The sequence below is a fragment of the Bradyrhizobium sp. A5 genome (genome assembly GCF_042076515.1).
GTDB classification, from domain to species: domain Bacteria; phylum Pseudomonadota; class Alphaproteobacteria; order Rhizobiales; family Xanthobacteraceae; genus Bradyrhizobium; species Bradyrhizobium cosmicum.
Genome location: NZ_CP148990.1, coordinates 2,436,573 through 2,546,870, shown reverse-complemented (window position 1 = coordinate 2,546,870; position 110,298 = coordinate 2,436,573). Strand labels below are relative to the sequence as shown.

Genomic DNA, 110,298 nt, shown 5'->3' with positions numbered 1-110,298 from the left:
GGCGGCGCCGAGCAGCAACAGCAACTCCGTGGCGTGCAGGCGGAGGGCGGCCAACTCGCCGACCTTCGAGGCCATCACCATGCTGGCAAACGAGATCAGGCTGCCGATCGCCAGCGCGATGCCGAGCGCCTCGTCGCTGCCGCCGCCCTTGCGGACGCGCGGGATGCACAGAAGCAAGAGATAGATCGCGAAGAACGCCACGACGGTCAGCCGGCCAAGCGCCAGCAGCCAGGCCGCGCGCACCGTCTCCATCCCCGCCATCTGGAGATGGTCGCTGAGGAACAGCGCCACAGCAACGCTCGGCCGCTCGTAGAGGCCGTGCACCGGCGCGACCATGATGTTGAAGGCGACCAGCGTCCAGGCCGGGATGAAATAGGCGGCCACCAGCGCGCCGTTGACCGAGCCGATCCGCCAGTTCCTGAACATGCCGCTTCCCGCTTCGCCACTCACGCGCCTTCGTCAGAAGGCTTTGCCGGGAGCTAACTCGCATCAGACTGCGGCGGCAATTTAAACTCTTTGTTTACCTTAACTGCCCTGTGGACCGCGCGGCCCAAGGAGCGGGCCCAAGAAGCGACCCAAGAAGCGGCCAAGAAGCGGCCCAAGAAAAAGCCCCGCCTTTCAGCGGGGCCTCTCTTCACGAGCCTTCTGTCCTGGGCTCCCAGATTACTTGTTGTCCTGACGGTGCTGCCCGCCCTGCTGCTGGCCGGGCTTGTCGCCCTGGCGCTGCGGATCCTGCTGCTGCTGCCCGGGCTTCTGGCCGCCACCCTGTTGCTGACCGGGGTTCTGGCCCTGCTGGCCGGGATTCTGGTTCTGCTGCTTCGTCATGTCGGGAAACTCCCTTGTTGGACGTCAGTGCGGGGACAACGGCCGGCACCAATCTTGGTTGCTACGCGGAACCCGGTTCCTCGGGCCCGCGGAACCTCAAGACGACATCCGTAACGAAATGAGCCTGTACAAGCCTTTATGCCAAGGCCTGGCCAGTTGCAGCCGCCAGTTCCCTCCTGTTACAAAACCGGACGAATACTTAGGGGCTGCCGGGGCCCAAGAAGAAACTAGAGCACTCTTCACAGAGCTCCTTGTGAGCCGCGTCAGGTTTGGTAACGGCAGCCTATGGATTATTTCGCCCAGCAGCTCATCAACGGCCTCGTGCTCGGCTCCATCTACGGCCTGATCGCGATCGGCTACACGATGGTCTACGGCATCGTCGGCATGATCAACTTCGCCCACGGCGACGTCTTCATGATCGGCGGCTTCATCGCCCTCATCACCTTCCTGCTCCTGATCTCGACCGGCCTCACCGCGATCCCGGTGATCCTGCTCATCGTGCTGCTGGTCTCGATGGCGATCACCGCGCTTTATGGCTGGACCATCGAGCGCATCGCCTACCGGCCTCTGCGTCATTCCTTCCGCCTCGCCCCGATGCTGTCGGCGATCGGCATGTCCTTCGTGCTGACCAACTACTCGCAGGTGGCACAGGGCGCGCGCGTCAAGCCGATCCCGCCCGTCATCACCGGCGGCTATACGCTGCACGAGAGCGCGGACGGCTTCGTGATCCAGCTCTCCAACATCCAGATCATCGTGGTCGTCACCACCATCGTGCTGCTGGCGATCTTCACCTGGCTGGTGTCGCGCACGAGGCTCGGGCGCGACATGCGCGCCTGCGAGCAGGACCAGACCATGGCGGCGCTGCTCGGTGTCGACGTCGACCGCACCATCTCCATGACATTCGTGATCGGCGCCGCGCTCGCAGCCGTCGCCGGCCTGATGTACCTGCTCTACTACGGCCTGGTCGATTTCTTCATGGGCTTCGTCGCCGGCATCAAGGCGTTCACCGCCGCCGTGCTCGGCGGCATCGGCTCACTGCCGGGCGCCATGCTCGGCGGTCTCGCGATCGGCCTGATCGAGACATTCTGGTCGGCCTATTTCTCGGTCGAGTACAAGGACGTCGCGGCGTTCTCGATCCTGATCGTCGTGCTGATCTTCATGCCGACCGGCCTGCTCGGCCGTCCCGAAGTCGAAAAAGTCTGACGGTCGCGCGTGACAGTCATTTCGCCAGAAACCGCCTCCGCAAGCCGCTCCGCCGGCATCCCCGCTCTCCTGAAAACAGCCTTCGTCAACGCCTTGATCGCGCTGGTGCTGTTCTCGCTGATGGTCGGCGTCCGCACCGAGGCGGGCTCCGACGGCCAGCTCACCTACTGGACGCGCTTCGGCGACGTCGCAGCCCTCGTCGCCGCGGTGTTCGGCGGCTCGATCGTGATCGAGCTGTTGCGACAGTGGATCGGCCCGGCGGGCACCGAGAAGCTCATTCCGCCCGCGGTGCAAACCGGCATGTCCTTCGTCGGCCGCTACCTCGCGCCGGCTCTGCTGATCTTCACGCTGCTGGTGCCCGTGATCTTCTACGACCAGCGCTACATCCTCGACCTCGCGATCCTCGTGCTCACCTATGTGATGCTCGGCTGGGGGTTGAATGTGGTGGTCGGGCTCGCGGGCCTGCTCGATCTCGGCTACGTCGCGTTCTACGCGGTGGGCGCCTATTCCTACGCGCTGCTTGCGACCAATTTTGGCTGGTCGTTCTGGGTCTGCCTGCCGCTGGCGGGCATCCTCGCCGCATTCTGGGGTGTGCTGCTGGGCTTCCCGGTGCTGCGCCTGCGCGGCGACTATCTTGCCATCGTGACGCTCGCCTTCGGCGAGATCATCCGCCTCGTCATCATCAACTGGCAGGATCTGACCGGCGGGCCCAACGGCGTCTCCAGCATTCCGCGTCCCTCCTTCTTCGGCATCCCGCTCGACAACAGCGATAGCGGGCTCGCCGCCAGGCTCGGCATCGAATATTCGCCGACCCATCGCATCGTCTTCCTGTTCTATCTGATCCTGGCGCTGGCGCTGCTCACCAACTGGGTGACGATCCGCCTGCGCCGCCTGCCGATCGGTCGGGCCTGGGAAGCCCTGCGCGAGGACGAAGTTGCGTGCCGCGCGCTGGGCATCAACACCACGACCACCAAGCTCACCGCGTTCGCGACCGGCGCGATGTTCGGCGGCTTCGCCGGCGCGTTCTTCGCCACCCGCCAGGGCTTCATCAGCCCGGAATCCTTCACCTTCCAGGAATCGGCGCTGGTGCTCGCCATCGTCGTGCTCGGCGGCATGGGCTCGCAGCTCGGCGTGGCACTCGCCGCACTCGCCATGATCGGCGGCTTCGAGCTGTTCCGCAGCCTCGAGACCTACCGCATGCTGGTATTCGGCATGGCCATGGTGCTGATCATGATCTGGCGGCCGCGCGGCCTGATCGGCCATCGCGCACCGACCGTATACCTGACCAAGGCACACGCGATCTCCTCCGACCTCGTCAAGGAAGGCCACGGATGAGCGGCGCGAAGATTCTCAGCGTCGAACGGCTCACGATGCGCTTCGGCGGCATCGTTGCGGTGCAGGACCTGTCCTTTGCCGCCGAGCGCAACAAGATCACCGCACTGATCGGGCCGAACGGCGCCGGCAAGACCACCGTCTTCAACTGCATCACCGGCTTCTACAAGCCGAGCGGCGGCGCCATCCGCCTCACCCATGACGACGGCAAGGTGATCGCGCTGGAGCGGCTGAACGATTTCCGCATCGCCAAGCAGGCCAAGGTGGCCCGCACCTTCCAGAACATCCGGCTGTTTCCCGGCATGACGGCGCTGGAAAACCTGATGGTGGCGCAGCACAACGCGCTGATGCGCGCCTCAGGCTTCACCTTTCTCGGCCTGATCGGCGCGCCCGTCTACCGTGACGCCGAGAAGCACGCGATCGATCTTGCCACCGACTGGCTCAAGCGGGTCAATCTGCTCGACCGCGCCGATGACGCGGCCGGCAATCTCGCCTATGGCGACCAGCGCCGGCTCGAAATCGCGCGCGCGATGTGTACCGAACCTGCGCTCCTGTGCCTGGACGAGCCCGCCGCCGGCCTCAACGCGCGTGAGAGCGCCGCCCTGAGCGAGCTGCTGCTCTCGATCCGCAACGAGCTCGGCACCTCGATCCTGCTGATCGAGCACGACATGTCGGTGGTGATGGAAATCTCCGACCACATCGTGGTGATGGACCATGGCGTCAAGATCGCGGAAGGATCGCCCCGCGCAGTCCGCGACGATCCCAAGGTGATCGCCGCCTATCTCGGCACCGACGAGGACGAAGCCGTGGCCGTGATGGAGGGCGGGTCGTGACGTCGCCCACGCCGCTGCTCGCGATCCGCGGACTTCGCGCCGCCTACGGCAAGATCGAGGCGCTGAAGGGCGTCGACGTCGAGATCAATGCCGGCGAGATCGTGGCGCTGATCGGCGCCAACGGTGCCGGCAAGTCGACGCTGATGATGACGATCTTCGGCAAGCCGCGCGCCCGCTCGGGGCAGATCCTGTACGAAGGCCGCGACATCACCGACGTCCCGACCCACGAGATCGCGCATTTGCGCATCGCGCAATCGCCGGAAGGCCGCCGCATCTTCCCGCGCATGAGCGTGGCGGAGAATCTCCAGATGGGGGCGGATGCCACCGAGTGCACGGATGCCGAACGCGAGGTGACGCTGCAACGCGTGTTCTCGCTGTTTCCACGGCTGAAGGAACGCTACGCCCAGCGCGGCGGAACGCTGTCCGGCGGCGAGCAGCAGATGCTGGCGATCGGCCGCGCCCTGATGAGCCGCCCCCGCCTGCTTCTGCTCGACGAGCCCTCACTCGGGCTGGCGCCGCTGATCGCCCGCCAGATTTTCGACGCGATCCGCACCCTGAACCGGCAGGACGGCCTGACCGTGCTGATCGTCGAGCAGAACGCCAACCACGCGCTCAAGCTCGCCCATCGCGGCTATGTCATGGTCAACGGCCTGATCACGCTGGCGGGGACCGGCGCCGAGTTGCTGCAGCGCCCCGAAATTCGCGCCGCCTATCTGGAAGGCGGCCGGCACGGCTGAGCGGCCCAAAGCCGGATCAAGTGCGGCCGAATGTGGCGAGATATCTCCGCCAATGCCCGTATTTTGCCGGTGACTTCTCACCGAATTCATTCAAGAATGGTGCCGGTTTGGACCGGGCGCACCCGGCAACTCCCACAGGCGACCACCCGCGAGGTATCTCATGAAATCACTGAAGCTCATCGGTCTGGCATTCGGCGCGTCGATCGCGCTGTCGAGCGCGGCGTTCGCGCAGGATGTCACCGTCGCAGTCGCAGGCCCGATGACGGGCGGCGAGTCCGCCTTCGGCCGCCAGATGAAGAACGGCGCCGAGATGGCCGTGGCTGACATCAACGCCGCCGGCGGCGTCAATGGCAAGAAGCTCGCGCTCTCCGTCGAGGACGATGCCTGCGATCCGAAGCAGGCCCGCTCGGTCGCCGAGAAGATCGCGAGCGCGAAGATGCCGTTCGTCGCCGGGCACTATTGCTCGTCGTCGTCGATCCCCGCCTCGGAAGCCTATGCCGACGGCAACGTCCTGCAGATCACCCCCGCCTCCACCAACCCGAAGTTCACCGACAGCGGTCTGTGGAACGTGGCGCGGGTGTGCGGCCGCGACGATCAGCAGGGCCTGGTCGCGGCGCAGTACATCGCCAAGAACTTCAAGGGCAAGAACATCGCGATCCTCAACGACAAGACCACCTACGGCAAGGGTCTTGCCGACGAGACCAAGAAGGCGCTCAACAAGGCCGGCATCACCGAGAAGATGTACGAGTCCTACAACAAGGGCGACAAGGACTTCAACGCGATCGTCTCGCGCCTGAAGCGTGACAACATCGACCTCGTCTATGTCGGCGGCTACCATCAGGAGAGCGGCCTGATCCTGCGTCAGATGCGCGACCAGGGCCTCAAGACGATCCTGATGGCCGGCGATGCGCTCGCCGACAAGGAGTACGCCTCCATCACCGGCCCGGCCGGTGAAGGCACGCTGTTCACCTTCGGCCCTGATCCGCGCAACAAACCGACCGCGAAGAAGATCGTCGACGCCTTCAAGGCCAAGAACATCGACCCCGAAGGCTATACGCTCTACACCTATGCGGCGATGCAGGTCTGGTCGCAGGCGGCCAAGAAGGCCGGCACCACCGACGCCAAGAAGGTGATGGCGGCGATCAAGGCCGGCAAGTGGGACACCGTGATCGGCCCGATCGAGTACGACGCCAAGGGCGACATCAAGCAGCTCGACTACGTCGTCTACAAGTGGGACGCCAAGGGCGGCTACGCCGAGATCAAGGGCAACGGGACCTGAGGCAGGTAGGCTGACCTTTTTGGCCAGACCAACCAGCGCCCCGGTTCGCCGGGGCGTTTTGCTGTCAGACCGCCTGCGCGGCCTCGCCAGTTGCAGCCTGGCCTTGCGCAGCCCGCAGCGCTTGCAGCAGATCGTTCGGCCGAAACGGCTTTTGCAGGCAGACGACGCCTGCCAGATCGGGCGCCGCTCCCACGAAATCCAGCGCGGTCATGCCCGAGACCGCCACGATCGGAAACCCGGGATTACGCTCCCGAATGGCGGCCATGACATCGACACCGCTGGTGTCGGCCAGGAAAATATCGACAATCGCGGCATCGAAAGCGTTCTCGCCGAAGGCCTTCAGGCCGGCCGCTCCGCTCTCGGCTTCGACGACGTCATAATGGTTGACCCGGAGCACGATCGCGACCATGGCGCGGACGTCCTTCTGGTCGTCGATCACGAGGACACGGGGCATGGGAATAACTCCCGGATTCGTATCATTAATTGGTTCAATACACCGTGGAGGTGCGGCAGGGCAGTATGAGTCCGTTCAGTAAAGCACCCCTTACCGGATACCAGTTCCACGTCCCCCTCCAAGTTAAGTAAGCTGTAACCCTCGGTTGAGTCGCAAGCGCTTTCTGTCAGGACGCGCGCCCGGAGCCGGCTACCATGTCGGAAGCTGCTGTCCCGGATGAAAGAAATTGACGTACGAGGTTACCATGCCGGCTTACGGGAGATCCACGTGCTAGCCCCCAACGACCGCAGCACCTTCCTTTCGACCCTGCCGGCTACGCAGAGTGATCGCACAGCGGCCTTGGCGATCGTCGGCATCTCCGCGATCCTGTTCGCGCTGGCCGTGCCGTTTGCGGGCACACCGCTGGCGCAGGTGCCCGCGTTCGTGGCGAGCTACCAGTCGGCGCTCGCGGTCAGCGACACCATCACCGCAGTTCTGTTGCTGTCGCAGTTCGCCGTGCTGCGCAACCGTGCACTGTTGCTGCTGGCGACCGGCTATCTGTTCACGGCGGCGGCGGCGGTGACACACGCCCTCACCTTCCCCGGGCTGTTCGCCCCGGCCGGATTGTTCGGTGCCGGCTCGCAAACCACCGTATGGCTCTACATGATCTGGCATGGCGGCTTCCCGCTGTTCGTGCTGGCTTACAGCTGGCTGAAGGACGGCAATGGCGGGAACAGGGTCGCAGGCTCGACGGCATCCGCGGTCGCACTCTCCGTCGCCGGCGTGCTCGCTGCGATGGCCGTGTTCGGCTGGCTCGTGACGGCGCAGCACGGCCTGCTGCCGGTCCTGCTGAAGGATGGCCACTACACCACCACCATGATCGGCGTGGTGTCGTTCGTCTGGTCCCTGAGCTTCGCGGCGCTGATCACGCTGTGGTTCCGCAGGCCGCACACCGTGATCGACGTCTGGCTCATGGTCACGATGTGCGCCTGGTTGTTCGACATCGCCCTGTCGGCAATCGTCAACGTCGCCCGCTACGATCTCGGCTTCTACGCCGGCCGCCTCTACGGCCTTTGCGCTGCGAGCTTCGTGCTTGCCGTACTGCTGATCGAGAACGTCCGCCTGCAGGCGCACACGGTCGGCCTCGTCGGCAAACTGCGGCAGCAATCCGCCTCGGATCGCGACTTCTACGGCAAGCGCCTGGCGCTCTACGGCGCCGTGGTCGAGTCCTCCAACGATGCCATCATCACCGAATCGCTCGACGGCGTCATCACGGGCTGGAACAAGGCTGCCGAGCACCTGTTCGGCTATTCCGCCGCCGAGGCCATCGGCCAGTCGATCTACCTGGTCGTGCCGGAGGACCGTAAGGCAGAAGCCAGGGGCATCCTCAACCGCATCAGCGACAACGAGTCGATCGCCCAGCACGAGACGGTCCGTGTTCGCAAGGATGGCCGCCAACTCGACGTCGTCCTGAATGTCTCGCCCCTGAGATCGGACAGCGGCGAGATCATCGGCGCCTCCAAGATCGCCCATGACATTACCGAGGAGAAGCAAGCCAGGGAGAAACTGCGCCGCGAGACCGAAGAGCGCCAGCTCATCTTCGAGACCTCGCAGGATCTGATTCTGGTCACCGACGGTTTTGGCAATTTCGTGCAGGTCAGCCCCAGCGTGAAGGACATTCTCGGCTATAGCCCGGACGACATGATCGGGCACAGCGCGACCGAGTTCATCCACCCCGACGATCTCGACAAGACACGCAACGAGATGCGCGCGGCGCGGCGTGGCGCGGTCAAGCGCAGCTTCGAGGCGCGCTACTATCACGACGACGGTCACGAGGTCACGCTGAACTGGATGGGCACCTGGTCGGAACCGGTGAAGCGCCATTTCTTCATCGGCCGCGACCTGACCGACAAGCAGGCCGCCGAGGCCCAATTTCGACAAGTCCAGAAGATGGACTCGATCGGCCAATTGACCGGCGGCGTCGCCCACGATTTCAACAACGTGCTGACCGTCATCACCGGCACGATCGGCATCCTGGCTGACGCCGTGGCCGACCGCCCCGAACTCGCCGCCATCACCAAGCTGATCGACGATGCCGCCGAGCGCGGCGCGCAACTGACCAAGCACCTGCTCGCCTTTGCCCGCAAGCAGCCGCTTCAGCCGCGCGAGATCGACGTCAACGCGCTGACGCTCGAGGCCGCCAAGCTGTTGCATCCGACCCTCGGCGAGCAGATCACCATCATGCCGCAACTCACCGAGGATGCCTGGCCGGCACTGATCGACCCCGGCCAGCTCTCGACCGCAATCCTCAATCTCGCGCTGAATGCGCGTGACGCCATGCCCGGCGGCGGCACCCTGGTGCTGGAAACCCGCAACGTCTTCCTCGACGACGGCTACGCCAGCATGAATCCCGACGTCCTCGCCGGCAATTACGTGATGATCGCGGTCAGCGACACCGGCACGGGCATTCCGCCTGACCTGATCGAGCGGGTGTTCGATCCCTTCTTCACGACCAAGGAAGTCGGCAAGGGCACCGGCCTCGGGCTCAGTATGGTGTTCGGCTTCGTCAAGCAGTCGGGCGGCCACATCAAGATTTACAGCGAGGAAGGCCACGGCACGAGCGTGAAGATCTACCTGCCACGCTCGAGCGGCGTGCAGGAGACCGAGTTCGAGGCGCTTCAGAACGTGCCCGTCACCGGCGGCGACGAGAGAATCCTCATCGTCGAGGACGACGCGCTGGTGCGGCAGTACGTCATGACCCAGGTCAAGAGCCTCGGCTATACCGCGCTGGAAGCGGCCAACGCGGCCGAAGCCCTCGTCATCATCGACGCCGACCAGGACATCGACCTGCTCTTCACTGACATCATCATGCCCGGCAACATGAACGGCCGGCAGCTCGCCGACGAGGCGGCACGGCGGCGCCCCGACCTGAAGACGCTGTTCACCTCGGGATACACCGAAAACGCCATCGTCCATCACGGCAGGCTCGATTCCGGCGTGCTGCTGCTGGCCAAGCCCTACCGCAAGTCCGAGCTCGCCAAGATGCTCAGAACGGCGCTGGCGAGTTGAGCCCGCGGCATCGGTGCGCTATCGCTGACGGCTGCAGCGCATGGAGTGCCGGCCTTGAAAAATCTGCTCACCGATGTCGCCGGCGTCCGCGTCGGCCATGCCCATGATGCGAAGCTCGCTTCGGGCACGACCGCGATCATTTTCGACCAACCGGCGGTCGCGGCAATCGACGTGCGCGGCGGCGGCCCCGGCACGCGCGAGGACGCGATGCTAGACCTCGCCAGCACGGTCGAGCGCGTTGACGCGATTGCGCTGTCCGGGGGCTCCGCCTTCGGCATCGAGGCCGGCGGCGGCATCCAGGCCTGGCTTGCCGAGCAAGGCCGCGGCTTCCGGATCCGCGAGGCGGTGATCCCGATCGTGCCGGGTGCGATCGTGTTCGACCTGCTCAATGGCGGCGACAAGAATTGGGGGCGCTTTGCGCCCTATCGCGACCTCGGCTACGCCGCGGCAGTGGCCGCTGGCGACGACTTCGCGCTGGGCAGCGTCGGCGCGGGCCTGGGGGCCACCACCGCGACCTTCAAGGGCGGACTCGGCTCGGCTTCGGCCGTGCTGGCCAATGGCATCAAGGTCGCCGCAATCATCGTCGTCAACGCGGTCGGCAGCGCAACCGTCGGCGAAGGGCCGTGGTTCTGGGCAGCGCCGTTCGAAGACAACGGCGAGTTCGGCGGGCACAGCCTGCCGCCCAAATTCACGCAGGACATGCTGGCGATGCGCATCAAGGGCGGCCCCGCCGCAAGCGCGCGCGAAAACACCACGATCGGCCTCGTCGTTACCGATGCCACGCTGACCAAGGCACAGGCCAAACGGCTTGCGATGATCGCGCATACCGGATTTGCCCGCGCGATCTATCCGGTGCATGCACCGACCGACGGAGATGTGCTGTTTGCGGCCGCGACCTGCGAGAAGCCGGTCGAGCCGCTGGTCGGTCTCACCGAGCTCGGCACGGTCGCCGCCAACGTGGTTGCGCGCGCGATCGCGCGCGGCGTCTACAACGCCACGGCGCTGCCATTCCCCGGCGCGCTGCCGGCGTGGAAGGACAGGTTCGGCGGATGACAGCGGAGATGCTGAAACGTCAGACGCTCATCGACATCGACGAGCCGGCAGTCGCCGAGGCGCCTTGCCCCTGCCCGCCTTGCCGCTGCATCAACTGCGCGAACAGATCATAGGCCGAATTGCCGGAGGAGCCAGAGGCGCCGGGAACCGTCGTCGACATCTTGAAGCCGTCGGCATAGGTGACGGTGGTGGTGGTCGAGCCGTCGGCGGCGGTCGTCGTGGTCGAGGTCGACCCGCCGTTCGACGACGACGAGGAATCCGATCCATCGCCCGAACCGCTGGCACCTTGCGCGTGGTGACCGTGATGGCCGCTCTTCAGCGCCTTCGACATCTCGTCCAGGCTGACGCTGCCGTCGGAGTTCGAATCCATTTTCGAGAAGACGTCGTCGGCCTTCGCGAGGTTGGTGCCGCCGGCCCCAAGCGCGTTCTCGAACTCGGATTTGGTGATCTTGCCGTCGCCGTCGCCATCGATCTGCGAGAACAGGTCCTTCAGCGCCGCATCCCGGCTGGTCGATGTCGATGAGGTCGAGCTGGATGAGGTCGAGCTGGCGGTGCTGTTCGTGCTGGTGGACGACTGGCTTTGCGCGGCGAACAGCGCGTTCATCGTCTCCGGAGATATCTGCGGAGTTTTGCCCGCATTGACCGACGAGGTCGCGCCGGTCGTCGTGTTGCTGCCGCTGTCGATCGCGAACGGATTGGTCGCCGTCTTTTGCGAAGACCCCGCCTTCTGGGTCGAAGAGGACGATTTCGAGTTCGTCAGCGACTGGATCGCGTCGAGCGCGCTCGATACGGCACCAAGGGCGAACAACATTGCACAACTCCAACCGATGCGGCACGCCGCAGCCAATGTTCTGGTGGTGACGTCAGCAAGCGTCGTGCCAGCGCGAAAAGCTCAATGAAATCCGCCGTCACTGCGCTCCGGGCGGCCCGGAAACACCGGCAATTCGTGCCGGGCGCGGCAGAAATTTCCGCCCACAGGAAGCTCACCGCCCCTGCATTGCCCGGCTGAGAGGCCCATGTTAGGCGAGCATCATCTTTCACGGCCGCCACGGGACACCGCGCCATGACCCAAGCCTTCGCCCCCCGCCCCCTGGCCATCGCGCCCTCGATCCTGGCCTCGGACTTCTCAAAGCTCGGTGAAGAGGTCCGGGCGGTGGACGCCGCCGGCGCCGACTGGATCCATCTCGACGTGATGGACGGGCACTTCGTTCCGAACATCTCCTACGGCCCCGATGTCATCAAGGCGATGCGCCCGCACACCAAGAAGATCTTCGACGCGCATCTGATGATCTCGCCCTGCGACCCCTATCTCGAGGCCTTCGCGAAAGCCGGCTGCGACCACATCACCGTGCATGCGGAGGCCGGTCCCCATCTGCACCGTTCGCTCCAGGCCATCCGCGCACTCGGCAAGAAGGCCGGCGTCTCGCTCAACCCGGGCACGCCGATCAGCGTGCTCGAATACGTCATCGACCTCGTCGACCTCGTGCTGGTGATGTCGGTCAATCCCGGTTTCGGCGGCCAGGCCTTCATCCCCTCCGCGATCGGCAAGATCCGCGACATCCGCGCGATGACCGCAGGGCGTCCGATCGACATCGAGGTCGACGGCGGTGTCGGCCCCGACGTCGCCGGCCCCCTCGCCGCGGCCGGCGCCAACGCCTTCGTCGCCGGCACCTCCGTGTTCAGGGGCGGCACGCAGGAGGCCTACAAGACCAACATCGCAGCGATCCGGAGCGCAGCGCTGGGGGCCCGCGGCGAAGCGATCTGAGCCGCCTCAGGCACGACACCCGCTCCCACAAGACTACGGGTGTTGCGGGGGCGCAATGCCTAAAATTGCAACCTGGGTCCGTACTCCTCCGGACTTCCCTGATTCGCGCAAATCACCGCTAGTGATTCCTGCCTGTTTTCGCGGGAGCACATCATGACGACGACCCTGGTTTGGACTGGCGTGGCGTTGTGGACCGGTTTCAGTGCGTTTGTTGTGTTTGGCCCGTCGGCCGGACCGATACAGGTCCCGGCGCGTTCGGCGCGTCACATCCGTCGCCATCGGATCTGACACCGTGCAGATCGTACTCGTGAAGCGTCAACCGAAGCGCCGGTGTCGCATCCCGCGGCGTCCGCATCCGAACCTCGACTATTTCTTCGGCCGGCTCGAACGCACCGAAGGCGAGATGCGCGACGATCCCGGAGCCGAGACGGCGGACCTGGATTATCCGTTCCGGTCACCGCGCCAGCATTGAAATTCTCGATTGGACCAAGATTGATGAAGCCGCACTGCCCGAACTGCCTGAAGGAAATGACCAAGGCATCCGCGTCGCGCAACCTGTTCAACTGCGAGCCCTGCCGCGAGATCATCCAGTATTTCGGCGGCAGCGCGGATCACGGCGAGCCCGGTCCCCAGTTCTCCTGGCCGATCCGCCGCAAGCGCTCCGTCCAAACCGCCCACGCTGCCTGAGCCCTTCTCCACAATCCGGAGCGAGGCCTACCTGGCCTCCTCCGCATCCGCAGCCATCCGGGGCGGCCGCACCACGGTCACGGTGCAGGCCGCTTCCGCGGCCACCTTGGCCGAAACGCTGCCGAGCAGCGTGCGCCGGAACGAGCTCTGCCGCGCGCCGATGATCACATGGTCAACCTGGTTGACCTCGGCGAACTCCAGCAGCGCCGCGGCGGGATCGACCGCTTCCAGCACATGAACCGACAGCCGGCTCTCATCCAGCTTGAGCGGCGTCGCCCAATGCCTGAGCGCCACCAGGCGGTCGACATGCTTGTTGGAGCCCTGCTCGTCCAGCGTCCGGTCGATCGCAATGCGATTGAGCTTCAGCACATTGACGCAGGCAAGCCGCGCCGACGGCAACGTGGCAAGGATGCGCTCGGTCGTCACGTGCAGCGCCTCGTTCAATTCGGGCGCGCCTTCCGCGGCGTCGAGCGCAACCGCGATGATCGGGCTGGAGGCGATCTGCGCGGCGACGTCGGATTTCGCACGCGGCGCCATGACGCCCTGGTTGAAGCGGCGCCGCCAGGCGACGCCCCAGGGATCGCGCTTCATCCGCTCCGAACGCGCGGTCAGCCTGACCTGGTTCGGATGGGCCAGATCGAAGGCGAGCTGGGACGCGGTGGGGTAGCGCCGGACCGGCTGGATCTCCAAACACCGCAGCACCACCTCCTGCAGCCAAGGTGGATAGTCCGCGCGCAATTTGCGCGGCGGATGCGGATCGCGCCACAGCCTGCGCCGCATCGCGCGCAGCGTCTCGCCCTCTCCGAACGGCCGCTCGCCTGTCGTGAAGAAGTAGAGCAGCACGCCGAGCGAGAACAGATCGCTGCGCGGATCGTCGCGCACGCCGAGCAGCCGTTCCGGCGCCATATAGGGCGCGGTGCCGTAAGGCAGTCGGAATTCCTCCTGCAACAAATCCGGCAGATGGTTGTGGTGCGACAGGCCGTAGTCGATCAGCACGGCTTCGCCGCTATCGCGGAACATGATGCTGCTCGGCTTGATGTCGTGATGGATCACGTTCTGCCGGTGCAGATCGGCCAGCGCGGCCGCGATCTTCGACACCAGCAGCCGCGCCTCCTCGTAAGGCAGCGGCAAATCCGGCAACCGCTTGTAGAGCGTGATGCCCGGAATGCGCTCGATCACGGCATAGGCCTGGTGCGCGAAATCGCCGGTGCCGAAGCAGGCCGGGACATGCGGACCCGCGAGTCGCGGCAGGATCATCATCTCCATCTCGAAGGAGACGATCGCGGCAGGATCCTCGCCCTCCGACACCCGCGGGATCTTCATCAGCAGCGGCACGTCGATGCCGGGATGGGTGACGGTCCACAGCGTCGCCATGCCGCCGGCATGGACGCATTCGCCGATGGTGTAGCCGTCGATCACCGCGCCTGACTTGACCAGAGGTTTGGGCATCGGCCTCTAGCGCCCCAGCGACAGGCGATCGGCCAGCCAGGGCGGCAGGCCATTCTCGCGGATCTTGTTCGCAGCGCTCGCGATGTCATAGGGCGCGCGACAATAGGTGATCTCGCACGACTCCGTGTCGAACAGAACGAAGGCCGCGGATGGATCGCCGTCGCGGGGCTGGCCGACCGAGCCCAGCACCGCCAGCCATTGCCGCCCGCGCAGGAGCTGCACGGGAACGTCGGTCTTCGGCACGAAGCTCGTCATCTTCGCCGTCACCGACATCGAATAGAGCGCGGGGCGATGGACGTGGCCGCAGAAGGTGACATGGGCGGGGGTTGAGATCAGGCTCTTGGCCGCGTCGGCGGTGGCACGGACATAGTGCCAGCGCGTCGGCTGTGAAGCCTCCGAGTGGACGTAAAGGCGCTCCTTCTCGTCCACAGTCATCGGCAGCTCTGCCAGAAAGCGCCGCTGTGCGACGTCGAGCCGCCCGCGGGTCCATTCGATCGCGATCTGCGCCTCGGCATTCATGGTCTCGGTCGTGGTGTTGACGGCTTCATCATGATTGCCGCGAACGGCGACGGCCCCCTGGGCCGCCAGCTCCATCGCGGTGTCCACGACCCATTCGGGATCCGCGCCATAGCCGACGAAATCGCCGAGCAGGACGAACCGCTCCGCGCCCTTCGCACGCGCCGCCTTCAGGCACGCCTCGAACGCCTGCCGGTTGCCGTGGATATCCGAGAAAACAGCGAGAAGCACGCACCCTCCACCCTCAACTTCTTATTGGAAGCCGATAAGGCCAAATTGAGGGAGGTCAAAAGGATGCGCCAGCGCGGGACTGTTTGCCAGCGCGGGGCCCCCCGCGATGGTGAAGAGGCTATTGCTCGTCCTTTGGCGGCATCCGAGGCGGCGGCAGCGGCGTGAACAGGGCGCCTTGCGCGCCGGCTGGCGGCGCAATGAATTCACCGGTCGAGGAATCGCCGCCGGTCGTCTCCACGATCGTCTTGGGCGTCACGTACTCCCGGACCATGTCGATCAGGCTGCCGTCACCACCGCCGAAATCGGCGGCGCGCCCGCCTTGCGGATGCCCCAGCGCGATCTCGTTCTGCGCTGCGTGGGTCTTGTCGGCCAGCCTGTCTTCGTAAGGCACGCGGAAGGCCCGGGGGATGCCGCTCGGGCGATTGTCCTCGTCCAGCTGCTCGACCCAGAGATAGACCGAGCCGGGGTCGCCCTCCAGCGAATGCGGCTCGACGATGCGCGCCTGGAGCAGCTTGAAGGACGTGGGCAGCCGGTCAGCGCTGGCCCAGCCGAGCAGCCCTCGCATTTCCGTGAAGCTGACGACATAGAAGGCGCTGGTCACGACCACCGCCACCGCCTTCAGCGACCAGTGCAGCCGCGCATAGACCAGCACGACCAGCAGCAGCGTGCCTATCACGGCGTAGGCCACCGACAGCGTGAGGATGACCGTTTGCAGACTAGTCACGGCGCACCCTCGCAGCGTTCCTGCTCACACCGGTACTCGGGTCGAGATCGGCTCCGTTGCGCCAGCTGCTACGGAACGTCTCCAGCAGCGATTTCGGCCGCTGGTCCACATTGACCACCTTGCCTTCGGCATCGAGCCGGAACCGCACCGCCGTCTTCTCGTCGCCGGTGTGATCGAGCGTGAATTTGTTGTCGAAGACCACCTGCGCGGTCGGATTGAGCTTCTGCACCTTCACATTCGCCGTCACGGGCTCGCCGGTCGTTGCGGCGAAATGCGAGACGTTGACGGTGTATTCCCCCGGGACGATGCCGCGCACGGTGACGATCTCCTCGCGGATCGGCGAGGCGATCTTCTTGCCGTTGACCATGATGAAATCGTTGGCGCCGCCGCGGTCGTCGCGGTCGAGCGTGAGGAAGCCGGCCTCGCGATGGCGATACCAGGCGATGTTGCCGGCGGGATCCTGCACGAACAGGTCGAGATCGTCGGGGTGGCTGTCTGGCCAGTCCAGCGTGATCATGAACTCCGCCTTGGAGTCGATCTTGCCTTCCTTGGCATCCGGCGAGACCGCGAGCAGCGCCAGGAAGAACAGGAACGCGATCACCTGGAGCGCCTTGAACAGCATCACGCCCAGCGGATCGAACGACTCCTCGCGCGGATAGAGACCAAAGTCGTCCATCATGACGAGGTTCCAGCGCCTTTAAGTTCAACGCCTTTAAGTTCAACGCCTTGGCGCTCCAGCACCGGCGTCACATAGGTCTCGGTCAGCACCACCGCGTCCGAGAACACCCGCTGGGTCGCGGCATCCAGCATGTAGTACTGGATGCGGACCAGGATCGAGCCGACCAGGCCCGCCAGCGTCGTGTACATCGCGACCGCCATGCCGTCGCTCATCAGCCCCATCGACGAGCGCATCGCGACCTTGTCGGCGGCATCGAGCCCCGCGATCGGCGCCAGCATGATGATGAAGCCGACGATGGTGCCGAGCAATCCGAGCTTCATCAGCGTGTCCGAGACGAACGCACCGAAACCGTTGGAGCCCCTCAGGCGGTCGGCGAGTGTCCTCAGCAGGAGTGTCTGGTCGACCCGCCGGTAGTCCTGCGCAGCGGCCTTGGTCACCAGGCTCTCGATGTGGTCCCGCACCAGCCCGTGCGGCAGCGTCGCCGCCCTCGCATCCAGCGCCTTGCTGCCCCCTGGCGCCGCGAGCACCGCGCGGCAGCGCCGGGCCGCCGCGCCTTCACGGGCGATCGCCCGCGTGCGCAGGAAGCAGTGACCACAGGTCAGAACATAGAGCAGCGCGATCACGCTGGAGATGTAGGTGCGGTCCGAAGCCAGCATCAGACGGATCAGGCCGAACCGCCACAGCAGCACGACGGCGAAGACCGAAAGCCCGGTGAAGATCATCCAGAACAGCAGCGCGCTGCGCTCGGACGGGTCGGCAGCAGAGCCCGCGATCGGCCCAATCGTCATCGAACTCATGCTGCACTGCTCCTGGCTTGCAGGGACTGGCTTGCAAGGACTGACCTGCAACGCTTCCCCGCCGATTAGATCAAAGTCGCCGCGCCCCGTCCAAAGAGCCATGCCCAATCCGGCTTGGGAAATTTGCCCGACCTGCGATCCGGCTCGAACCCTGCAATTGGCAAGGCGCGGCGGCGTTGTTAGGCTGACCCTACCAAACGTTGAGGGTGATCGCATGCGCCTCGTGCTTCAGCTTGTCGCCCGTCTGCTTCTCATCGTCGCGCTCTGCCTTGGCGCGGCGACCGTGTGGGCCACGTTCGACGCCTATCGCAGCGTCGACCGGGCGACTGCCGCCTCGGCGCAGCGGGTCGCGCATGCGCTTCAGGCGCTGTACTGGCAGGAACTCCTGTTGCGCAGCAGCAGAGCGCGCGAGCATCTGCTGCCGGTTCCGGACTGGCGCACCCTCGATATGATGAAGCTGATCTCCCCCGGCGTCTGCGTCGAGTTCCAGCCGGCCGCGGCATTCGAAAAGCCGCTCTGCGGCCAGAGCCAGGGCATCGGCAAGACGCCGCCGCGCTGGTTCGCCTCGATCGTGCCGACCTTCCTCGGCAGCCACGCCGAGGTCGTGCGCCCCGTCAGCCCGCGCGCAGCGGCGGCCGGCGCCGTCGTCGCGACACCGGACGCAGCGGCCGCGATCTCGCTCGCCTGGGAGTACATCCTCAACGTGATCGACGTCGCGCTTCTGATGGCGGTGGCGATCGCGCTTCTGGCCTCGATTGCGATTGCGCATGCGCTGGCGCCGGCGCGCACCATCGTCACTGCGCTCCAGCGCATGGCGCGCGGCCATTACCGCACGAAGCTGCCGCGCTTCCGTTCGATGGAGCTTGCGATGATCGGCGGCGCCGTCAGCCAGCTCGGCGGCCGGCTGGAAGAAGCGACCGAGCAGCGCGCGGCGCTGACCCGGCGCCTGATCGAGATCCGCGACGACGAGCGGCGCGCGCTCGCCCGCGAGCTGCACGACGAGTTCGGGCAGAATCTCTCGGCCATCCTCGCCTTCGCCGACACCATCGAGACGGCGAGCGCGAAGGAGGGCAAGGATATCGGCATCGCGCAGGACGCGCGCATGATCTCGCAGGCCACCCATCATCTGATGGCCTCGCTGCGCGATGCGCTCAAACGCCTGCGCAATCCCCTGCCCGAGGAGCTCGGGCTCGAGGCCAGCCTCGTCAATCTCGTCGACAGCTGGCGTTCACAGAGCACGGCGCGGCCGACGATCCAGCTCGATCTCAGGGGCGATCTCACCGACATCAGCGACGCGGCTGCCACCACCGCCTATCGCATCGCCCAGGAATGCCTGACCAACGCGCTGCGCCACAGCTCGGCACGCGAGATTTCCTTGTGCGTCGAGCGGCGCGTGGGTGAGGACGATGCGCTTCTGATCCGCGTCGAGGATGACGGCGGCGGCGATGCGACGCGCGTTGCGCGGTCGGCCGGCTTCGGTCTCACCGGCATTCGCGAACGCGTGGCGGCCGCCGGCGGATCGCTGTCGATCCTGCCCGCCAGAGGCGGTCTGAGCGTCGCCGCCACCATCCCGCTCGCCGCATGAGGCCTCGATGAGCGAGGTTGCAGCAACAGGCATCTCCGTGCTGCTGGTGGACGATCATCCGATCGTGCGGCAAGGCTACCGTCGCGTGCTGGAAAGCCAGGGGAACCTTCATGTCGTGGCGGAAGCCGACAACGCCGCGGATGCCTACGCCGCCTTCAAGGCACACGATCCCGATGTTGTCCTGCTGGATATCTCGATGCCCGGCGCGAGCGGGCTGGAGGCGATCCGCAACATCCGCGCGTGGTCCCCGCGGGCGCGGATTCTCGTCTTCACCATGCACAACGAGGCCGTGCTGGTGAAGGCCGCCTTCGGCGCCGGCGCCTCTGGCTTCGTCACCAAGAGCAGCGAGCCGTCCGCGGTCGTCGCCGCGATCCGCAGCATCGCCCGCGGCGAACGTGCCATGAGCGACGACATCGCGCATATCCTGGCCGAGGAGAGCCTGTCGCCGACCGGCTCAGTGCTGGATCAGTTGGGCGAGCGCGAGATTGAAATCCTGCGCCAGTTCGCCGGAGGCGCCACCACCGAACAGATCGCGGCGCATCTCAATCTCAGTGTGAAGACGGTGCAGAACTATCACTACCTGATCAAGACCAAGACAGGTGCGCGCACGGACGCACAGCTGGTGCGGCTGGCCGCGACGTGCGGACTGACGAGGATTTAGGAGAGGTTAAGGAAGTCTAGGCCTTCAACCCGCGCAGCAGCAGCGCCAAGGTCGCATCCATACGCGTCTGCAGATCCGCGTCCTTCCACTCCTCGGCATGGCCCGGATGATGGAATCGGCTGGTGGTGTCGAAGATCGTGCGCGCGGTCAATTTGACGTCGTCTACGGCGAAGACGCCCTGTTTCACGCCATCGGCCAGGATCGCCGCGATCTGGTCGATCAGGGTGTCCTTGTGGCACTTCACGGCAGCGCAGGCTTCCCGCGCCAGTGTCAGATAGGTGTCGAACATCTCGGGGTCGTCGAGCACGCGCGAACGCTTGGCGGCGAACAGCGTGCGAAGCCAGCGGTCGAGCCGCACCGGCGCAGGCCCCTGCTCCTCGGCGATCGCCAGCAATGGCGCGTCGATGCGGTCAAGCCAGCGTTTGGCAACGGCCTCGCGCAACGAAGCCTTGCTCGGGAAGTGGCGATAGACGCTGCCGTGGCTCACATCGAGCGCACGGGCAACATCGACCACGGTGGCCTTGGCAAGCCCATAGCGCCGCAGCACGTCCTCGGTGACTTCGAGGATCCGCTCCGGCGTCAAGATAACGGCTTCATTCATGCCAACACCATGTTCCCGTTGAGGGCTTGGTTACCCGGCGATGGGTGCTTTCCGAAGCGCCCGTGCCGGTCGTTCGGAAAGCTCTCGCCTTAATGAGGCAGTTTTGCAGCCTGCGCCGCGATCTGGCGCGCCACCAGCAAATTGAGCCAATGCCCAATCGTGCCGGTGAGATTGATGATTTCGGTCGTCATTGTCTCAAGTCTCCATTCGTCCGCGGTCCCCACCCCAAAATTACGCCCTGGATCCGCGGTCGTTACGAACCTCGAGCTCCCCGGGAGGGATCACCACGGGACGCCCAATCGGAGCGTCCGGGAACGGATATACATGTCCCGCTGACAGATTTCAATATCTGTCAGTCAATGATCCGTGATTGACAGTGAATATTTGCAGCTGGAGCCATCCTCCTCGGGCCGTCCTGGCTGGCCGGCCGGTGGAAAGCTCGGCGATCCTCCTCTCTGCGGCCCCAGACCGTTTGTTTCGCCCTGCCCGCTCTGCTAAATCACGGCGTAAAAAGCATTTTGGCAGGTCGCAGCCCCTTGGGCCGCCCGCCCACCTATCTGGAGTCGTCCAATGATCCCCCGCTATACCCGCCTGGAAATGGCCTCGATCTGGGAGCCGCAGACCCGGTTCAAGATCTGGTTCGAGATCGAGGCGCATGCGGCGGATGCCCTCGCCGAGCTCGGGACGATCCCCAAGGAAGCCGCCAGGACGGTCTGGGCCAAGGCCAAAAACGCCACCTTCGACGTCGCCCGCATCGACGAGATCGAGCGCGAGACCAAGCACGACGTCATCGCCTTCCTGACCCACCTTGCCGAGATCGTCGGCCCCGAGGCGCGCTTCGTGCACCAGGGCATGACCTCCTCCGACGTGCTCGACACCTGCCTCAACGTCCAGCTCACCCGCGCCGCCGACCTGCTGCTCGCCGATCTCGACAAGGTGCTGGCGGCGCTGAAGAAGCGTGCCTTCGAGCACAAGATGACGCCGACCATCGGCCGCAGCCACGGCATCCACGCCGAGCCCGTCACCTTCGGCCTCAAGCTCGCCTATGCCTATGCCGAATTCTCGCGCGCCAAGCAGCGCCTGATTGCGGCGCGCAAGGAAGTGGCGACCTGCGCCATTTCCGGCGCCGTCGGCACCTTCGCGCAGATCGATCCGCGCGTCGAAGAGCACGTCGCCAAGGCGATGGGCCTCGTGCCCGAGCCGATCTCGACGCAGGTGATTCCGCGCGACCGTCACGCCATGTATTTCTCGACGCTGGGCGTGATCGCCTCGTCGGTCGAGCGCATCGCGGTGGAGATCCGCCACATGCAACGCACCGAGGTGCTGGAAGCCGAAGAGTTCTTCTCTGAAGGGCAAAAGGGCTCGTCCGCGATGCCGCACAAGCGCAACCCGGTGCTGTCGGAAAACCTCACCGGCCTCTCCCGCATGGTGCGCGCCTATGTGACGCCGGCGCTGGAGAACGTCGTGCTCTGGCACGAGCGCGACATCTCGCACTCCTCCGCCGAGCGCATGATGGGTCCGGACGCGACCGTGACGCTCGACTTCGCGCTGGTGCGCCTCGCCGGCCTGATCGACAAGCTGCTGGTGTACCCCGCCAACATGCAGAAGAACCTCGACCGCCTCGGCGGCCTCGTGCATTCGCAGCGTGTGCTGCTGGCGCTGACGCAGAAGGGCGCAAGCCGCGAGGACGCCTACAAGCTCGTGCAGCGCAACGCCATGCCGGTCTGGCGCGGCGAAGGCGACTTCCTTGTTCTGCTGAAGAAGGACGCCGAGGTGAAGAAATATCTCACCGACGCCGAGATCGAGGAGCAGTTCGACCTCGGCTATCACCTCAAGCACGTCGACACGATCTTCAAGCGCGTGTTCGGAGAGTCGTAGAAATCCGCGTGAACCTTGCTGAAACCGACAACAAAACGGACTTCACCTCATGCCCATCGTCAACCGCGTTGCCGCCCTCTCCGACGAAATGGCCGCCTGGCGCCATGACTTCCACGAGAACCCGGAACTGCTCTACGAAGTCCACCGCACCGCCGGCATCGTCGCCGACAAGCTGCGCGAGTTCGGCTGCGACGAGGTGGTGACGGGCATCGGCCGCACCGGCGTCGTTGGCGTGATCCGCGGCCGCAAGTCCGCTTCGGGCAAGACCATTGGCCTGCGCGCCGACATGGACGCGCTGCCGATCATGGAGACATCGGGCGTCGCCTACGCCTCCAAGGTCCCCGGCAAGATGCACGCCTGCGGCCATGACGGCCACACCGCGATGCTGCTGGGCGCGGCAAAATATCTCGCCGAGACGCGCAATTTCGACGGCACCGCGATCGTGATCTTCCAGCCGGCCGAGGAAGGCGGCGGCGGCGGCAAGGCCATGGTCGAGGACGGGCTGATGACGCGCTGGAACATCCAGGAGGTCTACGGCATGCACAACATGCCCGGCCTGCCCGAAGGCCATTTCGCCACCACGCCCGGCGCGATGCTCGCCTCCTCCGACAACATCCAGATCATCGTCCACGGCAAGGGCGGCCACGCCGGCGCCGGTCCGCACAAGTCCGTCGACAGCGTGCTGATCGGCTCGCAGATCGTCAACGCGCTGCAATCGATCGTCGCGCGCAACGTCGATCCGCTGAAGTCCGCCGTCATCTCGATCACCCAGTTCCACTCCGGCACCGCCTTCAACATCATCCCCGAAAGGGCCGAGCTCGGCGGCACCGTGCGCACGCTCGATCCTGAGGTGCGCGATCTCGTCGAGCGCCGCATCGGCGAAGTCGCCGACAGCATCGCCCGCGCCTATGGCGGCTCGGCCGAGACGAAATACACGCGGATGTATCCGGTGACGATGAACCATGCGCGTGAGGCCGGCCTTGCCGCCGACGTCGCCCGCGACATCGTCGGCACCGACCGCGTCAACGACAAGTTCATCCCGATGATGGGCGCCGAAGACTTCTCCTTCATGCTGGAAGCGCGCCCCGGCGCGATGGTGCTGGTCGGCATGGGCGACGGCAACGAGTGCCACCACCCGGCCTATGTCTTCAACGACAACATTCTCGGCCACGGCGCATCGTTCTGGGCGCGGCTGGTCGAGACGCGGATGCCGGCATAGAATCTGTAGGGTAGGTTAGCGTCAACGTAACCCACCTCTTCGTTCGCCAACGCGAATATCAAGCTGGTGGGTTACGCTTCGCCCACCCCATCAATCTTTCACGCCTGCACCACCTCGTGCCGCATCACGAACGGCGCAAGCAGCGTATGCACCTCGCCGGCGACGACCTCGCGCTGGTCCGCTGGCAGGCCCGCGAGCGTCACGGTGGCGATCGAGCCGTGGCTGCCGTGGGCGCCGACCCTGACCTTGCAATCGATGCCGCGCTCGATGATCGGCGTCAGTACCTTGGTGAAGACGCGCTGGGCCGCGTCCCAGCGCAGCTGCGGCTTGAACACCTTGCCGACGCCGGTCACCGGCATCGGGTCGATCGGAATGACCTGGACCGGGACGGCAGCCCGCTCGGGCGTCCGCTCGCGCACCCACGTCTCAAGCTCGCCCGGCTCGACTTTCGCGCCCGGCTTCAACTGCACATAGCCCACCGGCAGTTCGCCGGCATAGGCGTCCGGCTGACCGACCACGGCGGCGAATCCGACCGCCGGGTGCTGGAACATGATCTCCTCGATCGGCGCCGGATCGATGTTGTGACCGCCGCGGATCACGAGATCCTTGGCGCGGCCGGTGATCCAGAGATAGCCCTCGGCATCAAGACGGCCGAGGTCGCCGGAATTGACCCAGACCTCGTCGACGAAGGCGCCCCTGTTGTGCTCGTCGTTGAGATAGCCGCCGAACACGCCGGGCCCGGCCATGATGACGACGCCGATCTCGTCCGGCTTGCAGTCGCGAATCAGCCGGCCGTCGGCATCGAGCTGCACGATGCGCACGCGCGCGTAAGGCATCGGCAGCCCGACCGAACCGAGCCTGATCGGCCGCGACGGATAGGCCAGCGTGTGCACGCTCGACGTCTCGGTCATGCCGTAGACCTCGACCACCGGCAGCTTGAGCTTCTCCTGGATCGCCGATCCGACCGCGACGGGGATCGCCGAGCCGCCGCCGGCTGCATATTTCAGGCTGGAGATGTCGGCGTTACCAGGCGGCACCGCGAGCGTCGCGGCCAGCACCGTCGGCACGCTCGACAGCGCTTCGGGCTTGAAGCGCTCGACCAGCCCCCAGATGTTCTTCACCGCATTCGGATTGCGCCAGCCGCTCGGCGACAGCACGACCAGCGAGCCGCCGCTCGACAGCGTCAGCAGCACCTGCGTCAGCGAGCCGCCGACGTGAAACAGCGGCATGCCGAACAGCATGTTGGCGCCGGGCTTCGACTTCAGCAGCAGATTGAGCGCCCAGGCCTGATAAACCTGATTGGCGTGGGTGTGCCGCACCAGTTTCGGCGTGCCGGTGGTGCCGCCGGTGTGGAAATAGGCGGAGATGTCGCCGCCCGAAATCTTGCGTCCGCTGACCAGCCGGTCGGACGGCTGCTGCTTGATCAAATCGTTGAAGGCAAAGACTCCCTGCGCCGGATCGCCGCCGCCGAACACCTGCACGATCGCCTTGAGGTGTTTCAACTGCGGACGGATCTGCTCGACCTTCTGCCAGATGTCGGTGCCCGGCATCGGCCCGAGCGCCACCAGGATTTTTGTGTTCGCAGCTTCCAGGATCTCGGCGATCTGGTGCGGCTCCAGCAGTGGATTGACGGGATTGGCGATACCCGCGGCTTCCGCACCGAACAGCGTCACGAAGGCGTCGGGCACCAGCGGCAGCATGAAGCTGACGACATCTCCCTTCTCCACGCCGAGGGCGTGAAACATGTTGGCGGCCTGCGTCACGCGCGCGATGAAGTCGCGGTAGGTGACCACGACGGGCTTATCGGCCGGATCGGCATTTTGCAGGAATTGGATCGCCGCGCCGTCGGGGTTGCGCTCGGCACCGAGCCTGATGGCGTCATAGGTGCTCTCGGCCGCGACGCGTTTCGCGTAGGGGACCTGCTCGAAGGCCCGGACCTCTTCCTCCGTCAAAAGCTCCGGATAGTCGTTGCCGATAAGGCGATCGAGCGCGTGGATGCCCGCCATGGAATTCCGTCCTCCCTCAGATGCATTCCCCGCCCCCTGTCTTTTGACATTTTGGTGTGGCGAGGCCTCGACCGATTGGCCGGTCAAGCCAGAGCACAATGATGGATGATTTGGCGTTCGTCCATGGCTGGCCGTGCACGAATCGAGAGGCGGCACGCGAGCACTGTTACTCTCGCGAGGCCTTCATCCGCCCGATCAGCAGATCGGCCACCAGCCTGCCCGACGGCGACATGTTGCGGCCGGCAAGCTGAACCAGCGTCACCTGCGTTGCTTCCAGCCGCTTGTCGCGCAGGGGGACGGCAACCAGCCGGCCCGCCTCGATCGAAGGCATTGCGGTATCACGCGGCAGGAACGTCGCCAGATCCGTGCGCGCGGCCAGTGTCTGGGCAAAGGCCAGCGAGTTCGTCTCGTTGCAGATCTCCAGCCGCACCTTGGCATTGGCGCAGGCACGATCGATCTCCTGCCGGATGCCAAAGGATGGATCAGGCACCACTACGCGGAGGCCGGCCAGCTCCTTGACCGAGCAGCTCTCGCGATGGGCCAGCGAATGTTTCGGCGACACGATCAGGCACAGCGACTGGCGCATGCGCGCAAGCTCGATCAGCTCGCGGCGAGGTGCGCGTCCGAACACCAGCCCGAGATCGACCTCGTTGCGGCTGACCATCTCGGCCACCGCGCGCGAGCCCACCACGGTCATCGAGGTCGAGATGCCGGGATAGTTGGCGGACAGATCGATCACGAAATTGGACAGGAAGTTCGTGACCATGCCTTCGACGGCCGCGAACTTGACCTGGCCGCGGCGCATCGTCTCGAATTCCTGCACCTTGACCCGGATGCCGTCGAGCTGGTGGCGGTTCTCGACTGCGTAGCGATAGAGCAGCCGGCCTGCATCGGTCAGCATCATGCCGCGCGCCCCGCGTTCGAACAGCTTGACCGACAACTCCTCCTCGAGCGCCTGGACCTGCCGGCTGATGGCGCTCGGCGCGATCCGGAGCGCAGTCGCGGCCTGCTTGATCGAACCGCTTTCGGTCACTTCGCGAAAATATCGGATGGCGGCGGACTCGATCACAAGCGGGCCTTCCCTCATGAAACCAGCCAGCCGGCGCTGCCCAACAGGACGGCAGGCGGCTGGCTAGCGTTCCAATTATTCGATCTAAGACCTCTAATTTCAATGCTTTTATTCGAATGGTGGATTTGCCATGCTTGAGCGCAGAGAGACCGCCATGGAGAATTCCTGAGATGAATCAGTCGTGGGTTGCTCGCCGCGTTCGTCGATCCGTTCCGTTGAGCGCCGCTGTGCTGGCGCTCGGAGCGCAATTGTCCGCCGCCTCCGCCGAGGACGTCATCCGCTTCGGCGCGCCGCTGCCGATCACCGGCGCGCTGGCGCCCGAGGCAGTCAAGCAGCAACAGGGCTACGATCTCTGGGCCGAGCAGGCCAACAAGGCCGGCGGCATTTCGGTCGGCGGCAAGAAGTACAAGGTGCAGATCGTCTACACCGACTATCAGTCGAACACGCCGCGCGCGGTGCAGGCCACCGAGCAGATGATCAGCCAGGACAACGTCAACTTCATGTTCGGCGCCTTCGGTTCGGGCGCCGCGAAGGCCGCCAGCACCGTGTCCGAGAAGTACAAGGTGCCGACGCTGGCCGCGACCGCCTCGTCGTCGCAGGTCTACGACCAGGGTTACAAGTACCTGTTCGGGACCTTCACGCCGAACGACACGCTCACCACGCCGCTGACCAAAATCATCAAGACCAAGGTCCCCGACGTGAAGAAGGTCGCGATCCTCGCCCGCAACGACCTGTTTCCGCTCGCGATCGCGCAGGAGATGGAGAAGTCGGCGAAGGCGGAAGGCTACGAGGTCGTCTATTCCGAGAAGTATTCCATCGGCACGCTCGATCACTCCGCCGCCCTGTCGCAGATCAAGTCGCTGGCGCCGCAATGGATCTTCGTCACCGGCTACACCAACGACCTGCTGCTCGTGCGCAAGCAGATGGTCGACCAGCAGATGAAGGCGCCTGTCGTCACGATGATCGCGGGCCCCGCCTATCAGGAATTCATCGATGCACTGGGACCTGCGGCCGAGAACGTCTCCAGCGCTGCGTGGTGGCACCCGGCCGAGCAATATGACGGCAAGGACATCTTCGGCACGACCGCGAATTTCGTGAAGCTGTTCAAGGCCAAGTACAACAGCGAGCCGGATTACGGCCAGGCCTCAGCCGCGCTCTGCGGTGCACTGTTCCAGATCGCGATCGAAAAGGCCGGCTCGCTCGACCGCGACAAGGTCCGCGACGAGCTCGCCAAGCTCGACGTCGTCACGTTCTTCGGTCCCGTGAAGTTCGGCGCCAACGGCCAGATCAACTCGCTCGATCCGCCGGTCTTCCAGATCCAGGGAGGCAAGCCCGTGGTGCTGTTTCCACAGGCTATCAAGCAGGGCGATCTGAAAATCGGCGTGAACTGAGCCGCCCCGACGCTCATGCAAGCCGCCCAGATCCTGATCAACGCACTCGTTCTGGGCTGCCTCTACGCCTGCATCGCGATCGGCTTTTCGCTGGTCTGGGGCGTCCTCAACGTCATCAACCTGATCCACGGCTCTTTCATCGTGCTCGGCGCCTACCTGGCGTTCGGGCTCTACAACGCCCTGCATATCCCGCCCTGGTACGCCGTCATCGTCGCAGCGCCCCTGTTCTTCGTGCTCGGCTATCTGCTGCAGCGCCTGGTTCTCAACCGCGTCATCACGGCGCCCGTGCTGGTGACGCTGACGCTGACCTTCGGCCTCGACCTGATCCTCAACAACGCGATGATCTATGTCTTCAAGGCCGACTATCGCAAGCTGACGCTGACGCCATCGCTGGGGTCGGTCTCGATCTTCGACGTCGTCGTGCCGGTCGACCGCCTGATCGCGACCGCCGCGGCGCTCGCGCTGACCGGCCTGCTCTATCTGCTGCTGCGCCGTTCCAGGATTGGCCGCGCCATCGTCGCGGTGCGGCTCGACCGCGACGCCGCCGTGCTGATGGGTGTCAACGTGCCCTCGATCTACGCCATCGCTTTCGGCCTGGGAGCGGCGCTTGCGGGCTGCGCCGGTGTGCTGATGGCGCTGATCTTCCCGATCTCGCCGCTGACGTCGTCGGCCTATCTCGGCAAGGCCTTCGTGGTCTGCGTGCTCGGCGGCCTCGGCAGCGTCTCAGGCGCGCTCGCCGGCGGGCTGCTGCTGGCGCTGGTCGAGGGCGTGGGATCGACGTTCCTCGGCCCGTCGCACGCGACCACGCTGTCCTTCGTCCTGCTGATCGTCTTCCTGGTGCTGCGGCCGCAAGGCCTGCTCGGCCGGAAGGGTTTTGAATGACCCGGAGCAACATCGCACTGCTGATCCTGATCGCAGCCGTCGCCGCGCTACCGTTGTTTGGCGGCGCCTACGCGCTGCGGCTCGGCACCATCGCCTGTCTCTATGCGGTGCTGGCGCTGTCCTGGAACATCGTCGGCGGGCTCGCCGGCTATCCGTCCTTCGCGACGGCGGCGTTCTTCGGATACGGGGCCTATGCCGCCGGCGTCCTGCTCGGCCACGGATGGCCGCTATGGGCGGCGGTCGCGTTTGCCACGCTAAGCGCACTCGTCGCGGCGGCGGCGCTCGGCGCCGTGCTGCTGCGACTGCGCGGACATTACTTCGCCATCGCCAGCCTGTCGCTGGCCGAAGTGTTGCGCGAGCTCGTCAACAACGCCACCGATCTCACCGGCGGCGGCATGGGCCTCAACATCCCGCTCGCCGCCGCTCCGGCGTCATGGCGGAGGCCACGTTCTTCTTCTTCGCGATGTGGGGCGTGCTGCTGGCAACGGCGCTGATGGCGATCATCGTCGGCGGCTCGAAGCTCGGTTTCGCGCTCGCCTGCATCAGGCAGAACGAGACCGCCTCCAGCATGGTCGGCCTCAATACCACGCTCTACAAGGCCGCCGCCTTCGGCCTGTCGGCCTGTTTCGTCAGCGCGGCCGGCGGCATCTATGCCGCCTGGGTCCATTATATCGATCCGTCCGACGTGTTCGACATCCTGTATTCGGTAAAGCCGATCGTCATGGCGCTGATGGGTGGCCTCGGCTCGCCCCTTGGCGTTGCATGTGGTGCATTCCTCTACCTTGGCCTCGAAGAGGTGGTCTGGCGCAACTACATCCAGATCCATACCGGCGTGCTCGGCCTGCTCATCGTGCTCCTGCTGCTGTTCCTGCCGCATGGATTGAGCTCGCTGCGCCCCGATCGTCTCTGGCGGAGGGCGAAGCATGTCTGAGCTGCTCCGCCTCGAGCGCGTTTCCCGCCACTTCTCGGGCCTGCAGGCGCTGCGCGACGTCACTCTGTCGGTCGCCAGAGGCGAGGTCCTCGGCCTGATCGGCCCGAACGGCGCCGGCAAGACCACGCTGGTCAACACGATCTGCGGCGTCACGCCTGCCAATTCCGGCACCGTGACCTTCGACGGGACCGACATCACGCGCATCAAGACCTATCAGGCCGCCCGCCTGGGCTTGTCGCGCACGTTTCAGATCGTGCAGCCCTTCTCCGAGTTCACCGCGCTCGACAATGTCGCGGCCGCCGCGCTGTTCTCGCAGCCGGGCGCCAGCCTGAAGACGGCACGCGAGGCGGCGCGCGCCCATCTGGCCTTCGTCGGGCTCGAGGCGCAGGCCGCGCAACCGGCCGCCACGCTCACCCTTGCGATGCGCAAGCGGCTCGAGCTCGCCAAGGCGCTCGCGATGAAGCCGAAGCTGCTGTTCCTCGACGAGGTCAATGCCGGCCTCAACAGCGCCGAGGTCGAACGCGCCACCAGGCTGATCCACGAGCTTGCAGCCGGCGGCATCACCATCGTGATGATCGAGCATCTCATGAAGGTCGTGCTCAACGTCTGCACGCGGATCGTGGTCCTGCACAACGGAGCACTCATCGCCGACGGCGCACCACGCGAGGCGATCAGCAATCCCGCGGTGGTCGAAGCCTATCTCGGACAGAAATACGCGCAGCGGAGCGCCGGCCATGGCTAGCTCGCTGATCCTGGAAACCAGGGGGCTTTGCGCCGGCTACGGCGAGATCCAGGTGCTGTGGGGAGTCGACATCACCGTGCGCCGCGGCGAGATCACCGCGCTGATCGGCTCCAACGGCGCCGGCAAGTCCACCCTGATGCGCGTGCTCTCCGGCCTGGTCCCGATGTCCGCAGGCAACTGCTTCTCGGAAGGCCGCGACCTCACCGGCAACAGTGCCGCGGAGATCCTCGGCCACGGCATCGTGCATGTGCCCGAAGGACGGCGGCTGTTCGGCGCCATGAGCGTCGAGGAAAACCTGCTGATGGGCGCCTATCTGCGCAGGGACGGCCGGGCTGCGGTCGCGCGGGATCTCGACCAGGTCTATGCCACCTTCCCCCGGCTGCTTGAACGGCGCCGCCAGGCCGCCGCGACGCTCTCGGGCGGCGAGCAGCAGATGTGCGCCATCGGCCGCGGCCTGATGAGCGCCCCTCTGCTGCTGATGATCGACGAATTGTCGCTCGGGCTTTCGCCGCTGCTGGTCGAACAGCTGGTGGCCGCGCTCCGCGCCCTCAACGCCAAGGGCATGTCGATCCTGCTGGTCGAGCAGGACGTCACCACCGCGCTCGATCTCTGTCACCACGCCTTCGTCATGGACATGGGGCGCATCGTGCGCGAGGGATCGGGCACCGAGCTGCTCGCAGATCCCATCGTGCGCGACGCCTATCTCGGCGTGCTCCAGGAATGAGCAAGCGAATGAGCGCGCCAACCCGTCGTTCCCTTCAGGTCAAAGAGGCATCATGATCAGCACCGTCGAAACACCGAACAGCGGCTACCGTTTCATGCCCGGCGTCAGCCAGTATTCCTGCGGCATCGCCGCCCTGCCGGGCTTCTCGATCGAGCGCGTGCGTTTCGCCGAGCCGGTGCCGCTGAAGGCGGGCTTTGCACGGATCGCGGAAATCCTGAAACAGGCCGGTCGGCCGCTGACGGCGTTCGGCGCCTGCGAATTGCGATCGCCCGCGCCGTTCACCGAGGAAGGCTTCAAGGCCTTCAACGAGATCTACATCAAGACCCTGATCGAATGGGGCATCATGAAGGACGGTGTCAATCCGGTCGCGCGCAGCAATGTCTGTCCCGAGATCGCCCCGCCCGCGGAGCCGAGTTTTCACGCCTTCTCCTTCACCGTGCCGGCCACGGATGCTGCACCATCCTTCGTCGTCGCCGGCAGCGGAGAATCCGTCGAAGGCAAGGCCAACTACCGCGACCACACGGTGCGGCTGGGCGACACCAGCCCTGAGGGCATGCTGGAAAAGGCAAAGTACGTGCTCGGCGAGATGGAGCGCCGGATGAGCGCCTTTGGCGGCAGCTGGCGCGACACCACCGGCGTCCAGGTCTATACCGTGCACGACATCCACCCCTTCCTCGCCAGCGAGTTGGGCCGGCGCGGCGCGGCGCGCCACGGCGTGACCTGGCATTTCAACCGGCCTCCGGTGGTCGGTCTCGACTACGAGATGGACTGCCGCTGCGTCCACAGCGAGCGCGTGATCTAGCGGTTACAGCGCGAGAATCCGGGCCGGCCGCATGCCGCGGCGGGCCGATTGAACCTCCTCACGCCGTTGCGGGACCAAGGACTGGCGGCAGAGTTGCCCGCCAGCGCCCTGCTGCGATACGCGAGGACACGATGCCCCTGCTCCTGCGGGACCGGATGACACGACTGATTGCCGCGCTCGCCATGACGTCGGCGATCATGGCTGCGACGATCGCCATGCCGCGCGCCGCGCTCGCCGGGGACAGCCAGTTCGACAAGATGCGCGCCAGGATCGCTGCCTTCGTCGGCGACAAGATGGAGAAGCTGGGCGGCTCACGCATCGTCTACAAGGTGGACAGCGACGGGCTGCGCGAGAGCGTCATCACGGATTTGCGCGACGACGTCTACAAGACCCTGCGCGAGAGCAGGATCGCCTTCTCCGGGCTTGCGATCCGCGACGGCGGCGTCGAATTGAAGATCGCAGATGCCAAGGGCCGCGAACAGCTCGCACGCAAGCTCGCCTCGGCCGCCGAAGGATTGCCGGCGCATGCGCTCGCCGTGACCGACGGCGGCGACGGGCTGGTCAGGCTCACGCCGACCGATGCCGCATCCGCCGCGCGGCTGCACGATCTCGTCGAGGACGCCATCGCCATGGTCGAGCAACGCCTCAAGGATTCCGGCGTCAAGCTCGCCAGCGTCCAGCCTGACGGGACGGACCGCATCCGCATCTTCGTGCCGGGCGAAATGGAGCCCGAGCGCGTCACCGCGATCTTCGCCAGAAAGGTCAAGGTCAGCTTCCGCCTGGTTGACCTCTCGATGCCGGTCGAGCAGGCGCAATCCGGCACGCCGCCTCCCGGCAGCGAAGTCCTGTTCGGCTTCAAGGACAAGCGCCCTTATCTGGTCGCCACGGACAGCGCGCTCGATGGCGACGACGTCAGCTATGCGGGGCCGGGCTTTGCGAGTGCAACGAATGAGCCGATCGCCTCGTTCCGCTTCAATGGCCACGGCACGCGGCGCTTCGCCCACGTCACCGGGGAAAACATCGGAAAGCCCTTCGCCATCGTGCTCGACGACAAGGTGATCTCGGCTCCGGTGATCCGCGAGCCCATCACCGGGGGTTCCGGCCAGATCTCCGGCAATTTCACCCTGGAGGAGGCCAACAGCGTCGCCATGTTGCTGCGCGCCGGTGCGCTGCCGGGGCACCTCGGCCTTGTCGAGCAGCAGATCGTGCAGCCCGCCGCCAAGCCGTAGGGCGAAGCTCACCCACGCCGCCGCCCCGTCCGGCGCCCAGGTCCATCCACCCCGCCGAAGCCCGTGCCGAGGTCCCCCGAATCAGGGGCGCCCCACGGCCATACGCACAACCAACGGGCAATTGCCGAAATCACCGATCAGGCTAAAATTTGCCTCTTGCGGCATGACGGCCGAACGCTTCATTCAAGCGGTCGTCATTCGATTTCGGCTATACGATACCGATCAGGACTGAAGGCCTTACGCGGGGTTAGTACCATGCCGTCCGGCAACGCAGACATTTCGTCGATCCTCGACCGCATTCTCGACGCGGCGACGGATAACCTCAGGATCGCGAAGATCCTGGTCCAGATGGGCCTCGATCCCAATAACGTCACCTACGACGCGATCTTCAATCGGATGCTGGAGATCTTCGTCCACAACATCACACTCGCCAATCTGTTCGCTACGGTCGGCGCCGGCTTCTTCGTCGCAACCCTGCTGATGCGGACGATGGTGCCGCTGCGCGTCGCCAACATGATCGGCTGCGCCTTCTTCGCCATTTTCGGCGCACTCTCCGCCAATGTCTCGACGTTCGTGCTGTATCTGCTGCTGCTTCCGATCAACGCCGTGCGCCTGCGGCAGATGCTCAAGCTGGTCAAGAAAGCGCGACATGCAGCCGAAGGCGACATGTCGATCGAATGGCTCAAGCCGTTCATGACCGAGCGCAAATATCGCCGCGGCGACACCCTGTTCAGGCTGGGCGATTCGGCCAAGGAAATGCTCCTCACGGTCACCGGCAAATTCCTGGTCAAGGAGATCAACGTCGAGATCGGGCCCGGCGCACTGATGGGAGAGCTCGGCTTCCTGACGCCGGACAACCGGCGCACCGGCACGATCGAATGCATCGAGGACGGCCAGGTGCTGACGATCACCTATGACCGCCTGCTCGAGATCTACTTCCAGGATCCGCAGTTCGGCTATTATTTCCTGGTGCTGACCAGCCAACGCCTGCTGCAGAACATCGATCGCTTGCAGAAGCAGCTCGCGACGGAGCGGACCGCCACCACGAACAGAACTGCATAAACCGGGCGGCCGCTCAGCTCAGCAGCAGCGCCATGCCGGGATCGCCCTTTTCCATCGCACGCCGGTAGGCCGCCCGCGCGCCGATGCGGCCGAGATAATTCACCACATTCGGGCAGCGCGACAGATCGTAGGGCTGGAAGTAGCGCATCGTGGTGAGCGAGAAGCCCATCATGATGTCGGCGGTGGTGAAGGTGTCGCCGGCGAGATATTCGGCATCACGAACGCGCGCGTCGACCAGATCGAAGGCCCGGTCGACGCGCGTCCTGGTCGCGACCAGCATCGGATTGTCCTGCGCAAGCTTCAGCCGGTTCAGGATCATCAACCGGCCCATGCCGGCCTGCAGCGTGCCGTTGGCGAAGTGAAACCAGTACAGGAACTGCGCGAAACCAGGCTGGTCCGGGCCGAGCACGAGCCGGCCGTTGCCGTATTTGGCCATGATGTAATCGACGATGGCGCCGGATTCGGCGAGCAGAAGATCGGCATCCGTGATCACGGGCGCCGCCCCGATCGGATGCAACGCCTTGTACTCGGCCGGCGCCAGCATGGTGACGGGATCGCGCGTGTAGCGCTTCAGCTCATAGGGGATTCCGAGCTCCTCACAGAGCCAGACGATGCGCTCGGATTGCGACTTGCCGAGATGGTGGACGGTGAGCATGGGCGTCTCCTGCGACCCTTCAGTTGGATCAGTCGTGATGCCGCATCATACTCCGTCAGGAAGACCGTCTCTACATCGCCTCGTCCGTCACCATCTGCGCCACGACGCGATCGCGGCGGATGAAGTGGTGCCAGATAGCGGCGATCACGTGAACCGCGATCAGGGCGAGAAGCACATAGGCAAAGAAGATGTGGCGGTCCTCATAGGCGTCCGCTGCGGCACGGTCGGGAGAGGTGAATTGCGGCACGTGAAACAGCCCGAGGAAATCCGAATAGTTGGGCGAGCGGGCGCCGGAATGCGCCCAGCCCAGCATCGCAACCAGGATGACCACGAGATAGAGCGCACCATGGCTGACATGGGCCGCGATCTTCTGCCAGCGCGAGGTCTCGGCCGGCAAGGCGGGCGTCGGATTGACGGCGCGCCAGACCAGGCGCAGCACCGTAAGCAGCAGGATCGCGTAACCGATGTCGGCATGGATCGAGCGGTAGAAGAACTTGTCGGCCCGCGCCGGGATGTGGTTCATCCACCAGCCGAAGCCGATCATGCCGATGATGGCCAGCGCCAAAATCCAGTGCAGCCATCGGGCGACGCTACCCCAGCGGTCACTGGTGTTTCTGATCATGTCGGCTCTCCGGAGTTTTGCGGGCTCGTCCCTGTCCGCACCGCAGCATGGCTGCTGATAGCGGGAACATGCGGCAATCGCGAAATTGAATCGTTCCAAATCGGTCCCGCCGCAAATCCGCCCCAAAAACCGAATGGTAACCATGACGCCCTTAAGGTAGCGACGTGACCAATTCCCCGACCATCCTGGTGTTCGATTCCGGCCTTGGCGGACTCACGGTGCTGCGTGAGGTCGTGGCTGCGCGCCCGGACGCGCATTACGTCTACGTCGCCGACGACGCCTTTTTCCCCTACGGCCACCACAGCGAGGACGAGATCATCGCCCGCGTCGTGCCGCTGATGGGGGAACTGATTGGCACGCATGATCCTGACCTCGCCGTCATCGCCTGCAACACGGCGTCCACCCTGGTCCTATCCCACTTACGCGCCGCTTATTCCCTGCCCTTCGTCGGCACGGTGCCGGCGATCAAGCCGGCCTGCGCGCAATCGAAGACCCGCCGCGTCTCCGTGCTCGGCACCAAGGGCACGGTGAAGCGCGAATATACCAAGGCGCTGATCCGCGATTTCGCGCAGGGCTGCGAGGTGACGCTGGTGGGCTCACCCGAACTCGCCTCGCTCGCCGAACGCGAACTCGGCGGCCATCCGATCAGCGACGGCGACATCCTCGCCGAGCTCGCCCCGTGCTTCGTCGGCGACCCCGCGGATTCCAGTGCGCGCACCGACACGGTGGTGCTCGCCTGCACGCATTATCCGCTGCTGCTCGACCGGCTGAAGCGGCTGGCGCCCTGGCCGGTGGCGTGGATCGACCCGGCGCCGGCCATCGCCCGCCGCGTCTCGGACCTGCTCGGCCCACACGCTGGCGGCAAAGCCCAGTCGGGCGCCGAGATGATCTTCACCTCGAACCGCGCGCATGGCCTCAGCGCCACGCTGACGCCGTTCTTCGGCGGCCGCGCGCCGGCCTGACTTTGCGCCCCGACGGCGTGCTGCTAGGCTTCGCCGTCGTCCTCCCCGCGCAGATCATTCCAGGGTTCATTCCATGCCGGTCCCCGCAACGCCGCTCAACCGACTCCGCCAATTGTGGAGCGAGGGGCGCCCCGCCTTCGGCGCGATCGCGACCATCCCGAGCGTGCAGTTGGTCCAGATCATGGCGCGTTCGCTCGACTGGATCATCGTCGACCTCGAGCACGGGCCGATCGGGTTGACCGAAGCGCACGCGATGATCGCCGCCACCACGGGCACGCCATGCACGCCGCTGGTGCGGGTTGCCGCGAACGAGCCGTGGCTTGCGAAAGCGCCGATGGACATCGGCGCCTTCGGCATCAACTTCCCGATGATCACCAATCGCGCCGATGCCGAGAAGGCGGTGCGCAGCGTGCGCTATCCGCCGCGCGGCGACCGTCTGTGGGGTCCCTTCCACGCGCCGTTCCGGTGGGGCCAGTCGATGCCGGACTACATGGCCAGCGCCGACGACGAGATGATCTGCATGATCACCATCGAGCATGTCGACGCCGTCGACCGCATCGACGAGATCATGGCCACGCCCGGCATCGACGTCGCGGTGATCGGCCCCGGCGATCTCGCCACCTCCATCAACAAGCGCGGACAGATGGACGATCCGGAATTGCTGGAGCTGGTCGCGCGCGCGGAAGCCGGCATCCTCAGAAGCGGTGTGCCGATCGGCGGCGTCGCCCGCACCGCCGACCAGGCGAACGCCCTGGTCGATCGCGGCTACCGTGCCATTGCGCTCGGCTTCGACTGGTCACTGTTCCAGCGCGGCATCATGGCGGCGTTCGAGGGCATCAGGCGCTGAACAGGCCGATTGCCACCTTGCCGGGAACGACTGCGCTGCTAGGGTCGGCCGTTCCAGGGAGGAAACAATGTTCAAAAAGACTTTGCTCGCTCTTGCCTTTACCGGCCTCGCCGTTGCCGCGTTCGCCCAGCAGACCGGCATCAAGCGTACTCCGCTCCAGAAGGTCGAATTTCCGGACGGCTACAACACCATCACCGCCATCGCGGAAGTCCCGGCGGGCGGTGCGGCCGGACGCCATACCCATCCGGGCATCGAGACCGGCTACGTGCTCGAAGGCGAACTCAATCTCCTCGTCGACGGGCAGCCGGAAAAAACCCTGAAAGCCGGCGATTCCTACCAGATCCCCGCAGGCGTCGTGCATGACGCCAAGGCCCACGGCGATAAGGCTATGAAAGTGCTTGGAGTTTACGTCGTCGACAAAACCAAGCCGCTGGCCTCGCCAGCACCCTGATGCGGCGAACCGACCGGCCCCAAGCGGGTTGGTTTCATGCTAGAGCGAGCGGCGAGCGGGAACCCGCTCGCTGCACATCTTTTCATCAGCGGGAACCGAAAGACCGATGCGCGGGACGCCCAAGACCATTTCGCTGCCGCGCCGCCTGATTTGCGACCTCATGCGCGCGTCGATGGACGTACCGTTCGTCTCGCTGTCCCGCTCGCTCAATATCCGCCCCCTGCTGGAGGCCCGCGCCGGCGCAATGGCGCCCGCCGGCTGGGCCGCGATGTTCGTCAAGGCCTTTGCCTTGGTCGCCAGGGACGAGCCAATCCTGCGCACCGTCTACGCCAAATGGCCCTGGCCTATGCTCTACGAGCTGCCTAAGAGCGTGGCGCTGGTGGCTATCGCCCGGGTCGAGGACGGCGAGGAATGCGTGCTGCCGCAGCGAATCGCGGCTCCGGAGGCCATGGCGCTGGCCGCGATCGATGCCGAGATCCGGCGCGCCAAGACGGCGCCCCTCGACGACGTGCCCATGTTCCGCAAGATCATGCGGGCGACCCGCCTGCCGCTGCCGCTCCGGCGGCTGTCCTGGGCGATCGGCCTGAATTTCGGCCGGCAGCGTGGCAACTGGTTCGGCAGCTTCGCGGTGAGCTCGGTGGCCGCCTATGGCGGCGGCGAGCTCCATCCCATCACGCCCGGCCCGTTCATAGTCAGCTATGGGGTGGTCGAGCCCGACGAGACCATCCACGTCGTGATCCGCTGGGACCACCGGGTCACCGACGCCGCCCCCATCGCCCGGGTCCTGACCCGGCTGGAACAGGTCCTGAACACGGAAATCGCTGTCGAATTGCGGGCAGCCGGGTCGAAGCCCATCCGGGCGGTTGGGACCTGATCCGGGGCTATTCGCATTGACAGCGAACCCCAAACTCACCTAAAAGCCGCCTGCTCGCGGGCCGATTTCGGCCCGCGAAGCGTTTCGCGACCCGTGGTCCTGCCTCCTATGCTTTGGGGATCGGACCTGTCAGTGCCGGGCTAGCCCGGCACACAGGAGGGCGCGTTTCCTCAAACCATGTACCTGAAGAGGACGCGATGACTAAGCGCAGTGAGGCGAAGTACAAACTCGATCGCCGTATGGGCCAGAACATCTGGGGCCGCCCGAAGAGCCCCGTGAACCGCCGCGAATACGGCCCCGGCCAGCACGGCCAGCGCCGCAAGGGCAAGCTCTCGGACTTCGGCGTGCAGCTGCGCGCCAAGCAGAAGCTGAAGGGCTATTACGCCAACATTTCCGAGCGTCAGTTCCACGGCATCTATGTCGAGGCGAGCCGCCTCAAGGGTGACACCGGCGAGAACCTGATCGGCCTGCTCGAGCGCCGTCTCGACGCGGTCGTGTACCGCGCCAAGTTCGTCTCGACGATCTTCGCAGCCCGCCAGTTCATCAACCACGGCCACATCAAGGTGAACGGCCGCAAGGTCAACATCTCGAGCTACCAGCTCAAGGTCGGCGACGTGATCGAGGTCAAGGAAGCCTCCAAGCAGCTCGCCCACGTCCTCGAGGCCAGCCAGCTTCCCGAGCGCGACACCCCCGACTATCTCGAAGTCGACCACGGCAAGATGACCGCGAAATACGTGCGGATCCCTGCCCTCTCCGACGTGCCGTTCCCGGTGCAGATGGAGCCCCATCTGGTCGTCGAATTCTATTCGCGCTAAAATCTGATGATCGAAAGGCCCCGGTTCGCCGGGGCCTTTTTTCTTTAGAGCCACGTCAGTGGCCGTCCCCGCCGATAGGAGGCGTCTGATGCTCTACACCCCTCCCCCGATCGATCCCAAGGCGCCGCCGGTGCGCATCAATCTGCTCTCGGACACGCAGACCAAGCCGACACCCGCGATGCGCGAGGCGATGGCGCGCGCCGAGTCGGCGACGAGCAGGTCGGCGACGACCCGACCGTGAATGCGCTGTGCGCGCGCGTCGCCGATCTGCTCGGCAAGGAGGCCGCGGTCTACATGCCGTCGGGCACCATGTGCAACGTCACGGCGACGCTGGTGCATTGCCGCCCCGGCGACGAGATCCTGGCGCATGAGAGCGCGCACATCATCGCCCGCGAAGGTGGCGCCCATGCCGCGATCGGCGGCTTCCAGGTGATGCAGTTGAAGGGCGCCGACGGCCAGTTCACGCCGGAGACGTTCCGCAAGGCGCTGCATCCGCGCACACGCTATCAGCCGCCGCAGACCGTCGTCAGCGTCGAGCAGACCGCCAATATCGGCGGCGGCACGATCTGGAAGAAGGCCGCGCTCGACGAGATCGTCGCAATCGCCAAGCAGCACGGCCTCGTCACCCACATGGACGGCGCGCGCCTGCTCAATGCCACGGTGGCGAGCGGCATCTCTCCGCGCGACATGACGGCGGGGTGGGATTCGGCCTGGATCGATTTCTCCAAGGGTCTGGGCGCCCCGATCGGCGGCGTGCTCGCGGGCTCGCGTGCCTTCATCGACGCGGTCTGGCAGTGGAAGCAGCGCCTCGGCGGTTCGATGCGACAAGCCGGAATCTGCGCCGCCGCGTGCATCTACGCGCTCGATCATCACGTCGACCGCCTCGCCGACGACCATGCCAATGCGCGCGCGCTCGCCCGCGGCCTGTCCCAGATCGCAGGCGTCGAGGTGCAGGAGCCCGAGACCAATCTCGTGTTCTTCAAGCCCGATGGCGCCGGTATCCCCGGCGACAAGATGGTCGCTGCACTGCGCCAACGCGGCGTGACGCTCGCGATGATGGACGGCCGCATTCGTGCCTGCACCCATCTCGACGTCAATGCCAGCCAGATCGAGGAGACGATCGGGCACATCAGGGAGATCGTGCGCGGGGCGTAAGCAGAACGTTTTCGAGTGAAGTGGATACCGGTTCGCGTGAAGAAAACGCGTCAAAACGGGAGTCTACCGCCCCATCGCCTGATAGATAAGCGTCTTCAACGCCAGTTGAATCCGGCCGCGCTGGGACGGGGTCTGCACCATGAAGATCCCGAACAAATCGTCTTCGGGATCGATGAAGAAGAAGGTGCCGCCGACGCCGTCCCAGCGATATTCGCCGAGCGGCCACGAAGTGCCTGACGGCACCGAGGTGCGGACGGCGAAGCCGAGGCCGAAACCGGAACTCCCGCCCGGATAATAATTCTGGTCGCGCGCGATCCTGGTCTCGGGGCCGACGTGGTCCGACGCCATCAGCGCGATGGTCTCGGGCTTAAGATAGCGCCGCCCGTCATAGCTGCCGCCGTTCAGCAGCATCTGCGCGAAGCGGGCGTAGTCGCCGATTGTGCCGACCATGCCGGCGCCACCCGATTCCCATGCCACCGGCCGCCTGATATCGCGAAGCTGCGTGGTCGGATTGATGTTGCGGTCGGCCGGCATCGGCTCGGCGATACGCGGGAATTTGGCGGGATCGGCAACGAAGAACGCCGTCTCGGTCATGTGAAGCGGATCGAGCAGCCACTCCCTCTCGAACTGCAGCAGCGTTTTTTCCGAGATCACCTCAACGACGCGGCCGAGCACGTCAGTGGAATGGCCGTAGTCCCACACCGTGCCGGGCTGCTCAACCAACGGCAGCGTGGCGACCTTCGCCACGAAATCGGCATTGCTGAGATCGCTGTGGAAGAGCTTGGCCGCATCATAGAGTTCGCGCACCGCGCCGCCGCCTTGATAGCCGTAAGGCAAACCCGCGGTATGGCGCAGCAGATCCTTGATCGTGACCGGACGCTCCAGCGGCTCCAGCACCAGCGCAACCTTGCCGTCCTCGGCCTTCTTCTCGACGCCGACCTTCATCCCGGCAAACGCCGGAATGTATTTCGCGACAGGATCGTCGAGTGAAAGCCTGCCCTCCTCGACCAGCATCATTGCCATGACTGACGTGATCGGCTTCGACATCGAGTAGAGGCGGAAGATCGTGTCCGCGCTCATCGAAATTTCAGTGGCGACGTCGCGGACGCCGAACTGCTGGTAGTAGACCGGCTTGCCGTGCTGCTGCAGCAGCAGAATCGCGCCGGGAAACGTGCCGGCGGCGACCTCGTTCCGGATGTAGTCCGAGACTTTTGCCAGGCCTTCGGGCGAGAAACTGTGCGCGGCGCGTCCATCCGGACCCGCCTTCGCGCCCACGACCCCGAACAGAAGGACGAGCGCCGCGATCAGAGCGCGGCGCCCGAACGCATCACTTCTCCATGGCTTCATAGACCAACTGCTTCAATGTCCGCTGCACGCGCTGGCGCTCGGTCGGGGTCTGCTCCAGCAGAACAAAGAACATGTCCTGCTTGGGGTCGATCACGAAATAGCAGCCGGAGGCGCCGTCCCACTTCAATTCACCGAGATTGCCGGGCGGCGGCGGCTTGGCATTGCCGGGATCGGTGCGGACCGCGAGCCCGAGGCCGAAGCCAAAACCGTCGCCGGGAAAGTAGAAGTAATCACGATCGACGCCGGAGCCGGGGCCGACCTGGTCTGTCACCATCAGCTTGAAGGTGTCGGGCTTGAGGATGGTCTTGCCGTCGAGGCTGCCGCCATTGAGCAGCATCTGCGCAAAGCGCTCATAGTCCGCCATGGTCGTGACCATGCCGCCGCTGGCGAACTGGATCTTCTTGACGACGGTCGGATCGTTGATCCGGCCGACCCGGAAATCACTGTCGTTCGGCACCGGCTGCGCCAGGAACTTCTGCTTCTCGGGGTCGGTGACGAAGAATCCGGTGTCGACCATGCCGAGCGGGCCCAGCAGCTTCTCCCGCATGATGTCGATTAACGGCTTGCCGGTCGCGACCTCCATCACGCGCGCCAGGATGTCGGTGGAATGGCCGTATTGCCAGAGCGCGCCCGGCTGATTGTGCAGCGGCAGTTTCGCGATCCGCTCGGCAAACTCGGCAAGGTCGAAATCGCCGGCATAGATGTTGGCTTCGCGGTAGGCCTTGCGCACCAGGCTGTCGCCATAGAAGCCATAGGTGACGCCGGACGTGTGGCGCATCAGATCGAGCACGGTCATCGGCCGCGTGGGCGGCACGAGCTCGAGCGACTTGGTGCCGTCCGCGGCCTTCTTCTCGACGCCGACCTTCACATTGGCGAAGGACGGGATGTATTTCGAGACGGGATCATCGAGCTTGATCTTGCCGTCCTCTATCAACTGCACCGCGACGACGGAGGTGATCGCCTTGCTCATCGAGAACAGGCGGAAGATCGTCTTGTCCGTGATCGGCGCCTTGCTCGCCACGTCCTGCACGCCGAAGGCTTCGTGGTAGACCGGCTTGCCGTGCTGTTTGATCAACACGGTTGCGCCAGCGATCTTGCCGGTCACGACCTCGTTCTTGAAGAACTCGCTGATCCTCGAGAGCTTCTCCTGATTGAAATGCGCGCCGGCCGGAATCTCGTAGGTGCCCTCAGCGCGCGCGAGCGTGACCGCTCCTAACGCTATCAGCGTGCCGCAGACGAACGAGCGCAGTCCAGACTGTGAAATCATAGCCCCTCCCCGGAACGTGGGGGGCGGAGTGTACTGACGGCGTCATCAGGCACAAGGGCCGCTGTGTCGCGCAAGCGCCTCGGCATGAAGCCTGGCGCTCGGCTCTGCAGAGCAACAGAACACGACGCGAGCAACGGATGCCGCCGCAGGGAGCCCTTCGATCACCGTACCAACGGCAATATCGGCGGCGCGGTTGGCGGGGAAACGGAAAACGCCGGTCGAAATCGCGGGGAATGCCACCGAGGTCAGCTCGTGCTCCCGGCACAGCTCCATCGAGCGGCGATAGCAGGAGGCCAGCAGATCGTCTTCGCCCAGCGTGCCGCCATTCCAGACCGGTCCGACGGTGTGGATCACATGCGCGGCCTTGAGCCGATAACCTTTGGTGATCCTGGCTTCGCCCGTTTTGCAGCCGTGGAGCGTACGGCATTCGGCGACCAGGTCTGGCCCGGCCGCCCGATGGATCGCGCCGTCGACGCCGCCCCCGCCAAGGAGCGACGTATTGGCTGCATTGACGATGGCGTCAACGCTCAGTGTGGTGATGTCAGCAACGATGACCTCGAGCTGCGCGCCGCCGAACCGGCGCGTCAGCGCGGGCACGCCTCAGGCCGCGACAGCGACGCCCTTCTCGGACAAAAGCTGCTGCAATTCGCCGGCCTGGAACATCTCGCGGACGATGTCGCAGCCGCCGACGAACTCGCCCTTCACGTAAAGCTGCGGGATGGTCGGCCAGTTCGAGAATTCCTTGATGCCGTTGCGCAGCTCGGCGGATTCCAGAACGTTGAGGCCTTTATAGCCGACGCCGATGTGGTCGAGGATCTGGACGACCTGGCCGGAGAAACCGCACTGCGGAAATTGCGGCGTACCCTTCATGAACAGAACCACGTCGTTCGACTTCACTTCGTTGGCGATGAATTCCTCGATGCTCATATCCATGTCCTTCTGGGGCGGAGCCCTAACCAATCACTCCGGGCCGGCTCAGCCGATTTAACCCGATACCCGCCTATATATGTAGCCCAAACCGTTGTGCATCCAAAGTAAAATGCCGGCGAACAGCCCCTCGGCAGCCGATCGTGAGCGCATGGGGCCCATTACATGATGGCACGAATATCATCACCGGGCAGGACTTTCATACCGTAACGGAGCCCCTATCTAGGACAAACCCCGGTTTTGGAACCGGGCAACGCAAACAACGTTCTCTTGTCTTGTCTGGAGAAAAACGTGACGAAACAAGCCTCCGCTACGGCCGCCTCCCCGATTTCGTCACCGTCCTCCGCCCCGGGCAACCTCGCCCAGCGGCTGGAAGCCGCATTTCTCACCGTCCGCAACGAGACCGAGCGCCGGGCCGCCCCCCTGTCGCCCGAGGACCAGCAGATCCAGTCCATGCCGGACGCAAGCCCGGCGAAATGGCACCGGGCGCACACCACCTGGTTCTGGGAGCAGTTTCTGCTCGGTGAACACGCGCCCGGCTACCGGCCCTTCCACCCCGATTTCGCGTTCCTGTTCAATTCCTATTACGTCAGCGCCGGCCCGCGCCACGCACGGGGGCATCGCGGCGACATCACCCGGCCCAGCGCTGGCGAGGTCGGCACCTACCGCGAATATGTCGATGCGGCCGTCGTCAAATTCTTCCGCGTGGCCGGCGAGGACGAGCTCCGGGCCTTGGCGCCGCTGGTCGAGGTCGGGCTCAACCACGAGCAGCAGCATCAGGAATTGATGTTCACCGACATCCTGCACGCCTTCGCACAAAATCCGGTCTCCCCGGCTTACGATCCGGACTGGCGCTTTCCGGCCGCGATACGGACGGGCGAAGATTGGCTGTCGCTGAACGAGGGCATCCACACCGTCGGGCATGTCGATGACAGCTTCCATTTCGACAACGAGAAGCCGGCGCATCGCGCCCTGGTCGGCCCGGTCAAGATCGCCCGCAATCTCGTCACCAACGCCGAATGGCTCGCCTTCATGCGCGACGGCGGCTATGCGAAAGCAACGCTGTGGCTGATGGACGGCTTTGCTGCCGCCAGCAAGGAAGACTGGCAGGCTCCGGGCCATTGGCGCGAGGTCGACGGTCAATGGCAGGTGATGACGCTGGCGGGACTCAAGCCGATCGATCCCGACGCCCCGGTCTGCCACATCAGCTATTACGAGGCCGATGCGTTTGCGCGCTGGGCCGGAAAGCACCTGCCGACCGAGATGGAATGGGAGGTTGCGGCCCGCGCGGGCGCGCTCAACGATGCCTTCGGCATCGTCTGGCAGTGGACCCGCTCCTCCTATTCGCCCTACCCCGGCTATCGCGCGGTCGAAGGCGCGCTCGGCGAATACAACGGCAAGTTCATGGTCAACCAGCTGGTGCTGCGCGGCTCCTCGCTTGCAACCCCTGAAGGCCACAGCCGTATCACCTATCGCAACTTCTTTTATCCGCACCACCGCTGGCAGTTCACGGGACTGCGGCTCGCCGATTACGAGTAAATTCACATCCGACGACAAATGCGCGCCGGACAGCGCGTTCAGGAGAGTATCATGAATGTGCACGCCAGCGCTTTGGCCGAAGCCCACCTCCCCGACGAGCAGACCACCGCCTTCGCCCGCGAAGCCATCGAGGACCTGTCGCAGCAGCCGAAAAAGCTGTCGCCGAAATATTTCTACGACGCGACCGGTTCGGAGCTGTTCGAGGCGATCACGCGCCTGCCGGAATATTATCCGACCCGCACCGAGCTATCGATCCTGAAGGAGCGTGGCAGCGAGATCGCGAAGATCATTCCGGAGCATGCGGCGCTGGTCGAGTTTGGCGCGGGCGCGACCACGAAGGTCCGCCTGCTGCTCAATCAGTGCAAGTTCGCGGCCTATGTGCCCGTCGACATATCCGGCGATTTTTTGAAGGCGCAGGCGAACGGCCTGAAACGGGACTTCCCGTCGCTCGGCATTTATCCGGTGGCGGCCGACTTCACCACGCCGTTCGAACTGCCAAAGGCAGTCGCTTCAATGCCCAAGGTCGGCTTCTTCCCTGGCTCGACCATCGGCAATTTCGAGCCGCATGAGGCACAGGCTTTCCTGAAGAGCGCGCGCCAAATCCTTGGCCGGGGCGCTCAGATGATCATCGGCGCCGACCTCGAGAAAGACGAGCGCGTGCTCCACGACGCCTACAACGATGCGGCTGGCGTCACCGCGCGCTTCAACCTCAATGTGCTGGTGCGGATCAACCGCGAGCTCGGCGGCAATTTCGATCTGTCCGCCTTCACCCATGACGCGATCTACAATCGCGAGCGGCACCGCATCGAGATGCACCTGATCAGCAAGAAGAGCCAGACCGTGCGCCTGCTCGGCACCAGCTTCTCGTTCCGCCCGGGCGAGAGCATTCACACCGAGAACAGTTACAAATACAGCCTCGAGCGTTTTGCCGCGCTGGCGCAAAGCGCCGGCTGGCGGGTACGCGAGAGCTGGACGGATGCGGCGAAGATGTTTTCAGTGCACGCGCTGGAGGTGGCGGAGTAAGCGCGCCGGGAGCTTAATGCTCCTCGGCCTGCTCCGGCTTCGATCCCAGCGACACCGACTCCCACACTGCAACGACGATCATGATCACCGTGGTCGCGACCGACAGCCATAACGGCGAGAGATCGGCGGCGAACCACCACAGCACCAGCAGCAGGAGGATGCCGATGCCGTGCGAGAGCTGGAGGAAGCCGCGGATCGCGTATTTGAACAGGATGGTGCCAATCAGGAACACCAAGGGACCACCGATCGTGCTGACGATGGTGCGCATGTCGGAATGTCCGGTCGGGTGCTTCAGCACCAGTTCGTCCGAAACCGCGGTCAGGATGATGCCGGCGATGATCGGCATGTGCAGATAGGTGTAGGCGAGCCGCGCCAGCCGGCCGGATTCGGCGGATTTCGACAGCAATTCCGAGCCGGCTTCCGCGCCCTTGTGGAAATAGATCCACCACATCGCGACGGCGCCGACCAGCGCGGAGACGAAGGCCAGGATGTTGTCGGCGGTCCACTCCAGCTCGGCGAAGGTCGCGCCGTTGACGACGACGGCTTCGCCGAGCGCAATGATGATGAAGCCGGCGCAGCGCTCGGCCATGTGGCCACCTTCGACCGCCCAGGCCTCGACCGACGAGAAGCCGAGCTTCGGGACCCAGAACCGCGCTGCGGGCGAGACGTATTCGATCGCGAGCGCGACAATCCATAACCACAGCCGCGCCTCGTCATGCGCGAGGCCACCGAGGATCCAGAAGATCGCGGAGCCGCAGAGCCAGACCAGAATGCGGATCGCATTGTGACGGACCGCCGTTCGATGGCGCGGAGTCGCGAACAGCCAGAACGCGGTCCGTCCGACCTGCATGGTCGCATAGGCGATCGCGAACCACAGGCCGCGCCCCTCGAACGCGGTCGGGATCGTCGTCGACAGCACGAGGCCGCCCAGCATCATCAGGAAGATCAGGATGCGGACCGGCGTCAGTTCGGGATTGAGCCAGTTGGTGACCCAGGTCGTGTAGACCCACACCCACCACACCGCGAGAAACAGCACCGTGACATGCACGGCGCCGAGCGGCGTGAAATGGTGCAGCAGCGTATGCGACACCTGCGTGACGGCGAAGACGAAGACGAGATCGAAGAACAGCTCGGCATTGGTGACGCGGCTGTGCTGGTTCGGCACGATGACGCGAAACATCGCGCCGCGCGGGTTGTCCGCAGCCATCATCGAGCCCCCGTCGCGATCAGATCAGGTGCAGTCAAATCAAGTACCGGGCACCCCGGTTTGCAGCGCCAGCGCATGCAGCACGCCGCCCATCTGGCCTTGCAGGGACCGATAGACGATCTGGTGCTGCTGGACGCGAGACTTGCCGCGGAAGGATTCCGAGATCACGGTCGCGGCATAGTGGTCGCCATCGCCGGCGAGGTCACGGATCGTCACCTCGGCATCGGGGATCGCTGCCTTGATCATCGCCTCGATATCGTGGGCGTCCATGGGCATTCTGGTCTTGCTCCTTGTCTCGGCTCGGCGTCGAATCGCTGCCGGGGTCCCGATCTGGAATCCAAACTTGCCGGCAGGGCCCAAACTTAGCGTGAATGGCCTTCTACGTCACGCCTTCAGGCACTATATCCCTGATCCCATCAGGATAAAGGCACGAAAAGGTGCCGCGCGCGGCAGATCAATCGAAAAGGCGTGAAATCATGAAGCTTCCAGGGCCCGACCACCCCATCACCATTACCCCGAACCCGCGTCGTGTCCGCGTCATGGCCGGCGACATTGTGATCGCCGAGACCAGCAAGGCCCTGACCTTGAAGGAGGCCAAATATCCGGCGGTGCAGTATGTGCCGCGGCAGGATGCCAACATGGCGCTGCTGGAGCGCACTGACCGCGTCACCCATTGCCCCTACAAGGGGGACGCGAGCTACTACAGCGTCAAGGCCGACGGCAAGACGCTGGACAACGCGATCTGGACCTACGAGACGCCCTTCCCCGCGATGACGGAGATTTCCGGCCACCTCGCCTTCTATCCGGACAAGGTGAAGATCGAGGAAGTGGGGTAGCCACTGGGGTTCGTCATGGCCGGGACAAGCCCGGCCACGACGGTGGCGATAGCCGGCGCAGCCCAGCTACGCCCTGAATATCGTGAGCCCCAATATCAGCAGCACCAGGAAGATCACGACGAAGACATAGAACAGGAAGCGGGCAATGTCGGCGGATGCAGCCGAGATGCCGGTGAAACCGAGCACGCCGGCCACGATCGAAACAAGTAAGAAAATCAGCGCCCATTTCAGGATCGTCATCACCAACTCCGACTCAAGGCAGCACGCAGCGGCCGCTCGACCTTTTCGGGAACGTTAACTGCGGAGCGGGGAACTGGTTCCTCCCGGTCCCTCGCCGGTACCCTGGCACAAACTGCGCTTGCTGAATCGGGTTCCGGGCGGCACAGTCGGACCGGGAAAGAAGCGCGACCGGGGCCGCAATGATCACGATGTCACATTCCGCGACGATCGGTGCGGAGGCGCACGCCGCGCCAAAGGCCAGGGCGCGCAATCTGTCGCTCGATCGAACCCGCACCTTCCTGACGCTGGTGGTGCTGCTGCATCATGCCGTCCTTCCCTACACCTATTTCGGTCACACCGATCCCGCGTCCTGGATCGGCTTCGACGTCGTCGTGCTCGCCACCGACAGCTTCTTCATGGCGATGTTCTTCTTCCTGTCGGGACTGTTCACGTGGTCCGGCATCGCGCGCAAGGCGCCGCAGGTTTTCCTGCGCGACCGCCTGTTGCGGCTCGGGCTGCCGTTCGTCACCGCGGCCTTCACCGTCATTCCGCTCGCCTATTACGCTATCGCGCTGCGGGCCGATCCCGAGTTGAGCTTCGCTTCGTTCTGGTGGAAGACGATCACCGTCGGCCCGTGGCCGAGCGGGCCGATCTGGTTCGTGTGGGTGCTGCTGGCGTTCGACCTGACCGCGAGCCTGCTCTACCGGGTCTCCGCGCATCTGGTTGACCCGGTCAACCGCGTCTCGCTGCGCGGCTTCGACCGGCCGGCCGTGTTCTGGCTGCTGCTTGTCGTCGTCACCGCAATCGTCTACGTGCCGGCGCTGCTCTATTTCGGCGGCAGCAAATGGTTCGAGCTCGGGCCGTTCTCGGTGCAGGCGAGCCGCATCCTGCTCTACTTCGCGTATTTCTTCATCGGCGTCAGCGTTGGTGCTGCGAATTTCGACCGCGGCATTCTCAGCGCCGACGGGCAGCTGCCGAAGAGCCGCTGGACGTGGGTGATCGTGACGCTGATCCCCTATTGCCTGATGTGGGGGATGATCTACATCAAGCGCGAAATCCTCGGCAATCCCGACCCGCAGCCGCACTGGTATCAGGCGATCTACAGCACGTTCTTCGTGCTGTTCTCGGGCTCGATCCTGCTCGCGATCCTCGCCTTCTTCCTGCACCAGAAGTCGCCCGGGCCGAACCTGCTCGACCGCATGCAGGCTGATGCCTACGGCATGTTCCTGGTGCACTACCCGATTGCGCTGTGGATCCAGTATGCACTGTTCGACTATGGATTGCCCGCGATCGTGAAAGCGGCGATCGGCTTCGTGCTCACGGTGATCCTGAGCTGGGGACTGACGGCGGGCTTACGGAAGATTCCGGGCGCGTCGCACGTGTTGTAGACGTGGGCCGTAGCCCGATGGAGCGCAGCGCAATCCGGGGTGTTGCCACACGCGATAGCGGTCCCGGATTGCGCTGCGCTCCATCGGGGCTACGGGTCTGAGGTCGAGGCAGCGCTCAGGCCGCCTTGCCGCCCATATATTCCGGCAGCCAGCCTTCGAACGACTTGCGCAGAGCATCGATCGTAACTGGCGCTTCGCCGGCGATCGCGATCGCATCACCGCCGGTGGTGCCGATCCGCACGCAAGGCACCTCGCAGCCGCGCATCTTGGCGAGCACCAGACCAGCCTCCGCCTCCGGCACGGTGACGAGATAGCGCGCCTGGTCCTCGCCGAACCAATAGGCCTGCGGCACCAGCGCCGCCGGCGCCGCCAGCAGCTTCGCACCGATCCCGCTAGCCATCGCCATCTCGGCCAGAGCGATCAAGAGGCCGCCGTCGGAGAGGTCGTGCACGGCGGTCGCGGTGCCCGCATGGATCATGCCGCGCACGCAGTCGCCGTTACGCTTCTCAGCTGCGAGATCGACCGGCGGCGGCGCGCCCTCCTCGCGACCGCAGATGTCGCGCAAATAGACGGATTGGCCGAGCCAACCATGCGTTTCACCGATCAGCAGGATCGCCTCGCCCTCGGCCTTGAAGGCGAGCGACGCCGATTTGGTGAAGTCGTCGAGCAGGCCGACACCGCCGATCGAGGGCGTCGGCAGGATCGCGCGGCCGTTGGTCTCGTTGTAGAGCGAGACGTTGCCGGAGACGACCGGGAAGTCGAGCGTGCGGCAGGCTTCCGAGATGCCCTTCAGGCAGCCGACGAACTGGCCCATGATCTCGGGCCGCTCGGGGTTGCCGAAATTGAGATTGTCGGTGATCGCGAGCGGCTTGCCGCCGACCGCGGTGATGTTGCGCCAGGCTTCCGCCACGGCCTGCATGCCGCCCTGATAAGGATCGGCCTCGCAATAGCGCGGCGTGACGTCGACGGTCAGCGCCAGCCCCTTCGGCCCGTCCTGCACGCGCACGACGGCGGCATCGCCGCCCGGACGCTGCAAGGTGTTGCCGAGAATGACGTGGTCGTACTGCTCCCAGACCCAGCGCTTGCTGCACATGTCGGGCGTGCCGATCAGCTTCTCCAGCGCGGCACCTACGCCCATCGGCGCCGGCACCTCGCGTGCGTGCACGACCGGCAGCGCGGCGGAAGGAACATGCGGACGGTCATAGAGCGGCGCCTCGTCGCCGAGCTCCTTGATCGGCAGATCGGCCATGACGTCGCCGCCATGCTTGACCACGAAGCGCTTGCTCGGCGTCGTGTAGCCGACCACGGCGAAGTCGAGGCCCCACTTCTTGAAGATCGCCTCGGCTTCCTTTTCCTTCTCGGGCTTGAGCACCATCAGCATGCGCTCCTGACTCTCCGAGAGCATCATCTCATAGGCGCTCATGCCGGTCTCGCGCGTCGGCACCGCGTCGAGATCGAGATCGACGCCGAGGTCGCCCTTGGCGCCCATCTCGACCGCCGAGCATGTGAGCCCCGCCGCGCCCATGTCCTGGATCGCGATGACGCAGCCCTTCTCCATGATCTCGAGGCAGGCTTCCAGCAGCAGCTTCTCGGCGAAGGGATCGCCGACCTGCACGGTGGGGCGCTTCTCCTCGGACTTGTCGTCGAATTCGGCGGACGCCATCGAGGCGCCGTGGATGCCGTCGCGGCCGGTCTTGGAGCCGAGATAGACGATCGGCATGTTCACGCCGGAGGCGGCGGCATAGAAGATCTTGTCGGTGTCGGCGAGGCCGACCGCCATCGCGTTGACGAGGATGTTGCCGTCATAGCGGGTGTGAAAACGCACCTGGCCGCCGACCGTCGGCACGCCGAAGGAATTGCCGTAGCCGCCGACGCCGGCGACCACGCCGGAGACGAGATGCCGCGTCCTGGCGTGCTCGGGTGCGCCGAAGCTCAGCGCATTGAGGCAGGCGATCGGACGCGCGCCCATGGTGAAGACGTCGCGCAAAATGCCGCCGACTCCGGTGGTCGCGCCCTGATAGGGCTCGATATAGCTCGGGTGGTTGTGGCTCTCCATCTTGAAGACCACGGCCTGGCCGTCGCCGATGTCGATCACGCCGGCGTTCTCGCCGGGGCCCTGGATCACCCACGGCGCCTTGGTCGGCAGCCCCTTCAAATGGATGCGCGAGGATTTGTACGAGCAGTGCTCGTTCCACATCGCCGAGAAGATGCCGAGCTCGGTGAAAGTCGGCTCCCGCCCGATCAGCTTCAGGATGCGCTCATACTCGTCGGGCTTGAGCCCGTGGGCGGCAACCAGTTCGGGGGTGATCTTGGGTTCGTTCTTCATGGATTCGGGGCTTTCGGCGTGCTGTGGCCGTTCTTAGGAACATCGGGGGCCTACGAAAAGCCCTTTATCAAGCATTTTCCCGCTGTCCCACGTTTTGCAGGCGGGGTCGGCGGGAACAGGAATTGCAAGGCGCTGACGGATCGGATTTAAGGGCTGAAGACCCGTAATTGAAGGCCCATTTCCTTGCACGAATTGACCAAAGCGCCCCCGTCCCGTCGCCCCGACCTGCACATCGCCACCGAGGGCGAATTCAAGGGCTGGCGAACCTGGATTCGCGACAGTTTCGAGAGCCATATCGGCCCGTTCTGGCACAAGATCGAGGACGACGGCAGCGTCCGCAGTGCCTTCCGGGTCGAGAAAAAGCACCTCAACGGCTCCGGAAACGTCCATGGCGGCTGCTTCATGGCGTTTTCCGACTATTGCCTGTTCGCAATCGCCACCCACGAGCTGGATGGGCCGGCGGTGACCACCAATTTCGCCTGCGATTTCCTCGACGCGGCACGCGAGGGCGAGCTGATCGAGTGTGTCGGCGAAGTATCCCGCGCCGGCGGCTCGATGATCTTCCTGCGCGGCAAGCTGACATCCGGCGGGCGGCCCCTGTTCACCTTCTCCGGCACGATCAAGCGGGTGAAGCGGAAGCCGGCCGTACAGCCAAACGCATAGCTCGACACCTTCCCTTTTCGCGTCCCCTCGCCCACAGTTGGGCCAAGCGCTATCGCGCCGGGGAGCAGAACCAAGGTGCCGCAGAGCACATCAAGGGCGGGCCGCACAGCGGCCTCCGTCGCATCGCCATGGCCATCCACGGCCGCCACCGGCGCGCGCAACTGGCGCGACTACGCGCTGCTGTTCGCGCTCGCCTGTTGCTGGAGCTCGACCTATCCGCTGGCCAAGCTGGCGCTTCCCACCATCCCGCCGATCACCTTCATCTCCGCGCGTTCGCTGATCGCCGCCGCCTTCCTGGTCGCGATCCTGTGGATGCGGGGCATCAGCCTGCCGACCGACGTGAAGGCCTGGAAGCTGTTCGCGGTCCAGCAGCTGATCAACTCGACGTTTCCGTTCCTGATCATCACCTGGTCGCAGCAATATGTGCCGGCGTCGAACACAGTCGTGCTGGCTTCGACGACGCCGATCTTCGCTTTCCTGATCACCTCGCTGATCACCCGGCACGAGCCCGCCACGCTGTTGAAGCTCGCAGGCGCAATCCTCGGCCTTGCCGGCACCATTGTCATCGTCGGCCTCGACGCACTGCGCGGCTTCGGCAGCGAGATCATCGCGGAGATCGCGATCCTGCTCGCCACCATCTCCTTCGCCTGCGCGACGATCTTCGGCCTGCGGCTGTCCGACTACGACCCGATGGTGGTCGCGGCCGGCTCGCTGCTGTTCGGCGGCCTCATTCTGCTGCCGCCCTCGCTGATCATCGACCAGCCCTGGACGCTGCACCCGACGCCGACGGCGATCGTCGCCACCATCGTGATGGGCATCGTCTCCAGCGCGTTGGGGCTGATGCTGTTCTACATGTGCTTGGGACGGCTCGGCACGCTGACGACCAACGCGCAAGGGTATCTGCGCATCCCGATCGGCGTCGGCCTGTCCGTGCTGCTGCTCGGCGAGAGCGTGCCGTCGAACCTGGCGCTGGGACTGCTGCTGGTGATGGCGGGCGTCGCCGCGATGACAGTGCCGGCGGGGCGGCTGAAGCTGCGCTAGAGCATGATCCGGAAAAGTGTGCAGCGGTTTTCCGAAAAGATCATGCGCAAACAATAATCCAAACCGCTATTGCTTGGCGTCGTCCGCCAGCATCTTCCGGTACTTGTCGACGTCGCGCGTCACGAGCTGCTGGAGCACCTCCGGCGTGTGCTCGTTGTCATCGGGCGCCACGGTCGACAGCTCGGCAAAACGCTTCTTCACCGCATCGGTCTCCACGGCCGTGCGCGCGGCAGCGTTCAGCCTGGCGATGACGGCCGGCGGCGTGCCCTTGGGCGCGAACAGGCCGTTCCAGCCCTGCGCCTCGAATTCGGGAAGGCCTGCTTCCGTTGACGCCGGCAAATCGGGCACCGTGGCGAGCCGAACGGTCGAGCCGACCACGAGCCCCCGCACCAGCTTCTCGTTGATCGACTGCGAGACGGAGGCAGCGGCATCGCAGACGCCGTCGATCTGTCCGCCGATCGCGTCGGTGAGCGCGGGCGCGGCGCCGCGATAGCCGATCAGCGTGGCGTCGATCCCGGCCGCCGTGACGAAGCTCTTGCAGATCAGATAGTTCGACGAGCCGACGCCGGCATGGCCGAGATTGACCTTGCCGGGATTGGCCTTGGCGTAGGCGATGAACTCCTTGAGGTCCTTCGCCGGGAAATCCTTGCGCACCGCGACGATGCCGAACGTCTTCGCCACCATTCCGATCGGCACGAAGGACTCGGGCGTGAAGGGGAGCTTCGGATAGATCGTGTAGGTCGCCGCATTCGTGCCGGCATTGCCGATCGCGATGGTGTAGCCGTCAGGCTCGGCGCGGGAGGCCCGCGCCAGCGCGGTCGATCCGCCGGCGCCGGCCACGTTCTCGATCACGATGGTCTGGCCGAGCGCGATGCCCATCTGCTCGGCGACCGTACGCGCGATCACGTCCGAGGTACCGCCGGCCGCGAACGGCACGATCATGGTGACAGGACGCTTGGGGAAGTCTTGCGCCAACGCAGCGGACGCAAACGCAACGACAGCAATGGCGGCCGAGAGCCGCTTCGCCACGAACCAGATCACGCGGCCTTTTCCAGATGCTGGACCAGGCCCGCGAACAGCCCGCGGCCGTCGGTGCAGCCCATGATGTCTTCGACGTGGTTTTCGGGGTGGGGCATCATGCCGAGCACGTTGCCCTTGTCGTTGACGAGTCCGGCGATGGAATGCGCCGCGCCGTTGATGTTGTGGCTCTCGTCGACCGCGCCGTCGGCGGAGCAATAGCGATAGAGCACCCGCCCCTCGCCCTCGATCCGCTTGATGGTTTCTTCGTCCGCCTCGTAATTGCCTTCGCCATGCGCGACCGGCACGCGGATCACCTGGCCCGCATTGTAGCCGCGCGTGAACGGGGTATCGGAGCGCTCTACGCGCAGATGCACGTCCTTGCAGATGAACTTCAGCTGCGCATTGCGCATCAGCACGCCCGGCAGCAGGCCGGATTCGCAGAGGATCTGGAAGCCGTTGCAGACGCCGAGCACCAAGCCGCCCTTGGCCGCATAGTCGCGCACCGCATCCATAACGGGCGCCCGCGCCGCAATCGCGCCGCAGCGCAGATAGTCGCCGTAGGAGAAGCCGCCCGGCACCACCACGAGATCGGTGCCCGCGGGAAGCGACGGCTCGGCGTGCCAGACCATCGCGGGCTCATGGCCCGAGATGAGTTTCAGCGCACGCGCCATGTCGCGCTCGCGATTGATCCCGGGAAATACGAGGATCGCGGCCTTCATCAGAGCAGTTCCACCCGATAGTTCTCGATCACGGTGTTCGCCAAGAGCTTGTCGGCGGCGTCCTTCAACGCCGCTTCCGCCTTGGCCTTGTCGGCGCCGGCGAGCTCGATGTCGAACACCTTGCCCTGCCGGACGCTGGCGACGCCGTCGACGCCGAGCGACTTCAGCGCGCCTTCGATCGCCTTGCCCTGCGGATCGAGGATACCCGTTTTCAAGGTAACGGTGACACGTGCCTTCACGTTAGATCCCTCTTAGCTCTTCACCAGCACCGGGCCGGAGCCCGCCGGACGCTCGTTCTCCATGAGGATGCCGAGTCGCTTGGCGACTTCGGTATAGGCCTCCAGGAGGCCGCCGAGATCCCTGCGGAAGCGGTCCTTGTCGAGCTTCTCGTTCGACTTGATGTCCCACAGGCGGCAGCTATCCGGCGAGATCTCGTCGGCGACGATGATGCGCATCATCTCGTTCTCGAACAGCCGGCCGCACTCCATCTTGAAGTCGACGAGGCGGATGCCGATGCCGAGGAAGAGGCCGGTCAGGAAATCGTTGACGCGGATCGCGAGCGCCATGATGTCGTCGATCTCCTGGGGCGTCGCCCAGCCGAAGGCGGTGATGTGCTCTTCCGACACCATGGGGTCGTTGAGCTGGTCGTTCTTGTAGTAAAATTCGATGATCGAGCGGGGCAGCTGTGTGCCCTCCTCGATGCCGAGGCGCTGCGACAGCGAGCCGGCAGCGACGTTCCGCACCACCACCTCGAGCGGCACGATCTCGACCTCGCGAATCAGCTGCTCGCGCATGTTGAGGCGGCGGATGAAGTGGGTCGGCACCCCGATGTCGTTGAGGTGCTGAAACAGGTACTCCGAGATCCGGTTGTTGAGGACACCCTTGCCCTCGATCACCTGATGCTTTTTCGCATTGAACGCGGTGGCGTCATCCTTGAAGTGCTGGATCAGGGTACCGGGCTCCGGGCCTTCATAGAGGACCTTTGCCTTGCCTTCATAAATGCGACGCCGACGGCTCATGGGGATGTACCGTGTTTTGTTGAAATCCATGTATTTGGTGTGCTCCGGTTGACGAAACTACGACCCACAGCGGAGCTGCCGTGAACAGCCCGGAACCCATGGAAACAGAACAGGAACCAGACTTTAGGCAACCTATCCGATTGGCTGTCCCAGCACAATCGATCCGGCCCATCCGACATAAACTTATACCGGCTTGCCTGCGGCTTAACGGCCCGTTGTTTTGCCGATTCTTGCCCCCTATCTAGGCATGGACCGGGGCCTTCGCAACGCGGGCCCAGCTTGGGTGCAGCAGGGGAACAGAAGAATGAGCAGTTTCGACAAGCGCGAGGAAGGCTTCGAGAAGAAGTTCGCCCTCGACGAGGAGCAGAAATTCAAGGCGGAAGCCCGCCGCAACCGGCTGCTCGGGCTCTGGGCCGCCGAAAAGCTCGGAATCACCGGCGAGGCCGCCACGGCCTACGCCAAGGAAGTCGTTGCGGCCGATTTCGAGGAAGCCGGCGATGCCGACGTCCTGCGCAAGGTCATGGCCGATTTCGCCGCCAAGAACGTCGCCATCACCGAGCAGGCGATTCGCGCCAAGATGGGCGAGCTGATCGCAGTGGCGGCGGCCGAGGTGAAGGCGGGAAAGTAACCCAAAGCGTGTCCACACTCGCAGTCATTCCGGGGCGGTCCGCAGGACCGAACCCGGAATGACAGAGTGATAAATCACCCCTCCTTGAAGCCGTACTCCGGCACGTTGCCGCTGGCACCGTAATATTTGTACGGCAGGAACTTGCCGCTCATCGTGATCTTGACGCGGTCGCCCTTCGGGTTGGCGACGCGCTCGATTCCCATGTCGAAGTCGATCGCCGACATGATGCCGTCGCCGAACTCTTCCTCGATCAGCGCTTTCCAGGCCGGGCCGTTCACCATCACCATCTCATAGAAGCGGTAGATCAAAGGGTCGGTCGGCGGCATCGGCGTGCCGGTGCCGCGCATCGGCACCTCGTTGAGCATCGCCGTCTCGGCCTTCGACAGCCCGAACAGCTCGCCGGCATTCGCCGCCTGCGGCTTCGTCAGCTTCATCTGGCCGAGGATCGCCCCGACGATCAGCACCTCGGCATAGCCGCCGATCTGCTCGCAGATGTATTTCCAGCTCCAGCCCTTCTCGCGCTTGATGTCGAGCAGCTTCTCGGTGAGGTCTTCGCGTTTCATGTCAGGTCTCCCTTCTTAAGCAGTCAATCCGGGACTGGTCCCGGCTGTCCAGATCTGTCGTTGCTCTTCGCCGGTCGCCGCGATCGTCAGCCCGGGCTTGCCGATATGCACCACCGGCACGTGGCGCGGATCGTGATCGGGTTTCTCGGCGGTGAAAGTCTTGCTGCGCGTCACCAGGAAATCGATGATGTGGTTGCGCAGCGCGTAGTAGAGCGGATGGCGGTGCAGATCGGTGCGGCCGCGATCCCTGGGCAAGGGATTTTCAACGACCTCCGCCAGCACCGCGCCGGGACCGTTGGTCATCAGGAAGATCTTGTCGGCGAGATAAATCGCCTCGTCGACGTCATGGGTGATCATGAACGCGGTCTGCCCGGTCTCGAGGCAAATGCGCCGCACCTCGTCCTGCAGCGTGCCGCGCGTCAGCGCGTCCAGCGCCGAGAACGGCTCGTCCATCAGCATCATCTTCGGCGTGATCGACAGCGCACGCGCGATGCCGACGCGCTGCTTCATGCCGCCTGACAGCTCCGAGGGGCGCTTGTGTTCCGAGCCCGTCAGGCCGACGAGGTCGATGAATTTCTGCGCATGCGCCTTGACCTTGGCGCGGTCCCATTTCCGCCATTTCGAGGTTACGGCATAGGAGACATTGCCGAGCACGGTACGCCAGGGCAGCAGCGCGTGGCTCTGGAAGATCACGGCCCGGTCGAGGCTGGTGCCCGAAATCGCCTGTCCGTCGACGATGACGGCGCCCTCGCTCGGCGCATCGAGGCCGGCGAGGATGTTGAGCACCGTGGTCTTGCCGCAACCGGAATGGCCGATCACGCAGCAGAACTCGCCGCGCGCCATCGACAGCCACAGATTCTCGAACACGGTGGTCGTGGCGGCACTCGCGCCCGGATAGCGTTTTGCGATGCCTTCGATCGAGACGAATTTGTCGGTCACAGCCCCTACTCCGGAAAGGTGACCATGCGCGTGAAGCGCGCGAGGATCTGGTCGAGCAGCATGCCGACGATCCCGATCAGCAGGATCGCGATGATCACGTTGGTGATCGAGAGGTTGTTCCACTCGTTCCAGACGAAATAGCCGATGCCGGTGCCGCCGACGAGCATCTCGGCGGCGACGATCACGAGCCAGGCGATCCCGATGGAGATGCGCATGCCGGTCAGGATCGTCGGCGCGGCCGCCGGCAGAATCACCGTGAAGGCGCGCCTGAGCGCGCCGACCTCCAGTGTGCGCGCGACGTTGATCCATTCCTTCCGCACGCTCGCCACGCCAAACACGGTGTTGAGCAGCATCGGCCAGATCGAGCAGATGAAGATGACGAAGATCGCCGAGATCGAGGAATCCTTGATGGTGTAGAGCGCCAGCGGCATCCAGGCCAGCGGCGAGATCGGCTTCAGCACCTGGATGAACGGATCGAGCGCCTTGCTCAGCAGCGGCGACATGCCGATGAGGAAGCCGAGCGGGATGGCGACGAGCACCGCGAGCAGATAGCCGAGCCCGACTCGCGCGATCGAATAGCCGAGCTGAATGCCGAGCCCCTTGTCGTTCGGCCCGTTGTCGTAGAACGGCCGCCTCAGATGCTCCCAGAGCTTGGCGCCGACATCGAGTGGCCCGGGCATGGCGGATTTGCCCTGCGTGGCGGTCAGCCCCATCAGCTTGGCGTATTCCGGGCTCATCGTTGCGACCGTGCCGGTCGAGCGCGTGGCGAGATGCCAGATACCGAGGAATGCGGCGAGCAGCGCGATCGAGACGAGGCCGGCGCGGAGGCGGAGGGAAGAGGTCATCGTGCGAGATCTCTCCACGTGTCGTCCCGGCGAACGCCGGGAACCCCAGGGAAAAATTTGGCGAAAGCTCGTAGTTCGGCACTCCTGCCGACCGCGATCGATAGATTCCGCGGTATGGGTCCCGGCGTTCGCCGGGACGACGATGGCGGGAGAGGCGTTCTCACGACGCCTTCCTGATCTTGAAGCTCGCGACATAGTCTTCCGGCTTGGCCGGATCGAAATTCTTGCCCATCACCGCGAACGACTTGTAGGCGGTCGCCGGCGGCGTGAGCCCCATCTCGGTCATCAGCTTCTTGGTATCCGTCGCCAGATAGACCTGCTCGGCGACCGCCTTGTAGTCGACGTCGCCCTTGATCTGGCCCCAGCGCTTCATCTGCGTCAGCATCCACACCGCGAAGGACTGCCAGGGGAACGGATCGAAATCGACGCGCTTGGTGTCGGTCTTCACGCCGCCGAGACCGTCGGCATAGGTGCCGGTCAACACCTGCTCCAGCACCGTGACGGGCGCGTTGATGTAGTTGGCGGGCGCGATGGCTTCCGCGATCTGCTTGCGGTTCTCGGCCTTGGATGCATAGGCGGTCGCATCGACGATGGCGCGGGTCAGCGCGGCAAAGCTGTTCGGCGCGGTGGTGATGAACTCCTTGCTGGCGGCGAAGCTGCAGCAGGGATGGCCGTCCCAGATCTCCTTGGACAGCAGGTGCATGAAGCCGACGCCGTCATAGATCGCGCGCTGGCAGATGTTGTCGGGCGCGAGAAAGCCGTCGATGTTGTCGGCGCGCAGATTCGCCACCATCTCCGGCGGCGGCACCGAGCGCAGCCGCACGTCGGTGTCGGGATCGATCCCGTGCTCGGCAAGATAATAGCGCAGCAGGTAGTTGTGCATGGAATAGTCGAACGGGATCGCGAACTTCAGCCCCTTCCAGTCCTTTGGATCGCGCCTGTCCTTGTGCTTGTTCGCCAGCACGATGCCCTGCCCGTTGATGTTCTCGATCGCAGGCACGGCGAAGGGAATGGCGTTGGCCCCTAAGCCCAGCGAGATCGCGATCGGCATCGGCGCCAGCATGTGGGCTGCGTCGTATTCCTTGTTGATGGTCTTGTCGCGGATCACCGCCCAGCCGGCGGTCTTGACCACTTCGACGTTGAGGCCGTGCTTGGCATAGAAGCCCATCGGCGCCGCCATGATGATCGGCGTGGCGCAGGTGATCGGGATGAAGCCGACCTTGAGGTCCTTCTTCTCGGGTGTGCCGGTCTGAGCGAACACCTCGGTCGCCGTCTTGATCGGGAAGAACTGCGAGAGCGCGGCGAGCGCCGTGGACGCGCCGACCGATTTCAGGAAGGCGCGCCGCGCCACATCCTGCGGAAACATCGCGCGCATCACCGCGGAGGCGACGACGCCCTCGTAGCGCTTCTCCTCGCTCTCGACCGGATCACAGCGCATCGTCAAAGCCGCCTGTTCGTGCTCTCGAGCCGAACGGTGCTGGCCGCACACGCAACCCGACTGAAGATTGCGGTCGGCATCAAACGGATCGTCGAACGTGGACATGCTGCTGCGCCCCTTTGTCACATCTGCGCGGCGGATGTCGCCGTCCGCCGCGTCAGGTCAAAATTCCATCGTCGCCCGGCTGCGCCTTGTGCGACCGGGCGACGGGAAACATGCAGGTTCTATGCCGCCTTGCCTGTTACCTGGGCACCGATCGGCAGTCCCTGCTCGATCGGCAGCGACGGATCGCGCGACCATTCGTTCCAGGAGCCGAAATACATCCGGACATCCTTCACGCCGGCATTCTTCAGCGCGAGGAAAGTGTTCGAGGCGCGCGCCCCCTTGAAGCAGTAGAGATAGACCGGCGTGGTCGTCGAGATGCCGACGGTGGCGCATTCCGCCAGAATCTCGTCCCTAGACTTGAAGCGCGGGCCTTCGGCCGTCGGCTTCATCATGCGATACCATTCCAGCCAGACCGCGCCGGGGATGCGGCCCTTGCGCGGGCAGAAGTCCTTGCCATACGGAGACGAGCTGTCGCCGATCCACTCGTCGACGTCGCGCACGTCGAGAATTGCGACGCCCGGTTTGCCTACAGCGGCCAGCATGGTCTTGGCATCGATCAGGATCTCACCCGCTTCGGGCACAATCGCGAACGAGGCCTTGGCCGGCGCCGGCACGTCCTTCGTCACCGGGAAGCCCGCGCCCGCCCAGGCGTCGAAGCCGCCATGCAGCACCTTCACCTTGGGATAGCCGAGCATGGTGAGGAGATAATAGCCGCGGCAGGACTGGCCGAAGCCGGAGTTCATCGACTGCTCGTAGATCACGGCCGTCTCTTTACCGGAGAGGCCCGCGCCGCCGAACGCGTCCGCGAATTTCGTCTTCAGTTCGGCCATGCCCTCAGGCGTCGAGGTCGCGAGGAAGGTGAAAATCTCATGCACGTTGACGGCGTTCGGCAGATGCCCGGCGGCGTAGGCGTCGGGATTACGGGTGTCGATGACGACACAAGGCTCTGTCTTCAAGAGATCGGCAAGTTCGACGGCAGTGATCAGGACGTCAGTCATGGCAGCCTCTCCGTTGAGGTTGAGGGGTCTTCGGGGGTGGACTCGTAAAGGTCAGGAATCGGCGAGCATCTTGCGCAACTGCTTGGTGGCGGGCGTGACGATCGCGACGAAATAGGCCTCGCGCAGGCGCCGCTGCGCGCGGTGACTCTTGAGGTAGCCGCGCGCGCCACAATGCAGCATCGCCGCATGCGCCGCCGCGACGCTGGCCTCGCCGGCGCGAAGCCTGAGCGCGATCACCTTGCGCCAGTAGGTCTCCTCCTCGTTGTAGGGATCGCGCGCCAGCGCCATGGTCTCGCTCTCGAGCTCGGCCGCGAGCGCGCGGAAATCCACCGGCTGCTGCGGCAGATAACGGTTGATGTGGCCGAGGGGAGCATCGACCTCGTCCATGATGTTGATGCAGTCCCTGATGACCCCGAGCGCCATGCCGGCCTGGAGCAGAATGAAGCCGGCGCGGATCTTCTTGACGAAAGGCGCAGCCGGATCGGCGAGGATCAGCTCGTCCGGCACGAAGACGTCGCGGAACTGCACGCCATAGGTGCCGGTCCCGTCCATGGCGAGGAACGGCTTGCAGGGCGTCAGCGTGATTGCGGGATCCGAGCAATCGGCCAGGAACATGACCGTACCCTGATCGTCCTCCCGCTCGAAGATGGTGCCGAAGTAATGGTCGGGACCGAGGTTGGAGACCCAGGGCAGCGCGCCACGCACGATGTAGCCGCCCTCGACCTTGCGCCCCTTCAACTTGAGCTTCTCGATGCCGAAAAAGCTCTTCATCGGATTGGACAGCCCGGTGCCGCCGAGCACCCGGCCGGTCGAGAAGGCGTCGCCGAAGCGCTTTGCAAGCTTCATGTTGGTCGAGTTGGCGGCGTACCAGACCAGCGTGTTCTGGCACCAGGCCATGAAGGCCGTGCCGCCGCAGACTTCGCCGATCGCCGCCATCGCCTGGATGGCACAGCGGAGATCCGCAGGACCTTCGTGCGGCACATGACTGCCCCAGGCGCCGACCTCGCCGAATTTGCGCAACACCTCGGCCGGATAGACCGAACCGTCGTCGATGCCGGCGGCGAGCGGCGCGAGTTGCTCGCGTGCAATCCGCGCCACTTCGCCGGCAATGGACGGTGCGGGCTGATCCAAAATATCGGCCCGTGAGAAAGCCAGTGAACCCATGATCGTCTCCCGCACCTTGTCCTGTTGCTGTCAGCCTAGATGCCGACCTCGAGATTGACCGGGCGGGTGAAGGTGTTGGCGACCGGCGACCATTTCTTCACATGGGCGACCAGCGCGTTGATCTCGTCCTGCGAGATGCCCTCGCATTCCATGTCGACCTTGACGCGCACATCGGTAAATCCAACGGGCTTGTCCGACATGTCGCCGGTGCCCCAGACCGCGGTGATGTTGAGGTCGCCCTCGAGTTCGAGCTCGAGCTTGTTGACGATCCAGCCGCGATGCACGGCGTTGGCATGCAGGCCGACCGCGAGGCAGGAACCGAGTGCGGCAAGCGAGGCTTCCGACGGATTGGGCGCGGTATCGTCGCCCAGAAGGCCCGGCGGCTCGTCCACGATGTAGGGCGGCAGGTTGCGGATGTAGTTGGCGTGGCGAAATTTGCCCTCCGCGACCGTCTTGCATTTCAAGGTCTTGATGACCTTCGGATTGGCCTTGCCGCTCGCAATCAGTTGCTCGAGGCCATTCTTGTCGATGGGCGCGAGGCACCCCGTCAGCACTGTCTTTTGAACGACGGCAGTCATCATATTCTCCCTGGCAGCCGTGGAAAACGGCAGGATACCGAACGGTCTGTTTCCTTGCATGGAGCGTGCCAGAGCAGACCAAAAACAAAAGGCGAAGCATTGGAGCCGCTTAGCGATCCCTGCCTGCGGATTGATCAGCGGCCGCCTGCTCAAAGGCGGTGCAGATGAAGCTTCCGCTGCGAATCTTTTCAGCGCAGAGCAGATGCGGCTTGCTGATGCAGCGCGGCTGCGATTAAGTTCGGCCTCATGGCCAAGCCCCTGTCGACCAAGATGTCAGCGAAGAAGAGCGCGCCCCACGCCGTTGCAGGCGAAGACGAGTCCGCGCGCGGGCGCCTCTTGAGCGCGGCGACGCATCTGTTCTGCAAGAACGGCATCAACGCCACAGGCATCGACGCGATCATCGAGGAAGCCGGCACGGCGAAGACCACGCTCTACAAATTGTTCGGCTCCAAGACCAATCTCGTCAACGCGGTGCTGGAGAGCGAAGGCAAGCAGTGGCGCGAATGGTTCATCGGCGCCATGGAGGACGGCGGCGGCGACGCGCAGGCGAAACTGACGCGCATCTTCCCGGCACTGAAGAGCTGGTTCGCGCAGGAGCGCTTCTACGGCTGCCCCTTCATCAACGCCGTCGGCGAGCACGACAAGGACGCCAAGCAGTTCCGCAACATCGCGCTGAAGCACAAGAAGATCGTGCTCGGCCATATCGAGAAGCTCGCCGGCGAGCTGGGCTCGAGCGAGCCTGCAGTGCTCGCGCATCAGCTCGGGCTGTTGATCGACGGCGCCATTGTCGCGGCGATGATCTCGCGCGATCCGGGCGTGGCGGATACGGCAGCGCTGACAGCCGGCCCGCTGCTGGGCCTGAAGGCGAAGAAGAAGCGCGCGGCAGATCAGCTCGAGGCGGTGTGAGCTTGCCGTGATCTCGTAGGGTGGGCAAAGGCGCGTAGCGCCGTGCCCACCAAATCTTTCAGCTTTGTTGAACGACATGGTGGGCACGCTTCGCTTTGCCCACCCTACAATATGCGTTTCATGAATTCCCCTATCGCCGCGAGCACCGGCCCCTGATCCCCCGCAAAGAACCAGTGATCGCTGCCGTCGAGCTCGACGAACTCCGCGCCTTCGATCCGGCTCGCGATATCGCGGCCGGCCGCGATCCGCACCGCCTTGTCATCCCGCCGGTGCAGCACCAGCGTCGGCACGGCGATCTGCGCCAGAAGATGCCGCACGTCGGCGTCGCGAAACGCCTCCAGCACGGCGGAGATGCCGCCTGGGCTGGAGGCCGCGCGCAGCAGCCCCGCCCACCAGGCCCGCGCCTGCGGATCATTGGCCAGGCTCGGCGCAAACGCTTCGATCCCGACCGGGCCACCCCATTGCGCGATGAGATGCTTGCTCCAGGCGTCATACTGGCTGGCGCGCAGCGCGTGCGGATAGTCCTGTGACCAGCAGCCCTTGGCCAGCGCTCCGAACAGGATGAGCCCGGCGACGCGGCGCGGTTCATCGACGGCAAATTTGATGCAGGCGGGCCCGCATTCGGATGCGCCAAACAGCACGACGCGGCGCGAATCCGCCGCCCGCAGCACCGTGCCGATATCCTGTGCGGTGACGTCGATGCCCGGGGCTGATCCGACCCGGTCGGACAGTCCGATGCCGCGACGATCGAAAACGACCAGGCGCCCAAGCTTCATCAATGACGCCAGAAACGTGCGGCTCGCGGGATGCTCCCAGGCGCGTTCCACATGCGAGACGAAACCGGGCATGACCAGGATGTCGAGCGGGCCGCTGCCATAGGTCTGATAGGCCAGATGGACGCCGGCGCCCTTGACGTAGCGCGTCATCGGGGCGGCATGCGGCGCCGCCGCGGGGCTCATCAGCGCCTCCGTCTCGGCTTCCGGCGCCACCCCGAGTTCGTCCCGCAGTCGCCGCGTCAGTGCCGCATGTTGCCGCTCCGCCGCACTTCGGTCGCCGGCGAGCAGCAGGCTGCGGATCAGATGGCGGGCATAGACTTCGCTGAGCGGATCGAGCTCGACCAGCCGGCCCGCATGCGCGGTCGCGGCAAAATGGTCGCCGGCGGCGTTCCTGTCCTGCACCAGACGCTCCAGCGCATGCATGAGCCGTCCCCGCAGCGCCTCCCGGCGAAAGAACGCCCAATCGTCGAATTCGGCACAGCCATCCAGAGCGAAGCCCGCCAGGAAGTCGCCCCGATAGATCGCGCAGGCCTGCTCGAAGTCGCCAGCGTCACAGGCGCGCTCGAACAAATGCGAGTCGATCGTCAGCTCGACCGCCGGAGACCCTCGCACGCTGGTGCGGTCGGTCTCGAAAACCGGCTGGCCCAGCGTCAGCTCGACGCGATGAAGCAGGCGCCGCAATCGCGCCAGGCCAGTCTCGCGGTCCGTCTCCGGCCACAGCAGCGTGGCAATGACGTCCCGTGCCACGGCGACCTTGGCCTCCGCGAGATAGACCAGCAGCGCGAGACCCTTGCGTAAGGCCAGCTTGATCGGGCGGCCGTCGGCATGGACCTCGGGGAACCCGAACGCCCCGAGCGAGAAAGCCGTCATCGAAATCCTCCCTCCCCTCGCGGCATCCCCGGGGGACGCGCAGGGGACGGTCGAACGATAACAGTCGGGCCAGATCGAGCCAGCTCGCCAGCGAGCGGCTCATGCTCCTGCATGCGGCACCGCCTCATCAGGCACAATAGGAAAATCCATGGTCGCGCGCCTCGCAATCCTGCTCTACGCCATCGTGAGCTATGGCATCTTCACCGCTTCATTCCTCTATGCGCTCGGTTTCGTCGGCAATTATGTCGTGCCCAAGTCAATCGACACGTCGATCGACGTCGGTGCCGCCGCAAATCCGGGCGAGGCCATCGTGGTCAACCTGCTGCTGATGAGCCTGTTCGCAGTCCAGCACAGCGTCATGGCGCGCGCATCCTTCAAACGATGGTTGACCCAATTCGTCCCAGCCGCCTGCGAGCGCAGCACCTATGTGCTGCTCTCCAGCCTGATCCTCCTGCTGCTGTTCTGGCAGTGGCGTCCGATCCCGGCTCCGGTCTGGCAGGTCCACGGCATTGCGGCCTGGCTGCTGATCGGCGTCCACTGGCTCGGCTGGCTGATCGCGTTTGCCTCGACCCACATGATTGATCATTTCGACCTGTTCGGCCTGCGCCAGGCTTTCGTCGCGCTCCGCGGCACCGAAATATCAGGTCAATCCTTCAAGACCCCGCTGCTCTACAAGATCGTGCGCCATCCGCTCATGCTGGGCTTCCTGCTCGCGTTCTGGGCCACGCCCGAGATGACCGCCGGCCACCTTCTGTTTGCGCTCGCGAACACGGCCTACATCCTGGTCGCGCTGCAGTTCGAGGAACGGGATCTGATCGCCGTGTTCGGCGCGACCTACCTGGAGTATCGCCGGCGCGTTCCCATGCTGGTGCCGCGTCTGTTCGGTCGCCGCCGCACCGAAGAGCGCCCGACGCCGCGTCATGCCGGAGCGCCGCAATGAACGTCGTGCCATGTCGCACGCTCGCGGCCGCCCGAGCGCCCGAACCGGAGGCCGCGGACGCCGCTGCGCTCGCCGACGCCCTCGATGGGCTCGACGTCGGCCTCTATCTCGTCGACGCGGACGGGCGCGTCATTCACGCCAATGCCGCCGGACGAGCCGTGCTCGATGCGTGCAACGTTCTGCTCGAAATCCGCGGGCTCCTGATGGCTTGCGATCCCATGATCACTCATAGGCTGCGGCAGGCCTTCGCGGCGAGCGGCCGCGGCGATGCGGCCGCGGGCGCCCGCGAAAGCGCCATCCCGATGGTCGGCTTGGACGGGCAGCGCCGCGTCGCCCATGTCCTGCCGCTGACCTCAGGCCCGCGCCGGCGTGCGGGGGCTGCCTACCGCGCCGTCGCCGCCGTATTCGTCCGCAACGTGGCGCTGACGATACCACCTCGCTCGGATGCGCTGCGCGACGCGTTCAGATTGACGCCGACCGAGCTGCGCGTGCTGCTCGCCATCGTCGAACTCGGCGGCATTCCGGAAGTGGCCACAGCACTTGGCGTGGCTGCGACGACGATCAGGACGCATGTCCGTCGCCTGTTTGAAAAGACCGGCACCGCGCGACAGGCCGATTTCGTCAAGCTCGTCGCGGGATATGCGACGCCGTTGAGAGACATGGGAGAATCACCATGAAAGCGGTTCTCTGCAATTCGTTCACCGGGCCGAAAGACCTGCGCGTCGCCGAGATCGACGAGCCGAGGCCGGCCGGCGACGAGATCCTCATCGACGTCCATGCGGCGTCCGTGAGCTTCATGGACCAGTTGCTGGTCTCGGGCCTGTACCAGATGCGGCCGCCGACGCCGTTCGTGCCCGGGACGGAAGCGTCCGGCGTCGTCGTCGCAATCGGCGACAAGGTCACGGCCTTCCGGCCCGGCGATCGCGTGGCCTGCAGCAGCTGGACCGGCGGCTACGCCGAACGGATGACAGCCAAGGCATCGAAGAGCGTGCTTCTGCCGGATGGCGTCGCGTTCGAAGCCGCGGCGACGGTGCTGCACAATTACGGCACGGCCTATTATGCGCTGGTCGAGCGGGCCCGGGCCCAACGCGGCGAAACATTGCTCGTCACCGGCGCGGCCGGCGGGGTGGGCCTTGCCGCCGTCGACCTCGGCCGCCATCTGGGCCTGCGCGTCATCGCCGGTGTCGGCTCCGACGACAAGGCGGCCCTGGTCCGCCGCTACGGCGCCAGCGACATCGTCAACTACCGCAGCGAGGATCTGCGCGACCGGATCAAGTCGATCACATCGGGAGACGGCATCGATATCGGCTTCGACAATATCGGCGGCGCCATTTTCGAGCAGATCGCCCGGCTGATGAAATGGAATGGACGCCTGATGCCGATCGGCTTCACGAGCAACGAGATTCCATCGCTTCCGATGAACCTGCCGCTCCTGAAGAACTATTCCATCATCGGTGTCTTCGTCGGCGCCTGGGCGGAAAGATTCTCCGCGGAGGCGGCGCGCATGAACGATACGCTGATGCAATTACTGGCTGAAGGAAAAATCCGCCCGCATATCGATCGCATCCTCCGTTTGGAGGAGGCCACCGAAGCCATGCAAGCCGTCGCCAATCGCACGGTTCAGGGAAGAATTGTCCTCAAGATCAGGTAAAGTGCGTGAGGCGACGACAGAAGAGGCAGTCAACCGTTGACCGAGATCATCATCGACAAGCGCTACTGCGGTCCCCCGAACTCCGGCAATGGCGGTTATGTCTGCGGCCGGCTCGCCCGGCATATTCCCGGGGCTGCGGAGGTGACGCTGCGCGCCCCGCCGCCTCTGGGCACATCGCTCGATGCGATCGCGACCGGCAACGGCGCGTGGGAGCTTCGCGACGGCACCAAGGTCGTCGCGACCGGACGAACGGCAACCGTCGAGCTGGCGCGCCTGGAGACAGCCAGCCTCAAAGAGGCCTGCGCCGCCGAGCTATTGACGCCGGTGAAGCCGCACGAGCATCCGTTGCCGACATGTTTTGTGTGCGGCCCCGCGCGGGCAAAAGGTGACGGCCTGCGCATCTTCGCCGGGCCGCTGGGACGTCATGCTCGCAACGCCGTCCTCGCGGCAAGCTGGACACCCGATCCGAACCTGGCGGCTGAGGACGGTTTGGTCGCCCCCGAATTCCTCTGGTCGGCGCTGGATTGCCCCACCGGCTATGCCTGCAACTACAATCAGGAGAGCGATGGTTTCGACCAGGCCCCGCTCCTGCTGGGACGGATGTCGGTGCGGATCGAGGCACGGCCACGCCCCGGCGACCGCTGCATCATCACCGCCTGGCCAACCGGCCGCGACGGCCGCAAGCGCAACGCCGAGGCTGCGGCGCATGATGAGGCCGGGACGTTGCTGGCCGTGGCGAGGGCAACATGGATTGCGGTGGAGCGCGAGGTGCAGTTAGGTCGCGGGTGATTAACTGGATCTCGTCGGGTGGGCAAAGGCGCTAAGCGCCGTGCCCACCATTTTTACCTCAGTGGATCGATCGAAGAATGGTGGGCACGCTTCGCTTTGCCCACCCTACGAAGCCTACGCCTGATCGAGGTCAACGGCTCGCTCGCAGCGAGTTGATCTCGAAGTCGGCGGCCTGTTTCTCAACAAAGGTCTTCGGACACTCGGCGGCAGCGAGGTCAAACAGCCGCGAGGCCTCCTCCCTGGAGCTGCGTTGCAGGGCTAGCTCTGCGGCATAGAAATGCGCCTCGCAGACCTGCCCCTTTCTTTTGTTCGGATCCGGATCGTTGGCAGCGTCAAGCACTTGCTCCGGCGTCTTTGTGCCCAGAAAGAGGTTGATGATCGGCGCAGGCCATTTCGTCATGTCGAGACGCGTCACGGCCTCGGCTAGCCGACTTGGCTCGTTACTGCGCTTTGCAATGATTTCACGCCACAAGGCCGAATAGGCATATTTTGGGTCGAGCCGGACCGCCTCGTCCAGGTCGGCCAACGATTTGGCAAGTGAGCCGGCCTGCCAATGAGCACTCGCGCGGGCACGGTAAGCACGGAAGTCCCGGGGATCGAGTTGCACGAGTTGATCGTATTCCGCAATCGCGCGGCCGAAGTCTCCCTTGGTTTTGTAAACGTTGGCGCGGAGCCCGAGTGCATCCTTGTCCTTGGGATTAAAGCGGATCGCCTCATCATAATCTGCGATGGCGCGATCGAGGTCCCCTTTTGCGTAAAAGGCTTCTCCCCGAGCACGCAGCGGAGAGCCGTCCCCTGAAGCGAGTACAATTGATTCACTAGCGACGGAGGCGGAAATGGGGTCACCGTCCTGACCTTGAATCTGAGTCTGCCGATCGCCGGGGTTTCCTTGCTCCTGATGTGCCAGCTGGATCACCTGGTTGTAATCGGCAATGGCGCGATCATAGTCGCCTTTTCGAGCATAGGCGACGGCCGCGGCAGCCGTAGGCAGATCGGCTTCGTGGGCTCAGCTCGATGATCCGGTCATAGTCGGCGATAGCGCGGTCGAGTTCGCCCAGCTGCGAAAAGGATTCGGCTCGGAAGTAGTAGAAATTCTCGTTCTTTGGCTTGATCTGGATTGTTTGATCGAGTTCGGCCAATGCGCGCTCTCTGTCACCCTTGGCGAAGTAAACCCGGCCACGGCACAATTGGCCGCCGCCGGTTTGGGGGCTGATCTCGACCGCTCGATCACAGTCGAGCATGGCCCGATCCGGATCCCCCTTGCGGACGTAAGCGAGACCTCGTTCGACATGCGCTATCACATTGTCCGGATGGATCAGGAGAGCCTGATCATAGTCGGCGATGGCGCGGACGAAGTCGCGTCTCGACGAATAGACGTGAGCACGTCCGAGATATGCGTAGGTATTCTTCGGATCGAGCTCGATCACTTTGGCGTAGTCTGGCAGCGCGGCCTCGGGCTCTCGCTTTTGGAGATGCGCAGAAGCCCTCGCAATACGGGCGTTCAGATTGTCTGGAAAGCGTTCGATGATCTGGTCGTAGTCGGCGATCGCACGGTCGATCTCGCCTTTCTGGCGGTAGAACATGGCGCGCCGGAAGTGCGCCATGACTAAACCCCGCGGCATGGCTGCCGCTGACTCAATAAGAGCCGTGCATCCCGCGATCCGGTCATCGACACTGAGATTTCCGACCGCATTGCACTTTGTCGACAAGGGCGATTCCGCGCGGGCGGCCGATACTTCGATCAAGGTCGCCAGCGCCAAAGCGCCCACGCCTGCTGCCGCAGCAACGAGTGCGCGGCCCACCATTCCAACCATGCAGTCCCCAACTCAATTCACGGGAACTATCATAGCAACCGACCGGGCTTCTGCACAGCCCTTGGTTGCGGCAACTGTCGGCGGGCGAGTTCGTCACGTCGATTCCGCGATCATCGCCTGCAACCGCGCCAGCTCCGCCTCCAGATCTCGCTCCACATCCGCGGCCCACATCTCGATCACCCGATAATTCCGCGCCTCCAGCCACGTCCGCCGGCCCGCGCGATCCGCCGCGATCGTCTCGTTCTCGCCCGGGTTGACCAGCTCGATCGCGATCCGGTGCGGGAACGAGACGAAGTCCGGGATGTGCCGCCCCACCGGGGTCTGGCGCTTGAACTGACCTGCGAAACGGCGATCGCGTGTGAGCGCCTGCCAGAGCAGGCGCTCGGCATCGGTCGGGTTGCGGCGGAGCAGGCGGGCGAGGCCGCGCACGGTCGAGCCGCTGTCGGACACCCCGCCGCCCTGCCCGTGCTCGGCAAGCAGCGCGCGTAGCCGCGTCGCCTGCTCGCCATCGAGCACGCCGCCCTTGGCCGGGCCCTTGCGTCCTTCCGCGATCGCCATCACCACGCCGTGCAGGGTGTGCATGTCCTGCTTGGTCGGGTCCATGCGGGTGAAGATGTTGCGCAGATTCACCAGCATGGTGTCGCGCTTCTCGGCCGGCCGCAGGAATTCGACCTTGTCGAGCTCCCGGATCAGGTTCTCGAAGAAGGCCTGGATCTGGTGCTGCGAGGCGCGCTCGGAGCGCTCCGGCATGGCGTGCGGCAGTTCGCCTGACGTTGCCCGCTTGAACCATTCATAGCCGACCAGCAGCACGGCCTGGGCGAGGTTCAGCGAGGCAAAGCCCGGATTGACCGGAAAGGTGATGATGCGGTTGGAGAGCCCGACCTCCTCGTTGGTCAGGCCCCAGCGCTCGCGGCCGAACAGGATACCAGCCTTGCCCCCCGCCGCGACGTGGCCGGAGATTTCGGCGGCGGCGGCCTCCGGCCCGACCACCGGCTTGGCCTGGTCATGGGGGCGCGCGCTGGTCGCGAACAGCAGGTCGAGATCGGCGACCGCCTCTTCGACCGTGCCAAACAATTCGACCTTTTCCAGAATGTGGTCGGCGCCGGCAGCGGCCCGCTGGGCGGCGATGTTGGGCCAGCCGTCGCGCGGGTTGACGATGCGCAAGGCGCCGAGCGCAAAATTGCCCATGGCACGCGCGGCCATGCCGATGTTTTCCCCGAGCTGCGGCTCGACCAGGATCACGATGGGACCGTCGAGGGAAAGGCCCGCCTTGCTCTTGTCAGTCCCCGACATCTCGTTTCGCTTTCACTGGGTTCTCAAGGCCTTGGCAGGGCGCTCTTGAGGAATTGATTCAAAGCCGGCCTTGGCTCCATCTTGGACCGGCCGCCCGTTCGCCTGTCGTTTGCCTGTCCTGACGAAATTCTCAAGGGAAATAACGGGTTGAATTCGACTTTTGAATCTCGCCTGAAAGCTCAGCCCTGCCCCCGCGGCCGGGCCGTTGCCGCCCCCCATCTGGGGAAGCTGGATCGGCTAAAAGTGCATAATCACTTGGCTTTCGCCCGCCGCGCGGCGGTGCTAAGAGGCGGCGGATATTCACGTGGCGCGCCGCAAGCGCCGTTCCCAAGAGGGCTTCTCCGATCATGGCAAAAATCAAGGTATCCAATCCCGTCGTCGAACTCGATGGCGACGAGATGACCCGGATCATCTGGCAGTACATCAAGGACAAGTTGATCAACCCGTTCCTTGATGTCGAGCTGCTCTATTTCGACCTGGGGATGGAGTACCGCGACCAGACCAACGATCAGGTCACCATCGACGCCGCCGAAGCCATCAAGAAGGTCGGCGTCGGCGTCAAGTGCGCCACCATCACCCCGGACGAGGCCCGGGTGAAGGAGTTCAACCTCAAGCAGATGTGGAAGTCGCCGAACGGCACCATCCGCAACATCCTCGGCGGCGTGATCTTCCGCGAGCCGATCATCTGCAAGAACGTGCCGCGCCTGGTTCCCGGCTGGACCAAGCCGATCATCATCGGCCGCCACGCCTATGGCGACCAGTACCGCGCCACCGACTTCAAATTCCCGGGCAAGGGCACCCTGTCGATGAAGTTCGTCGGCGAGGACGGCACCGTGATCGAGAGGGAAGTGTTCAAGGCCCCGGGCGCCGGCGTCGCCATGGGGATGTACAATCTCGACGATTCCATCATCGACTTCGCCCGCGCCTCGCTGAACTACGGCCTGCTGCGCAACTACCCGGTCTATCTGTCGACCAAGAACACCATCCTCAAGGTCTATGACGGCCGCTTCAAGGACATCTTCCAGGACATCTACGACCGCGAGTTCAAGAAGGACTTCGAGGCCAAGGGCCTGACCTACGAGCACCGCCTGATCGACGACATGGTGGCCTCGGCGCTGAAGTGGTCGGGCGGCTATGTCTGGGCCTGCAAGAACTACGACGGCGACGTGCAGTCCGACACGGTCGCGCAGGGCTATGGCTCGCTCGGCCTGATGACCTCGGTGCTGCTCACCCCCGACGGCAAGACGGTGGAAGCGGAAGCTGCCCACGGCACGGTGACCCGCCACTACCGCGAGCACCAGAAGGGCAAGGAGACCTCGACCAACTCGATCGCGTCGATCTTCGCCTGGACCCGTGGCCTCGCCCACCGCGCCAAGCTCGACAACAATGCCGAGCTCGCCAAGTTCGCCAACACGCTGGAGAAGGTCTGCGTCGACACCGTCGAGGAAGGCTACATGACCAAGGACCTCGCGCTCCTGGTCGGCGCCGACCAGCGCTGGCTCTCGACCACCGGCTTCCTCGACAAGGTCGCGGAAAACCTGGCAAAGGCGCTGGCGGCCTGACGGCCATCCGCAATTTCGCCCGACTGGGCCGGACATCATCACGGGCCGCGCGACAAGCGCGGCCCGTTTTCTTTTTCGAGAGCTTTCGCGGAGACCACCATGTTGATCAAGCTTGCTGCCCCCACCCTACTGCTCGCGGCTCTGATCGGACCGGCCGCCGCCGCGGACCCACTCCCTGACGCCATCGCAGCGCCGGGCGAGTCCGTCGTGCTCAGCGTCCATGCCGAAGGCGCGCAGGTCTATGAGTGCAAGGCCGGCACCGACGGCAAGCTCGCCTGGGCCTTCCGTGAACCGATCGCAACGCTGCTGTCCGAAGGCAAGACCATCGGCCGACATTATGCGGGCCCGAACTGGGAGCTGGCCGACAGCAGCGCCGTGGTCGGCAAGGCCGTCGGCAATGCGCCGGGCGCCACCGCGGCCGACATCCCCTGGCTGAAGCTGGACGTCACCGCCCATCGCGGCAGCGGCGTCCTCACCCCCGTCACCACGGTCCAGCGCATCAACACCCACGGCGGCAAGCTCGACGGCGCCTGCGAGAAAGCCGGCGAGTTCAGAAGCGCGCCCTACTCCGCCGACTACGTCTTCCTGAAGAAGGGCTGAGGCCGATGCTTTTCATGGTGATCGAACGCTTCAGGGACCGTGACCCGATTCCGGTCTATCGCCGCGTGCGCGACGAGGGCGTCAAATTCCCCGACGGTCTCAAATATCTCAGCAGCTGGATCGAGCCGAATTTCGACCGCTGCTTCCAGCTGATGGAATGCGACGACGCCCGCCTGCTGCAGGAATGGGTTCTGAACTGCCAGGGCAACGGCATGACCTTCGAGATCGTGCCTGTGGTGCCCAGCAAGGAGACGCGCGAGGTGGTCGCGCCGTTCCTCGACAAGGACTGACGGCTACTTGCCGCGGCGCCCGTCGTCGCGTTCGGCCTGCGCCAGCTCCGCGGCTGCAAGATCGCCGGTCTCCTCCAGCCGCGCCCGCGCGGTCTCGTGGACGTGGGCGGCGAGCGTCGGCATCCGCTCGATCAGGGCGTGAAAATCCTGGGCATCGAGCAGAAGCAGGCGCGTCTTGCGCGTCGCCGTCACCGTGCCGCTGCGCTTGGTCTTGTGCAGCAGCGCGATCTCGCCGAAGAAGGTGCCGTCGGCGAGCCGCACCTGCTGGCTCGGCAGCGCGATCTCGACCTCGCCGGCGGTGATGAAATACATCGACGAGGCGGCGTCGCCCCGGCGCACCAGGATCTCGCCCTGCTCGACGGTGCGCGCGCGCAAGAGCCGCATGATGTCGGCGATCTCCGCGGCCGACAGATGCGAGAACAGCGGCACCCGCGCCAGCATGCCCCAGGTCACGACGAAATCGCGCCGCTTCACCTCTTCGGCAAAGGCGGTCGAGATGATCGCGACCGGCAGCGCGATCATGGCAAAGCCGCTGACGATGGTGAAGACGGAGACGAATTTTCCGAGCGCCGTCACCGGCACGACGTCGCCATAGCCGACGGTGCCGAGCGTCACGATCGCCCACCACATCGCCTGCGGGATGGTGCCGAGCTTGTCCGGCTGCACGTCGCGCTCGATCGCATAGAGCAGCGAGGCGAAGGTCAGCACCGCGCCGATCAGGATGACGATGCAGCCGATCAGCGCGCGCCGCTCGGCGTGCACGGCGGCCAGCAGCGAGCGCATCGCCGGCGAGTATCGTATCAGCTTGAAGAACGGCAGCACGCCAAGGGCCGCCAGCGTCGCATGCTGGCCCGTCGCGAGCACGATTCCCGCGGGCAGAAAGGCCAGGAGGTCGATGATGCCGAGCGCGGAGAAGGCATAAGATAGCCGGTCGGCGAGCGCGGACGCCTTGCGTTGCGTGTGACCCGCCACCGTCCACAGCCGCGCGGCATATTCCAGCGCGAACACGATCACGGACAGAATCGTAATCGCCGAGAACAGCAGGCCGAACTGCGCGTCAAGCTCCGGCACGGAGGCAAGGATCATCGCGGTCACGTTGAGCACGACGACGCCGATGATGAGCTGAATGAAGCGCGATCCCGCCGAATAGGCCAGGGGATCGTGCTCCAGCAGTTCGTAGAGGCGATCCCTCAAGTCGGGATCGCGAAGCCCACGTCCTCGCGGAACGGGGCGCATGGCCGCTTAAGCGCCCGCCGCAATGGCTTTTTGGATCTCCGACAGGGCGTCGAGAGCCTTTGCTCCGTCAGGTCCACCACCTTGCGCCATCTCGGCCCGGCCGCCGCCGCCCTTTCCGCCGACGACCGGCACGCCGATCTTGACGAGGCTTGCGGCGTCGAAACGGGCCGACATATCCTTGGTCACGCCGACAACGAGGCTGGCCTTGCCGTCGGCCGTCGTATTCGCAACCGCGACGACACCCGACTTGATTTCAGCCTTGGCCTGGTCGACCAGCGACTTGAGTTCATCGCTCGGCAATCCCGTGACGTGAAGCCTGTAGAACTTGACGTCACCGATCTCCACGACGTTGGACTGTCCGCCGTCGCCGGCGGACGCGCCGCCGCCCATCGCGAGCTTCTTGCGGGCGTCGGAGAGTTCGCGCTCGAGCTTCTTGCGCTCGTCCATCAGCGCGGTGATGCGCGCCGGGACGTCGTCGATCGAGGTGCGCAGCTCGTTGGCTGCCGTCTTCGCCAGCGCCATGGTGTCGTTGGCGTGCCTGCGTGCGTAATTGCCGGTCAGCGCCTCGATGCGTCGCACGCCGGAGGCCACCGCGCTCTCGCCGGTCAGCGTGATCAGGCCGATGTCGCCGGTGCGCCGCACATGGGTGCCGCCGCACAGTTCGACCGACCAGCCGAGCGCGTTGGCGCCGCGCTCACGCGCGGTCCGGCCCATCGAGACGACCCGGACCTCGTCGCCGTATTTCTCGCCGAACAGGGCGCGCGCGCCCTGTTCACGCGCTTCATCGACGCCCATGACGCGGGTCGTGACCTCGTCGTTCTCCAGCACCACGTCGTTGGCGATGTCCTCGACGCGGGCGAGCTCTTCCGCGGTGATGGGCTTCGGATGCACGAAGTCGAAGCGGAGACGGTCGGGTGCGACCATCGAGCCGCGCTGGGCGATGTGATCGCCGAGCACCTGGCGCAGCGCCTCGTGAATGAGATGCGTCGCCGAGTGATGCGCGCGGATCGACGAGCGCCTGCCGTGATCGACCTCGAGCTGCAGCGCGGTGCCGAGCTTCAGCTCGCCGCTCTCCACGACGCCGACATGGACGAAGAGATCGCCGAGCTTCTTCTGCGTGTCGGTGACGCGGAACTTGATGCCGCCCTCGCCCGTCAGCACGCCGGTGTCGCCGACCTGGCCGCCGGACTCCGCGTAAAACGGCGTCTGGTTCAGCAGCAGCGCGCCGGTGTCGCCGGCCTTGAGGCTGGCAACTTCCTGGCCGTCCTTCACCAGCGCGGAGACCACGCCTTCGGCGCTTTCGGTCTCGTAGCCCAGGAATTCGGTGGCCCCGAGCTTCTCGCGCAGCGGGAACCAGATCGCCTCGGAAGCTGCCTCGCCCGAGCCCTTCCAGGACTCGCGCGCCTTGGCCTTCTGGCGCTCCATCGCGTCGGTGAACGAGGCCTGATCCACGCCGATGCCGCGCGATTTCAGCGCGTCCTGCGTGAGATCCAGCGGGAAGCCGTAGGTGTCGTACAGCGTGAAGGCGACGTCGCCGTCGAACATGTCGCCCTTCTTCAAGGACGCGCTCTTCTCGTCGAGGATGGCAAGGCCGCGGGTCAGCGTCTTGCGGAAGCGGGTCTCCTCCAGCCGCAGCGTTTCCTCGATCAAATTCTCCGCGCGCAAGAGCTCGGGATAGGCCTGGCCCATCTCGCGCACCAGCGCCCAGACCAGCCGATGCATCAGCGGCTCTTTCGCGCCCAGCAGCTGCGCATGGCGCATCGCGCGGCGCATGATCCGGCGCAGCACATAGCCACGGCCCTCGTTCGAGGGCAGCACGCCGTCGGAGACCAGGAAGGCCGAGGAGCGCAAATGGTCGGCGATGACGCGGAACGAGGCCACGGTCTGCTCGTTCGGCCCGCTGCCGAGCGCGGACGACGTCGCGTCGATCAAATGACGGAACAGATCGGTCTCGAACACGCTGTCGACGCCCTGCATGATGCTGGCCATGCGCTCGAGGCCCATGCCGGTGTCGATCGAGGGACGCGGCAGCGCCACGCGCTCCTCCTTCGTCACCTGCTCGTATTGCATGAACACGAGATTCCAGAACTCGAGGAAGCGGTCGCCGTCCTCTTCCGGCGAGCCCGGCGGTCCGCCCCAGATGTGATCGCCGCGGTCGATGAAGATCTCCGAGCACGGGCCGCACGGACCGGTGTCGCCCATCGCCCAGAAATTGTCCGAGGTCGGGATGCGGATGATGCGGTCGTCGGAGAACCCCGCGATTTTCTTCCAGAGATCAGCCGCCTCGTCGTCGGTGTGGTAGACGGTGACCAGCAGCTTGTCCTTCTTCAGCCCGTATTCCCTGGTGATCAGCTTCCAGGCCAGCTCGATCGCACGTTCCTTGAAATAGTCACCGAACGAGAAGTTGCCGAGCATCTCGAAGAAGGTGAGATGGCGCGCGGTGTAGCCGACATTGTCGAGGTCGTTGTGCTTGCCGCCGGCACGCACGCATTTCTGCGAGGTGGTGGCGCGCTGATAGGGCCGCTTCTCGACGCCGGTGAAGACGTTCTTGAACTGCACCATGCCGGCATTGGTGAACATCAATGTCGGATCGTTGCGCGGCACCAATGGCGAGGACGACACGATCTCGTGGCCGTTCTCGGCAAAGAAGTTCAGAAAGGTCGACCTGATCTCGTTGACGCCGCTCATGTTCATCCAATCGGGTGTGCTTGGACCCGCTGACTTGCCATCCAAACCGCGAGTTTGGACTGATATCTGCGGGCCAGAGCGCTTTTAGACAAGGCCAGCTTCGCTGTCCAGAAACTGTGCAGACAGATCAGTGGGTTGCCGCATCAGCGCAATCCCGTTGAAAGGCGCAAAGCCTGCGTTGACAGGCTTGGCCGCCCTGTGGTCTGTACCCATCTGTATCGTACGGCCACGTCGGGAGAGACCGGCTTTGGTGCCGGCGCCGAAGGAGCAACCGCCCCGGAAACTCTCAGGCAAAAGGACCGCGTGGCTTTGACGACATCTGGAAAGAGGCACTGGCGGGCTTAAGACCCGAACAGCGTCCGCCGACGGGATAATACTCTCAGGCACAGCGACAGATGGGGCTTCGACTGGTGTCCACCGGGGAATCGTCCCCGGGGAACCGCCGAGGGCCCCGTGATGCTTGCGCGCGACGACCAAGACTCCCTGAAAAGAACGCCCCTTCACGGGCTGCATCTATCCCTCGGCGGCAAGATGGTGCCGTTCGCGGGCTATGACATGCCGGTGCAATACCCCGCGGGCGTGCTCAAAGAGCATCTGCATACCCGCTCTTCCGCCGGCCTGTTCGACGTCTCCCACATGGGCCAGCTCGCGCTCCGCCCGAAATCGGGCAAGGTCGAGGACGCCGCCCGCGCGCTGGAGCGGCTGGTGCCGCAGGATATCGTCGCGATTGCACCGGGACGGCAGCGCTACGCCCAGTTCACCAATTACGACGGCGGCATCCTCGACGATCTCATGGTCGCCAATTTCGGTGATCACCTGTTCCTGGTCGTCAACGCCGCCTGCAAGGACGCGGACGAAGCGCATCTGCGCGCGAATCTCTCCGGCGACTACATCATCGATTCGCTGGCCGACCGCGCGCTGGTCGCGTTGCAGGGCCCGAAGGCGGAATCGGTGCTGGCGAAATTATGTGCAGAGGCGCCGTCCATGAAGTTCATGGACGCCGGCCCGCACAAGGTCGCCGGCCTCGACTGTTTCGTCTCGCGCTCCGGCTACACCGGCGAGGACGGATTCGAGATTTCGGTCCCCGCTGCCGATGCCGAGCGCCTGGCCAAAATGCTGCTCGACGATCCCGACGTCATGCCGATCGGCTTAGGTGCCCGCGACAGCCTGCGGCTGGAAGCCGGGCTCTGCCTCTACGGTCACGACATCGACACTGAGTCCACCCCGGTCGAAGCCGCGCTTGAATGGTCGGTGCAGAAGAGCCGACGCAGCGGCGGCGCGCGCGCCGGCGGCTTTCCCGGCGCGGAAAAGATCCTCGCCCATTTTGACAACGGCGCATCCCGTCGCCGTGTCGGCCTGCTGGCCCAGGGCCGCGCGCCGGTGCGCGAAGGCGCGCTGCTGTTCGCGACCAGCGCAGGCGGCGAGCCGATTGGAAAAGTGACATCGGGCGGCTTCGGCCCGAGCCTGAATGCGCCGGTCGCGATGGGCTACGTGCCCACCGCATCGAGCGCGCTCGGCACGCAAATCTTCGCCGAAGTGCGCGGCCAGCGCCTGGCCCTCGCCGTCGCCGCCATGCCCTTCGTGAAAAACACCTACAAACGCTGAGGACCCGAGAATGACCACGACGCTGTACACCTCCGACCATGAATGGCTCGCCATCGACGGCGATGTCGCCACCGTCGGCATCACCGACTACGCGCAGTCGCAGCTCGGCGACGTCGTGTTCGTCGAACTGCCCAAGGTCGGCCGCGCGCTGAAGAAGGCGGAAGCTGCCGCCGTTGTGGAATCGGTCAAGGCGGCCTCCGACGTCTACGCGCCTGTGACCGGCGAGGTGCTCGAAACCAACGATGCGCTCGCCGCCGAGCCGGCGCTGGTGAACTCGGACGCGCAGGGCAAGGCGTGGTTCTTCAAGATCAAAATTGCCGACAAGAACGAGCTCGGCGGCCTCATGGATGAAGCCGCCTACAAGGTACATACGGCTTAAGGACGATGGAGCAAGCGATGACCGCGCACCGTAAATCCAGCGGCGAGACCGCCGCCACTTTCGTTCGCCGCCACATCGGCCCCTCAGTGCGCGATGTCACCGCAATGCTCGAAACTGTCGGCGCCAAGAGCGTTGACGCGCTGATGTCGGAAACGCTGCCGGCTTCGATCCGGCAGGCCGCCCCCCTCGATCTCGGCAAGCCGCTCAGCGAGACCGAGGCGATCGCGCATATGGGCGAACTCGCGCGAGAGAACCAGGTCTTCACCTCGCTGATCGGCCAAGGCTATTCCGGCACGATCCTGCCCACGGTGATCCAGCGCAACATCCTGGAGAACCCGGCCTGGTACACGGCCTACACGCCCTACCAGCCCGAGATCAGCCAGGGCCGGCTGGAAGCGTTGCTCAACTTCCAGACCATGATCTGCGACCTCACCGGGCTCGACGTCGCCAACGCTTCGCTGCTGGACGAGGCGACCGCCGCCGCCGAAGCGATGGCGCTCGCCGAGCGGCACTCGCAGGTGAAAGCAAACGCCTTCTTCGTCGACAAGGACGTGCATCCGCAGACGCTGGCCGTGATGCGCACCCGCGCCGAGCCGCTGGGCTGGAGCCTGATCGTCGGCGATCCCCTCGCCGATCTCGACAAGGCCGACGTGCTCGGCGCACTGCTGCAATATCCTGGAAGCTCGGGCGCGTTGCGCGACCTCAGGCCCGCGATCGCCGCGCTGAAGGCCAAGGGCGCACTCGCGATCGTCGCGGCCGACCTGCTGGCGCTGACGCTGCTCGCCTCGCCCGGCGAGCTCGGGGCCGACATCGCCATCGGTTCGGCGCAGCGCTTCGGCGTGCCGATGGGCTACGGCGGACCGCACGCGGCCTATATGGCCGTGCGCGATGCGCTGAAGCGCTCGCTGCCCGGCCGCATCGTCGGCCTCTCCGTGGACTCCCGCGGCGCGCCCGCCTATCGCCTTGCGCTGCAGACCCGCGAGCAGCACATCCGCCGCGAGAAAGCGACCTCCAACATCTGCACCGCGCAGGTGCTGCTCGCCGTGATCGCCTCGATGTATGCAGTCTATCACGGACCCGAGGGCCTGACGCAGATTGCGCGCAACGTGCATCGCCGCACCGCCGTGCTCGCCGCCGGCCTGCGCAAGCTCGGCTTTGCGCCTGACAGCGAAACCTTCTTCGACACGATCAGCGTGGACGCCGGCGCTGGGCGAGCCGAGATCGTCGCGCGCGCCGCCGCCGAAAAGATCAATCTCGGCGTCGGTGAAACGAGCTTGCGCATCGCGCTCGACGAGACCACCACGCCCGCGACGGTCGAGGCGGTCTGGCGCGCCTTCGGCGGCACGCTTTACTATGCCGAGATCGACGCCACCACGCGCGAGGTGCTGCCGGAGGCGCTGAAGCGCGGCACCGGTTTCCTCACCCATCCCGTGTTCCACGCGCATCGCTCGGAGACCGAGATGCTGCGCTACATGCGCAAGCTCAGCGACCGCGACCTCGCGCTCGACCGCGCGATGATCCCGCTCGGATCGTGCACGATGAAGCTGAACGCGACCACCGAGATGATGCCGCTGACCTGGCCGGAGTTTGCGACGTTGCACCCGTTCGTCCCGCGCGATCAGGCCAAGGGCTATCACGCGCTGTTCGCGCGGCTGGAAAAATGGCTGTGCGACATCACCGGTTATGACGCGATCTCGCTGCAGCCGAACTCGGGCGCGCAGGGCGAATATGCCGGGCTGCTCGCGATCCGCGGCTATCATGCCGCGCGTGGGCACAGCCATCGCAAGATCTGCCTGATCCCCTCCTCCGCCCACGGCACCAACCCGGCCTCGGCCGCGATGGCCGGCATGGACGTGGTGGTGGTCGCCTGCGAAAAGAACGGCGACGTCGACGTCAACGATCTCCGCGCCAAGGCCGAGACGCATACGAAGGATCTCGCCGCGGTCATGATCACCTATCCCTCGACCCATGGCGTGTTCGAGGAGCATATCCGCGAGATCTGCGACATCGTCCACAGCCATGGCGGCCAGGTGTATCTCGACGGCGCCAACCTCAATGCGCAGGTCGGCCTTAGCAGGCCCGGCGATTACGGCGCCGATGTCAGCCATCTCAATCTGCACAAGACCTTCTGCATCCCGCATGGCGGCGGCGGCCCCGGCATGGGTCCGATCGGCGTCAAGGCGCATCTTGCGCCCTTCCTCCCTGGCCACCCGTCAACGCAGGCGGACGCGCCGGTCGGCCCGGTCTCGGCCGCGCCGTTCGGCTCGGCGTCGATCCTGACCATCTCCTACATCTACATCCTGATGATGGGCGGCGACGGCCTGAAGCGCGCCACCGAAATCGCGATTCTCAACGCCAACTACATCGCAGCGCGCCTCGATCCGCACTTCCCGGTGCTCTACAAGAACGAGAAGGGCCGCGTCGCGCATGAATGCATTGTCGATCCGCGCGCGCTGAAGACGACCAGCGGCGTCACCGTGGACGACATCGCAAAACGTCTGATCGACTACGGCTTCCATGCACCGACGATGAGCTTCCCGGTGCCGGGCACGCTGATGATCGAGCCGACCGAGTCGGAATCGAAGGCGGAGCTCGATCGTTTTTGCGACGCAATGATCGCGATCCGCAAGGAGATCGCCGAGGTCGAGGCCGGCCGCTTCAAGATCGAGGCGTCACCGCTGCGTCACGCCCCGCACACCGTGCACGACATCGTCGATGACGATTGGAAGCGCGCCTACACCCGCGCCGAGGGCTGCTTCCCCGCGGGCACCTCGCGCACCGACAAATACTGGTGCCCGGTCGGCCGCGTCGACAACGTCTACGGCGACCGCAATCTGGTGTGCTCCTGCCCGCCGGTGAGCGATTACGCGGAAGCTGCGGAGTAACGGGTCGTAGGGTGGGTTAGCTGGCGGCTGCGCAAAGCGCAGGCGACAGCGTAACCCACCGCGTCTGCTTCCGCGGCGACAAAGATGGTGGATTACGCCTTCGGCTAATCCACCCTCCGGCTCCGATTTACGGCACAACCAGCGAGCGCGTCGCGCGATCCCATCGCCACAGTCGCTCGTTGGTGAGTTCAGTCCCGCCCCACCAGCGCCGAATCGGATTGTGGCGGCAAAAATTCTCGTCGCCAGCCAGTACCGCGTTGCCGAACTCGGTCCGTGACAACCGCGATCCTCTATACCGATCGAGGCGAGCTGGCTCATTGTGCATGTCCAGGGCAAACGGGCCTTCATCCAGTCCCGACACCGCCGGCCTCTGGCAACGCGCGAGCCCGTCAAGCAGGGTTCCGACTTCCCAATATCCGTACACGCCTCGCTCGTTGGGCTTCTGATGGCCCGGGAAGACATCGAAGGGGTGCACGCCACCCGGCGCGATGAGCTGAAGTATCCGCGCTTCCGTAGCTCCAAGGCCTGAGGCGAGGTGCGGAAGTTCTTCAAGCAGGTCCAGAACGCAGCGTTCAAGCCGCGGCAGCGGAGTCAAATCCGCTTCGAGGAGATCGAACCAGGCCTGCGGCGTCGGCGCACGATAAGCCCGCCACGCACGACCGGCCAGTTCAAGGCAGTCTTGCGCGGGCGCGAGGATCCGCGGGTTCAGCTTCGCAAACGGCTGGGGATCGGCGCCTCCAACGGCCATGTCGAGCTGACGTATGACGAATTTGGAGATAGCCGCTCTCTCACGGCGGCAATGGTCGAGCAGCCACAGCAGAATCAATTGCGCATTTGGCTCTGGGCCCATCCACAGTTCGACCGAGTCGCATTCAGCAGACAGTTCGATCAGTCCGCGATCTCCCACACCCGGTTCGACGACGCGCCAAGGCGGCGTATCGTCCAGCCAATGAAGGCCGCGCGACTGCGTCGTGCGCGGCGCAAAGAAGGCGTCCAACTCGGCAGCGGACGGCAACAGTCCCCAGACAAGCCGGCGCTCGATCGCGATGACGAGGTCGGCGGGGCCGGCTTGCTGGAGAACGCCGGCTGTGGACGAATCTGTGGTGACGATAAGCCGGGTCATCTCCGCACGCTTCAAGGCTTCGTCAAAACAGAGCCCCAGCGCCACAGCCGATCGTTGGTCAGGTGGGTGCCGCCCCACCAGCGATCGATCGAATTGTGGTGGCTGAAATCCTCCTGATGGGCCAGGACCGCCTTGCCGAACTCGGTCAACGACAATCGACTGCGGAGATAGACCTCGTGCCGGGCTCTCAAATTTTCCCGTCCGATTGTGCGCAGCTCGCCGCCCAACCCGGCCACCACGGGCCTGGGGCCAAGCGCGAGCCCCTCCAGCAACGAACCCAACTCGAATTCCCTGAACACATATGTGCGCCGTTGCGAGCGCAGATGAAACAACGCATTTGTGTTAGCGAACCCACTGGCGAGGAGTTCAAGGAATCGCATCTCGGTCGCGCCAAGGCCCGTCAGCGGCGACGGCAGCTCTGCCAGCAGATCGACCAGGGCCGGCCGCAGCATCAACAAGGCGCTCAGATCGTGGCGGAGGAGATCAACGCAGGCCTCGGGCGTCGGTGCACGATAAGACTCCCACGCTATCGTGGCAGTCTCGAGTTCCTTTGCTGTGACATCCACGATGGGAATATGTGACGCCGACGTTTCGGAGACCTGCGCTCTTGCTTCGTACAGCTCGAACGCCAACAAGCGCAATTTGAGCTTTGGCAGCAAATTGGGGCACGAACCGAAATAATCGAGCAGCCAAATCAGCTGCAATTGATCTTCGGGGTTCGCATCGAACCAGAGTTCAATCTCGTCATAGTGCTCGCAAAAGTCGCCAAAGGACAGATTCTTGCGATCCCTGAAGGCATCAGGCCATTTCGTGCGCCAATCCGACCAGTGATCGCCCGGCTTGAGCGTCCCCGACTGCGCTCCGAAATAAGCTGCGAGATATTCCGGCGAAGGCAGCGGCCCCCACGCGAAACGGAAAACGAAGAAGACTGCAATATCGGCCAGCCCCGATTTGGCGAGATCGGTTCCGAACGAACTGGTCAAGATCAGACGCTTCATCGCACCACCTGATCACTCCAACGCAAAACGAAACGGGCGCCGATGACGTCGGCAACTCAACGTCCTCAGCGCCCGCTCCTCGCGAAAACTCTTTCGCGCTAAGGCTTACTCGTCCGCCGGCTCCTCGCCGTCGGCGTCGCGCTCCGGCGTGCCGGCGAGAATCTGCTCGGCGATCAGGCCGGAGTTCTGCCGGATCGCGGTCTCGATCTTGGCGGTGATATCAGGGTTGGCCTTCAGGAACGCTTTCGAGTTCTCGCGGCCCTGGCCGAGGCGCTGGCTGTCGTAGGAGAACCAGGCGCCGGATTTCTCGACGATGCCGGCCTTGACGCCGAGATCGAGGATCTCGCCCATCTTGGAGACGCCCTCGCCGTACATGATGTCGAATTCGACCTGCTTGAAGGGCGGGGCCAGCTTGTTCTTCACCACCTTGACGCGGGTGGTGTTGCCGACCACCTCGTCGCGCTCCTTGATCGCACCGATGCGGCGGATGTCGAGGCGGATCGAGGCGTAGAATTTCAACGCGTTGCCGCCGGTGGTGGTTTCCGGCGAGCCGTACATCACACCGATCTTCATGCGGATCTGGTTGATGAAGATCACCATGGTGTTGGACTTGTTGATCGAGGCGGTCAGCTTGCGCAGCGCCTGGCTCATCAATCGCGCCTGAAGGCCCGGCAACGCGTCGCCCATCTCGCCCTCGAGCTCGGCCTTCGGCACCAGCGCCGCGACCGAATCGACCACCAGAACGTCCACCGCACCCGAGCGCACAAGCGTGTCGCAGATTTCCAGCGCCTGCTCGCCGGTGTCCGGCTGCGAGATCAGGAGTTCGTCGATGTTGACCCCGAGCTTGCGCGCATAGACCGGGTCGAGCGCGTGCTCGGCGTCGATGAAGGCACAGATGCCACCCTTCTTCTGCGCTTCCGCCACCGTGTGCAGCGCCAGCGTGGTCTTGCCCGAGGATTCCGGTCCGTAGATTTCCACCACGCGTCCCTTCGGCAGGCCGCCGATCCCGAGCGCGATATCAAGCCCCAGCGACCCCGACGAGATCGCTTCGACATCCATCGAGCGGTCGTTCTTGCCGAGCTTCATCACCGAGCCCTTGCCGAACTGGCGCTCGATCTGGGAGAGCGCGGCGGCCAGGGCTTTAGTCTTGTCCATGGAGGATCCTTCGACGATACGCAGGGCAGTGGTGGACATGGGTCGTGCTCCTTATGGCGGGGATTCGCTAGGGGGACAAACGGCTGGCGCGGCGGGTCGTCGACAAAAACAATGTACTCTATTTGTTCCGAGTTCGCAATATGTTCTTTTGCGGATAACGGTACCGACCGAAGGCATGCGCCTGAAGCATGACGCGCATCAAAGACGCATCGCCCGGGCGCCGTCATGATTTCGCAATCCTGCCGTAGCGAATATTTGGCGGCGAACGGCTTTAGCTGCGCGGAGACCGCCACTCCGGGAACCTCGATCATGACTGAAAATACGCACCACGATGCCACCAGGCGCAATCAGCTGCTGGCGGCAGCGCTTGAGGAGATGGCGAAGTTCGAACGGAAGGAAAACGAATTCCGCCAGAAGGATCGCCGGGAGCGCGCCGCCGAACTCCACCTTCCTCTCGACCCGATCAATGTCCAATAGGGCCGCCGAGGCGCAGGCTATTGGTATCCTGACACCTCCAACAAGCCATTGACGGCGCAGCGAAATCCCTCGGCGACTTACTGTGCATGGGGTTGTTTTCGATGTTTCTGAGGCCGCGGCGGCGCGCGACCGCCCGGCATGGCAGTCCCACACCTTGCGCCCATGCTGCGCCTACATCAGCGCCAGCAACCCGATGCCGATCACCAGCACCACAAAGCCAACCGCCGTCGCGGCGGCGAACGACCGCTCTACCTTGTCCATGATGCGACCCCGCTGCCGGCGCGCCACGTTTCCCCCATGGCCGCGCCTGACGGTGCGAAATCTCGCCCGCGGCTGTGGCTCCAGTCGTGCGATCGGGTGGCCAAATTGGGACGTGTGCGGGGCCAGTCTGCGGCCTCTTCGGCCGGGGCCTTCAGTGCCGCGGTCAGGCACCCGTAAGCCTGCTCCCCTAATCTTCTCCCGCCCGGTGGACCAACACCGGGTCTCCATACCAGCCTGAGGACCCCGCTCTGCCCCGAGCGGGGTTTTTGGCTTACGCGCGCGGATTCGATCGGCCGGCCTGTCAGGCTGTCGTAAGCCGGGCAGGCTAGTGTTCTCTGGCTATGGTGTTGCAGCCCAGCACCTCAGCCTCCAATAACTCTCTCACCCGCTTGGCTCTCCCCAAGCGGGTTTTTTCATGCCTGCCGGCCGGTTCACGGCGCCCTCTCCTCTCGCGTCAGCCGCAGCGAGAAGGCGCGGATCGCGGGCGCCGCCAGCAGCACGATCGGCAGCATCGCGGCCCATGCGATCAGCCACGACACCATCCAGTGCCCGAGGAAGACCATCGCGCTGCCCGCAGGCAGGCTGGCGATGCCCGCCGCGATCAGCGAGGTCAGGCCGGACTGGATGATGCCGAAGACGAAATGACTGTAGCGGCGGGGAATGCCGAGCATGACGCGCCCTTGTTGCTTGGCCGGGCATCAGGTCAAGCAAGGCACGTGCCGCCGCTCGCATCGCAGGCGTCGGTCAGCGTCGCGAGTTGGTCACCGGCGCGCGCGGCATCGCCTCGGCGCAGCACGACAATCCCTCGAAACGCCAGAACGTGACGACGCTGCTCTCGCCGCACGCCTCGCAGACGAGCTCCTCGTCACCGAGCATGAACCGCCCGCGCCTGAACGTCGACGAGGAGGCGGGATGCCGGCAGCGAGGACAGGCCAGCGAGATATTCCGTGCACCCCAGCGCAGCACAATGTGTCTCAGCCAGTTCACGCCTTCCTCATTCGCGATATCGCGCTCGCGCCGCCCATCGGCATTAGCAGGAGCAGAGACGGATGACACGCAAAAGTGGAAAAGTGTCGACCACTCCTGCTCGCTTCGCACCACGATGGAACCACAGTGTGAAGGCCGTAGGCCGCCCGTGGCTCTCCCAACCTGAACAGAGTTCCTGCGGCGGCGATGTCGCCGCGTGCGACTCCCGTGGCGCAGCCTCCGCAAGCCTGTCTCCTTTCGGAATCCGAGTTCGTTTGTTTCGGACCACGCGCGATTTCCAAATCCCGATGATCTACCCACGGGTTACCGGCAGATTTCGCTTGTCGCGGGAATATTGTGACGCCCAACATGTTTGCGATCATGGAAGTGAATCGTGGAGGTGACCATGAATCACAGAGGCGTTGAGTTCACCGTCGCCAAGACCGCCATACCGGGCATCTGGCAGTGGCAGTTCCGCATCGGTGAAGAGACCAAGACGGGCAAGACCGAAACGAAGATCGACCTGCTGGCGATCCGCCGTGTGCAGCTGCGCATCGATCGGGAGTTGAAGGCCATCGGACAGCGGACGGGGCCTGAACCCGAGTCCGGCGGCATGGTCGCGGGTGAAAATGCCTAGTCGGCGCTGGGCAGCCGCCGCATGGTGAATTCGATCTCGCCGCCGGGCAGTTCGCGCCAAGCCTCGACCGCGCTCATATAGCCCGCCTTGGGGTAGCGGGCGAAGAAGGCCTGCGCCCTCGCCCGCGCCGCCTCACGTGGCAAGGTGAAAGTCTCGCGCAGATAACCATCGCCGCGGCTTTCGCCCGGCTGGCCGCCCATCTTGCGCCGGCGTGCCATCCGCTCGGCGAGATCCCGCGGACGATCGGCCATCCCGTACCTCCACTACGCAACACGCATTCGAGAATGTAGGGCGCGGACCGGACGAAGAGGAGTCCCGGCCGGAGGCGTCAACCGCCTCCGATCGGACGATACGATCAATTGGGGGTCGCGCCGGATTTCTTCTTCGGCGCACTGGTTGCGGCCGACGCCTTCGGCGCAGCAGACGGCTTCGGCGGATCGGTGCGCATGCCGCCCCAGGGATCGTTGGACGCCTTGGAATCCGGAATCTTCTTCAGCGTTTCCTTGTAGGCCCTGTCACGCTCGGCTTCCGCAGCCTTCTCTTCCGGCGTCTTGCTCGGGCCGTCCTGCAGCAAATTGAGATTGGGCATTTGCGCGTAGGCCGGTCCCGCCAGCACGGCCAGCAGCACCGCCGCCATACGGAAAAGCTTCATCATGTACTCCTTAGGTCCATCAGGGGCGGATCAACCGCGCCTGGTCGTCCCTGTCAACCGCCCGCCGAGGGCCGCATCGCCGCACCATATCGGGCGAAGTCAGGCATTTTCAAGCCGACCGACCGGCACAAGACCGGGTGACTTTGCCGCGCCAATCCGCGCAAGATGCCCGCAACATCCGGCAACACGGGGGGAAACGACAGCAATGCCATCGCAGCCAGAAGCCGAGTTCGGCATCACCGAGGCCAGGCGCATCCTCGGCGAAGTCTTCGCGCCATGGGTCCAGGATCTCAACCTCACCGTCGAGCGCATCGAGCACGCGCAGCCGGCCGATATGCCGGACTGGCAGCCGAACGCGCTGCTCCGCATGCCATTTTCGGAACGCCTGTGCCGCAATGGCGGCGTGGTCTGCGGCCAGGCACTGATGGCACTCGCCGACACCGCGATGGTGATCGCGAACCTCGCCGCCAATCGCGGCTACCGTCCGATGACCACGGTCGACCAGACCACGCATTTCATGCGCGCGGTCTCCTCCTCCGACGTGCTCGCGGATGCCCGCGTGGTGCGGCTCGGGCGCACCATGAGCTTCGGCCGCGTCACGCTGCTCTCCGCCAATGACAACAAGCCAGTTGCGATGGTGTCGAGCGCATTCGCGATGTTGCCGGGCTGAGCATCATCCCAAGAAAAGAGAGCCGCGTGAGCGCAAAGCGCACCGCGGCCCTCCATCACGATCGTATCGAAGCGAGAGGCCGAAGCGCGATTGCTTCCGCGCTTCGGCACGCTTGAAGAATTACTTGCCGAGAATTTCGTCGGCCGCGGTGACGACGCTGACGGTCGGATTCTTTCCGCAATAGGCACCGAACTTCTTGGCATTATCGATGAACACCTCGGTGTCGATGATCGCGTTGTCTTCGTCGCCCTTGTACCAGCCGTCCATCCAGGTCAGCACGACCGCGATGTTGTCTTCCCCGCTCTCGAGGAACTGCTTGCAGGTCATGGTCGAGAGGTCCCACTTGACGGCATGGGCAGGCATCGACGACAGCGAGAACGCTACGGCGAACAGAATCGAAAGCGTGGTCTTCATCAGTATCTCCATCGGCGCGGGACGCCATAAAAGAAAAGGCTTGCGAGGAAAGTCGGCAGAGTGACTCGCCGCTTCAACGTCGTAAACGAAGTCTGAAGCGCTGCGCAAGTAGCGCCAGTATTGAGTTTAGTTCAACGTAATTTCTATGCACTATTTCACAAGCGTCATTATGGATTAACGCGAATGATCGAGAAGCGTGCAGCGCAGCGGCACCGTGTTTTCAAGGGTGGAAAGATCATTTTTGAAAACAGCGGCATCGCGTGCACGGTGCGAAATATGTCGTCCAGCGGCGCGGCGATCGACCTCGAAGGCCCCGTCACATTGCCGCAATCGTTCACGCTGTCGATCGCGCGCGACAATTTGGTGCGGAATTGCCGTGCCGTTTGGCGTAGCGACAGACGCATCGGCCTCGCTTTCGTACAGTAGTACACACGGTGTGAATGCGCGTTCGCAACGCGGGCACGATGCAGTGCTATGTTCGCCCGATACGACGTCTGCGACGCCAGCGAAGGCTCCCGATCGCAAGCACGACGATCGCGAACGCGACCAGTGAGGCCTCCGCAAAAAATCGTCCGCCCGGACGATCGATCGTGCGCGACCACAATGACGGCCCCTCGCCCGGCCGCGCCAGACGAAACGCAACGACGCTGTCGCCGATCGAGGTGCCCGCCTCGGAATGGCCGCCGGCGCCGATCGCGACGTATTGCTCGCCCTTCCAGAGATAGGTCATGGGATTGGCGACGCCGGGCACGGGCAGCCGGCCTTGCCACAGCTCCCTGCCGCTTCGCGCATCGAAGGCGCGCAGATAGGCGTCCATCGCACCGGTGAAGACGAGACCACCCGCGGTGACCGCGAGCCCGTTCACGAGCGGCGCGCCCCAGGGCAGCGGCACGCCGAGCGGCGCGAGGTCCTCGGTGGTCCCGACCGTCGCACGCCAGATGATCTTGCCGGCCTTCAGATCGACCGCGACCATCTCGCCCCAGGGCGGCTTGTTGCAGAGCAATCCGAGCGGCGAAATCATCACCGCGCGCGACATCGCGAACGGCGCGCCGCGCTGCTGGCCGAAATCGTGGCCGGGCGGCGGATTGAATCCGGCGGCCTCGGCGCGCCGGATCAGCTTGATGAGATGAACGGCGCGGCCGGTGTTGGCGTAGAGAATCTGATTGAGCGGATCGAACGCAGCGCTGCCCCAGTTCACCCCGCCGCCCGTGAACGGAAATTCCATCGTGCCCTGCGTCGAGGGCGGCGTGAACAGCCCCTCGTTGCGCGCCTCCGCGAACTGCTTTTCGCAAGCAGAGCGGCGCAGGCCGGGCCACAGCGAGAGCGCATCGTCGGTCGAGATCGTCTGCGATGTCAGCGCCGGCACATGCGTCGGAAACGGCTGTGTCGGCGACAGCCGCTCCCCCGCGGCGCCGCCCTGCGGCACCGCGCGCTCCTCGACCGGCCACACCGGCTTGCCGGTGTCGCGGTCGAGCACGAAGACAAAACCCTGCTTGGTCGGCTGGATCACCACATCGCGCTGGCCGTCACCGGTATCGAGGCGCGTCAGCGTCGGCTGCGCCGGCAGATCGTAGTCCCAGACGTCGTGGTGCACGGTCTGGAATGCCCATACGAGTTCGCCGGTCTCGATGCGCAGCGCGACCACCGAATTGGCGTGCTCGTTGTTGCCCGGCCGCTTGCCGCCCCAGAAGTCCGGCGACGGCGAGGATGTCGGCAGGAACACCAGCCCACGTGCCGCGTCCACCGACATCGGCGCCCAGACATTGGCGTGGCCGGCCTCGATGCCGTCGCGCTTCAGTGGCTCGAAGGTCCAGCGTGCCTGACCCGTGCGCGCATCGAACGCGCGCACCACGCCGCTCGGCGCGTCGACGCGGCGGTTGTCGCCGATCGCGGAGCCGACCACGATGACACCGCGGCCAACGGCCGGCGGCGAGGTGATCTGGAATTCGCCGGGCCATTCCAGCGCCGTGCCGATATCGAGCTTGATCTGCCCATTCTCGCCGAAGTCGGTACAGGGCGCACCGGTCCTCGCATCGAGCGCGATCAGACGAACATCGTTCGTGCCCATGAAGATGCGCGATCGACAGGCGGCATTCGCAGGCGCCTCATCGTCGATCCAGTACGTCACGCCGCGGCAGACGTAGCGATTAGCGGGGCGTTGATTTGTGGCGATCTTCGGATCGAAGCGCCACTTCTGCACGCCGGTGCCGGGATCGAGCGCAATCACCTCGTTGAAGGGCGTGCAGAAGATCAGGCTGTCTTCGACGAAGAGTGGCGTCGCCTGGAATTTGGTTCGCCGCATCAACTCAGCCGGGCGGGCCGCAAGATCGCCGGTGTGGAATTCGAACGCCCGAACCAGATTACCGACATTGTCGGGCGTGATTTCTCGCAAGAGCGAAAAGCGCGAGCCGCCGGCATCGCCACCCCAGCTGTCCCAGGCCATGCACGGCCATGACGCAAGCAGGAGAAGCGCGAGGACAGCGGCCAAACAGCACGGGCGGGTCGGCAACGCCCGCCTCGCCTATTTCGGTTTCTTGACGGGCTCGGCCGGACGAGCCCCGCTCCAAGGGTCGTACTTCTCCTTGGGCTCGGGAATGCGCTCGAGTGCGGCCTTGTAGGCCTTCTCGTCGACCTTGGGCTTGTTGTCCGCCTTGGGCGCGCCTTCGTTCGGCTGGCCTCTGCCACGGCCCTGCGCCTGTACCGACACGACCGTCAGTGCCAGCAGTGCGGCCGCTATGACCAGAATCCTCATTGGCGTAATCCCCCTCGTCTGGGGTACAAACTAGCTCGCAATCCCGTAATAGCAAATATCGCGGGCTCCCTGATCTTCAGCAAGACTTGCCTTTTCAGCCAAGACTTGTCTTCAGCAAATCTTGATCGGCCGGGACTTCGCCAGATCGCATTCCTGCCTATCTGTTGGCCCGCAGGGGACCTTCACGGATGTTGCGGATTGTTGCTCATGCGGCGCTGATCGCCGCCGCGCTGGCACTGGCGTCTTGCGGCTTTGCCGACAGCCGCGCGCCGGTGCCCGAGTTCATGCGCCTGAAAGAAGCCGAGCAGCAGCCGCCAGAACCCGCTCCCGATGTCAAGCGCTTGGTGCGCGATCAGATCGACGTGGTCTTCGTCACAACGTCCTATCCGCGTGAGGTGCACGTCGCCCCGCCCCATCGAGAGGTGCGCGGACCGGGCTGGACGGCCTGCGTCCGCGCGCAGCTCACCTCCGCCACCGGCACCGCGCTCGGCACCCAGACCTACATCGTGACGATATCCGGCGGAAAAGTGGTCGATCGCCGTCGTGCCGAGGCGGATGACATCTGCGGGTCGGAGACCTACGAACCGATCTGACGCCCTGTTCCGGGAAAAACATGCACCCAGCCGGGAACGATCGCCTCCTCGCATTCTTGTTACCGTCATAGGGCAGTTTCGGAGGAGGACATGATGAGGACGTTGACGATTGCACTGCTGGCGAGTGTCGGAGCTCTCGCTGCGGCGAGCGCCGCAAAGGCTGCCGATATCTACACGACCAGCGAATACGCCAGTCCCGATCTCGTTCAGCAGGTCCGGCTCGTGTGCGATGACGCCGGCAATTGCTATCGGACGCGCGGCGGCGCGCGCGTGATCGTGCGCGATTCCTATAACACCATGCCGCGCGAGCGCTATTACGAACGCCGCACCTATCGCGACTGGGACGATGGTCCGCGCGGCGGCATCGGCATTCGCGCCCCGGGCGTCAGCGTGGGTGTCGGTGTCGGCGACCGCTGGTAATCGTTGAAGCCATGATGGCGGGACCGGACGAGACAACTCGCCCGGTCCTGTCGTCCTGATCGGAGCACATCACCGGCGTCAGACGGCGACCACTTGCTGCTGGAACTGCTCGTAAGCCGCGATCGCATCCGCGGCATACATCAGCGACGGACCGCCGCCCATGTAAACGGCCATACCCAACGCCTCCTCGACTTCTTCGCGCGACGCACCGAGCTTGACCAGCGCTTCGGTGTGAAAGCCGATGCAGCCGTCGCAATGCGCGGCCACGCCGAGCGCAAGCGCGATCAGCTCCTTGGTCTTCTTGTCCAGCGCGCCGTCCCGCGTCGCGGCCTGCGCGAGCATCGCAAACCCCTTCATCGTGTCGGGAATGTCGCTCCGCAGCTTCTTCAGGTTGGCCGAGATGTTCCTGGTGATATCAACGTAGTTCTTGTCCATCGGGCCCTCGCTAGCCGGGTTTGACTGTGGTCGAAGTCGCCTCGCGCGGCGCGCGCAGGGCGATATAGATCGCGGGAATCACCAGCACGGTGAGCAGCGTCGACGAGGCAAGCCCGAACAGCAGCGAGATCGCCAATCCCTGAAAGATCGGATCGAGCAGGATGGTTGCGGCGCCGATCATGGCCGCAAGTGCAGTGAGCAGGATCGGCTTGAAGCGGACCGCGCCGGCCTCCAGCACCACCTCGCGAAGCGACTTGCCGTCTCCGCCGCTGTGCCTGATGAAGTCGACCAGCAGGATCGAGTTGCGCACGATGATGCCGGCGAGCGCGATGAATCCGATCATCGACGTCGCCGTGAACGGTGCAGCCAGCAGCCAATGCCCGACGAGGATGCCGATCAAGGTCAGCGGAATCGGCGTCAGGATGACGAGCGGCAAACGGAAGCTCTTGAACTGGGCGACGACCAGCACGTAGATGCCAAGGATGGCCGCGCCGAAGGCCGCGCCCATGTCGCGGAAGGTCACCCATGTGATTTCCCATTCGCCGTCCCACAACAGCGTCGGACGCGACTCATCGACCGGCTGCCCGTGCAGACTGATCGCCGGCTTCGGCAGATTGCCCCAATCATGGGCCTCGACGCGGTCCGCCACCGCAAGCATGCCGTAGAGCGGCGCCTCGAAGCGCCCGGCAAGTTCGGCCATCACCATGTCGGCGAAACGCCCGTCACGGCGGAAGATCGTCGGGGAGCCCTCCTCCATCGTCGCTTTCACGACCTGGCCAAGTTCGACCACCGTCTTGCTGCCGGGCACGGTGTTGGCGGGCACCGGCGTCGAGGCCATCGCCTCGTCCCAGACCAGGTCGCGCTTGGGCAGATGTACCGCGATCTCGATCGGGTTGCGGTCCTCGCCGCGATGCGAGTAGCCGATCGAGGTGCCGCCGAACAGCGCCTGTATGGTATCATAGACGTCGCGCTGCTCGACGCCGAAGAATTCGAGCCGGTCCTGGTCGATCGACAGCCGCAGCCGCGGCCGCTTCTCCCCGATCGAATCGTCGACATCGACGATGAACGGCACTTCCGCGAAGACCCTCTTGAGCTCGGCCGTGACCGCGCGGCGCGTGGCCGCATCGGGGCCATAGACCTCGGCGAGCAGCGTAGAAAGCACTGGCGGCCCGGGCGGCACTTCGACCACCTTGATGCTGGTGCCCTTGGGCGGATCGAGCGCTTTCAGCTTCTCGCGCAGCTCGAGCGCGATCTCATGGCTCGCACGCTTGCGCTCGCCACGCGCAGCCAGGTTGACCTGCACTTCACCGAGCTCAGGCCTCTCCCGCAGGTAATAATGCCGCACCAGGCCGTTGAAATTGAAGGGAGCCGGGGTGCCGGCGTAGGATTGCAACGAGGAGACCTCCGGCAATTGCCGGGCGATCTCGGCCGCACCGAACAAGGTGCGCTCGGTCGCCTCCAGGCTTGCGCCCTCCGGCAGGTCGACGACCACGGCGATCTCGGACTTGTTATCGAACGGCAGAAGCTTGACGGTCACCGACTTGGTCGCAAACAGCGTCATCGACAACAGCGTCGCGATGCCGACGCCAAGCAGGAATATCCAGGCAGAACGCCTGCTGCGCACGATCGGCGTGGCAAACCGTCGGTAGAGCTGGCCCAGGCGTCCTTCATCATGCGCTGCATGCGCGGACGTCATTTCGCCCTTCGGCGCCAGCTTCAGCATCAGCCACGGCGCGACCACCATGGCGACAAAGAAGGAAAACAGCATCGCCGCCGACGCGTTGGCGGGAATAGGCGCCATATAAGGGCCCATCAGCCCCGACACGAATAGCATCGGCAACAGCGCTGCGACCACGGTCAGCGTCGCGACGACGGTGGGATTGCCGACCTCCGCAACGGCCTCAATGGTCGCCTGCAGGCGCGGCCGGCCGTCGCGCATGGCCCAATGCCGCGCTATGTTCTCGACGACGACGATGGCGTCGTCGACGAGGATGCCGATCGAGAAGATCAGCGCGAACAGGCTGACGCGATTGATGGTGTAGCCCATCAGGTTGGCGGCGAACATCGTCAGCAGGATCGTCGTGGGAATCACGACGAAGGTCACCAACGCTTCGCGCCAGCCGATCGCGATCGCGATCAGGACGACGATCGAGACCGTCGCGAGCCCGAGGTGGAACAGAAGTTCGTTGGCCTTTTCGTTGGCGGTCTCGCCGTAGTCGCGGGTCACCGTTACCTGGACATCCTCGGGGATGAGACGCCCCTTCAATCCCTCCAGGCGGTGATTGATATCGGCAGACACAACCACCGCATTGGCGCCGGCGCGCTTGGCGAGTGCGAGGCTGACCGCGGGCACCCGGGCCCACTGCCCCTTCTCGTCCCGCGCATCGTTCCAGACCCGGTGCTCGATCGTATTCGGTCCGATGATGACGCTCGCCACGTCCTTGACGTAGACCGGCCGTCCGTCACGGGTCGAGATCAGGAGCAGGCCGATATCGGGAATGCCTGCGAGCGTCTGGCCCGCGGCGACATTGCGAACGATGCCGGCATCGCGAACCTGGCCGGCCAGGAACGAGCGATTGGCGTCCTTAACCTTGGCCACGAGCTGTTGCAGCGTGACGCCGAACAGCGACAGCTTTTCCGGATCTGGCTCGACCCTGATCTGCTGCGCCGCGCCGCCGGAAATGTAGGTCAGTCCGATGCTGTCGACCTTCACGAGCTCCGAGCGGAGCTTGTCGGCAAGCTCGAACAGATCCTTGTCGGTCCAGCGTTCGGCGGCTTCCGGCTTCGGCGAAAGTGTCAAGACGGTCACAGCGACATCATTGATGCCGCGGCCGACGATCGAGGGTTCGGGAATTCCAACCGGGATGCGATCGAGATTGGCTCGAATCTTCTCATGGACGCGGAGAATCGCGTCCTCTGCCTTGGTGCCCACCAGAAACCGCGCGGTGACCATCACCCGGTCGTCCTCGGTCTGACTGTAGACATGCTCGATGCCGTCGATGCCCTTGACGATAGCCTCGAGCGGCTTGGTGACGAGCTCGACCGCGTCGGGTCCGCGCAAGCCGTCGGCGTTGACGCGGATATCGACCATCGGGACGCTGATCTGCGGCTCCTCCTCGCGCGGAATCACGATGACCGCGATCAGGCCGACGACGAACGCTGCGATCAGAAACAGCGGTGTCAGCGGCGATGCGATCGTCGCCTTGGTGAGCCTCCCCGAGAGTCCGAGATTCACGGCCGCACCAATTGGTCGCCGGCGCGAATGCCGGACAGGATCTCAAGTCCATCGGGAAGCGCGGGCGTCGGCAATTCCGGACCGCGCTGCACCGGCACGTCGATCACCCCGCCGCCTTTTTGCAGCCGCACGTAGTCGATGCCGAACCGGGTCGTCACGTAGCCTGCCGGAACGATTAAAGCCGGCCGCGCGCCACCGGAGATCCACACCCGGAGCCGATCGCCCACGAAATATTCGCCCAGCCCTTCGACGGTCGCATCCGCGATGACCCGTCCTTCCTCGATCAACGGATAGACCAGATCGACAACGCCCCACTTGGCGGCTTCGCCGCCAAGTTCCGCGCCGTCGACGCGAACCTTGTCGCCGGCCTTGAGACGGCGCGCATGGCGCTCCGGCACCCGCAAGCGCAATTTGAAGTTCTGTTGCGCGACCGTGACGATGGGATCACCTGGCAATACGACAGAACCAATCGTGATGAGCCTCTTCAGCACGCGTCCCTCTGTCGGTGCCAGCACCTGCCCCTGGTTGAGCTGCTCGTTGATCACGGCACGCTCGGCGGTCTTGGCGCGCAGACCGTTCTCCGCCACGTTCAGCGCGGTCCGGGCCTCGTCGAGCTTGACGCGCGGAAGCGTGCCGCGCTCGACCAGACCTTCGATCCGGGTGAAATCGATCTGCGCCTGGTTGGCCTGCGCCTGCAGCGCCTCGATCTGCGCGTCCAGAGACTTCATCTGAAGGCCGAGCTTCTCGTCGCCGATGGTGGCGATCGCCTGCCCTGCGGTCACGCGATCCCCTTCCTTGACGTGGAGCTGGACCACGGTTCCGCCGATGCGCCCGCGAGCCGGCACCACGCTGATGCTTTCGACCGTGGCAAAGACGGCCTTCTCGTCGGTGACGACGTGCTGCGCCACCGTCAGGGTTTCCGCCGTCGCGAGACTGGCCTGCAAGGTGGCGGCCGCGAGCGCGACCAGAATTCCCAGGGGTCGCATAAGGCTTATCCGCGTAATCATGGAACCGTCACACCGCCGCACGGTGCGCCTCCGTCATCTCGTCGGTTTTACAGGGTGAGGCGTTGATCTCGCTCAAGGCGCCGCCACGCGATCGCTCGTAACTTTCATTTCGTTCTTGCGGATTTCGGTGCGCAAAACACCTGATAGAGCGTCTTAAGCACCTCACGCGCCGGCTCGCTTGCGATCGAATAGAAGATTGTCTGCGCGTCCCGGCGGGCGGACACCAGACCATCCCTGCGAAGGAGCGCAAGATGCTGGGAGACCGTCGAATCCCGCAGGCTCAGGAATTCGGCCAGCTCACCGACCGATCGTTCGCCGTCGATCAGCTGACAGATGATCAAAAGCCGGTGCCGATTCGAGAGTGCCTTCAGCAACTCGCTTGCCTGATCGGCCGCTCGCTCCATGATCTCGCTATTTATTTTCATACTTGCGTATATACGCAATTATGAATATATTGTCAAGCACAGAACGGCCGGGACTGAACCGGCGATCGATACTCAACGGAGGTCCCCATGGCAGAAATCGTCGTAATCGGAGCTGGGCTTAGCGGAACGCTGATGGCCTATGAATTGCTACCACAGTTGCGAAAGGACGATCGCCTGAGCGTGATCTCGCAGGGCGCCGTCTATCACTTCGTTCCATCGAATCCCTGGGTGGCAATCGGTTGGCGCAAACAAAACGAGATCGAGATTGATCTCGAAGAGATCATGAAGCGTAAGGGTATTCGCTTGCTGACACAGGGCGCCAAGCGCGTGCATCCGGCCGAGAATCGCATCGATCTCGCCGACGACACCTCGATCGACTACGACTACCTGGTCGTCGCAACAGGTCCCGAGCTTGCCTTTGACGAAATCCCGGGCCTGGGTCCGCAAGGCTACACGCAATCGATCTGTCACGTGGATCACGCCTCCCGTGCCAACGAAGCGTTTGAAAAGCTCGCTGCCAATCCGGGCCCTGTCGTGATTGGCGCGGTCCAAGGCGCCTCCTGCTTCGGGCCCGCCTACGAGTTCCTCTTCATCCTGGAGACCGAGTTGCGCCGCCGCAAGCTGCGCGACAAGGTGCCGATGACCTTCGTCACGTCGGAGCCCTATATCGGCCATCTCGGGTTGGATGGCGTCGGCGACACCAAGAGCATGCTCGAAGGTGAGATGCGAGAAAAGCACATCAAATGGATCACCAACGCGCGCGTGGACAGCGTCGGGCCCGGCATGATGTCCGTGGAGGAACTCGCCGAGAACGGCACGGCCCACAAGGCGCACGAGCTGCCCTTTGCCTATTCGATGATGCTGCCCGCCTTTCGCGGTGTCGAGGCGGTGCGTGGCATCGAAAAGCTGACCAATCCGCGCGGCTTCGTGATCGTGGACAAACACCAGCGTAACCCGACCTATCAGAATGTATTCGCCGTAGGGGTTTGTGTGGCGATCGCGCCCGTCGGCGCGACGGCGGTGCCCGTCGGCGTACCGAAGACCGGCTTCATGATCGAGTCCATGGTAACGGCGACTGCGATGAACATCGGCGCCTTGCTTCGCGGCAAGGAACCCGAGACGGAGCCGACGTTGAACGCGATCTGTCTCGCGGACTTCGGAGACTCCGGCGTCGCGTTCCTCGCACAGCCGCAGATCCCGCCGCGAAATGTCAGCTGGTCGTCCAAGGGCGAGTGGGTCCATTACGCGAAGGTGGCCTTCGAGAAATACTTCATCCGCAAGATGCGGCGAGGCGAGAGTGAGCCGTTCTATGAACGATTCGTGCTCGACAGGCTGAACATCGCCAAGATCAGGGAGGTTCGAACTGGCACATGAGTGAGACACGCCAGATCGTCTGCGGGCATTGCGGGCGGACCAACCGCCTGCCCGCCGAACGCGCGCCGGAAGCCGCACGGTGCGGTGCTTGCCACCAGGCACTGTTCACCGGGCCGATCGAGGTCGACGAGGAAGGTTTTCAGCGTCACGTCGCGAACAGCGAAATCCCGGTCCTGGTCGACGTATGGGCACCCTGGTGCGGGCCCTGCCGCGCTATGGCGCCCATGTACGAGCGCGCTGCGCGCGAGCTCGAGCCGAAGGTTCGGGTGCTGAAGCTCAATTCCGAAAGTGCACCAGGCCTCTCGTCGCGTCTCAACATCACGGGGATCCCCACTCTGCTGCTGATGCGTGGCGGCCGGGAGGTCGCCCGCCACGCCGGCGCGATGGATGCGCGCAGCATCGTCGCCTGGACCCAGGCTGGCCTGACAGGTTCTTAAGACCGTAACCCTTCAATAGGAGCATGCCATGAATGTCGACAAAGCCGTTCTCGCCTTCGCAGGTTTCGTCGTCCTGCTCGGACTCGCACTGGGGACCTACGTGAATGCGTACTGGTACCTGCTGACGGCGTTCGCCGGCCTAAACATGTTGCAGGCCTCGTTCACGGGCTTCTGTCCCGCTGCGATCGTGTTCAAGAAGCTCGGCCTGCGCGGCGGCTGCGCGTTCTCGTGAGCCGGCAACAAGAAGCCCCCCAGTTTGACGGAGAGAACCCATGACCTATCACTTCTCGAAAACGGTCGACCTGCCGTTCGACGCAGCGGTGGCGGCCACGACCGCGGCGTTGAAGCACCATGGCTTCGGCGTGCTCACCCAAATCGACGTAAAGGACACCCTGAACAAGAAACTCGGGGTCGAGTTTCGGCCATATCTCATCCTCGGGGCATGCAATCCCAAGCTCGCCTATGAGGCGCTGACCCACGAGGACAAGATCGGCACGATGCTTCCCTGCAACGTCGTGGTTCAGCAGCGCGAGGGTGGCAAGGTCGAGATTTCGGCGGTGGATCCCGTCGCTTCGATGGCGGCGATCGAGAACTCGAAGCTCGGTGCCGTCGCCGCTCAGGTTCGCGAGTTGCTGAAGCAAGTCGTCGCCGAGATTGCGTGAGACCGTTCGCAGGGATTGCAGAGGTCGACCATGACCGACGACACCTTCATCGAGGGACCTCTCTACGAGAAACGGAAGAAGGTCTATCCGCAGTCCGTCCACGGCCCTTTCCGCCGTATCAAATGGACGATCCTCTGCGTCACGCTCGGGACCTATTATCTCCTGCCGTTCTTGCGTTGGAACCGCGGGCCCGGCCAGCCGGACCAGGCGGTGCTGATCGACTTGCCGCATCGACGCTTCTACTTCTTCTTCATCGAGCTGTGGCCGCAGGAAGTCTACTACTTCACCGGCCTGCTGATCATCGCCGCGATGACGCTGTTCCTGATGAATGCCGTCGCCGGCCGGCTGTGGTGCGGCTACATGTGTCCGCAGACGGTGTGGACCGACCTGTTCTACGCGGTCGAGCGCTGGGTCGAGGGCGACCGGCGCGAGCGCATGCAGGGCGACAAGCGCTACTGGACGTTCGATCACATCCGGAAGGTCGCGCTGAAGCACTTTCTCTGGATCATGATCGCCTGGTGGACCGGCGGCGCCTGGGTGCTGTACTTCGCCGACGCGCCGACGCTGGTGAAGGAGCTCGCCACCTTCCAGGCCCCGTTCATCGCTTATCTGTGGATCGGCATCCTCACCGCCACGACCTATGTCTTTGCCGGTCACGCCCGCGAGCAGATGTGCATCTACATGTGTCCGTGGCCGCGCATCCAGGCGGCGCTGACCGACGAATGGGCGCTCAACGTCACCTATCGCCACGACCGCGGCGAGCCGCGCATGTCGGTCAAGAAGGCCGATGCCGCCCGCGCGCACGGCGATCCCGCCGGGGACTGCGTCGATTGCCACCAATGCATCAATGTCTGTCCGACCGGCGTCGACATTCGGCTTGGAATCCAGCTCGGCTGCATCCAGTGCGGCCTGTGCATCGACGCCTGCGACAACGTCATGGGCGAGATCGGCCGGCCCGCCGGCCTGATCGGCTACGACACCGACATCAACATGCAGCGCCGGCGCGAGGGCAAGGCGCCGATCTACCGCATCATCCGTCCGCGCACGCTGATCTATGCCGCGGCCATCGCCATTGTCGGCAGCATCATGCTCTACACGCTCGCCACGCGCGCGACGATGGACGTCAACGTGCTGCATGAGCGCAATCCCCTCTTCGTCCAGCTCTCCGATGGCGGGGTGCGCAACGACTACACCGTCCGCATCCTCAACAAGGGCGCGCAGCGATCGTTTGCGCTCGAGGTCTTCGGACTGCCCGGCGCAATCAGTCGCGTCGCCGGCGTCGAAACCAGCCCCGGCGGCAAGCCGATCATCGAGGTCGGACAGGATCAGACCCGAGAAGTCAGGCTGTCGGTGCAGGTCGGCCCCAGCGACCTGCCAAAGACCTCGCATGACGTCGACATTGCCATCATCGACACCGCCGGCGGCGGACGCGCAGGTGCCCGCGATCATTTCGTGCCGGGCGACCGGTAGCACTCACAATCCATTCATCCTCCGGCGGCAGGCGCCGGAGGGTGAATGAGACGTTAATACTACCGCTCGAATTAAAGCGGCGTCCCAACGGTATTTTCCAATCTTTGCGCTAAACATGGCCGTGCAACACGGGCCTGGCCCGCGTGAACGGGGGCGACGGGACGTGGTCGATATCGCGCATGAGGCTGCGATCAATCCGGCATCGGCAAGAGATGCCGCGGCGGCGCGCGCGCTCGTCCCGCTCATCTCCATCGACCCGGGCCAATGGCGCGCGCTGGCGCAGCGCGCGATCGAGCCGAACGGATATTACCTGCCGGGCTGGGAGCTTGCCGTCAGCGCCGCCGCGCGCGGCCGCACGGATGCTTCGACGCTAGCCGCATTCGACGGATCTTCGTCGCGGCTGATCGGGCTGATGCCGGTGATCTCGCTGTGGCGCGCCTGCAGGATCCCCCTGCCCGCGCTGGTGAGCGCGCATCCCTATGGCACGCTCTGCAGCCCCCTCATCGACCGCGACGCCCCGATCGAGGCGCCCACGCTTCTGTTGCAGCAGGCGCGCGCCGCCGGAGCCCATGCGCTCGTTCTGAACGATGTCGCGCTTGACGGTGCGGCGATGAATGCGCTCAGCCAGGCTCTCGATCGCGACGGCCTGAAGCCGCGCGTACTATCCTCCTACATCCGCGCCAGCCTCGATGCGACGCGGGATGGCGAGACGCTCCTCCGCGAGGCGCTCGGCGCCAGAAGGGTCAAGGAGCTCCGCCGTCAGCGCCATCGCCTCGAAGAGCACGGCCCCGTCCTGTTTGAGGTTGCGCGCAGGCCCGAAGAGATCCGACCAGCACTCGAAACATTCCTGCAACTCGAAGCCAGCGGCTGGAAAGGCAAGCGCGGCACCGCGCTGATCCAGCATGCGGGCGATGCGACCTTCATCCGCCGCGCCGTCCCGGCACTCGCCGAGACCGCGCAATGCGAGATCGTGACCTTGCGCGCGGGCACCACACCGGTGGCCGCCGGAATCGTGCTGCGCCACCAGGACCGCGCCTTCTTCTTCAAGCTCGGCATTGACGAGCGCTTTGCAAAATATTCGCCGGGCGTGCAGCTCACGGTCGAGCTCACACGCCACCTCTGCGCCGATCCCGCCATCGCCAGCGCGGATTCCACCGCGAGCGCCGATCACCCCATGATCAACCCGATCTGGCGGGGACGCTTCGCCATCGGTGACGTGCTGATCCCGCTGCGGCGGAACGATCCTGTCGTGGCCTTGATTCACGCGGCACTGACCGGCCTCAACGTCGCGCACGAAGCCGCGCGGCGCGCGGTCCGTCGGCTCCGCAAATAGACTACTCCGCCGCCTGTGCGTTGATCTCCGCCGAGACCTCGCGGATGGCGCGCGCGAGCAGGTTCGGGTCCTGCGCGCCGGACACGGCATATTTCTGCGCGAACACGTAAGTCGGCACGCCGGAGATGCCCTTCTCGGCGGCTTCCTGCGCGTCAGCCGTGACGCGCGCGACGTCCTCGTCGGTGGCGAGGCGCTTGCGCACGTCGTCGGCGTCGAGGCCGATGTCCGCAGCGGCTTGCACCAGCACGTTGACGTCGGTCAGGTCGCCGCCGTCGCGGAAGTAGAGCTCCATCAGGCGCTGCTTCATCTCGGGTGCCTTGCCGGTCGCTTCGGCCCAGAGGATCAGGCGATGGCAGTCGGTCGTGTTGGGCTGGCGCGCGACCAACTCGGGCCGGTAGATGAGGCCCTCTTCGCTCGCCGCCCCGACCACGCGGCCGGCAATGCCCTTATAGGCCTCGACCGAGCCGAACTTCTGGGTGAGATACGCCTCACGGCTGATGCCTTCGCGAGGCACCCAGGGATTGAGGAAGAAGGGACGGAAATTGAGCTTGACGGGAACGTCGGGCACGAGCGCCAGCGCGCTCTCGATGCGATGCTTGCCGATATAGCACCAGGGGCACACCACGTCGGAGACGACATCGATCTGGAGCGGTTTCAGGGTGCTCATATCAGACGAGCTCATGGATGCCTCCTTGGGGCGAAGCGGTTTTGTCCGAAGATAAGCCGAACGCAGCCTGAGGCAAGGGTGCTAGCCCAGATTCGCGGCCATCTGCTTGAGCCGCTCGGCGGTGCGCTCGTCCGCCGGAAAGAACGTCTCCAGCGCCAGCTCGGACAGGGTGATATCGACGGGAGTGCCGAACACCATGGTGGTGGAGAAGAAACTAAGTATCTCACCGCCAAGGCGCAGCTTGAAGGGGATCGCGACATTGTCGCTCGACAGCGGCGCCGCGCGGGCTGGAATCGGATAGCTCTTCAGATCATTGTAGAGCTTGATCAACTCAGGATCCGCCGTCGCCTCGCATTGCCGGTGCAGCCGCTCCAGCAGGTGCCCGCACCATTCCGCCAGATTGACCGTGCGCGGCGCCAGGGCCTCGGGATGAAACGCCAGCCGCAGCACGTTGACGGGCTGGCCGAGCAGACGCTGCGGAATGCCGTCGAGCAGCGGCGCCAGCATGCGGTTGGCGGCGACCAGATTCCAGTGCCGGTCATAAGCCAGCGCCGGATTTGGCTCATGCGCCCTGAGGACGAGGTCGATCGCCTGACGGGCTGATTTCAAGGCGGGATCCTCCAGCGGGCGTTGCGGAAAGGCTGGCGCGTAGCCGGCCGCGACCAGCAGCACGTTGCGTTCGCGCAAGGGCACGTCGAGGCGCTCGGCAAGCCTCAGCACCATATCGCGCGAGGGCGCGGCGCGGCCGGTCTCGACGAAGCTCAGATGCCGCGCGGAGATCTCGGCCTCGCCGGCGAGATCGAGCTGGCTCATGCGGCGGCGCTGCCGCCATTCGCGCAAATGATCGCCGATATGAACCGGCTGGCTGTGTGCGGCGCGTGCCGTGGATGCATGTGCGGTCATGACAGAAAACCTAGCATGCGGATTTCACCCCTTCCATTACCCCCGAGGTAATCGAATTCGACCTCGGCCACGCGCATCTTCGCTCGCAACAGGAGATGACCATGATCGCGCTGCTGCTCTACCGGAGCGTCGCAGACCACCTCGTCCCCTTGGCCATCGCGTTCGCCAGCCGGATGCTGGCGCGCAGCCTCAACATGCCGGAGCCGCTGGTGCATTCGACCGGCGACTACGTCGTCGCGCGGGTCACGGCCTTCGAGCACAGCGTCGGCAGAAGTCTCTGCCCGTTCAGCCTCGCCCGCCTGCTTCGCGGGTGGTGGCGCGGACTGCATTGAGTTCACCCCCAAGCCCAACCAGCCATGGAGACCCACGATGATTGACGCATCCACCTTCCTGCGCCGCGCACTCCTTGCCGACGCGATCTTCAGCGGCGTCGCCGCCCTCAGCTTCACTTTCGGCGCGGGCGCGTTCGCGACGCTGTTCAATCTGCCTGAATCGCTGCTGCGCGAGACCGGGCTGTTCCTGATCGCCTACACCGCGCTGGTCGGCTGGCTCGCCGCGCGCTCAGCAGTGCCGAGGCCGCTCGTGCTGCTGGTCGTGGTCGGCAATGCGGCCTGGACGGCCGGCAGCATTGTGCTCCTGTTTTCGGGCGCGGTGTCGCCGAACATCGGCGGCGAGCTGATGGTGGTCGCACAAGCGATCGCGACCGGCGTGTTCGCTGAGCTGCAATATGTGGGCTTGCGCAAGAGCGGCGGTGTCGTGACGGCGTGATTTTCCCGCGCCCCGGACGCGTCGCAATGCTCCTGGCGTTGCGGCGCAGAGCCGGGAAGCCGGCACGCCCGTTCACAACACTGTCATTGCGGCCTGTCGACCTGTTCGCCTCCCTCAACTGGGCCTCTCGCGCATGTTGTTGTACGATTGGTGGGGCAATTGCCCGGCCGCCAGGAGGAATTGACATGACCAACGTCGTCTTCAACCGCCGCAACCTCCTCCTCGCCGCCGGCGGTTCCGTTCTCGCAACCGGCGTCTCCGGGCTGCTGTTGCCCGCGCGCGCGGGCGGCCTCGCACCGACCGATTCGATGTCGGGCGGGTCGAACAACTACCGCAAGGGCGCGCCGATCGTGGACCTTATCGGAAAGGGTGGCTTCTGGATGAGCGGTACGGTGCGCCGCGCAGGCGACGGAACCCCGCTTGCCGGGCAGCGCATCCAGATCTGGGCGCACACGACCGAAGGGCAGGAGCACGAGCCGCAGAGCCATGGCGCCACGCTCACCGACAAGAACGGAGCGTTCCGGCTCGAGATGCCGCAGATCATTCCCGTCTTCGGCCAGCCGCACGGTCACCTTGCCTATGACAGCGGTGAATTCAAAACCGTCTTCCTGCGGCCAGTGATGCGCAGTGCAAAGGAAACGAGCCTGGAGGCCCACTTCGTCCTTCAGCCGGCCTGACCGAATTGGGAACACAGGAATGAGATTGGCGAAGGTGACCCTGATCTGGGCCGCCCTTGCAGCAGCCGTTGACGTGCCGATCGCCGCGGCAGCGATGAGCCCGCTGCTCGCATGGCGCGGTCCGGTCTACATCCTGGCCGGGTTTGCAGGGATTGTTGCACTGGGTCTCGTGCTCGTTCAGCCTCTGCTGATCGGCGGATATTTGCCGCCACTGTCGGCTTATCGCGGACGCCGCGCCCATCACTGGATCGGAGGCGCGCTGCTCGTGGTCGTGGTGATCCATGTCGTCGGCCTCTGGTTCACCAGTCCGCCCGATATGATCGACGCCCTGACCTTCTCATCGCCGACGCCGTTCTCCCCCTTTGGCGTGATCGCCATGTGGGCCATCTTCATTGTCGCGCTCTTGGCTGCCCTGCGCCGGCGATTGGGGCTGCGGCTGCGAACTTGGCGCATCGCTCACATCCCGCTCGCGATCGTCATCGTCATCGGCAGTGCCGTCCATTGCCTGCTGATCGAGGGAACGATGGAGACGGTGTCGAAGGCCGCGCTTTGCGCGCTCGTCCTCGCGGCGGCGGTCAAGGTCTTGGCCGACCTATGGATGCGGAGAAAGCCACCACCATTGGCTGGAGCGAGCAACTCACGACAGTGATTGTCGCTGCGATGCCCGCTTTCGGCCAACAGGCAACACGGCAAACCGGGTCACCAGATCAGCAGAGTTTACGAAGGCTCGCCGTCATTGAGGACCGGACGGATTTCGTCGATATCGATCTCCCTGCCCTCCATGTCCCGGATCGACACCTCCTCTGACCCAGTTCGCATCTCGTCGTACAGCTTGAGCGCAGCGGGCAGCGACGGTGCGACGATCAGAAACGAGCCTGATTTGACCTGATATGGCATAGGTAAAATATGCCTGCTCTTTTCAGCCTTGA

The 110,298-nt window shown here is 64.8% G+C and carries 118 protein-coding genes, 1 pseudogene and 1 riboswitch (1 of these 120 cut by a window edge); of the genes and pseudogenes, 63 read left to right on the top strand and 56 right to left on the bottom strand.

Annotated features, from left to right (window positions below; all coding sequences use genetic code 11):
• Positions 1–426, bottom strand: partial view of a hypothetical protein gene (locus WHZ77_RS12070; protein WP_375313864.1) — the 5' portion only. Its footprint begins 99 nt before the window's first position; only the first 426 of its 525 coding nucleotides appear in the window; the start codon lies at positions 424–426; the stop codon falls past the left edge of the window.
• A gap of 237 nt (positions 427–663) precedes the next feature.
• Complete coding sequence (locus tag WHZ77_RS12065) at positions 664–825, bottom strand: hypothetical protein (protein WP_168213234.1); 162 nt, start codon at positions 823–825, stop codon at positions 664–666.
• A gap of 285 nt (positions 826–1,110) precedes the next feature.
• Here WHZ77_RS12065 and WHZ77_RS12060 point away from each other — a divergent pair, with 285 nt between their 5' ends.
• The 5 genes from WHZ77_RS12060 to WHZ77_RS12040 all read left to right on the top strand — a co-directional run bounded on the left by WHZ77_RS12060 (position 1,111) and on the right by WHZ77_RS12040 (position 6,209).
• Complete coding sequence (locus WHZ77_RS12060) at positions 1,111–2,028, top strand: branched-chain amino acid ABC transporter permease LivH (protein WP_151649425.1); 918 nt, start codon at positions 1,111–1,113, stop codon at positions 2,026–2,028.
• A gap of 9 nt (positions 2,029–2,037) precedes the next feature.
• The gene (livM, locus tag WHZ77_RS12055) at positions 2,038–3,363 is read left to right on the top strand and encodes a high-affinity branched-chain amino acid ABC transporter permease LivM (RefSeq protein ID WP_375313863.1); all 1,326 of its coding nucleotides are present in this window, start codon (positions 2,038–2,040) and stop codon (positions 3,361–3,363) included.
• Positions 3,360–4,193, top strand: a complete 834-nt coding sequence (locus WHZ77_RS12050) for an ABC transporter ATP-binding protein (protein ID WP_375313862.1) — start codon at positions 3,360–3,362, stop codon at positions 4,191–4,193. Before livM ends, WHZ77_RS12050 begins: the two co-directional genes overlap by 4 nt.
• A complete protein-coding gene (locus WHZ77_RS12045) occupies positions 4,190–4,930 on the top strand; it encodes an ABC transporter ATP-binding protein (RefSeq protein WP_375313861.1) in 741 nt (246 codons plus the stop codon). Before WHZ77_RS12050 ends, WHZ77_RS12045 begins: the two co-directional genes overlap by 4 nt.
• Before the next feature lie 160 nt (positions 4,931–5,090).
• Positions 5,091–6,209, top strand: a complete 1,119-nt coding sequence (locus WHZ77_RS12040; protein WP_375313860.1) for a branched-chain amino acid ABC transporter substrate-binding protein — start codon at positions 5,091–5,093, stop codon at positions 6,207–6,209.
• Between the two features lie 64 nt (positions 6,210–6,273).
• Here WHZ77_RS12040 and WHZ77_RS12035 read toward each other — a convergent pair whose 3' ends face one another.
• Positions 6,274–6,663: a response regulator gene (locus WHZ77_RS12035; RefSeq protein ID WP_375313859.1), complete on the bottom strand. Its 390-nt coding sequence runs from the start codon at positions 6,661–6,663 to the stop codon at positions 6,274–6,276.
• 216 nt (positions 6,664–6,879) lie between these two features.
• On the opposite strand from WHZ77_RS12035, the gene WHZ77_RS12030 reads away from it, so the two are divergent.
• Both WHZ77_RS12030 and WHZ77_RS12025 read left to right on the top strand, forming a co-directional pair.
• Positions 6,880–9,711, top strand: coding sequence for a PAS domain S-box protein (locus WHZ77_RS12030; protein WP_375313858.1), 2,832 nt, complete (start codon positions 6,880–6,882; stop codon positions 9,709–9,711).
• A gap of 54 nt (positions 9,712–9,765) precedes the next feature.
• Positions 9,766–10,764, top strand: coding sequence for a P1 family peptidase (locus tag WHZ77_RS12025; protein ID WP_375313857.1), 999 nt, complete (start codon positions 9,766–9,768; stop codon positions 10,762–10,764).
• Positions 10,765–10,783: 19 nt separating this feature from the next.
• Here the strand turns inward: WHZ77_RS12025 and WHZ77_RS12020 are convergent, their stop codons facing one another.
• Positions 10,784–11,575: an EF-hand domain-containing protein gene (locus WHZ77_RS12020; protein ID WP_375313856.1), complete on the bottom strand. Its 792-nt coding sequence runs from the start codon at positions 11,573–11,575 to the stop codon at positions 10,784–10,786.
• A gap of 252 nt (positions 11,576–11,827) precedes the next feature.
• On the opposite strand from WHZ77_RS12020, the gene rpe reads away from it, so the two are divergent.
• The 3 genes from rpe (at position 11,828) to WHZ77_RS12005 (ending at position 13,216) form a co-directional block, all read left to right on the top strand.
• A complete protein-coding gene (rpe, locus tag WHZ77_RS12015) occupies positions 11,828–12,529 on the top strand; it encodes a ribulose-phosphate 3-epimerase (protein ID WP_375313855.1) in 702 nt (233 codons plus the stop codon).
• 292 nt (positions 12,530–12,821) lie between these two features.
• On the top strand, positions 12,822–13,001 hold the full coding sequence (locus WHZ77_RS12010) for a hypothetical protein (protein WP_375313854.1): 180 nt from the start codon (positions 12,822–12,824) through the stop codon (positions 12,999–13,001).
• 23 nt (positions 13,002–13,024) lie between these two features.
• Positions 13,025–13,216, top strand: coding sequence for a hypothetical protein (locus tag WHZ77_RS12005; protein WP_375313853.1), 192 nt, complete (start codon positions 13,025–13,027; stop codon positions 13,214–13,216).
• 27 nt (positions 13,217–13,243) lie between these two features.
• On the opposite strand, the gene WHZ77_RS12000 is transcribed toward WHZ77_RS12005, so the two are convergent.
• The 5 genes from WHZ77_RS12000 to WHZ77_RS11980 all read right to left on the bottom strand — a co-directional run bounded on the left by WHZ77_RS12000 (position 13,244) and on the right by WHZ77_RS11980 (position 17,612).
• The gene (locus WHZ77_RS12000; protein WP_375313852.1) at positions 13,244–14,665 is read right to left on the bottom strand and encodes a serine/threonine protein kinase; all 1,422 of its coding nucleotides are present in this window, start codon (positions 14,663–14,665) and stop codon (positions 13,244–13,246) included.
• A 6-nt stretch (positions 14,666–14,671) separates the two neighbouring features.
• Positions 14,672–15,412: a metallophosphoesterase gene (locus WHZ77_RS11995; protein ID WP_143840683.1), complete on the bottom strand. Its 741-nt coding sequence runs from the start codon at positions 15,410–15,412 to the stop codon at positions 14,672–14,674.
• A 118-nt stretch (positions 15,413–15,530) separates the two neighbouring features.
• Positions 15,531–16,136, bottom strand: coding sequence for a hypothetical protein (locus WHZ77_RS11990; protein ID WP_375313851.1), 606 nt, complete (start codon positions 16,134–16,136; stop codon positions 15,531–15,533).
• Positions 16,129–16,815, bottom strand: coding sequence for a hypothetical protein (locus WHZ77_RS11985; RefSeq protein WP_375313850.1), 687 nt, complete (start codon positions 16,813–16,815; stop codon positions 16,129–16,131). Before WHZ77_RS11985 ends, WHZ77_RS11990 begins: the two co-directional genes overlap by 8 nt.
• Positions 16,812–17,612, bottom strand: a complete 801-nt coding sequence (locus WHZ77_RS11980; RefSeq protein ID WP_375313849.1) for a MotA/TolQ/ExbB proton channel family protein — start codon at positions 17,610–17,612, stop codon at positions 16,812–16,814. The genes WHZ77_RS11985 and WHZ77_RS11980 overlap by 4 nt, the downstream gene beginning before the upstream one ends.
• 214 nt (positions 17,613–17,826) lie before the next feature.
• Between WHZ77_RS11980 and WHZ77_RS11975 the strand changes: the two genes are divergently transcribed.
• Together WHZ77_RS11975 and WHZ77_RS11970 are read left to right on the top strand one after the other, a co-directional pair.
• The gene (locus tag WHZ77_RS11975; RefSeq protein ID WP_375313848.1) at positions 17,827–19,197 is read left to right on the top strand and encodes a histidine kinase; all 1,371 of its coding nucleotides are present in this window, start codon (positions 17,827–17,829) and stop codon (positions 19,195–19,197) included.
• 7 nt (positions 19,198–19,204) lie between these two features.
• Positions 19,205–19,858, top strand: coding sequence for a response regulator (locus tag WHZ77_RS11970; RefSeq protein ID WP_375313847.1), 654 nt, complete (start codon positions 19,205–19,207; stop codon positions 19,856–19,858).
• 16 nt (positions 19,859–19,874) lie between these two features.
• On the opposite strand, the gene WHZ77_RS11965 is transcribed toward WHZ77_RS11970, so the two are convergent.
• Positions 19,875–20,459, bottom strand: a complete 585-nt coding sequence (locus tag WHZ77_RS11965; RefSeq protein WP_375313846.1) for a TetR family transcriptional regulator — start codon at positions 20,457–20,459, stop codon at positions 19,875–19,877.
• A 570-nt stretch (positions 20,460–21,029) separates the two neighbouring features.
• Here WHZ77_RS11965 and purB point away from each other — a divergent pair.
• Positions 21,030–22,337, top strand: a complete 1,308-nt coding sequence (gene purB / locus WHZ77_RS11960; protein ID WP_375313845.1) for an adenylosuccinate lyase — start codon at positions 21,030–21,032, stop codon at positions 22,335–22,337.
• 49 nt (positions 22,338–22,386) lie between these two features.
• On the top strand, positions 22,387–23,556 hold the full coding sequence (locus WHZ77_RS11955; protein ID WP_375313844.1) for a M20 aminoacylase family protein: 1,170 nt from the start codon (positions 22,387–22,389) through the stop codon (positions 23,554–23,556).
• Positions 23,557–23,654: 98 nt separating this feature from the next.
• Here WHZ77_RS11955 and WHZ77_RS11950 read toward each other — a convergent pair whose 3' ends face one another.
• Positions 23,655–25,562 (bottom strand): acyl-CoA synthetase, encoded by a 1,908-nt coding sequence (locus tag WHZ77_RS11950; RefSeq protein WP_375313843.1) that lies wholly within the window; start codon positions 25,560–25,562, stop codon positions 23,655–23,657.
• Positions 25,563–25,728: 166 nt separating this feature from the next.
• Entirely contained in the window at positions 25,729–26,631 is a 903-nt protein-coding gene (locus tag WHZ77_RS11945; RefSeq protein WP_375313842.1) for a LysR family transcriptional regulator, read from the bottom strand.
• 170 nt (positions 26,632–26,801) lie between these two features.
• Between WHZ77_RS11945 and WHZ77_RS11940 the strand changes: the two genes are divergently transcribed.
• The 9 genes from WHZ77_RS11940 (at position 26,802) to WHZ77_RS11900 (ending at position 34,394) form a co-directional block, all read left to right on the top strand.
• Positions 26,802–28,022, top strand: coding sequence for an amino acid ABC transporter substrate-binding protein (locus WHZ77_RS11940; protein ID WP_375313841.1), 1,221 nt, complete (start codon positions 26,802–26,804; stop codon positions 28,020–28,022).
• 15 nt (positions 28,023–28,037) lie between these two features.
• The gene (locus WHZ77_RS11935; protein ID WP_375313840.1) at positions 28,038–28,904 is read left to right on the top strand and encodes a branched-chain amino acid ABC transporter permease; all 867 of its coding nucleotides are present in this window, start codon (positions 28,038–28,040) and stop codon (positions 28,902–28,904) included.
• Complete coding sequence (locus WHZ77_RS11930) at positions 28,901–29,398, top strand: hypothetical protein (RefSeq protein WP_375313839.1); 498 nt, start codon at positions 28,901–28,903, stop codon at positions 29,396–29,398. The genes WHZ77_RS11935 and WHZ77_RS11930 overlap by 4 nt, the downstream gene beginning before the upstream one ends.
• On the top strand, positions 29,338–29,835 hold the full coding sequence (locus WHZ77_RS11925; RefSeq protein ID WP_375313838.1) for a branched-chain amino acid ABC transporter permease: 498 nt from the start codon (positions 29,338–29,340) through the stop codon (positions 29,833–29,835). The genes WHZ77_RS11930 and WHZ77_RS11925 overlap by 61 nt, the downstream gene beginning before the upstream one ends.
• Positions 29,828–30,577 (top strand): ABC transporter ATP-binding protein, encoded by a 750-nt coding sequence (locus WHZ77_RS11920; RefSeq protein ID WP_375313837.1) that lies wholly within the window; start codon positions 29,828–29,830, stop codon positions 30,575–30,577. The genes WHZ77_RS11925 and WHZ77_RS11920 overlap by 8 nt, the downstream gene beginning before the upstream one ends.
• Positions 30,570–31,301, top strand: coding sequence for an ABC transporter ATP-binding protein (locus WHZ77_RS11915; RefSeq protein ID WP_375313836.1), 732 nt, complete (start codon positions 30,570–30,572; stop codon positions 31,299–31,301). The genes WHZ77_RS11920 and WHZ77_RS11915 overlap by 8 nt, the downstream gene beginning before the upstream one ends.
• A 52-nt stretch (positions 31,302–31,353) precedes the next feature.
• A complete protein-coding gene (locus tag WHZ77_RS11910) occupies positions 31,354–32,103 on the top strand; it encodes a hypothetical protein (protein WP_375313835.1) in 750 nt (249 codons plus the stop codon).
• 131 nt (positions 32,104–32,234) lie between these two features.
• Positions 32,235–33,332 (top strand): preprotein translocase subunit SecD, encoded by a 1,098-nt coding sequence (locus WHZ77_RS11905; RefSeq protein ID WP_375313834.1) that lies wholly within the window; start codon positions 32,235–32,237, stop codon positions 33,330–33,332.
• 255 nt (positions 33,333–33,587) lie between these two features.
• Positions 33,588–34,394 carry a Crp/Fnr family transcriptional regulator gene (locus WHZ77_RS11900; RefSeq protein ID WP_375313833.1) on the top strand — a complete coding sequence of 269 codons (807 nt, stop codon included), beginning with the start codon at positions 33,588–33,590 and terminating at the stop codon, positions 34,392–34,394.
• A 13-nt stretch (positions 34,395–34,407) separates the two neighbouring features.
• Here WHZ77_RS11900 and WHZ77_RS11895 read toward each other — a convergent pair whose 3' ends face one another.
• A complete protein-coding gene (locus WHZ77_RS11895; RefSeq protein ID WP_375313832.1) occupies positions 34,408–35,049 on the bottom strand; it encodes a glutathione S-transferase family protein in 642 nt (213 codons plus the stop codon).
• Positions 35,050–35,119: 70 nt separating this feature from the next.
• The gene (locus tag WHZ77_RS11890) at positions 35,120–35,671 is read right to left on the bottom strand and encodes a cytochrome b (protein WP_375313831.1); all 552 of its coding nucleotides are present in this window, start codon (positions 35,669–35,671) and stop codon (positions 35,120–35,122) included.
• Between the two features lie 164 nt (positions 35,672–35,835).
• Here WHZ77_RS11890 and murI point away from each other — a divergent pair, with 164 nt between their 5' ends.
• The 6 genes and pseudogenes from murI to WHZ77_RS11860 all read left to right on the top strand — a co-directional run bounded on the left by murI (position 35,836) and on the right by WHZ77_RS11860 (position 40,775).
• On the top strand, positions 35,836–36,633 hold the full coding sequence (gene murI, locus WHZ77_RS11885; protein ID WP_375313830.1) for a glutamate racemase: 798 nt from the start codon (positions 35,836–35,838) through the stop codon (positions 36,631–36,633).
• 73 nt (positions 36,634–36,706) lie between these two features.
• Positions 36,707–37,480, top strand: coding sequence for an HpcH/HpaI aldolase/citrate lyase family protein (locus tag WHZ77_RS11880; RefSeq protein ID WP_375313829.1), 774 nt, complete (start codon positions 36,707–36,709; stop codon positions 37,478–37,480).
• A gap of 67 nt (positions 37,481–37,547) precedes the next feature.
• Positions 37,548–37,931, top strand: coding sequence for a cupin domain-containing protein (locus tag WHZ77_RS11875; RefSeq protein WP_375313828.1), 384 nt, complete (start codon positions 37,548–37,550; stop codon positions 37,929–37,931).
• Positions 37,932–38,037: 106 nt separating this feature from the next.
• On the top strand, positions 38,038–38,805 hold the full coding sequence (locus tag WHZ77_RS11870; RefSeq protein WP_375313827.1) for an acyltransferase: 768 nt from the start codon (positions 38,038–38,040) through the stop codon (positions 38,803–38,805).
• 197 nt (positions 38,806–39,002) lie between these two features.
• A complete protein-coding gene (gene rpsD / locus WHZ77_RS11865; protein ID WP_270161158.1) occupies positions 39,003–39,620 on the top strand; it encodes a 30S ribosomal protein S4 in 618 nt (205 codons plus the stop codon).
• Positions 39,621–39,708: 88 nt separating this feature from the next.
• Positions 39,709–40,775: pseudogene (locus WHZ77_RS11860) on the top strand (threonine aldolase family protein).
• Positions 40,776–40,838: 63 nt separating this feature from the next.
• Here the strand turns inward: WHZ77_RS11860 and WHZ77_RS11855 are convergent.
• From WHZ77_RS11855 to grxD, 4 genes are read right to left on the bottom strand one after another with little or no spacing between them, the layout of a single operon-like run.
• On the bottom strand, positions 40,839–42,122 hold the full coding sequence (locus WHZ77_RS11855; protein ID WP_375313826.1) for a serine hydrolase domain-containing protein: 1,284 nt from the start codon (positions 42,120–42,122) through the stop codon (positions 40,839–40,841).
• Positions 42,103–43,389: a serine hydrolase domain-containing protein gene (locus WHZ77_RS11850; RefSeq protein WP_375313825.1), complete on the bottom strand. Its 1,287-nt coding sequence runs from the start codon at positions 43,387–43,389 to the stop codon at positions 42,103–42,105. Before WHZ77_RS11850 ends, WHZ77_RS11855 begins: the two co-directional genes overlap by 20 nt.
• Before the next feature lie 45 nt (positions 43,390–43,434).
• On the bottom strand, positions 43,435–43,986 hold the full coding sequence (locus tag WHZ77_RS11845; RefSeq protein ID WP_375313824.1) for an O-acetyl-ADP-ribose deacetylase: 552 nt from the start codon (positions 43,984–43,986) through the stop codon (positions 43,435–43,437).
• A 3-nt stretch (positions 43,987–43,989) separates the two neighbouring features.
• Positions 43,990–44,316: a Grx4 family monothiol glutaredoxin gene (grxD, locus tag WHZ77_RS11840; protein WP_041748800.1), complete on the bottom strand. Its 327-nt coding sequence runs from the start codon at positions 44,314–44,316 to the stop codon at positions 43,990–43,992.
• A 240-nt stretch (positions 44,317–44,556) separates the two neighbouring features.
• Between grxD and egtB the strand changes: the two genes are divergently transcribed.
• Together egtB and egtD are read left to right on the top strand one after the other, a co-directional pair.
• The gene (gene egtB / locus WHZ77_RS11835; RefSeq protein ID WP_375313823.1) at positions 44,557–45,855 is read left to right on the top strand and encodes an ergothioneine biosynthesis protein EgtB; all 1,299 of its coding nucleotides are present in this window, start codon (positions 44,557–44,559) and stop codon (positions 45,853–45,855) included.
• 51 nt (positions 45,856–45,906) lie between these two features.
• A complete protein-coding gene (gene egtD / locus WHZ77_RS11830) occupies positions 45,907–46,878 on the top strand; it encodes an L-histidine N(alpha)-methyltransferase (RefSeq protein WP_375313822.1) in 972 nt (323 codons plus the stop codon).
• 13 nt (positions 46,879–46,891) lie between these two features.
• Here egtD and WHZ77_RS11825 read toward each other — a convergent pair whose 3' ends face one another.
• Complete coding sequence (locus tag WHZ77_RS11825; protein ID WP_375314708.1) at positions 46,892–48,085, bottom strand: low temperature requirement protein A; 1,194 nt, start codon at positions 48,083–48,085, stop codon at positions 46,892–46,894.
• A gap of 39 nt (positions 48,086–48,124) precedes the next feature.
• Positions 48,125–48,361 (bottom strand): BolA family protein, encoded by a 237-nt coding sequence (locus tag WHZ77_RS11820; protein ID WP_015685068.1) that lies wholly within the window; start codon positions 48,359–48,361, stop codon positions 48,125–48,127.
• 200 nt (positions 48,362–48,561) lie between these two features.
• Here WHZ77_RS11820 and WHZ77_RS11815 point away from each other — a divergent pair, with 200 nt between their 5' ends.
• Complete coding sequence (locus tag WHZ77_RS11815; protein WP_375313821.1) at positions 48,562–48,921, top strand: DUF427 domain-containing protein; 360 nt, start codon at positions 48,562–48,564, stop codon at positions 48,919–48,921.
• A gap of 66 nt (positions 48,922–48,987) precedes the next feature.
• On the opposite strand, the gene WHZ77_RS11810 is transcribed toward WHZ77_RS11815, so the two are convergent.
• Complete coding sequence (locus WHZ77_RS11810) at positions 48,988–49,161, bottom strand: DUF1328 domain-containing protein (protein ID WP_007612121.1); 174 nt, start codon at positions 49,159–49,161, stop codon at positions 48,988–48,990.
• A gap of 179 nt (positions 49,162–49,340) precedes the next feature.
• Here WHZ77_RS11810 and WHZ77_RS11805 point away from each other — a divergent pair, with 179 nt between their 5' ends.
• On the top strand, positions 49,341–50,528 hold the full coding sequence (locus WHZ77_RS11805) for an acyltransferase (RefSeq protein WP_375313820.1): 1,188 nt from the start codon (positions 49,341–49,343) through the stop codon (positions 50,526–50,528).
• A gap of 115 nt (positions 50,529–50,643) precedes the next feature.
• On the opposite strand, the gene purL is transcribed toward WHZ77_RS11805, so the two are convergent.
• A complete protein-coding gene (gene purL / locus WHZ77_RS11800; RefSeq protein ID WP_375313819.1) occupies positions 50,644–52,854 on the bottom strand; it encodes a phosphoribosylformylglycinamidine synthase subunit PurL in 2,211 nt (736 codons plus the stop codon).
• Positions 52,855–53,037: 183 nt separating this feature from the next.
• On the opposite strand from purL, the gene WHZ77_RS11795 reads away from it, so the two are divergent.
• Positions 53,038–53,517 carry a PaaI family thioesterase gene (locus WHZ77_RS11795; RefSeq protein ID WP_015685063.1) on the top strand — a complete coding sequence of 160 codons (480 nt, stop codon included), beginning with the start codon at positions 53,038–53,040 and terminating at the stop codon, positions 53,515–53,517.
• Between the two features lie 75 nt (positions 53,518–53,592).
• A complete protein-coding gene (locus WHZ77_RS11790) occupies positions 53,593–54,558 on the top strand; it encodes a DMT family transporter (protein WP_375313818.1) in 966 nt (321 codons plus the stop codon).
• Positions 54,559–54,624: 66 nt separating this feature from the next.
• Here the strand turns inward: WHZ77_RS11790 and WHZ77_RS11785 are convergent, their stop codons facing one another.
• The 4 genes from WHZ77_RS11785 to purC are packed head-to-tail and all read right to left on the bottom strand — an operon-like array spanning position 54,625 to position 57,316.
• Entirely contained in the window at positions 54,625–55,599 is a 975-nt protein-coding gene (locus tag WHZ77_RS11785) for a tripartite tricarboxylate transporter substrate binding protein BugD (protein ID WP_375313817.1), read from the bottom strand.
• The gene (purQ, locus tag WHZ77_RS11780; protein ID WP_375313816.1) at positions 55,596–56,297 is read right to left on the bottom strand and encodes a phosphoribosylformylglycinamidine synthase subunit PurQ; all 702 of its coding nucleotides are present in this window, start codon (positions 56,295–56,297) and stop codon (positions 55,596–55,598) included. Before purQ ends, WHZ77_RS11785 begins: the two co-directional genes overlap by 4 nt.
• On the bottom strand, positions 56,297–56,536 hold the full coding sequence (purS, locus tag WHZ77_RS11775; RefSeq protein WP_015685059.1) for a phosphoribosylformylglycinamidine synthase subunit PurS: 240 nt from the start codon (positions 56,534–56,536) through the stop codon (positions 56,297–56,299). Before purS ends, purQ begins: the two co-directional genes overlap by 1 nt.
• 12 nt (positions 56,537–56,548) lie before the next feature.
• Positions 56,549–57,316: a phosphoribosylaminoimidazolesuccinocarboxamide synthase gene (gene purC / locus WHZ77_RS11770; RefSeq protein ID WP_008974302.1), complete on the bottom strand. Its 768-nt coding sequence runs from the start codon at positions 57,314–57,316 to the stop codon at positions 56,549–56,551.
• Positions 57,317–57,620: 304 nt separating this feature from the next.
• Here purC and WHZ77_RS11765 point away from each other — a divergent pair, with 304 nt between their 5' ends.
• Entirely contained in the window at positions 57,621–57,944 is a 324-nt protein-coding gene (locus WHZ77_RS11765) for a DUF1476 domain-containing protein (RefSeq protein ID WP_375313815.1), read from the top strand.
• A gap of 74 nt (positions 57,945–58,018) precedes the next feature.
• Here the strand turns inward: WHZ77_RS11765 and cynS are convergent, their stop codons facing one another.
• The 7 genes from cynS to WHZ77_RS11730 form a co-directional block, all read right to left on the bottom strand.
• Positions 58,019–58,507, bottom strand: coding sequence for a cyanase (gene cynS, locus WHZ77_RS11760; RefSeq protein WP_011088475.1), 489 nt, complete (start codon positions 58,505–58,507; stop codon positions 58,019–58,021).
• Between the two features lie 15 nt (positions 58,508–58,522).
• Positions 58,523–59,446: an ABC transporter ATP-binding protein gene (locus WHZ77_RS11755; RefSeq protein WP_375313814.1), complete on the bottom strand. Its 924-nt coding sequence runs from the start codon at positions 59,444–59,446 to the stop codon at positions 58,523–58,525.
• A gap of 5 nt (positions 59,447–59,451) precedes the next feature.
• On the bottom strand, positions 59,452–60,291 hold the full coding sequence (ntrB, locus tag WHZ77_RS11750; protein ID WP_375313813.1) for a nitrate ABC transporter permease: 840 nt from the start codon (positions 60,289–60,291) through the stop codon (positions 59,452–59,454).
• Positions 60,292–60,451: 160 nt separating this feature from the next.
• Positions 60,452–61,834, bottom strand: coding sequence for a CmpA/NrtA family ABC transporter substrate-binding protein (locus tag WHZ77_RS11745; RefSeq protein WP_375313812.1), 1,383 nt, complete (start codon positions 61,832–61,834; stop codon positions 60,452–60,454).
• A 119-nt stretch (positions 61,835–61,953) separates the two neighbouring features.
• The gene (locus tag WHZ77_RS11740; RefSeq protein WP_375313811.1) at positions 61,954–62,832 is read right to left on the bottom strand and encodes a sulfurtransferase; all 879 of its coding nucleotides are present in this window, start codon (positions 62,830–62,832) and stop codon (positions 61,954–61,956) included.
• A 51-nt stretch (positions 62,833–62,883) separates the two neighbouring features.
• Positions 62,884–63,996, bottom strand: a complete 1,113-nt coding sequence (locus WHZ77_RS11735) for an acyl-CoA dehydrogenase family protein (protein ID WP_375313810.1) — start codon at positions 63,994–63,996, stop codon at positions 62,884–62,886.
• A gap of 35 nt (positions 63,997–64,031) precedes the next feature.
• Complete coding sequence (locus tag WHZ77_RS11730) at positions 64,032–64,574, bottom strand: OsmC family protein (protein WP_015685051.1); 543 nt, start codon at positions 64,572–64,574, stop codon at positions 64,032–64,034.
• Positions 64,575–64,820: 246 nt separating this feature from the next.
• Here WHZ77_RS11730 and WHZ77_RS11725 point away from each other — a divergent pair, with 246 nt between their 5' ends.
• The gene (locus tag WHZ77_RS11725) at positions 64,821–65,480 is read left to right on the top strand and encodes a TetR/AcrR family transcriptional regulator (protein WP_375313809.1); all 660 of its coding nucleotides are present in this window, start codon (positions 64,821–64,823) and stop codon (positions 65,478–65,480) included.
• A gap of 104 nt (positions 65,481–65,584) precedes the next feature.
• On the opposite strand, the gene WHZ77_RS11720 is transcribed toward WHZ77_RS11725, so the two are convergent.
• Positions 65,585–67,126 carry an alpha/beta fold hydrolase gene (locus WHZ77_RS11720; RefSeq protein ID WP_375313808.1) on the bottom strand — a complete coding sequence of 514 codons (1,542 nt, stop codon included), beginning with the start codon at positions 67,124–67,126 and terminating at the stop codon, positions 65,585–65,587.
• Between the two features lie 148 nt (positions 67,127–67,274).
• Here WHZ77_RS11720 and mddA point away from each other — a divergent pair, with 148 nt between their 5' ends.
• The 4 genes from mddA to WHZ77_RS11700 are packed head-to-tail and all read left to right on the top strand — an operon-like array spanning position 67,275 to position 70,506.
• Positions 67,275–68,066, top strand: coding sequence for a methanethiol S-methyltransferase (gene mddA, locus WHZ77_RS11715; protein WP_375313807.1), 792 nt, complete (start codon positions 67,275–67,277; stop codon positions 68,064–68,066).
• Positions 68,063–68,743, top strand: coding sequence for a helix-turn-helix transcriptional regulator (locus tag WHZ77_RS11710; protein WP_375313806.1), 681 nt, complete (start codon positions 68,063–68,065; stop codon positions 68,741–68,743). Before mddA ends, WHZ77_RS11710 begins: the two co-directional genes overlap by 4 nt.
• A complete protein-coding gene (locus WHZ77_RS11705) occupies positions 68,740–69,717 on the top strand; it encodes an NADPH:quinone oxidoreductase family protein (RefSeq protein WP_375313805.1) in 978 nt (325 codons plus the stop codon). The genes WHZ77_RS11710 and WHZ77_RS11705 overlap by 4 nt, the downstream gene beginning before the upstream one ends.
• A gap of 36 nt (positions 69,718–69,753) precedes the next feature.
• Entirely contained in the window at positions 69,754–70,506 is a 753-nt protein-coding gene (locus WHZ77_RS11700) for a PaaI family thioesterase (protein WP_375313804.1), read from the top strand.
• 130 nt (positions 70,507–70,636) lie between these two features.
• Here the strand turns inward: WHZ77_RS11700 and WHZ77_RS11695 are convergent, their stop codons facing one another.
• From WHZ77_RS11695 to WHZ77_RS11685, 3 genes are all read right to left on the bottom strand, one after another.
• Positions 70,637–71,497: a tetratricopeptide repeat protein gene (locus WHZ77_RS11695; RefSeq protein ID WP_375314707.1), complete on the bottom strand. Its 861-nt coding sequence runs from the start codon at positions 71,495–71,497 to the stop codon at positions 70,637–70,639.
• Positions 71,448–72,320, bottom strand: coding sequence for a tetratricopeptide repeat protein (locus tag WHZ77_RS11690; RefSeq protein WP_375313803.1), 873 nt, complete (start codon positions 72,318–72,320; stop codon positions 71,448–71,450). The genes WHZ77_RS11695 and WHZ77_RS11690 overlap by 50 nt, the downstream gene beginning before the upstream one ends.
• Before the next feature lie 93 nt (positions 72,321–72,413).
• On the bottom strand, positions 72,414–73,613 hold the full coding sequence (locus WHZ77_RS11685) for a TrmJ/YjtD family RNA methyltransferase (RefSeq protein WP_375313802.1): 1,200 nt from the start codon (positions 73,611–73,613) through the stop codon (positions 72,414–72,416).
• 347 nt (positions 73,614–73,960) lie between these two features.
• On the opposite strand from WHZ77_RS11685, the gene WHZ77_RS11680 reads away from it, so the two are divergent.
• From WHZ77_RS11680 to WHZ77_RS11670, 3 genes are all read left to right on the top strand, one after another.
• Positions 73,961–75,175 carry an NADP-dependent isocitrate dehydrogenase gene (locus tag WHZ77_RS11680; protein ID WP_375313801.1) on the top strand — a complete coding sequence of 405 codons (1,215 nt, stop codon included), beginning with the start codon at positions 73,961–73,963 and terminating at the stop codon, positions 75,173–75,175.
• A gap of 99 nt (positions 75,176–75,274) precedes the next feature.
• Positions 75,275–75,775, top strand: coding sequence for a DUF3455 domain-containing protein (locus tag WHZ77_RS11675; protein ID WP_375313800.1), 501 nt, complete (start codon positions 75,275–75,277; stop codon positions 75,773–75,775).
• Between the two features lie 5 nt (positions 75,776–75,780).
• Positions 75,781–76,065 (top strand): DUF3303 domain-containing protein, encoded by a 285-nt coding sequence (locus tag WHZ77_RS11670; RefSeq protein ID WP_375313799.1) that lies wholly within the window; start codon positions 75,781–75,783, stop codon positions 76,063–76,065.
• A gap of 3 nt (positions 76,066–76,068) precedes the next feature.
• Here WHZ77_RS11670 and WHZ77_RS11665 read toward each other — a convergent pair whose 3' ends face one another.
• Both WHZ77_RS11665 and alaS read right to left on the bottom strand, forming a co-directional pair.
• Positions 76,069–77,301 carry a cyclic nucleotide-gated ion channel gene (locus WHZ77_RS11665; RefSeq protein ID WP_375313798.1) on the bottom strand — a complete coding sequence of 411 codons (1,233 nt, stop codon included), beginning with the start codon at positions 77,299–77,301 and terminating at the stop codon, positions 76,069–76,071.
• Between the two features lie 6 nt (positions 77,302–77,307).
• Positions 77,308–79,989 (bottom strand): alanine--tRNA ligase, encoded by a 2,682-nt coding sequence (alaS, locus tag WHZ77_RS11660; protein ID WP_375313797.1) that lies wholly within the window; start codon positions 79,987–79,989, stop codon positions 77,308–77,310.
• 222 nt (positions 79,990–80,211) lie between these two features.
• Positions 80,212–80,300: riboswitch (glycine riboswitch) on the top strand.
• A gap of 145 nt (positions 80,301–80,445) precedes the next feature.
• Here alaS and gcvT point away from each other — a divergent pair.
• Genes gcvT through gcvP form a run of 3 tightly spaced genes read left to right on the top strand, consistent with a single transcriptional unit; the run spans position 80,446 to position 84,858 of the window.
• Complete coding sequence (gene gcvT, locus WHZ77_RS11655) at positions 80,446–81,594, top strand: glycine cleavage system aminomethyltransferase GcvT (protein ID WP_375314706.1); 1,149 nt, start codon at positions 80,446–80,448, stop codon at positions 81,592–81,594.
• Positions 81,595–81,604: 10 nt separating this feature from the next.
• Positions 81,605–81,973: a glycine cleavage system protein GcvH gene (gcvH, locus tag WHZ77_RS11650; RefSeq protein WP_375313796.1), complete on the top strand. Its 369-nt coding sequence runs from the start codon at positions 81,605–81,607 to the stop codon at positions 81,971–81,973.
• Between the two features lie 17 nt (positions 81,974–81,990).
• Positions 81,991–84,858, top strand: a complete 2,868-nt coding sequence (gene gcvP, locus WHZ77_RS11645; protein ID WP_375313795.1) for an aminomethyl-transferring glycine dehydrogenase — start codon at positions 81,991–81,993, stop codon at positions 84,856–84,858.
• A 127-nt stretch (positions 84,859–84,985) separates the two neighbouring features.
• On the opposite strand, the gene WHZ77_RS11640 is transcribed toward gcvP, so the two are convergent.
• The 3 genes from WHZ77_RS11640 to recA form a co-directional block, all read right to left on the bottom strand.
• Positions 84,986–86,026, bottom strand: a complete 1,041-nt coding sequence (locus WHZ77_RS11640) for a hypothetical protein (protein ID WP_375313794.1) — start codon at positions 86,024–86,026, stop codon at positions 84,986–84,988.
• Positions 85,993–86,979, bottom strand: a complete 987-nt coding sequence (locus WHZ77_RS11635) for a hypothetical protein (protein WP_375313793.1) — start codon at positions 86,977–86,979, stop codon at positions 85,993–85,995. The genes WHZ77_RS11640 and WHZ77_RS11635 overlap by 34 nt, the downstream gene beginning before the upstream one ends.
• Before the next feature lie 105 nt (positions 86,980–87,084).
• Positions 87,085–88,173, bottom strand: coding sequence for a recombinase RecA (gene recA, locus WHZ77_RS11630; RefSeq protein ID WP_375313792.1), 1,089 nt, complete (start codon positions 88,171–88,173; stop codon positions 87,085–87,087).
• A 186-nt stretch (positions 88,174–88,359) separates the two neighbouring features.
• On the opposite strand from recA, the gene WHZ77_RS11625 reads away from it, so the two are divergent.
• Positions 88,360–88,611: a hypothetical protein gene (locus tag WHZ77_RS11625; protein ID WP_375314892.1), complete on the top strand. Its 252-nt coding sequence runs from the start codon at positions 88,360–88,362 to the stop codon at positions 88,609–88,611.
• Between the two features lie 692 nt (positions 88,612–89,303).
• Here WHZ77_RS11625 and WHZ77_RS11620 read toward each other — a convergent pair.
• Entirely contained in the window at positions 89,304–89,543 is a 240-nt protein-coding gene (locus tag WHZ77_RS11620) for a DUF2798 domain-containing protein (RefSeq protein ID WP_375313791.1), read from the bottom strand.
• Between the two features lie 73 nt (positions 89,544–89,616).
• Positions 89,617–89,859, bottom strand: coding sequence for a hypothetical protein (locus tag WHZ77_RS11615; RefSeq protein ID WP_375313790.1), 243 nt, complete (start codon positions 89,857–89,859; stop codon positions 89,617–89,619).
• A gap of 385 nt (positions 89,860–90,244) precedes the next feature.
• On the opposite strand from WHZ77_RS11615, the gene WHZ77_RS11610 reads away from it, so the two are divergent.
• Entirely contained in the window at positions 90,245–90,475 is a 231-nt protein-coding gene (locus tag WHZ77_RS11610) for a hypothetical protein (RefSeq protein ID WP_151649350.1), read from the top strand.
• Here WHZ77_RS11610 and WHZ77_RS11605 read toward each other — a convergent pair.
• Both WHZ77_RS11605 and WHZ77_RS11600 read right to left on the bottom strand, forming a co-directional pair.
• On the bottom strand, positions 90,472–90,726 hold the full coding sequence (locus WHZ77_RS11605) for a hypothetical protein (RefSeq protein WP_015685021.1): 255 nt from the start codon (positions 90,724–90,726) through the stop codon (positions 90,472–90,474). The two genes, WHZ77_RS11610 and WHZ77_RS11605, sit on opposite strands and share 4 nt — an antisense overlap.
• A gap of 104 nt (positions 90,727–90,830) precedes the next feature.
• Positions 90,831–91,127 (bottom strand): hypothetical protein, encoded by a 297-nt coding sequence (locus WHZ77_RS11600; protein WP_375313789.1) that lies wholly within the window; start codon positions 91,125–91,127, stop codon positions 90,831–90,833.
• 205 nt (positions 91,128–91,332) lie between these two features.
• On the opposite strand from WHZ77_RS11600, the gene WHZ77_RS11595 reads away from it, so the two are divergent.
• Complete coding sequence (locus WHZ77_RS11595; protein ID WP_375313788.1) at positions 91,333–91,797, top strand: PaaI family thioesterase; 465 nt, start codon at positions 91,333–91,335, stop codon at positions 91,795–91,797.
• 120 nt (positions 91,798–91,917) lie between these two features.
• On the opposite strand, the gene WHZ77_RS11590 is transcribed toward WHZ77_RS11595, so the two are convergent.
• Positions 91,918–92,211, bottom strand: a complete 294-nt coding sequence (locus WHZ77_RS11590) for an HdeA family protein (RefSeq protein WP_375313787.1) — start codon at positions 92,209–92,211, stop codon at positions 91,918–91,920.
• A gap of 183 nt (positions 92,212–92,394) precedes the next feature.
• Here WHZ77_RS11590 and WHZ77_RS11585 point away from each other — a divergent pair, with 183 nt between their 5' ends.
• Positions 92,395–92,637 (top strand): PilZ domain-containing protein, encoded by a 243-nt coding sequence (locus tag WHZ77_RS11585; RefSeq protein WP_375313786.1) that lies wholly within the window; start codon positions 92,395–92,397, stop codon positions 92,635–92,637.
• A 46-nt stretch (positions 92,638–92,683) separates the two neighbouring features.
• Here the strand turns inward: WHZ77_RS11585 and WHZ77_RS11580 are convergent, their stop codons facing one another.
• Both WHZ77_RS11580 and WHZ77_RS11575 read right to left on the bottom strand, forming a co-directional pair.
• Positions 92,684–94,654, bottom strand: coding sequence for a pyrroloquinoline quinone-dependent dehydrogenase (locus WHZ77_RS11580; protein WP_375313785.1), 1,971 nt, complete (start codon positions 94,652–94,654; stop codon positions 92,684–92,686).
• A 78-nt stretch (positions 94,655–94,732) separates the two neighbouring features.
• Positions 94,733–94,963: a hypothetical protein gene (locus WHZ77_RS11575; RefSeq protein WP_375313784.1), complete on the bottom strand. Its 231-nt coding sequence runs from the start codon at positions 94,961–94,963 to the stop codon at positions 94,733–94,735.
• A gap of 188 nt (positions 94,964–95,151) precedes the next feature.
• On the opposite strand from WHZ77_RS11575, the gene WHZ77_RS11570 reads away from it, so the two are divergent.
• Both WHZ77_RS11570 and WHZ77_RS11565 read left to right on the top strand, forming a co-directional pair.
• Positions 95,152–95,556, top strand: a complete 405-nt coding sequence (locus WHZ77_RS11570; RefSeq protein ID WP_375313783.1) for a hypothetical protein — start codon at positions 95,152–95,154, stop codon at positions 95,554–95,556.
• Between the two features lie 90 nt (positions 95,557–95,646).
• Positions 95,647–95,976 (top strand): hypothetical protein, encoded by a 330-nt coding sequence (locus WHZ77_RS11565; RefSeq protein WP_375313782.1) that lies wholly within the window; start codon positions 95,647–95,649, stop codon positions 95,974–95,976.
• 78 nt (positions 95,977–96,054) lie between these two features.
• On the opposite strand, the gene WHZ77_RS11560 is transcribed toward WHZ77_RS11565, so the two are convergent.
• From WHZ77_RS11560 to WHZ77_RS11545, 4 genes are all read right to left on the bottom strand, one after another.
• Positions 96,055–96,411 (bottom strand): carboxymuconolactone decarboxylase family protein, encoded by a 357-nt coding sequence (locus WHZ77_RS11560; protein ID WP_375313781.1) that lies wholly within the window; start codon positions 96,409–96,411, stop codon positions 96,055–96,057.
• A 10-nt stretch (positions 96,412–96,421) separates the two neighbouring features.
• Positions 96,422–99,646 (bottom strand): efflux RND transporter permease subunit, encoded by a 3,225-nt coding sequence (locus WHZ77_RS11555; RefSeq protein WP_375313780.1) that lies wholly within the window; start codon positions 99,644–99,646, stop codon positions 96,422–96,424.
• Entirely contained in the window at positions 99,643–100,632 is a 990-nt protein-coding gene (locus WHZ77_RS11550) for an efflux RND transporter periplasmic adaptor subunit (protein WP_375313779.1), read from the bottom strand. The genes WHZ77_RS11555 and WHZ77_RS11550 overlap by 4 nt, the downstream gene beginning before the upstream one ends.
• 125 nt (positions 100,633–100,757) lie before the next feature.
• Positions 100,758–101,057: an ArsR/SmtB family transcription factor gene (locus WHZ77_RS11545; RefSeq protein ID WP_375313778.1), complete on the bottom strand. Its 300-nt coding sequence runs from the start codon at positions 101,055–101,057 to the stop codon at positions 100,758–100,760.
• Between the two features lie 108 nt (positions 101,058–101,165).
• Between WHZ77_RS11545 and WHZ77_RS11540 the strand changes: the two genes are divergently transcribed.
• From WHZ77_RS11540 to WHZ77_RS11515, 6 genes are all read left to right on the top strand, one after another.
• Complete coding sequence (locus WHZ77_RS11540) at positions 101,166–102,452, top strand: NAD(P)/FAD-dependent oxidoreductase (protein ID WP_375313777.1); 1,287 nt, start codon at positions 101,166–101,168, stop codon at positions 102,450–102,452.
• The gene (gene trxC / locus WHZ77_RS11535) at positions 102,449–102,889 is read left to right on the top strand and encodes a thioredoxin TrxC (RefSeq protein WP_375313776.1); all 441 of its coding nucleotides are present in this window, start codon (positions 102,449–102,451) and stop codon (positions 102,887–102,889) included. The genes WHZ77_RS11540 and trxC overlap by 4 nt, the downstream gene beginning before the upstream one ends.
• Before the next feature lie 28 nt (positions 102,890–102,917).
• Positions 102,918–103,121, top strand: a complete 204-nt coding sequence (locus WHZ77_RS11530; RefSeq protein WP_015685006.1) for a DUF2892 domain-containing protein — start codon at positions 102,918–102,920, stop codon at positions 103,119–103,121.
• A 40-nt stretch (positions 103,122–103,161) separates the two neighbouring features.
• The gene (locus WHZ77_RS11525; protein WP_375313775.1) at positions 103,162–103,551 is read left to right on the top strand and encodes a DUF302 domain-containing protein; all 390 of its coding nucleotides are present in this window, start codon (positions 103,162–103,164) and stop codon (positions 103,549–103,551) included.
• 30 nt (positions 103,552–103,581) lie between these two features.
• Positions 103,582–105,021, top strand: a complete 1,440-nt coding sequence (gene ccoG, locus WHZ77_RS11520; protein WP_375313774.1) for a cytochrome c oxidase accessory protein CcoG — start codon at positions 103,582–103,584, stop codon at positions 105,019–105,021.
• Between the two features lie 163 nt (positions 105,022–105,184).
• Positions 105,185–106,354 carry a GNAT family N-acetyltransferase gene (locus WHZ77_RS11515; protein ID WP_375313773.1) on the top strand — a complete coding sequence of 390 codons (1,170 nt, stop codon included), beginning with the start codon at positions 105,185–105,187 and terminating at the stop codon, positions 106,352–106,354.
• Between the two features lies 1 nt (position 106,355).
• On the opposite strand, the gene WHZ77_RS11510 is transcribed toward WHZ77_RS11515, so the two are convergent.
• Together WHZ77_RS11510 and WHZ77_RS11505 are read right to left on the bottom strand one after the other, a co-directional pair.
• A complete protein-coding gene (locus WHZ77_RS11510; protein WP_375314705.1) occupies positions 106,356–107,021 on the bottom strand; it encodes a DsbA family oxidoreductase in 666 nt (221 codons plus the stop codon).
• An 81-nt stretch (positions 107,022–107,102) separates the two neighbouring features.
• Positions 107,103–107,924: a helix-turn-helix domain-containing protein gene (locus tag WHZ77_RS11505; protein ID WP_375313772.1), complete on the bottom strand. Its 822-nt coding sequence runs from the start codon at positions 107,922–107,924 to the stop codon at positions 107,103–107,105.
• A 101-nt stretch (positions 107,925–108,025) separates the two neighbouring features.
• Between WHZ77_RS11505 and WHZ77_RS11500 the strand changes: the two genes are divergently transcribed.
• The 4 genes from WHZ77_RS11500 to WHZ77_RS11485 all read left to right on the top strand — a co-directional run bounded on the left by WHZ77_RS11500 (position 108,026) and on the right by WHZ77_RS11485 (position 110,018).
• Complete coding sequence (locus tag WHZ77_RS11500) at positions 108,026–108,256, top strand: hypothetical protein (RefSeq protein WP_375313771.1); 231 nt, start codon at positions 108,026–108,028, stop codon at positions 108,254–108,256.
• A 37-nt stretch (positions 108,257–108,293) separates the two neighbouring features.
• Positions 108,294–108,692, top strand: coding sequence for a hypothetical protein (locus tag WHZ77_RS11495; RefSeq protein WP_375313770.1), 399 nt, complete (start codon positions 108,294–108,296; stop codon positions 108,690–108,692).
• A 185-nt stretch (positions 108,693–108,877) separates the two neighbouring features.
• Positions 108,878–109,369, top strand: a complete 492-nt coding sequence (locus WHZ77_RS11490) for a Twin-arginine translocation pathway signal (protein WP_375313769.1) — start codon at positions 108,878–108,880, stop codon at positions 109,367–109,369.
• A 19-nt stretch (positions 109,370–109,388) separates the two neighbouring features.
• The gene (locus tag WHZ77_RS11485; protein WP_375313768.1) at positions 109,389–110,018 is read left to right on the top strand and encodes a ferric reductase-like transmembrane domain-containing protein; all 630 of its coding nucleotides are present in this window, start codon (positions 109,389–109,391) and stop codon (positions 110,016–110,018) included.
• A gap of 68 nt (positions 110,019–110,086) precedes the next feature.
• Here the strand turns inward: WHZ77_RS11485 and WHZ77_RS11480 are convergent, their stop codons facing one another.
• Entirely contained in the window at positions 110,087–110,266 is a 180-nt protein-coding gene (locus tag WHZ77_RS11480; protein ID WP_375313767.1) for a hypothetical protein, read from the bottom strand.
• Positions 110,267–110,298 lie beyond the last annotated feature (32 nt).

Coding starts and splice junctions, on each gene's coding strand:
- gcvH (WP_375313796.1), top strand. CDS start 81,605: ATGACCACGACGCTGTACACCTCCGACCATGAATGGCTCGCCATCGAC.
- WHZ77_RS11575 (WP_375313784.1), bottom strand. CDS start 94,963: ATGAGGATTCTGGTCATAGCGGCCGCACTGCTGGCACTGACGGTCGTG.
- WHZ77_RS11600 (WP_375313789.1), bottom strand. CDS start 91,127: ATGAAGCTTTTCCGTATGGCGGCGGTGCTGCTGGCCGTGCTGGCGGGA.
- WHZ77_RS11485 (WP_375313768.1), top strand. CDS start 109,389: ATGAGATTGGCGAAGGTGACCCTGATCTGGGCCGCCCTTGCAGCAGCC.
- WHZ77_RS11580 (WP_375313785.1), bottom strand. CDS start 94,654: ATGGCCTGGGACAGCTGGGGTGGCGATGCCGGCGGCTCGCGCTTTTCG.
- WHZ77_RS11560 (WP_375313781.1), bottom strand. CDS start 96,411: ATGGACAAGAACTACGTTGATATCACCAGGAACATCTCGGCCAACCTG.
- WHZ77_RS11975 (WP_375313848.1), top strand. CDS start 17,827: ATGCGCCTCGTGCTTCAGCTTGTCGCCCGTCTGCTTCTCATCGTCGCG.
- WHZ77_RS11595 (WP_375313788.1), top strand. CDS start 91,333: ATGCCATCGCAGCCAGAAGCCGAGTTCGGCATCACCGAGGCCAGGCGC.
- WHZ77_RS11875 (WP_375313828.1), top strand. CDS start 37,548: ATGTTCAAAAAGACTTTGCTCGCTCTTGCCTTTACCGGCCTCGCCGTT.
- WHZ77_RS11685 (WP_375313802.1), bottom strand. CDS start 73,613: ATGTCGGGGACTGACAAGAGCAAGGCGGGCCTTTCCCTCGACGGTCCC.
- WHZ77_RS11690 (WP_375313803.1), bottom strand. CDS start 72,320: ATGGTTGGAATGGTGGGCCGCGCACTCGTTGCTGCGGCAGCAGGCGTG.
- WHZ77_RS12060 (WP_151649425.1), top strand. CDS start 1,111: ATGGATTATTTCGCCCAGCAGCTCATCAACGGCCTCGTGCTCGGCTCC.
- grxD (WP_041748800.1), bottom strand. CDS start 44,316: ATGAGCATCGAGGAATTCATCGCCAACGAAGTGAAGTCGAACGACGTG.
- WHZ77_RS11870 (WP_375313827.1), top strand. CDS start 38,038: ATGCGCGGGACGCCCAAGACCATTTCGCTGCCGCGCCGCCTGATTTGC.
- WHZ77_RS11525 (WP_375313775.1), top strand. CDS start 103,162: ATGACCTATCACTTCTCGAAAACGGTCGACCTGCCGTTCGACGCAGCG.
- WHZ77_RS11805 (WP_375313820.1), top strand. CDS start 49,341: ATGATCACGATGTCACATTCCGCGACGATCGGTGCGGAGGCGCACGCC.
- WHZ77_RS11540 (WP_375313777.1), top strand. CDS start 101,166: ATGGCAGAAATCGTCGTAATCGGAGCTGGGCTTAGCGGAACGCTGATG.
- WHZ77_RS11965 (WP_375313846.1), bottom strand. CDS start 20,459: ATGAATGAAGCCGTTATCTTGACGCCGGAGCGGATCCTCGAAGTCACC.
- WHZ77_RS12035 (WP_375313859.1), bottom strand. CDS start 6,663: ATGCCCCGTGTCCTCGTGATCGACGACCAGAAGGACGTCCGCGCCATG.
- WHZ77_RS11505 (WP_375313772.1), bottom strand. CDS start 107,924: ATGACCGCACATGCATCCACGGCACGCGCCGCACACAGCCAGCCGGTT.
- WHZ77_RS12030 (WP_375313858.1), top strand. CDS start 6,880: ATGAAAGAAATTGACGTACGAGGTTACCATGCCGGCTTACGGGAGATC.
- WHZ77_RS11565 (WP_375313782.1), top strand. CDS start 95,647: ATGATGAGGACGTTGACGATTGCACTGCTGGCGAGTGTCGGAGCTCTC.
- purQ (WP_375313816.1), bottom strand. CDS start 56,297: ATGAAGGCCGCGATCCTCGTATTTCCCGGGATCAATCGCGAGCGCGAC.
- WHZ77_RS11880 (WP_375313829.1), top strand. CDS start 36,707: ATGCCGGTCCCCGCAACGCCGCTCAACCGACTCCGCCAATTGTGGAGC.
- WHZ77_RS11935 (WP_375313840.1), top strand. CDS start 28,038: ATGCAAGCCGCCCAGATCCTGATCAACGCACTCGTTCTGGGCTGCCTC.
- WHZ77_RS11610 (WP_151649350.1), top strand. CDS start 90,245: ATGAATCACAGAGGCGTTGAGTTCACCGTCGCCAAGACCGCCATACCG.
- WHZ77_RS11955 (WP_375313844.1), top strand. CDS start 22,387: ATGCCCATCGTCAACCGCGTTGCCGCCCTCTCCGACGAAATGGCCGCC.
- WHZ77_RS11850 (WP_375313825.1), bottom strand. CDS start 43,389: ATGATTTCACAGTCTGGACTGCGCTCGTTCGTCTGCGGCACGCTGATA.
- WHZ77_RS11910 (WP_375313835.1), top strand. CDS start 31,354: ATGATCAGCACCGTCGAAACACCGAACAGCGGCTACCGTTTCATGCCC.
- WHZ77_RS11765 (WP_375313815.1), top strand. CDS start 57,621: ATGAGCAGTTTCGACAAGCGCGAGGAAGGCTTCGAGAAGAAGTTCGCC.
- WHZ77_RS11625 (WP_375314892.1), top strand. CDS start 88,360: ATGATTTCGCAATCCTGCCGTAGCGAATATTTGGCGGCGAACGGCTTT.
- gcvT (WP_375314706.1), top strand. CDS start 80,446: ATGCTTGCGCGCGACGACCAAGACTCCCTGAAAAGAACGCCCCTTCAC.
- purC (WP_008974302.1), bottom strand. CDS start 57,316: ATGAGCCGTCGGCGTCGCATTTATGAAGGCAAGGCAAAGGTCCTCTAT.
- egtD (WP_375313822.1), top strand. CDS start 45,907: ATGAATGTGCACGCCAGCGCTTTGGCCGAAGCCCACCTCCCCGACGAG.
- purL (WP_375313819.1), bottom strand. CDS start 52,854: ATGAAGAACGAACCCAAGATCACCCCCGAACTGGTTGCCGCCCACGGG.
- WHZ77_RS11500 (WP_375313771.1), top strand. CDS start 108,026: ATGATCGCGCTGCTGCTCTACCGGAGCGTCGCAGACCACCTCGTCCCC.
- WHZ77_RS11670 (WP_375313799.1), top strand. CDS start 75,781: ATGCTTTTCATGGTGATCGAACGCTTCAGGGACCGTGACCCGATTCCG.
- alaS (WP_375313797.1), bottom strand. CDS start 79,989: ATGAGCGGCGTCAACGAGATCAGGTCGACCTTTCTGAACTTCTTTGCC.
- WHZ77_RS11735 (WP_375313810.1), bottom strand. CDS start 63,996: ATGGGTTCACTGGCTTTCTCACGGGCCGATATTTTGGATCAGCCCGCA.
- WHZ77_RS11855 (WP_375313826.1), bottom strand. CDS start 42,122: ATGAAGCCATGGAGAAGTGATGCGTTCGGGCGCCGCGCTCTGATCGCG.
- rpe (WP_375313855.1), top strand. CDS start 11,828: ATGACCCAAGCCTTCGCCCCCCGCCCCCTGGCCATCGCGCCCTCGATC.
- WHZ77_RS11950 (WP_375313843.1), bottom strand. CDS start 25,562: ATGGCGGGCATCCACGCGCTCGATCGCCTTATCGGCAACGACTATCCG.
- WHZ77_RS11590 (WP_375313787.1), bottom strand. CDS start 92,211: ATGAAGACCACGCTTTCGATTCTGTTCGCCGTAGCGTTCTCGCTGTCG.
- WHZ77_RS11480 (WP_375313767.1), bottom strand. CDS start 110,266: ATGCCATATCAGGTCAAATCAGGCTCGTTTCTGATCGTCGCACCGTCG.
- WHZ77_RS11890 (WP_375313831.1), bottom strand. CDS start 35,671: ATGATCAGAAACACCAGTGACCGCTGGGGTAGCGTCGCCCGATGGCTG.
- WHZ77_RS11905 (WP_375313834.1), top strand. CDS start 32,235: ATGCCCCTGCTCCTGCGGGACCGGATGACACGACTGATTGCCGCGCTC.
- gcvP (WP_375313795.1), top strand. CDS start 81,991: ATGACCGCGCACCGTAAATCCAGCGGCGAGACCGCCGCCACTTTCGTT.
- WHZ77_RS11730 (WP_015685051.1), bottom strand. CDS start 64,574: ATGACTGCCGTCGTTCAAAAGACAGTGCTGACGGGGTGCCTCGCGCCC.
- WHZ77_RS11495 (WP_375313770.1), top strand. CDS start 108,294: ATGATTGACGCATCCACCTTCCTGCGCCGCGCACTCCTTGCCGACGCG.
- WHZ77_RS11510 (WP_375314705.1), bottom strand. CDS start 107,021: ATGAGCACCCTGAAACCGCTCCAGATCGATGTCGTCTCCGACGTGGTG.
- WHZ77_RS11825 (WP_375314708.1), bottom strand. CDS start 48,085: ATGGCTGCGGACAACCCGCGCGGCGCGATGTTTCGCGTCATCGTGCCG.
- WHZ77_RS11815 (WP_375313821.1), top strand. CDS start 48,562: ATGAAGCTTCCAGGGCCCGACCACCCCATCACCATTACCCCGAACCCG.
- WHZ77_RS11675 (WP_375313800.1), top strand. CDS start 75,275: ATGTTGATCAAGCTTGCTGCCCCCACCCTACTGCTCGCGGCTCTGATC.
- WHZ77_RS11620 (WP_375313791.1), bottom strand. CDS start 89,543: ATGCTCGGCATTCCCCGCCGCTACAGTCATTTCGTCTTCGGCATCATC.
- WHZ77_RS11720 (WP_375313808.1), bottom strand. CDS start 67,126: ATGACGGCTTTCTCGCTCGGGGCGTTCGGGTTCCCCGAGGTCCATGCC.
- WHZ77_RS11570 (WP_375313783.1), top strand. CDS start 95,152: ATGTTGCGGATTGTTGCTCATGCGGCGCTGATCGCCGCCGCGCTGGCA.
- WHZ77_RS11985 (WP_375313850.1), bottom strand. CDS start 16,815: ATGATGGACGACTTTGGTCTCTATCCGCGCGAGGAGTCGTTCGATCCG.
- ccoG (WP_375313774.1), top strand. CDS start 103,582: ATGACCGACGACACCTTCATCGAGGGACCTCTCTACGAGAAACGGAAG.
- WHZ77_RS12065 (WP_168213234.1), bottom strand. CDS start 825: ATGACGAAGCAGCAGAACCAGAATCCCGGCCAGCAGGGCCAGAACCCC.
- WHZ77_RS12000 (WP_375313852.1), bottom strand. CDS start 14,665: ATGCCCAAACCTCTGGTCAAGTCAGGCGCGGTGATCGACGGCTACACC.
- WHZ77_RS11980 (WP_375313849.1), bottom strand. CDS start 17,612: ATGAGTTCGATGACGATTGGGCCGATCGCGGGCTCTGCTGCCGACCCG.
- WHZ77_RS11530 (WP_015685006.1), top strand. CDS start 102,918: ATGAATGTCGACAAAGCCGTTCTCGCCTTCGCAGGTTTCGTCGTCCTG.
- WHZ77_RS11665 (WP_375313798.1), bottom strand. CDS start 77,301: ATGCGCCCCGTTCCGCGAGGACGTGGGCTTCGCGATCCCGACTTGAGG.
- WHZ77_RS11680 (WP_375313801.1), top strand. CDS start 73,961: ATGGCAAAAATCAAGGTATCCAATCCCGTCGTCGAACTCGATGGCGAC.
- WHZ77_RS11820 (WP_015685068.1), bottom strand. CDS start 48,361: ATGCCCATGGACGCCCACGATATCGAGGCGATGATCAAGGCAGCGATC.
- WHZ77_RS11745 (WP_375313812.1), bottom strand. CDS start 61,834: ATGTCCACGTTCGACGATCCGTTTGATGCCGACCGCAATCTTCAGTCG.
- WHZ77_RS11545 (WP_375313778.1), bottom strand. CDS start 101,057: ATGGAGCGAGCGGCCGATCAGGCAAGCGAGTTGCTGAAGGCACTCTCG.
- WHZ77_RS11740 (WP_375313811.1), bottom strand. CDS start 62,832: ATGACTGACGTCCTGATCACTGCCGTCGAACTTGCCGATCTCTTGAAG.
- WHZ77_RS11490 (WP_375313769.1), top strand. CDS start 108,878: ATGACCAACGTCGTCTTCAACCGCCGCAACCTCCTCCTCGCCGCCGGC.
- WHZ77_RS11925 (WP_375313838.1), top strand. CDS start 29,338: ATGGCGGAGGCCACGTTCTTCTTCTTCGCGATGTGGGGCGTGCTGCTG.
- ntrB (WP_375313813.1), bottom strand. CDS start 60,291: ATGACCTCTTCCCTCCGCCTCCGCGCCGGCCTCGTCTCGATCGCGCTG.
- WHZ77_RS12005 (WP_375313853.1), top strand. CDS start 13,025: ATGAAGCCGCACTGCCCGAACTGCCTGAAGGAAATGACCAAGGCATCC.
- WHZ77_RS11725 (WP_375313809.1), top strand. CDS start 64,821: ATGGCCAAGCCCCTGTCGACCAAGATGTCAGCGAAGAAGAGCGCGCCC.
- WHZ77_RS12040 (WP_375313860.1), top strand. CDS start 5,091: ATGAAATCACTGAAGCTCATCGGTCTGGCATTCGGCGCGTCGATCGCG.
- WHZ77_RS11915 (WP_375313836.1), top strand. CDS start 30,570: ATGGCTAGCTCGCTGATCCTGGAAACCAGGGGGCTTTGCGCCGGCTAC.
- trxC (WP_375313776.1), top strand. CDS start 102,449: ATGAGTGAGACACGCCAGATCGTCTGCGGGCATTGCGGGCGGACCAAC.
- WHZ77_RS11940 (WP_375313841.1), top strand. CDS start 26,802: ATGAATCAGTCGTGGGTTGCTCGCCGCGTTCGTCGATCCGTTCCGTTG.
- WHZ77_RS11970 (WP_375313847.1), top strand. CDS start 19,205: ATGAGCGAGGTTGCAGCAACAGGCATCTCCGTGCTGCTGGTGGACGAT.
- WHZ77_RS11810 (WP_007612121.1), bottom strand. CDS start 49,161: ATGACGATCCTGAAATGGGCGCTGATTTTCTTACTTGTTTCGATCGTG.
- WHZ77_RS11550 (WP_375313779.1), bottom strand. CDS start 100,632: ATGCGACCCCTGGGAATTCTGGTCGCGCTCGCGGCCGCCACCTTGCAG.
- WHZ77_RS11635 (WP_375313793.1), bottom strand. CDS start 86,979: ATGAAGCGTCTGATCTTGACCAGTTCGTTCGGAACCGATCTCGCCAAA.
- recA (WP_375313792.1), bottom strand. CDS start 88,173: ATGTCCACCACTGCCCTGCGTATCGTCGAAGGATCCTCCATGGACAAG.
- WHZ77_RS11895 (WP_375313832.1), bottom strand. CDS start 35,049: ATGCTCACCGTCCACCATCTCGGCAAGTCGCAATCCGAGCGCATCGTC.
- WHZ77_RS11705 (WP_375313805.1), top strand. CDS start 68,740: ATGAAAGCGGTTCTCTGCAATTCGTTCACCGGGCCGAAAGACCTGCGC.
- WHZ77_RS12050 (WP_375313862.1), top strand. CDS start 3,360: ATGAGCGGCGCGAAGATTCTCAGCGTCGAACGGCTCACGATGCGCTTC.
- WHZ77_RS11605 (WP_015685021.1), bottom strand. CDS start 90,726: ATGGCCGATCGTCCGCGGGATCTCGCCGAGCGGATGGCACGCCGGCGC.
- cynS (WP_011088475.1), bottom strand. CDS start 58,507: ATGAAACGCGAAGACCTCACCGAGAAGCTGCTCGACATCAAGCGCGAG.
- WHZ77_RS11900 (WP_375313833.1), top strand. CDS start 33,588: ATGCCGTCCGGCAACGCAGACATTTCGTCGATCCTCGACCGCATTCTC.
- WHZ77_RS11585 (WP_375313786.1), top strand. CDS start 92,395: ATGATCGAGAAGCGTGCAGCGCAGCGGCACCGTGTTTTCAAGGGTGGA.
- WHZ77_RS12020 (WP_375313856.1), bottom strand. CDS start 11,575: ATGTTGTTCGCCCTTGGTGCCGTATCGAGCGCGCTCGACGCGATCCAG.
- WHZ77_RS11930 (WP_375313839.1), top strand. CDS start 28,901: ATGACCCGGAGCAACATCGCACTGCTGATCCTGATCGCAGCCGTCGCC.
- rpsD (WP_270161158.1), top strand. CDS start 39,003: ATGACTAAGCGCAGTGAGGCGAAGTACAAACTCGATCGCCGTATGGGC.
- WHZ77_RS11920 (WP_375313837.1), top strand. CDS start 29,828: ATGTCTGAGCTGCTCCGCCTCGAGCGCGTTTCCCGCCACTTCTCGGGC.
- mddA (WP_375313807.1), top strand. CDS start 67,275: ATGGTCGCGCGCCTCGCAATCCTGCTCTACGCCATCGTGAGCTATGGC.
- WHZ77_RS11710 (WP_375313806.1), top strand. CDS start 68,063: ATGAACGTCGTGCCATGTCGCACGCTCGCGGCCGCCCGAGCGCCCGAA.
- purB (WP_375313845.1), top strand. CDS start 21,030: ATGATCCCCCGCTATACCCGCCTGGAAATGGCCTCGATCTGGGAGCCG.